Below are 115,343 nucleotides of genomic sequence, written 5' to 3'. Positions count from 1 at the left end.
ACTGCGCACTGCTGGCGGGGCTGGCGGACGAGCCTGCGATGGTGCCGCCGGTGGCGAGCACGACGATGCGGGGCAATGACGTAGACATATAGCGAGAAAATCGAGCGAGTGAGCGGGTGGTTCAGGCGATTGTAACTGTGGCACGCCGAGGGCCGCCGCTCTCGCAAACCCGTGTCGCCGGGCGCACTGGAGTCCGCCGGGTGTCGCGCATGCCCCACATCGCCACTGCAAATTGTGCTTGCACTTCACTCGATACTGTATAAAATCACAGCATACTGTTTAAACATACAGTGCTTCGGCACCACGAGAGACCGGCGACCCATGGCGACCCTGACACCCCGGCAACAGCAGATCTTCGACCTGATCCGCAACACGATCCGGCACACCGGCATTCCGCCGACCCGTGCCGAGATCGCGTCCGAATTCGGTTTCTCCTCGCCCAACTCTGCCGAGGAACACCTGCGAGCGCTGGCCCGCAAGGGCGTGATCGAGCTGACGCCTGGCGCGTCGCGCGGCATCCGCCTCAAGGTGGCACGTAGCGATTCGGAGATGACGGACCAGTTCTCGCTGCCGATGGCCGGCGTGATGCAGCTGACGCTGCCGCTCGTGGGCCGCGTGGCCGCAGGCAGCCCGATCCTTGCCGCAGAGCACATCGACCGTCAGTACCAGGTAGACGCCTCGGTATTTGATGATCGACCTGATTACCTGCTGCGCGTGCGGGGCCTGAGCATGCGCGATGCCGGCATCCTCGACGGCGACCTGCTCGCCGTCAGGAAAGCCAGCGAAGCCGCCAACGGCAAGATCGTCGTCGCGCGGATCGGCGACGATGTGACCGTCAAACGCCTGAAGCGGCGCGGCGACATGATCGAGCTGATCGCCGAAAACCCGGATTTCGAGAATATCGTGGTGCAGGCCGGCCGCGAGGAATTTTCGCTGGAAGGCATCGCCGTCGGGCTAATCCGCTCCTCGGGCTTCTGACTTCCGAGACCGGACGGGCGGCCGCCTGTCCTGGTCCCCAGTTTTGCAGTGCCAACGCCGCCCCGTTCTCTCCGGACGACGGGCGTGGACTCCTGCTGTCGCAAACTTCGAGGTGCCGCCATGCTGCCAGTCAACCACACCGCTTCCCGCCGCCCGGTCAAGCCCGTGCCGTTCCGCCAAACCAAGGGCGTGCGCGTCTACCAGGGCGCCCAGCGTCGTACGATGGTCGGCAGCATGGCTGCAATCTGCCGGATGCTGGAACTTGCGGATATGCCCGACAAACTGGACGCATGAACCGCTAGCGGCGGATCCGCGTCGCCCAAATCATTGTAAATAGTGCAGTTGCGAGCCCACCACGTGAAATTAAGAGAACGTTTAATTCATCGTGAGAGGTGCTTTACACTCGATGGCGCGCATCCGTAGTACTGGCGCATTGGCGCCGATGCGCGAAACCGGAACTTGTCGACCCCGCCGAGTGCCGGTTTTTTTTCGCCCTCCCCGGCTGGATCAGGTACCAGGGTACATGCCAGTCATGTTCTTGCGCAGACGGTCCCACAGCATACGCACGCCCCGCACGGTCCCGCTCAGACCCGCCGAGTAGCCAGGGTCGTAGTAGTGAATCAGCAACGACCGGCGCTCGCCAACTTCCACATCAAGGTTGGCATGCTGGAGCACAAAGCCGTTGAAGACATAGACGCTGCCCGGCTCCACCGGCACGCGGTTGCAGCGGCCACGGCGCAGATCCCGTAGCGTCAGCCATTTTCTGATGGGAAACGGCAGATTGCGCTGAATGCCATGACGAAGCTTGCAAAAAACATTGGCCACAGTGGATACCGCCAGCCGTGGCGGGTGATAAACCAGCAGATCACCGTTGCAAACGCMATCGGGGGCGAGCTTCAGCGGAATCAGCAGCGTCAGCAGATGCGAATCGTAGTGGCGGCAATGGCTCTMGTTGCGCGTAGACGTGCTGGCACAACGAATCACGTGGAACGCTTCCCAACGCAGCGACTTCTTCAGGAGCGTGGTGGCCATGGCCCGAGTCTCGGCGCACACCGTCTCCTCGAGCTTGCGGAAGGCTTCATTGCGACGTAGTAACTCAGCCATTGCGAATGGCTCGGCACGCTCGGGCTGTTCGCCGAAGGATCGATCGATAGCCGCGTTAATGGCAGCCAAGGTCGGCATCGGGATCACACTGGAAAATGCCGCCAGTGCTACATCAGGGTTGAATCGAATTCGCTCCGCCACGGCATGACCTCGCGCTTCGTATAGGTGATTTGCCTAGATGATATGGATTAGACCATTTGGCCCGCCGTGAAGCGTAGCGAAAATCATTCTCGAAAACTTGTCACTATGTGGGCTGTCGCACATGATCCGGGAACAAAGCCCAGTGCATCCACGCCCCCGACGGTTTTCCGGCACATGGGCCGATCAACGATTATTCTTTTGGTGAAGGATCGACGGACACTGGCTGACGATATAAGGGACGCAATGAGGACAAGCCTGGCGGCATGGCTCCTGGTCATTGCCGCACTGATTTCGGGGCCGGGGGTTGCTGCTGAGTTCGGTAGCAAGGGTGGCCCCGAGCCCGCCAATATCGATCAGATTACCGACCTACTTCGCGAAGAGCCCTACGACCTGGAGCTGTTGATCAGCTTTGGGACATCGAAGGGCGGATCGGCTGGCCATATCGCCCTGGGCGTCCGTGACGACACGCTCGGCGACGACATTGTCTACTCGGCAAATTTCTACGCCGACCGCACGCCCAAGCACGAGAATGATTTTTACACCGCCAATCTGATGGCGGGCATCCCAAAGAAGGAATATCTGTTCAAGACGGCCTCCTCCATCGCGGAAACGACGATGTTTGGCCTCGACTATGGCGAGATCTACAAGCGGTCGGTGATCGGTGTGCGGGTCTACGGCGTGCCCACGCAGGAAAAACAGTCGCTGGTCGATTACTTCCGCCGCATCAATGACGACTACCATCGGCGGGCAACGGACACCGAATATCACAGCGGCACAATCCAATACGATTATTTGCGCCTGAACTGCGCCAAGACCATCGGCGCCGCCTTCAAGTACGGCGCCGGCTACAAGGATTTGACGATAAAGAGCCCCAAAGTCCTATCCGGGCGACGCGTGGTGGCCGCCGCGACCGCGAATATTCCCACGGAGATGGCGATGAAGCTGATCAAGGAATGGGGCAAGCGCGGATACGGTATGGACGTAGTGCTGTACAAGAAGTACGGCAGCTCCACCTATGTGGAACCTCGCGAAGAGGAGAAGGTGGCATTCAAGGACCTGCCCAACCGCTTCCCCTCCGTCCTGTCGCTCGATTTCCGCAGGGAGCAAGGGGCCTATCGCGACTTCGACAATCTCTACGCCATGTACCTGTTCTACAACCTGGGCCGGTTCAGCGTGCGCGTGAATGAGCAGACGCGGTTGCTGGAGGTCGAGAAGGACAAGGAGCCGATGCCCTATCGACAAGCCGCGGAACTGGCCAAGGCCAGCGCCGAATCGGACAGCGAAAAATTTCGTCGCCACGCCGAAGCGCCGGACAACACCCATCTCTACTATTTCTCGGAGGGGAATCAGGACGGGAGTGCTCGCTGAGCGGGTAGCAACGGCACGCAGAAAAGCAAAACGGCCACTTGAGTAAGTGGCCGTTTTGTTAAGCAATTTGGGGTGGCTGATGGGACTCGAACCCACGACGACAGGAATCACAATCCTGGACTCTACCAACTGAGCTACAGCCACCGTAGAGGTTTTGCCAGCTTGCCGCTGGCGCTTCCGCTAACCGGCGTTGCCGTTCAACGAAAAACAAGATTCTACAAGGATCTTCAGAGGATGGCTAGTATTCCGCACAAAAAATTTCAACCGGCCTCGCCTGCCTTATCGACTGCCATGCCACTTCGCTTCGAGCAGCACCGCCTCCTTGATTGCGGCAACAGTCTCGGCCTCGCTCGGGAACAAGCCGAGCAGTCGCCGGGACTTGCCATTGAGCACATCGCGCTGCAATGCTTTACCCGCGTCCACCGAGGTGCCGGCGTGCCAGCAGTACCGCGCAGTCCATTTGCCGTCCTGCAGACGCTCGGCCACCCAGATCAGGCGGAAGTCCTCGAAGACCTCGCCAAATGGCTCTTCCCCATCCACCATGTGCTATCCCCCAAGGCTCGCTTCCGATCCGTCGCGCCGGCCCATGCTCGTGCACGCGCTGCGACGCCGACTACCGGCCAGCCCACTTGCTTTTCCCCCACCGAAACCCTGGTTGCACAGGATTCACAGGCCACATGCCGACTGCCGCGGCATTGATGGCATCGTAACATGACGAAAACGCCGCTTACCTACTTTCAGAAATCCAGATGTCTATAGCGTGGGACATCGAACGCCGTTTCGCCAAGTCAAAATGTCTATCGGCTACCGCACGAAAAACGCGGCGGGCCCCACGAACGCAGGGTTCTGGCGCAATTGGTGCTGATAGATACTCTTTCGCGAGGGACATTGACCCCCCTCGACATTCCCGTCAGGCGGCCTTGGTAACCAAGAGTCGCCTGCTTTTTTTGGGGACGCGCAGAATGTGAGGACGAAAAAAAAGAGCCCGCCGTAGCGGACTCTTAAATTAGCGATCTCAATGCCCTGAAGGCAGGATCAATGTAGTCGGCCCGGATCGTGAGCACTATTCGGGCAAACCCAAGGTACGGCGGACAAAAAAAGAGCCCGCACACGGCGGGCCCAATAATCAGTTGAAGAAAGCCCTGTATTCGAGGGCAAGCACAGTGTAAGAAGGTGCCCGCTAAGCGGCGAATTAGGGGAATCCCTTTGCTGGTGCGGGATTCGACGCCACCGACTGCCCAATACACCGCTGCACGCACCCGTCCGGGCACCCTGCATAGAACGATCGTTCGAAATTAGAGTTTTCCTTCGATTCCGGCGGGCGCTCAGGCTGCCTCAAGCAGGTCCGGACGCAGGTGGCTACGCGCTTCTTCGAAGAGCGCGTCCACGGCGATACGGCTACGCGCGGCGTGCATGCGACGTGCATCTGACAGCACACGCCGCCAACCCCGGCCACCGTGAATGCCACGATGCAAGCCCAGCATGTGCCGCGTGACGGCGCCCATGTAACCGCCTTGCTCCACCAAAGCGCCGATGTAGTCCTGCATCGCCAACTCCACTTCCTGCCGCGCAGAAATAGGCGTGGTCGCGCCATAGAAGCGCGTATCCATTTCCGACAGGAAATACGGTTGGTGATACGCCTCGCGGCCAATCATGACGCCATCCACGTGTTGCAGATGCTCGGCGATCTCGTCGTAGGTCACGATGCCACCATTGATCAGAATCTCGAGTTTCGGAAACTCGCGTTTTAGCTGATAAGCGACCTCATAACGGAGCTGCGGGATTTCGCGATTTTCTTTTGGGCTCAGGCCCTTCAATATCGCGTTGCGCGCATGGACGATAAACGTCTCGCATCCCGCATCAGCGATCGTGCCAACAAAATCGCGGACAAAATCGTAATGCTCGATCGTGTCGATACCGATCCGGTGCTTGACCGTCACCGGAATGGACACCGCATCGCGCATCGCCTTGACGCAATCCGCCACCAGAGTCGGCTCCGCCATCAGGCAAGCGCCAAACGCGCCACGCTGCACGCGCTCCGACGGGCAGCCGCAGTTGAGGTTGATTTCCTTGTAACCCCATTGTTCGCCGAGTTTTGCCGCCTGGGCGAGGTCGGCAGGCTCGCTGCCGCCCAGTTGAAGCGCTACGGGCTGCTCGGCGGCGTCGAAATCGAGGTGGCGCGCCACATCGCCATGAAGAAGCGCGCCCGTCGTCACCATTTCGGTATAGAGCCAGGTGTCCCGGCTCAACGCGCGGTGAAACGTGCGGCAATGGCGATCAGTCCAATCCATCATCGGGGCCACCGAGATGCGGCGGGGATTTACGGTCATGCGGGTCTTGGGATAGCGGATGTAGCCTGGGACGAACCCGGCTATTGGGAGACCCGCAGTATACGTGAGCTGGGCGTGCGTTGCAGGGCGTGGTAAGGGATGCGCCGGTTGCATTCGGCGGGGTGCTGCGTCAAAGAAAACGGCGCCCGAAAGCGCCGTTTGGCTCTTGCTCGTGATGCGGGGGGCATCAATGCATGAACAGCCAGATCAGAACCAGCACGAAGGCCGGGACGCCGAGTAGCCACGCGACGATGTACGGCATGGTTTTCCTCCTGAATATCTGTAGTGGGCTTGACTCCACTATAGAAACAGGCACCTGCCGGCGATGTCGGGGCCGCCCCGCTTCGCACTGTAGGACTGGGCTGACCCTGCCTTCCCCACCTGGATCAGCGAGCGGCGTTCTTGTCGATCCAACTGGCAAACGTCGTCAGGTACTTGCTCAGGAAGCCGCGTGTCGATTCGTTCGCAATCCCGCCCTGCGCGTCGAACAGCTTGTCTGCGCCGCTGATATAGGCTTCGGGCTGCTGCAAGACCGGGATATTGAGGAATACCAGCGACTGGCGCAGGTGGTGATTGGCGCCGAAGCCACCAATGGCACCCGGCGATGCGCTGATCACGCCGCCCGGCTTGCCGTCCCAGGCACTCTGCCCATAGGGGCGCGAGCCGACGTCGATGGCGTTCTTGAGGACGCCGGGCACCGAGCGGTTGTACTCGGGCGTGATGAACAGCACCGCATCTGCGCGGCGGATGCGGTCGCGGAACGCCACCCACTCGGCCGGTGGATTGTCGTCGTCGTCCTGGTTGTACATCTGCAGCTGCCGGATATCCACGATATCCAGTTTCAGCTGCGGCGGCGCCAGTGCTGCCAGCGCTTTGGCCAGCTTCAGGTTCAGGGATTCCTTGCGCAGGCTTCCCACCACTACGGCGACATCACGAGGATTGCTCATCACGGGTTCCTTTCACTGTTGACGGTTGAAGTACAACGGATTGCAACGGATGCAGCGAAAATCCGGGCGGGGCATGTTGCCCTGCCCGAGTTGTCTATCGATTCAGTCTATCGACCCAGACCGGCCAGCGGATGTTCCTCGCGCCGCCACGGGCTATCGAAGAATGATCGCACACGTGCCGTGGTCACGTCGTCAAGCCGCGCCGGCTGCCATTTGGGCTGATGGTCCTTGTCCACGGCGAGCGCGCGGATGCCTTCCACCTTCTCGCCAATGCGGAACACGTGGTACATCATGTCCAGTTCCATGCGCAGCTCGTCGTCCAGCGCCATCGACCGCGCACGGCGAATCTGCTCGAGCGTCACGCATAGCATCAGCGGCGAACGGCTGCGAAGCATCGCGGCGGTCTGGGCGGCCCAATCGCCTTCGGCATCGCTGATGGTGGCGAGGATGGCCGGCACCGTCGCGCCCGCGAACGCGGTGTCGATCTGGTCCGACAGCCGCGCGAGGCCGCTGTCGGCCGGCTGGCAGGCCGCTGCGTGCTGGTCCGTGAACCTGGCGATATGTGCCAGCACCGACTCGGGGCTGCTGAACCGGGCCGCCTGCAGCGCCGCTACCATCTCGGCCAGCGCATTGGCGGGCAGGTAGGCATCCGCCAGACGCGCGTACAGCGCATCGGCGGCGTGGATGACCGTGCCGGTCAAGCCCAGGTATTCGCCCAGCCGGCCCGGCGTGCGGGCGAGGAACCAGCCGCCGCCCACGTCTGGGAACAGGCCGATATTGGTCTCGGGCATCGCCATCTTCGTGCGATCCGTGACGATGCGCAGGCGGGCACCTTGCGAAATGCCCATTCCACCGCCCATGACCACGCCGTCCATCAGCGCGATATAGGGCTTCGTGTAGCGGTGAATCAAGTGGTTGAGCGCGTATTCCTCGACGAAGAACTGGTCGAGCAGCGGGTCCTGCGCGTGCCATGCCTTGTGGAACCAGCGGATGTCTCCGCCAGCGCAGAACGCCTTGCCGCCTGCGCCCGCCACCACCACCGCGTGCACCGCCGGATCGGCCTCCCAGCGCGTCAGCGCGTCCGTGATCGCGCGAATCATCTCCAGCGACAGCGCGTTCAGCGCCTGCGGGCGGTTCAGCGTCAGATACGCCACCCCGCCACGCTCCTCGGTCGTCACTTCCACCACTGCCTGCGTCGATCCAAACTCCGTCATGTGTCTCTGCTCCTTTCTTGTTGCCAGCGATTTTACGCCAGCCACATGACGATGCCGGGCCACTTTGCGATTTTCAGAATCGTCTCAACGGACTCGGCTCAGGCCAGCCGGAAGGCGGCCATGAGACCCGTCAGCCGCTGGGCCTGGTCCTGGAGCGACGCCGCCGCGGCAGCCGCTTCCTCGACCAGCGCCGCGTTCTGCTGCGTCATGCCGTCCATATGGGACACCGCCACGTTCACCTGTTCGATGCCGCGCGACTGCTCGTCCGATGCCGCGCTGATGCCACCGATGATGTCGCTCACGCGTCGTACTTCGTCCACGATGTCCTGCATCGCCCTGCCCGCCCCGTCCACGAGCGAGGTACCTTCGCGCACGCTGGACACCGACGCGCCGATCAGCCCCCGGATCTCCTTCGACGCCGCCGCGCAACGTTGAGACAAATCTCGAACATCGCCCGCCACGACGGCAAACCCGCGTCCGTGCTCGCCCGCGCGAGCGGCTTCCACAGCGGCATTGAGCGCCAGGATGTTGGTCTGGAACGCGATTTTCTCGATCACCTCGATGATGTCGACGATCTTGTTGGCGCCGGCGTCGATGGCGCGCATGGTGTCCACCACGCGCGAAACCGCCGCGCTGCCGCGCTCGGCAAGCGTCTGGGCGTTAGTCGCCAGCGAGGTGGCGTCGCGCGCGCTATCGGCGTTGTGGCGTACGGTGCTGGTCAGCTGCTCCATGCTCGATGCGGTCTCCTCCAGCGACGCGGCCTGCTGCTCGGTGCGCTGCGACAGGTTGGCGTTGCCGCTGGCGATCTGCGCGCTGGCGGCGGCGATCGAGTCGGCGCCACCGCGCACCTCGCCCACCATCTCGCGCAACCGCGCCTGCATGCGGCCGAGCATCCCCAGCATGCGACTCGTCTCATTCCTGGCGTGCTCGTCGACCATTACGCCGGCGTCCTCCCGATGCGCGGTGCCGAGATCCCCGTCGGCAATGCGGGCGAAGCGGGCGATGGCCACGTCGAGCGGCCGGACAATGGAGACCCGCAGGCGCCAGGCCACCACGGTGCTGAACAGCAGACCCACGGCCAGCACGACGAGCGAGAGCGTCAGCAGCCGACCGTAACGATCTTGAGAACTTTCGTACACGGCCTTGGCGCTCGCCACCTGTAGACGGGCCAGTTCCGTGTTGACGGCCGTGAACTGGATGTCGAGCTTGGGAATCGTGTCCATGACCGCCGTCATCATCGCGTCGCGGTTACCGGCGTGCAGTGCGGCGATCATCGGCGCCACGCCCTGCGTGAACAGCGCCTGGCGGCGGGCCGATACGGCCTCGGTGGCGCGCGTCTGCTCCTCATTGCGAGGAATCTTAAGATACGATTTCCAGGCCGCGTCCGACTGGCGCGCGAAGTCCTGTGCCGTGGCCGCGCGCGCCTTGGCGTCGGCCGGATCGGTGGCGAACGCGGCCTGGTCCAGCAGCACGCGCACCAGCAACTGGTTGGAGCGCGCTTCGGCCAGATACGTCGCGGCGGCAAGCTGCTGTTGATAGACCTGACGCGTGGCGTCGTTGCTGCGCGACATGCCCAGCCAACCGACGCCGCCGACAATCAGCAGCAACAAATTCGTGACAATCGTGAGGAGCCACAGCCTGGCTCCGATCGTAGTGTTGCGAAACATGGGGGCGACTCTCCGTAACGTGAAAAGCGGCCACTCCTCCTCGGCCGCACACGCAATGACGGCGCGCCCGCACGAACCTTGATGCATCGCGATGGATAGTCTGTGTTGCAGATTTGTGATGATGTGCGATAGACGACGCGCGCGCGCACGATCGAGCACATGGTGCGTATGGAGGAAGCCCTCCACGCAAAAACCTTGAAAATGTGCACACTTGCGCCATGCACGTCACGCCCCCGCAATCCGCCGGCTTCGATCCCGGCCTGATCCTGATGGCCTTCGCGCCGGTCTTCCTGCTGACTATCGGCTGGGAGGCCTGGTACTGGGCGCGCCGCGACCCCGCCGTCTATAGCTGGCGGGACACGCTATCCAACGCCAGCCTCGCGCTGATGCATCAGGCGTCGGACGCCTTCTTCCTCTGGCTGCTGATCCGCACGGTCTACACGTGGTGCTACGCGCACGGTCTGCGCGCGGTGCCGGAGACCTGGTGGTCGTTCGCGCTGCTGCTGTTACTACAGGATTTTCTTTATTACTGGTTCCACCGGGCCAGCCATCGGGTGCGCTGGCTGTGGGCGTCGCACGTGGCGCACCACTCATCGGAAGGCATGAATTTCTCGACGGCCTTCCGGCAGAGCCTGACCTATCCGATCTCGGGCATGTGGCTGTTCTGGATTCCGCTCGCGTTCATCGGATTTACGCCAGATTGGGTGATCCTGGCCGTCGGCCTGAACCTCGCGTTCCAGTTCTTCGTCCATACGCGGCTGGGCCGGCGCTGGCCGCTCGTTGAGATGGTTCTCAATACGCCGTCGGTACATCGGGTCCACCATGCGAAGAATCCGCAGTACATCGACCGTAACTACGCGGGCGTGCTGACCCTCTGGGATCGCCTGTTCGGCAGCTTCGTGCCCGAGGAGGCCGCGCCCGAATACGGCATCACGCGGCAGATACGCACGCACAACCCGCTGACACTCACCTTCCACGAATGGCGTGACATGTTCTGCGACGCCTGGCACGCCCGAGACCCGCGCTACTTCTGGAAGCCGCCCGAGTGGCGCAGCCCCAAACACGTTGAACCATGAAAAAACCGCGCTCGAGGGCGCGGCTTTTTCTGGGGCAAACCAGTGTTACACGGTGTCGCGCGAAGCACGCTTACGCTCGTGCTCCTTCAGGTGGCGCTTGCGCAGACGAATGCTCTTGGGGGTGATTTCCACGAGTTCGTCATCGGCGATGAATTCCACCGCGTATTCAAGCGACATCTGGATCGGCGGCACCAGGCGCACGGCTTCGTCAGTACCCGAGGCGCGCACGTTGGTCAACTGCTTGCCCTTGATCGGGTTCACGACGAGGTCGTTGTCCCGGCTATGGATGCCGATGATCATGCCTTCGTACAGCGCATCGCCCGGCTTCACGAACATGCGGCCGCGATCCTGCAGCTTCCACAGTGCGTACGCCACGGCGTCGCCGTCGTCCTGCGAGATCAGCACGCCATTGTGACGCTCGCCCAGGCCGCCTTCGCGCACCGGTGCATAGTCGTCGAAAATGTGGCTGATCAGGCCCGTGCCGCGCGTCAGCGTCAGGAACTCGCCCTGGAAGCCGATCAGGCCACGCGCCGGAATACGGTACTCCAGGCGAGTACGGCCCTTGCCGTCCGATGCCATGTCGAGCAGTTCGCCCTTGCGGCGGCCCAGCTCTTCCATGACGCTGCCCTGGTGGCCGTCTTCCACATCCACGGTCAGCAGTTCGTACGGCTCATGCTTCACGCCATCGATTTCCTTGAACACCACGCGCGGGCGCGACACGGCCAGCTCGTAGCCTTCGCGGCGCATGTTTTCCAGCAGGATGGTCAAGTGCAGTTCGCCACGGCCCGACACTTCGAAAATCGTGTCGTCGCCGGTCTCGGCCACGCGCAGGGCCACGTTCGACTTCAGTTCGCGGTCCAGGCGTTCGCGCAGCTGGCGGCTGGTCACGAACTTGCCTTCACGGCCGGCCAGCGGCGACGTGTTCACGCAGAAGTTCATGGTCAGCGTGGGCTCGTCCACCTTCAGCATCGGCAGGGCGTCCTGGGCGTCCGGCGCGCACACGGTGCAGCCGATACCCAATTCCTCAATACCGTTGATCAGCACGATGTCGCCGGCTTCCGCCTCGGGCACGATTTCGCGCTCCAGGCCACGGAACTTCAGCACCTGGTTGATACGACCCTTGATCGGGTTGCCTTCCGGGCCGAACTTGACCACCACGTCCTGCAGCGACTTGGCGCGGCCACGCGAAATGCGGCCCACGCCGATCTTGCCGACGTAGCTCGAGTAGTCGAGCGAGATGATCTGCATCTGCAGCGGACCGTCCGGGTCGTCGTTACGAACCGGCACCTTGGTCAGCACGGTCTCGAACAGCGGCTTCATGTCACCGTCGCGCACGTCTTCGGTCAGACCGGCATAGCCGTTCAGCCCCGAGGCGAAGATCACAGGGAAGTCGAGCTGCTCGTCGTTGGCGCCGAGCTTGTCGAACAGGTCGAAGGTCTGGTTGATCACCCAGTCAGGGCGTGCGCCCGGACGGTCGATCTTGTTGATCACGACGATCGGCTTCAGGCCGAGCGCGAGTGCCTTGCGCGTCACGAAACGCGTTTGCGGCATCGGGCCTTCCACGGCATCGACGAGCAGCAGCACGCCGTCGACCATCGACAGCACGCGCTCCACTTCACCGCCGAAGTCGGCGTGGCCCGGGGTGTCCACGATGTTGATGTGCGTGCCGTTGTACTCGACGGCACAGTTCTTCGCGAGGATCGTGATCCCGCGTTCCTTTTCCAGGTCGTTCGAGTCCATCACGCGTTCAACCATTTGCTGGTTTTCACGGAAGGTACCTGCCTGGCGCAGGAGCTGGTCGACCAGGGTGGTCTTGCCATGATCGACGTGGGCGATGATGGCGATGTTACGGATGGCGCGGGTCATTGCGGCGTCCCCTTGACGCGGAGCGTTCGAAAAATTAACCCGACATTCTAGCATGCTGCGGCGCAAAACGCTCTGCTGCGGATCGACCTTCTATGTTAGGCGTCGTTGCGGTTTCTGCAATGACGAATTTCCGTTCTTGCGGATCGTGCGTCACATGCATATATTTGTCACAGCAAAGATTGCGGCGACAAACAATGAGTGAATCTAACACCACTTTTACGGCCACTTCCGGCGCAGGGCCTGCCGAGCCGGATCTTTTCGATCCGGCCGTCTACGAGCTTGGCTCCAGCGTTGGTTACCTGCTGGCCCGGGCCAAGAACCTGCTAACGCTCGGCATCGAGCAGGAAGTGAATGGCCTGGACATCACGCACGCCCAGGCGAGCTGCCTGATCATGTTGTCGATGGGTGGCGCCAGTACCGTCACCGACATCGGCCGCAGCCTGAACACCGATGCCGGATCGATCACCCGCATGTTGAGCCGGCTTGAGAAACGGGGACTTATCGTGCGCACGCGCCGCGACGACGACCGCCGCGTGGTGGACCTGTCGCTGACGCCCGAGGGCACGGCCATCGCCGCCCAACTGCCTGCCGTCTACTGCAACGTGATGCGGCGCCATTTCGTCGGCTTCAGCCAGGCGGAAATCGACGTACTGCGCGGCATGCTGCATCGGGTCATCGACAACGGTGGCGGGCAGGCCGTCGGCACCTGCTGGACTGAGCGCGATGGCGGCTAGCGCACCCCTGCCCCGCCCTTTGCACGTTTTCGCATCACCCGGCGCCACCATCCTGGCGACAGGCTAAATAAGAAGTCAGATCGATATGCAACCCGTTATCTCCTCCGCATCGCGCCGTCTGGGCGCCCTGGCCCTCACGGTCATGGCCGCGGCCGTGCTGGCCGGCTGCGCGGCGTTGGGTGACTCGCACAGCACCCAAAACCTGGCCGAGCCGCAGGCGCTGGCATCGCCGCAGACATTTACCAACGATCACGGCCAGTGGCCGTCGCAGGACTGGGTCGACCAGTTCCACGATGCGCAACTCCGCGCGCTGGCCGACGAGGCCGTCAAGGACAATCCGAGCCTGCAGGCCGCGATTGGCCGCGTGGCGGCATCGCGTGCACTGGCCGAAGCCACGCGCGGCGCGCTGTATCCGAGCGTGGACTTCGAAGGCAGCATCGTGCGCCAGCGGTTCTCCGAAACCGACCTGTTCGAAGGCACGCCGCTGGCCGGCTCCTGGCAGAACCAGTCGCGGCTGCAGATGGGCCTGTCGTGGGACCTCGACTTCTGGGGCAAGAACCGCGATGCGCTGGAAGCTGCGCTCTCCGACGACCGCGCCATGGAGGCCGAGAGTCAGGCCGCGCGCCTGATCCTGACCACCTCCATCGCCCGCAACTACAACCGGCTGGCCGCGCTGTATGCGCAGCGCGATGTGGCCGAGCGCGCCATCGCCCAGCGTCGCGACCTGACCGACCTCTCGCGCCAGCGTCTGGCCGCCGGGCTCGATACCCAGGTCGAGACCACGCAGGCACGCGGCACCGTGGCCGCCGCGCAGACCGACCTGCAACGCGTGGAAGAGGAAATCGCCCTCGCCCGCAACCAGATCGCCGCGCTGCTGGGCAAGGGCCCGGATCGCGGACTGCAGATCGCCCGCCCCACCCTGCTCGCCAACGCCACGCCGCTGCTGCCCGATGACCTGACCATCGGCCTCATCGGCCGTCGCCCGGATGTGGTGGCGGCGCGCTGGCGCGTGGAGGYGGCGTCGAAGGACATCAGCGTGGCAAAGAAGGAGTTCCTGCCCGACGTGACGCTGACCGCGTTCGCCGGCGTGGCCTCGCTCGATCCGTCGAACCTGCTGATGGGCATCAGCCGCACCTTCGGCATCGGTCCTTCGGTGCGGCTGCCGGTATTCGAAGGCGGCCGGCTGCGCGCCAACCTCAAGGGCAAGAACGCGCAGTACGACATCGCCGTGGCGAACTACAACCAGACGCTGGTCGACGCGCTGCGCGAAACCGCCGACACCGTGACCAGCATTCGCAGCGTGGACACCCAGATCAAGACCCAGCGCGAGGCGCTGGACCTGGCCGAGCACGCCTACGCGCTGGCCACCACGCGCTACAAGGCCGGTCTCGGCACGCAGCTGACCGTGCTCAACGCCGAGAGCAATGTGCTCCAGCAGCGCCGGCTGGCCACCGACCTCCAGGCGCGGCGGCTCGATTTGCAGATGGGGCTGATGAAGGCCCTCGGCGGCGGCTACCAGGGCGAGACGCCGGATACCGCGCAAGCGCCGCGCGCCGCCCAAGGCTGACCGGGCGCTCGCCCGCCGACACCAGACAATCCGTCAAAGACTACGCAAAAGACAGACATCATGAGCAACACTCCGCAATCTGCCGCGCCGCAAACCCCGACCCCCGCCGCCGACAACAATGGCAAGCGCCGCCGCCTGCTGGTGGCGCTGACAGCCGCCGTCGTTGTGGCCGGGCTTGGCTATGGCCTGTACTGGGGCGTCTACGCGCGCCATTTCGAGAATACCGACGATGCCTACGTCGCCGGCAATGTGGTGCAGGTGACGCCGCTGGTGGGTGGCACGGTGATCTCCATCACTGCCGACGACACGCAGCTCGTTACCGCCGGCCAGCCGCTGATCCAGCTCGACCGCGCCGACTCCCAGGTGGCCATGGAACAGGCCGAGGCCCAGCTCGCCCAGGCCGTGCGCGAGGTGCGCACGCTCTACGTGAACAACGGCTCGCTGTCCGCCAACGTGGCGATGCGCCAGGCCGACGTAGCCAAGGCGCGCGACGACCTGCGCCGCCGCCAGGCCATCGCCGGCTCGGGTGCCGTGTCGAACGAAGAAATTTCTCATGCGCAGACCGGGCTGAAGGCCGCCGAATCGGCGCTGCTGGCCGCGCAGGAGCAACTCGCTTCGAACAAGGTGCTGACCGACCAGACTACGGTTGAGAAACATCCCAATGTGCAGCGCGCTGCCGCGAACCTGCGTTCGGCCTACCTCGCCTTCGCCCGCTCGACGATGCCCGCGCCGGTCACCGGCTACGTGGCCAAGCGCTCGGTCCAGGTGGGCCAGCGCGTGAGCCCCGGCACGCCGCTGATGGCCGTGGTGCCGCTAGACCAAGTGTGGGTGGATGCCAACTTCAAGGAAGTGCAGATCACGCATATGCGGATCGGCCAGCCGGTGGAGCTGGAGGCCGATGTCTATGGCTCGAAGGTCAAGTACACGGGTCACGTGGCGGGCTTTTCGGCCGGCACGGGCTCCGCGTTCTCGCTGCTGCCGGCACAGAACGCCACGGGCAACTGGATCAAGGTGGTGCAGCGCCTGCCGGTGCGTATCGCGCTGGATCCGCAGCAGTTGAAGGACCATCCGCTGCGCGTGGGCCTGTCGATGAACGTCACCGTCGACGTGCGCAAGGAAGAAGGCGGAGCGATGCTCAGCGCCTCCGCCGCCAAGCCGCTCCAGACCGATGTCTACGACAAGGTGGCGCAGGACGCCGACGAACTGATCGCCAAGATCATCTCGCTGAACAACGGCGGCCGCACCTCGGCCGCGCCGCAGGCGGCACCGGCCGTGACCGGCAAGGCGGGCGCCGCGGCTCCCGTGGCCAAGCCGGCCAATACGTAATTGTCTGATTTCCTGATGTTCGGATTCCCTGATTCCGCACGGCTGACCGCTCATGGCTAACTCCACCACCGCCACGCCGGGCGCGGGCGCTTCGCCGGCACCGGCCAAGGCGCCCTCCGCCACGCCACCGCCGCTGACCGGCGGCAAGCTCGTGATCGGCACGATCGCGCTGTCGCTGGCCACGTTCATGAACGTGCTCGACTCGTCGATTGCCAATGTGTCGATTCCGGCCATCTCGGGCGATCTCGGCGTCTCGCCCAACCAGGGCACCTGGGTCATCACCTCGTTCGCGGTGGCCAACGCCATCTCGGTGCCGCTGACCGGCTGGCTGACCACGCGCTTCGGCGCGGTGCGGCTGTTCGTGCTTTCGATCCTGCTGTTCGTGGTCTCGTCGTGGCTGTGCGGCGTGGCGCCGAACCTTGAGACGCTGCTGGCCGCCCGGATCCTCCAGGGTGCTGTGGCCGGGCCGATGATCCCGCTCTCCCAGTCGCTGCTACTGGCCAGCTATCCACCGGCCAAGAGTTCGATGGCGCTGGCGCTGTGGGGCATGACCACGCTGGTCGCGCCGATCATGGGGCCGCTGCTGGGCGGCTGGATCTCGGACAACATGACCTGGCCGTGGATCTTCTATATCAATATCCCGGTTGGTCTGGGTGCCGCCTACGCCACCTGGGCGATCTATCGCGAGCGGGAAACGCCCACCAAGACGCTTCCGATCGACCGCATCGGGCTGGCGCTGCTGGTGATCTGGGTCGGCTCGATGCAGCTGATGCTCGACAAGGGCAAGGAACTCGACTGGTTCCATTCCAACGTGATCGTGGCGCTGACCGTGATTGCCGTGGTGGGCTTCCTGTTCTTTCTGATCTGGGAAAACTACGAGAAACATCCGGTGGTGGACATCCACCTGTTCAAGGGGCGCAACTTCGCCGCCGGCGTGGTGGCGATCTCGGTCGCGTACGGGCTGTTCTTCGGCAACCTGGTGATCCTGCCGCTGTGGCTGCAGACCATCGTCGGCTACACCGCCACGGACGCGGGCATCGTCATGGCGCCGGTGGGCATTTTCGCGATCATCCTGTCGCCGATCATCGGGCGCATCCTGCCCAAGGTGGACGCGCGCTGGGTGGCGACGGGCGCGTTCATCACGTTCGGCATCGTCAGTTTCATGCGGGCCGGCTTCACCACCGGGGTGGATACGCGCACGCTGATGATTCCCACGCTGATCCAGGGCGCGGCGATGGCGCTGTTCTTCATTCCGCTGACGTCGATCATCCTGTCCGGCCAGCCGCCTGAGAAGATTCCGGCGGCCTCCGGCTTGTCGAACTTCGTGCGGATTACGTTCGGGGCAATCGGGGCGTCGATCTCGACCACGATCTGGGAAAACCGCTCGGCGCTCCATCACGCGCAACTGGTGGAGCAGATCAACCCCTACAGCGCCACCTACACCGAGCAGCTGCACCACCTGATGCAGATGGGCATGACGCAGACGCAGGCCATCGGACTGATGGAGCGGAACATCTCGCTCCAGGCGTCGATGCTGGGCGCCAACGACATCTTCTGGATCTCGGGCGTGCTGTTCTTCGTGCTGATCGGCTTTGTCTGGCTGACCAAGCGCAGCCAGGGCGGCGGCGGCGCCGAGGCGGCCGGCGCGCACTGAGCGCGTCACAAAGCGCACCCGCCGCTATCGCCGCTCCGGCGGCGACGCGGCGCCAACGGGCGGCACCATCCGCGTGCCGCCCTGCCAGGCAAACGCGGCCAGCAACACGGCGGCGCAGCCCCAGGCGAACACCGGCAGCCAGGGCAACCAGCCCGCCAGCGGCGCGGCGGCACCGGCGGCCAGCATGGCGATGCGCGCCAACGCCGCCAGCGCCGCGAGCGAGAACACCAGCCCGACGAAGCGCCCTTCCCGCCCCACATGGCCGGCATTGGTCGCCGCATTGACCACCGTGCCGAAGACCATCGCCCACAACACGCCCGCAACGCCCTGCGCGAGCAACACGCCGGGGAGCGTGGAGGCCGTGGCGAAACCGACCAGCGTAAGCGCCCCCAGCAGGGCTGCAGCCAGCAGCAGCACKGCGGCCGGCATGCGCTTCAGCAAAGGCGCCTGCGGCAGCAACACCCCAAGGACGAAGCCCACCCAGAAGGCCGGCATGTAGCGCACCAGCTCGGTGGCGGGCGCAAAGCGGAGATAGGCGGGACCGGAATTGATCGCGATGTGGATCTGGAAGCCGAACGCCAGCAGCCACGTCGCGGCGAAGAACAGCCAGAGCGCCGGCATCGGCGCGGGCGGGGCGCGGCGTGGCGGGGGAGCTTCGCGCGGCGGCAACTCGATCCAGCGTAGTGCGACCACTGCCACCACGAGGCCGGCGCTCGCCAGCACGAACGGCACTACGGGCGACGACTGGCGCAGCGCCGCCGTCAGCATCGGGGCCAGCGCCCCGGCCAGCCCGATGCCCAGTATCGACCATGCAATCAGAAGCGGCGTGGCGGAGCGTTCAAGACGACGCGCGATGATAACCATCGGCGGTGCACGCAGCACGGACGAGGTGACGGCCCAGAGCGCGGTCAGGCCCACCAGCAGCGCCGGCGACGTGGCGGCCGGCAGCAGCACGAAAGCGACGCCGGAGACGACCGAAATCGCCAGGATCCAGACGCCCAGACGGTGCATGGCGTTGGCCATGCGGTCGGCGGCGATGCCCATGGCACTGTCGGCGATGACGAAGATCGCCTGATCCATCAACAAGATCCACGCGACCTGCGCCTTGCCAATGCCGACCTGCACGGCGAGTTGCGGCAGGAAGGCCGCGTAGAGCGTCCACGTCACGGCCAGCAGGCACTGCACCGCGCAAAAAATCAGGCTACGCATGGCTCCCACCGCTGATTCGTGGCTGGTGGGTCAAGGATAGGTCATGGGAGCCTCGGCCCGGGGCCGCTCGGTCAGGGGCCGGGGGCGTAGCCGAAGCCTAGCTGCCTCGCGCCACAATCGAGATCTGCACCTGCCCCTGCGTGCTGCCTCCAGCATTGCGGGCCGTGACCGTGTAGACCGCCTGCGACTGCACGACCGCTGGCGTGCCGGAGATCACGCCGGTTTGCGTGTTCATGCTCAGGCCCACCGGCAAGGGCGGGCTGACCGTATAGGCGATGACCGCGCCGCCAGTCACCACAGGGGTATTGGGTACGATGGCTTCCGCCACGACGTAGCGGGCCGTGGGCGTGCTGAACGCCAGGCTGGCCGGTGCCACGACGCCCGCCTGCACGGCGATACGCAGCGTGGCGGTGGTCTCGCCCGCCCCGTTGTTGCCCGTGACGGTATAGCTCGACTCGGCCGACACGACGGTCGGCGTGCCAGTGATGGCGCCCGTCTGGGTATTGAATGCCATCCCGGCCGGCAGTGCGGGCGCGATGCGGAATGTGGAAATGGGGCCGCCGGTGCTGGTGGCCGTATTGGCCGTGATGGCTGTGCCGACGGTGTAGATGACGGCCGACTCCCGGTAAGTCAGCCCCGAAGGCGCCGCCCCGGTATTGCGCACCTCGATTTGCACCCGGGCGGTAGCGCTGCCGCCGGCGTTCTCGGCGGTCACTACGTATACAGTGGCGGCGCTGACCGAGGCGGGCGTACCGGCAATCACCCCACTGGCCGCGTCGATCGTCAGCCCGGCCGGCAAGGCCGGTGCCACGGAATAGCGCGTCACAGGGTCGCCACTGACGCTGGGTCGATTCGGCACGATGGGCTGGCCGGCTACGTAGATCGCCGATGTCATGGCGTAGCTCAGCCCCGCCGGTGCCTGGACTTTCCCGTCGTCTTCATCGGTGACACATCCCGACAGCAACGCCACACCACACAGAAAGAGAATCGCCAGCCACGACCGGGCCGACGACAGACCAGCATGCGGCGCGCGCAGCGCGGCACCGAAGGATCGGAAAGACATCGTCAGCCCCGTAAGTGGTTGTTTTTATTGCGGCCCTGCCCGCTGGCCGCGCCGATGCCTATGGCATCACGCGTGAATATACAACACGTCCGTCGGGGACTGGCTGGCCGCTGCCCGGCCAGATTTCAGATCTTTACGAGCCGCTCCGGGCGCAGTGCGCCCTCTCGCATCCGGGCCACGCCCAGCAGGCGGGACGGCTCGCCGCCGTACACGCGCGCCAGGGTTTCCTCTTCCAGCGCGGTGCCCTCGGGCAGGTCGCGCCGGGCGATGCGCTGGCCCTGGAGGAATCGCGCCATCGCGGCGTCGTCGAGCTGCACGAGCACGCAGCGTTGCAGCAAGGCGTCCACGGGCGCGAGCATGGTCGGGCGAATATCGTCGGATTGCTGGTCGATTTGTTCCAGCGTGACCGCGCCATCGAGCGTGAGGTCGCCCACGGCCGTGCGGCGCAAGGCGGTCAGGTGGCCGCCGCAACCGAGCGCTTCGCCAATGTCCTCGCCCAGCGTGCGGATGTAGGTGCCCTTGCTGCAGCGCACGCGCATCGTGAATTGCGGTGGACTGGCGTCGAGGGCCACGTCGAGCAGTTCGATCGCATGGATCGTCACCGCCCGCGCCGCGCGTTCGATGGTCTGGCCGGCGCGCGCGTATTCATATAGCGGCTTGCCGTCCTTCTTCAGGGCCGAATACATCGGCGGCACCTGTTCGATTGGGCCCGTAAATCGTAATACCGCCAGATCCAGCGCGGCGCGGTCGCAGGTGACCGGGCGTTCGGCAACGACTTCGCCCTCGGCATCGCCGGTGGTCGTCGTCACGCCGAGCCGCACCACGGCCTCATAGGTCTTGTCGGCCTCGAGTAGATCCTGGGAGAACTTGGTCGCCTCGCCGAAACACAGCGGCAACAGGCCGGTGGCGAGCGGGTCCAGCGTGCCCGTGTGGCCAGCCTTGTTGGCGCGCAGCATGCGCTTGGCGCGCACCAGCGCGTCGTTGGACGACAGGCCCAGTGGCTTGTCGAGCAGCAGCACGCCATGCACGTCGCGGCGCGGCAGCCGGGGCGGACGGGTTGCGGAGGAATCGGTCATTGCGGCGGGGAGAGAAGCGCGGCGCCGGAGCGGGTCCGGCGCGCGTCACAAAGGCGGAACGGCGCGACGGACTTACTCGTCGTCCTTGGCGCGCGTCGAATTGGCTTCGTTGATCAGCTTGGACATTTCGATGGCATGTTCCACCGAGGTGTCGTGATGGAAATGCAGCGTCGGCACGGTGTGGATGTGCAGGCGCTTGAATAGCAGCGAGTGCAGGTAACCGGCCTTCTCGCGCAGGATACCGGCGGCCACCTCAGGCTCGGCGCCCAGCACCGTGAAGTAGACCTTGGCGTGCGCGTAATCGGGCGTCAGCGCCACCGATTGCAGCGTGACCAGGCCCAGGCGCGGGTCGCGCAGTTCGCGCTGGATCATCTCGGCCAGTTCCTTCTGGATCTGGTCGGAAAGCCGCAGATTGCGGGAAGAGATATTGCCTTTCTTGGCCATTCAAACCTGTCTTGTGCCCAAAGTGAAAACGGCAGGCCGGAGCCTGCCGTCTTGCGTATCGCCTTACAGCGTACGCGCCACTTCGGTGATTTCGTACACCTCGAGCTGGTCGCCTTCCTGAACGTCGTTGAAGTTCTTGATCGACAAACCGCACTCGAAGCCTTGCTTGACTTCCTTGACGTCGTCCTTGAACCGCTTGAGCGAGTCCAGTTCGCCGGTGTGCACCACCACGTTGTTGCGCAGCACGCGCACCAGCGAGTTGCGCTTGACCATGCCGTCGGTGACCATACAGCCGGCCACGGCGCCAATCTTCGGCACACGGAAGACCTGGCGGACTTCCACCTGGCCGATCGTGGTCTCGCGCTTCTCCGGCGCCAGCATGCCGGACATCGCCGCCTTGATCTCGTCTACCGCATCGTAAATGATGTTGTAGTAGCGGATGTCGATGCCGTTGTGCTCGGCCAGCTTGCGCGCGCCGGAATCAGCCCGCACGTTGAAGCCGATGATGACCGCCTTCGAGGCCACAGCCAGGTTGACGTCCGACTCCGAGATGCCGCCCACGCCGCCGTGCACGATCTGCACGCGCACTTCCTCGGTCGACAGCTTCTGCAGCGACTGCACCAGTGCTTCCTGCGAACCCTGCACGTCGGCCTTCACGATCAGCGGCAGCGATTGCACTTCGCCTTCGCTCATCTGCTCCAGCATCGTTTCCAGCTTGGCGGCCTGCTGCTTGGCGAGCTTCACGTCGCGGAACTTGCCCTGACGGAACAGGGCGATTTCACGCGCCTTGCGCTCGTCCGGGAGCACCAGCACTTCCTCGCCGGCGGCCGGCACTTCCGACAGACCCTGGATTTCCACCGGGATCGACGGACCAGCTTCCTTCGTCGGCTTGCCATTTTCGTCCAGCATGGCGCGCACGCGGCCGTAGGCACTGCCTGCGAGCACCACGTCGCCACGCTTAAGCGTGCCGCTGCTGACCAGGATCGTCGCGATCGGGCCCTTGCCCTTGTCGAGCTGGGCTTCCACCACCAGACCCTTGGCCGGGGCGTCCACCGGTGCCGTCAACTCCAGCACTTCGGCTTGCAGCAGCACCTGCTCGAGCAGGTCGTCGATGCCCAGGCCGGTCTTGGCGGACACAGGCACGAACGGCGAATCGCCGCCGTACTCTTCCGGCAACACCTGCTCGGCCACCAGTTCCTGCTTCACGCGGTCCGGGTTGGCTTCTGGCTTGTCGATCTTGTTGATCGCCACCACGATGGGCACGCCGGCAGCCTTGGCGTGCGCAATCGCTTCCTTGGTCTGCGGCATCACGCCGTCGTCCGCCGCAACCACCAGGATCACGATGTCGGTGGCCTTGGCGCCACGGGCACGCATGGCCGTGAAGGCCTCGTGACCCGGGGTGTCCAGGAAGGTGATCACGCCACGTTCGGTTTCGACGTGGTAGGCGCCAATGTGCTGCGTAATGCCCCCGGCTTCGCCCGCGGCAACCTTGGTGCGGCGGATGTAGTCGAGCAGCGAGGTCTTGCCGTGGTCGACGTGACCCATCACGGTCACCACCGGCGGACGCGGCAGCAGTTCGGCGTCGGTATGGTCTTCGCCATCCACCACCAGCAGTGCTTCCGGATCGTCCAGCTTGGCGGCGAACGCCTTGTGGCCCATTTCTTCCACCACGATCATGGCGGTTTCCTGGTCCAGCACCTGGTTGATCGTGACCATCTGGCCGAGCTTCATCATCTGCTTGATGACCTCGGACGCCTTCACGGCCATCTTGTGCGCCAGATCGGCCACCGAGATGGTTTCCGGCACGTGCACTTCACGCACCACCGGCTCGGTCGGCGCCTGGAAGTTGCTGCGATCGTCGGCATGCTGCTTGCCGCCGCGGCCACGCGGGCCACCGCGCCAGCCACCCACACCGCCCGACGTATCGCCGCGCGTCTTCAGGCCGCTGCCCTTCTTGCGCGAGCTATCGTCCTGCCACGTACCGGTCTTGACCGGCTTGCCGGTCTTCTTGTCGACGGTGGTCGTGGCCGTGGTGGTCGTGGCCGGTTTCTTGTCGTCCTTCTTGGCTTCGGTCGTCGTGCCAGGCGGCTTCACCGGCTTGTGCAGCGTACCGGTCTGCTCGGCCTTCTTTTCCTCGGCCTTGCGTTCCGACGGCGCCTTCAGCACGCGGGCCGGGGCGTTCAGCATCTGCTGGATCGCACGGGCCTCGGCCTCGGCAGCCTCGCGGCGGCGGCGGGCGGCGTCCTGCTCGGCACGGGCCTTGTCGGCCGCTGCCTTCGCGTCATCCGCATCCTTCTGCACCTGCACGCGCTCGGCGGCCACGCGGGCCTGGTCGTCCTCGGCCTTCTTGCGCACGGCAGCGTCCTCGACGGCGTTGTTCACCGCCTGGGCAGCCACGGCCTCTTCCTCGGCCTTGCGGGCGAGAAGTTCGGTCTGGCGGCGCTGCTCGGCCTCGAGGGCTTCCTGGCGCGCACGGCGCTCGGCTTCCTCGCGCTCGGCGGCTTCCTGGCGTGCCTTCAGTTCGGCTTCCTGGCGCGCGAGCGCCTCGGCCTGCTGACGGCTTTCCTCTTCCTCGCGGCGTGCCTGTTCGGCGGCGGCCTCGGCCGCTTCCGCGGCGTCCACGCCATCGGCGTGTGCATCCCCGGCGACCTCGTCACGCTTGATCAGGACGCGCTTCTTGCGCACCTCGACCTGAACGGTACGGGTCTTGCCGGTGGAATCGGCCTGACGGATTTCGGACGTTTCGCGCTTGGTCAGCGTGATCTTTTTGCGTGCGCTGTCGTCGGCCTGACCGTGCGACCGCTTGAGATAATCAAGGAGTCGGGTCTTGTCCGATTCGGTGATGATGTCTTCCGGCGTCGCTTTGCCCACCCCAGCTGCCTGCAATTGTTCCAGCAGGGCAGCTGCGCTGCGGCTCAGTTCTGCGGCCAGTTGGGCAACTGTTGTGCTTGCCATTCAAACCCTTTCAATGCTCGGTTTCTACGTCGGGACAAATCGTATGCGGAAAGCGCCGGGGCCCCTGGCCCCGTACGTGTCCCTCAGTTAAACCAATGTTCCCGTGCTTTCATGATCAGCGCCTTGGCTTCCTCATCCGCCACGCCGGCCAGCTCGACCAGTTCGTCCACAGCCAGTTCGGCCAGGTCGTCACGCGTGTGGATATTGCCTTCGGCCAGCTTGCCGATCAGCTCGGGGGTCAGGCCGTCGAGCGAGCGCAGATCCTGCGACACCTCTTCCACCTTTTCTTCCCGGGCCAGTTCCATCGTCAGCAGCGCATCGCGTGCGCGGTTGCGCAGCTCAGTGACGGTGTCCTCATCGAAGGCCTCGATTTCCATCATTTCACTGATGGGCACGTAGGCAACTTCTTCCAGCGTGGAGAACCCTTCCTCAATCAGGATGTCCGCCACTTCCTCGTCCACGTCCAGCTTGGCCATGAACAGCTTGCGTACCACTTCGCTTTCCTCGGCCTGCTTCTGCGCCGATTCTTCCTGCGTCATGATGTTGATCTGCCAGCCGGTCAGTTCGGACGCCAGGCGTACGTTCTGGCCGCTGCGGCCGATGGCGACGGCGAGGTTTTCCTCGTCCACCACCACATCCATGCAGTGCTTTTCCTCGTCCACGACGATGGACTGCACCTGCGCCGGCGCCAGTGCGCCGATCACGAACTGCGCCGGGTCTTCCGACCACAGCACGATATCCACGGCCTCGCCGCCGATCTCGTTGCGCACAGCCGTCACGCGGGTACCGCGCACGCCCACGCAAGTGCCGATCGGGTCGATGCGCTTGTCATGGGCCACCACGGCGATCTTGGCGCGCACGCCGGGGTCGCGGGCGGCCGCCTTGATCTCGAGCAGGCCCTGTTCCATCTCCGGCACTTCGTTCTCGAACAGCTTGATCAGGAACTCGGGTGCCGTACGCGACAGTTCGATCTGCGGGCCGCGCGCGGCGCGGTCCACATTGAGGATATACGCCCGTACGCGGTCACCGGTACGGAGATTTTCCTTCGGAATGATCTGGTCGCGGGCCAGCAGCGCTTCCACGCGGCCGGACTCCACGATCAGACCCTTCTTGTCGGCACGCTTGACCGTGCCTGTCATGACCTTTTCGCCACGATCCAGGTAATCGTTCAGGATCTGCTCGCGCTCGGCGTCGCGGATACGCTGCAAAATCACCTGCTTGGCCGCCTGGGCGCCAATCCGGCCGAATTCCACGGACTCGATCTGCTCTTCGACAAACTCCTCGAGCTCGATCTCCGGATCCTGATCGCGGGCTTCGAACAGCAGGATCTGCTTGTCCGGCTCCTGCAGGCCCTGCTCGTCGGGGACGACAAGCCAGCGGCGGAACGTTTCGTGCTCACCGGATTCGCGGTCGATGGCGACGCGGATATCCACGTCTTCCTCGAAGCGTTTCTTGGTGGCCGAAGCGAGTGCTGCTTCGAGCGCACCGAATACCACATCCTTGTCGACGTTCTTTTCACGCGCAAGCGCATCGACGAGCAACAGAACTTCGCGGCTCATTGCTTGTTCCCTTTTCTTTGATTTCCCTTGAAGTCGATCACTGGCACGAGCCGTGCCTTGTCGACGTCGGATATGGCGAATTCCAGCAGTGCCGGGCCGTCGCGTCCTTCGAATTCCAGGCCGATTTTCTCGGCTCCGTCATCGCCAGTGGGTGCCTGGATGATGCCGACGAAATTCTTCTGGCCATTCACCGGGAGGCGCAGCGTGATTCTGGCCTCGACGCCGGCAAAACGGACGTAATCGGCCAGCTTCTTCAGCGGCCGGTCCAGACCGGGCGAGGACACCTCGAGGCGCTCGTAGTCGACATTTTCGACCGTAAGCACATGGGTAAGCTGGCGGCTTACTTTCTCGCAATCCTCAATGACGATGCCGGTTTCAGGCTGATCGATATAGACACGCAGCAGTCCGACGGGGGCACGCTCAAGCTCAACCAACTCGTAGCCCATGCCGTTAAGGGTGGTTTCGATCAAATCTGCCAGATGCACTGTATTCCCGAATAGTGGCCTTCAACACCATGGCAGACACCGGACAACGACTTCCGTTCTGAAACTAGGTCCTGAAACGAGGTTCTGGAACGAACCGCTGCCTTGCCTGCCCCGTCATCCCCGGCGCCGGCGTGGCGCAGTCGCGGCCACAAGCACAAAACGGGCGAACCAAAAAAAAATGGGCGCAATGCCCATCATTCGCCCACCCTCGCTAAGGATGACACTTTTGAATAGACTTGGATTATACGCGGATTATGTCCAAAAGGCAAAAGCCGGACAGGATCCGCGGGCAGCGTGCGGCCAGGGCGAGCCCCGGCCGGCATGCCGCCTGCCTGGGTTAGCGGTGACCGCCACCCCCCTGGTTGCCGCCACGACCGCGCGGACGACGCGGGCCGCTGGCATTGCCGCCGCCCTTGGTTGCCTTCGGCATCACATTGCCGTTGGCCTCGCCACCACCGCCGCGACGCTGCTGGCCGCGCTGGCCACCCATGCCTCCGCCGCCCAGGCCACCACCGCCGCCAAGGCCGCCGCGATTGCCACCGCGCCCACCGGCACCGCCGCCACGCAGGCCGCCGGCCGCGCCACCACTGAACTTGGTGGTATGCGACGTCAGCGGCGCCGGGCCGGTCGGGATGTAACCCATCGAGGTCTGCATCGGATCGGGCTGGCCACCACGGCCGGCACCGCCGCCGTTACCGCGCGCGCCACCCTTTTCGTAGCGCGGCAGGCCGTCCATGCCGGTGTGCATCGGCATGCCCGCAATGGCCGCCTCGGTACGCGCCTTGCGGCCGCCTACCTTGGTGGCACCCTTGCCGCCCTGCTCGCCCTTCGCCGGCGCTTTCAGGCCGATATTGGCCATCAGCGCGCGCACGTCGGTCGGGTCCAGCTCTTGCCAGCGGCCACGCTTGAGGCCGCGCGGCAGCAGGAACTGGCCGTAGCGCGTACGGATCAGGCGCGACACGGTCAGGCCAACGGCCTCGAACATGCGGCGCACCTCGCGATTACGGCCTTCGGTCAGCGCCACGTGATACCACTGGTTCACGCCTTCGCCACCGCCATCAGCGATGCGCAGGAAGTTCGCTTCGCCATCGTCCAATTGGATACCGTGCAGCAGCGCCTGGCGGTCGGCCTCGGCCAACTCGCCCAGCGTGCGCACCGCGTATTCGCGCTCCACGCCGTAGCGCGGGTGCATGAAGCGGTTGGCGATATCGCCCGAGGTCGTGAAGATCAGCAAGCCTTCGGTATTGAAGTCGAGACGACCCACCGCCACCCACTTGCCGGCCTTGATGCGCGGCAGGCTGTCGAACACGGTCGGACGGCCTTCCGGATCGCTCTGGCTCACGATTTCACCGGACGGCTTGTGATACAGCAGCACGCGCGGTGGCTTGCTCGACACCTTGCGATGGATCAGCTTGCCGTTCACGCGCACCTGGTCGGTCGGCAAGATCCGCTGGCCGATGTGGGCCGGCAGACCGTTAACCGAGACACGACCCTCGAGGATCAGCTGTTCCATTTCGCGGCGTGAGCCGAGGCCGCCTTCGGCCAGCACCTTGTGCAGCTTGGGCGCGTCATCGTCGGCGGACAGTTCGCGCACCGGCTTGGCCTTGGTGCGCGGCAGCGCCATCTCTTCCTGATCGAATTGTTCCGAGATCACGAATTTGAAGACGTCCTCGGCACCGCCAGCAGGCTTGCCGGCCTTCGCGCCGCGAGCCGGCTTGTCACCGGCGCGCTGCTCGAATTTTTCCGAAGGCTTGCCGCCTGCGGCGCCCGCCTGACCCTTGCGCTGACCCTGGCCGCCTTGGCCACCCTGACCGCCTTGGCCGCGCTTGTCGCGCCGGCCCGGCTGCTGGGCTGCCGGCTTGTTGTCGCCATCGACCAGCGCAGCCTTGCGCTGGGGCTGCTGGCGGCGCTTGCGCACGCCGGCACCCTGTGGCTGCGCAGGCTGGCCGTCGGCGTCACTCGCCTCGGCGCGCGGTTCGCGGACGTCACGGGCATCACGATCGGCTGCCGGCTTGCGGCGGCCACGGGCGCGCGGCTCGCGACCGGCCGGTGCGGCGGCGTCGGGCTGCGGCGCGTCGGCTTGCGCCGGTGCGGCGGCATCGCCCTCGGCACGGCCACCCTCGCGGTCCTGTGCGGACTGGCGGCGCGACGCCACCAGATTGCGCAGGCCACGGCGCAGGCCCTTGCGGCGCGGCGCGCCGTCGGTGCCATTGCCCGCGTCGGGCGCAGCGCCGGTATCGCCCGGCGCGTCCGGTTGCCGGACGTCTTGCTCAGCGGAATCAGACAAAGTATTCACTATCGATGTTGCGTGTTATTCAGTTGGACACGCGTTCGTCGTCCTCAGCAGGATGCGGCGCGTTGCCGTCCCGGACCGAATCGTCGGCCGCTTCCGGGGAGGAAGCAGCTGTGTCCACGTGGAAACCGTTGGCGTGGGCCAGCGGCGCGTCGTCGTCATGCCCGCCATCGGCGGACCACTGCGCAACGCTGTTGTCTTGCGGGTGCGGCGTGTCGTTCTGTTCGGTATCGGCGCCGTGGGCTTCCGTCTCCACCGGCTCCGCATGGTCGCTCTCCGCCGCGGCCACGACTTCCGCTTCCACCGCATCGGTAGCGGTCTCGGCGGCCTGGGGCTCGGCAAAGGTCTCTTCATCGCCAGCCGGCGGGTTGGCCGTGGCAACTTCTTCAAAATCTATCGCCTGCTGGTCCAGCAGGGCTGCCTGGACCTGGGCCTGGGCATCCTCGAGCGGCGGCAGCTCATCCAGCGTGCGCAGCCCCAGATCGTCCAGAAACGCCTTGGTCGTGGCATAGAGCGCGGGACGGCCCGGTACGTCGCGATGCCCGATCACCTCGATCCAGCTGCGGTCCTCGAGCTTCTTGACCACGTCGGTGCTGACCGTCACGCCGCGAATTTCCTCGATATCGCCGCGCGTCACGGGCTGGCGATAGGCGATGATGGCCAGCGTCTCCATCACCGCGCGCGAATACTTGGGCGGCTTTTCCGGGTTGAGCCGGTCGAGGAACTCGCGCATCTCGGGCCGGCTCTGGAAACGCCAGCCGCTGGCCAGGGCCACGAGTTCCACACCGCGTTGCTGCCAGTCCTGTCGCAATTCGCCCAACAGGGCGCGGATGGTGTCGGCGCCGACATCGTCGGCGAAAAGACGGCGGAGATCGTTGACGCGCAGGGGCTCCTGCGCACAAATCAGCGCGGTCTCGAGGACGATCTTCGCCTCTTGGGTATTCATGTGATTGTGTGCAGCCTGTCTTTGCACCTGCTCCCGGACGAATCCCGGAGCACTGGAGATTTCGGATACAGCGGTACCGATGCCACCGCCATCTCATTGCGCAGCCAACTCGCAGCCTGTCGCAGCCCAGGCAGCCAAGCGGTGCACTTCGTTCTTTTGCATCGATTTGCCGGGTCGTTCCGGCAGGAGATCGTCCGCATCCGGCTGGCTTCGCCGGKAGTCGAACCTCTTGCGTCGCGCTCTCGCCTTTACCCTCGCAGGCGGAACCCTTCCCCTTGGAGCGGACATTCGCCAGGACAATCAGATTGCCAAGGCGGCAAGAAAAAACGGATATCGGCCCGGACAAGCTTCGTCCTGCGCCTGCGCCACCACTCCACAAGGCCGACCGGCCTTTTAAACCAGATCTTTTGAACCGGATGCACTGTGGGGACGGATCCGGCAAGCCAATGCTGCCTCGGACCCATGGACACGCATCCCAGATCAGGGATGCCGGCCCGGCGACGCCAGGGAATTACGTGGCGCGATACCGTGGTTCTCGCGATTGTATGGCATTCCCGCCCCCCTCCGCAACCCGCCCGCCGCCCGGCGTGGCGAATGGCACGAACCGGGGCGGCCTGTCCGCCGCCCGGAATCGTCCTAGAACACCACGCAGAACCCATGCGCAGCCAGCGTCTCCGGGAGCCAGACCGCCCGCGCCACGCCCACGATGCCGAAGCCGATGATCAGCACGCCCGCCACGGTCCGGACCGCCGGCCGGCGCGACACATGGCGCACATAGCCCGACAACCCCGAAATCACCAGCAGGTTTGGCAGCGTTCCCAACCCAAAGACGAGCAGAACCAGCGCGCCCGACGCCGCATTGCCGGCCAGCAACGCCATTGCGAGTGCCCCATAGACCATCCCGCACGGCACGATCCCCCAGGCGAGTCCCAGACCGAAGCGCCGCAGCAGCGGCGCATGCCGGGCCAGGCCGGCAGGCAGCCTGATACCGAGCGCGCCCATGCGACCTACCACCCCTTGGGCCATGCGCACCGCGAACGCCTCCAGGCGCGCCGCACGCATGGTGCGCCCACGCAACAGCCAGAAGCCCGACATCACCAGCATCGCTCCGCCTGCGCCATAGAGCCATCGCTGCACAGGCAGATAGTCCTGCTTCCATACGGTGGCGCCGACGGCACCCACCACCGCCCCCAGCAACGCGTAGGTGGTCAGGCGGCCGGCGTGCATCGCCAGCAATTCCACGAGCCAGCCGCGCGGCGAGCGATGGATCGTCACCGGCACGCACACCGCCGCGCGCTGCTCGGCCGCCATCGCAATGCCGCCACACATCGCAGCACAGTGGACGCCACCAAACAACGCAACGATAAAAACGCTGAAAAGCACACCAAATGGCAACGGTCCCTCGCTTCCGCGTCACTTCACGCGGTAAAATTGATCTGTCGCGCCCTCGCTGCAATGCGCATCACCAAGAGCCCTCAATTGCTTACCTCCATACCCGTCACCGAGATCTCGCCCCGCTGCTCTACGTGCGGGATGGGCCAGCTTTGTCTGCCGGTAGGCATGTCGCACCAGGACCTCCTGAAGATGGACACGCTCGTGCAGGAACGCGTGCGCGTGCACAAGGGCGAAACGCTTTACCGCATGGGCGATCCGCTCACCGCCGTCTATGCCGTGCGTTTCGGCACGCTCAAGACGCACGTGACGCTCGAAGACGGCCGCTCGCAGATCACCGGCTTCCATCTGCCCGGCGAGATGGTCGGTATGGATGGCCTCGGCGAAATGCAGCATGCTTCCGATGCCACGGCCCTCGAGGATGCCGAAGTCTGCGTCGTACGCTTCAACGACTTGCAGGCGCTCTCGTCTGACCTGCCCTCGCTGCAAACCCAGTTCCTGCGCTTGATGAGCAAGGAGATTTCGCAGGACCAGGTGATGCTGATGACGTTGGGTTCGATGCGGGCCGAGGAGCGGCTTGCCGCGTTCCTCGTCAATCTTTCCGATCGCCTGTCGGCGCGTGGCTACTCGTCGAGCGAGTTCGTGTTGCGCATGAGCCGCGAGGAGATCGGCAGTTATCTTGGCCTGAAACTCGAAACCGTCAGCCGCCTGTTCTCTCGTTTTGCCGAGGCGGGCCTGATCCAGATCCGCCAGCGCCACGTCAAGCTCATCGACATGGCCGGCATCAAGCAGATCTACAACCGCTCCTGCTAAGGCCGGCTCGCCGGCGGCGGTGCACTCGCTACTCGAGTTCATCGGTATCGCTGAGCGGCGTTGGCATGGTGTAGAGCGTCAGGCCGCTCGACAAGGCGCAGAACAGCCACGCCAGCAGGAATCCCACGGTATAGATCGCCTCACGCGACGCGTCGACCGGATGACCGAAGAAGCTCAGGTCACTGGGATCGACAATCGAGAACACCGTTGCCGTGGCCACGCCGCCCATCAGGAACGCTGGCCACATCACCCACATCAGCCAGCGTAGTCTCATGGCCGCCTCGCCGTGTCATTGACATGGGCGTCGGCATGCACGGCGGACCCATCCAGCTTCTCCACCACCAGCCCATGCCGCGCGGCATCGCGCACCGGCACGTCGGCGTGGGTATTGGCGAGCCAGATCGTCACACCACAGCCGATCATCGCCAGCAGCGGTCCGCTCATCAGCAGCCACGGCCACGGTTCCTTCCACCACGGCTTGACTTGTTGCGCTGTCATTGCCTACTCCTTGCGTCGAATATTTCCTGAATGACCTGTCCTACAGGCCGCGCGGCACGATGAAACTGGTCGCTTCCTGGATCTGCGCGCGTCCGCGTGCGTCGTCCATACCCTCCCCCGTGACCGTGATACGGATCTTGTGCGTGCCCTGCGGCGCGTGGTCGATCGGGATACGGATCCGCACCGGCAACAGCCGGTTCGACGTAGGCGCCAGCGTTTCTGCCGACTTGTCATACTCGATGGTCAACCCTTGCAGCTCCGCGCTCGTCGCCTGTACCCGGACGCGCATCGGCGTCTCGGTCGTATTGATCAGTTGCAGCCGGTACACGTTCTCGATCCAACGACCTTCGACCTCGCGGCCCAACGCGCCACGGTCGCGGATGACATCGACCTTGAGCGGCGTGCGCATCGCCAGCGACCCGATGAAGCCCCCCACCAGCGCCGACCAGATCACCGCGTAGACAATCGTCCGTGTGCGGAACAGGCGCTTGCGCGCCGCGACTGCCGACAGGCCCTTGCGCATCGCGTTCTCAGAGGTGTAGCGGATCAGGCCACGCGGATAGGCCATCTTGTCCATGACCTGGTTACAGGCGTCGATGCAGGCACCGCAGCCGATGCACTCGTATTGCAATCCGTCACGGATGTCGATCCCGGTCGGGCAGACCTGCACGCAGATGCTGCAATTGACGCAATCGCCAATGCCGGCGGTGTGCCGGTCCGTCTTGCGCGAGCGGCTGCCGCGCGGCTCGCCACGGCCTACGTCATAGGTCACCACGAAGGTATCGCGGTCGACCATCACGCTCTGGAAACGCGCATACGGGCACATGTACTTGCACACCTGCTCGCGCATGAAGCCGGCGTTGCCCCAGGTGGCGAAGGCATAGAACAGCATCCAGAACGACTGCCACGGCCCCAGCGAGAGGTCGATCACCTGCCCGCCCAGCTCGCGGATCGGCGAGAAATAGCCGACGAACGTGAAGCCGGTCCACAGGGCGATCACCACCCAGAGCGTGTGCTTGGTCGCCTTGAGCCGCAGCTTGCGCAGGCTCCACGGGTCGCCGTCCAGCCGGATGCGGGCGATGCGATCGCCTTCCACGCGTCGCTCGATCCACATGAAGATTTCTGTGTAGACGGTCTGTGGACACGCGTAGCCACAGAACAGCCGGCCCGCGATGGCGGTGAACAGGAACAGGGCGAGCGCCGAGATGACAAGCAGGACCGCGAGGTAGATCACGTCCTGCGGCCACAGCACGAGGCCGAAGATATAGAACTTGCGCGCGCCGAGGTCGAACAGCACCGCCTGGCGGTCGTTCCATTGCAGCCACGGGGCGCCGTAGTAGACCAGCTGGGTGAGGATGACGAGCCAGACGCGCCAGCTCGAGAAGGCGCCCGTGACCGAGCGCGGATAGATCTTGCGCCGGACCTCGTAGAGTGTTTCTTCCGAAGATTCAGCCGATTGGGCAGATTGCCCGGATCGCGGCGTGGCAGCCGGGCGCCATGGCGGGCTGTCGTCGGGCCGTGAGGGCTCCGGCGTGGCGGGGTCGTCCGCTACGGGCTGTGCAGCATTGGGGGGCGCGTTCATCTTGTGTTCCTCGCGCCCCGGCAGGCGGCTGGCCGCCCTGCCCGGGGGCTGTTGATCATTGTCCGGCCGCTCCTGTATTGGAGAGACCCCACACGTAGGCGGTCAGCATGCGGATGCGCTCGGGCGTCAGGATTTCCTCATGCGCGGGCATGTGCCCGTTATGACCCTTCTGGATCGCCTCGACGATGGCATTTTCCGAACTGCCGTAGAGCCAGACGCTGTCCGACAGGTTCGGCGCGCCGAGCGCCTGGTTGCCCTTGCCGCTGGCCCCATGGCAGGCCGCACACGTGGTCTTGAAGGTGCCCTCGCCCCGCGACGCGCGGATCGGGTCAGACGCCAGGCCCGACAGCGAGCGCACATACTGGGCCGTGTCCCCGGCGAGCTTGGCGTCGATGACGCCCGCGAACGGCGGCATCATGCCGTTGCGACCCTTGGTGATCGTCTGACGGATCGTTTCGGGGTCGCCGCCATAGAGCCAGTCGTTGTCGGCCAGGTTCGGAAAGCCGCGGCTGCCGCGCGCGTCGGAGCCATGGCACTGCGCGCAGTAGTTCAGGAACAGGCGCTGGCCAATTTCACGGGCGTCGGGATCGGCGGCGACCTTCGTCACGTCCATCGACATGTACTTCCCGTAGATCTCGTTCTGCATCTTCTCGGCGGCCTGTCGATGCGCCGCCAGTTCGCCCTGCGAGGAGAACCCCAGCACGCCGGCGTAGGAACCCAGGCCCGGATACAGGACCAGGTAGCACACGCTGAAGATGCAGGCCAGCAGGAACATCCACATCCACCAGCGCGGCAGCGGGTTGTTCAACTCGCGCAGGTCACCATCCCAGACATGGCCGGTATCCTCGGTCGCACCCTGGCTTTTTGGCGCCCGGCGCTGCGAGAACAGCAGCCACACGCACCACGCGATGCCGACCAGCGAGATGGCCGTAATGTAGTAACTCCAGTAATCGGAAAAGAAATCGCTCATGACTGTGGGTTCCGGCTTGTCGTTATCGTGGTCTCGTCGGGCAACGCGAAGGGCAGCATGGCTGACTCCTCGTTGGCGGCCTGGCGCCGCGACGACCAGGCCCACCAGCAGATGGCGAGGAAGGCCAGCATCGACAGCACGGTGGCAGCGGAGGTCAGGATGGCCATGGCGGTTACTCCTTCGGTGCCGCGGCCGCCGTGGCGGCGTCCAGGCGCACGTTGCGGCGGTTCAGGCCGAGGCCTTGCAGGTAGGCCACCATCGCGTCCTCTTCGGTCTTGCCGGCGAGTTCCTCAGGGGCATGGGCGATTTGCTCCTCGGTGTACGGCACACCCAACCGCTTCAGGGCGCGCATCCGGCCCTGGATATCGCCCGTCGGCAGCGCGGTCTTCTCGAGCCACGGATACGACGGCATCACCGATTCCGGCACCACATCGCGCGGATTGCGCAGGTGGATGCGCTGCCAGTCATCCGAATACCGGCCGCCCACGCGGGCGAGGTCTGGACCGGTACGCTTGGAACCCCACAGGAACGGATGGTCATACACCGACTCGCCGGCCGTCGAGAAATGGCCATAGCGCTCCGTCTCGGCCTGCAGCGTGCGCACCTGCTGCGAATGGCAGCCGACGCAGCCTTCGCGGATATAGATATCGCGGCCCATCAGGCGCAGCGGCGTGTAGGGCACGATGCCCGCGTCGGGCTTGGTCGTGGAATGCTGGAAGAACAGCGGCACGATCTGCACCAGACCCGCAATGCTCACCACGAAGATCGTGGCGATGATCAGCCAGCCAACGTTCTTTTCCAGTGTTTCGTGGGTGAAGAATCCTTGTTTTTGTGACATCTCAGCAATCCTCGGCGGTCAGTGTGCGGGAGCCTGGGCGGAAGCCGGCAGGCTGGCCGGGATCGGCGCGTCCGTGGCCGTCTTGCCGGCGATCGTGCGCACCACGTTGTAGGCCATGACCAGCATGCCGGTCAGGAAACACAGGCCACCGAGCAGGCGGATCAGGTAGAACGGATACTTCGCCTTGACCGCTTCGACGAACGCGTAGGTCAGCGTGCCGTCCGGCTGCGTGTCGCGCCACATCAGCCCTTCCATCACGCCGGCGATCCACATCGAGGCGATGTAGAGCACCACGCCGATCGTCGCGATCCAGAAGTGCCACTCGATCAGCTTGACGCTGAACATCTCCTTTTGCCCGAACAGGCGTGGAATCAGGTAGTACAGCGAGCCGATCGAGATCATCGCGACCCAGCCCAGCGCGCCCGAGTGGACATGGCCGATCGTCCAGTCCGTGTAGTGCGACAGCGCATTCACGGTCTTGATGGACATCATCGATCCTTCAAACGTGGCCATGCCGTAGAACGACAGCGCAACCACCATGAACTTGAGGATCGGGTCCGTGCGAAGCTTGTGCCAGGCGCCGGACATGGTCATGATCCCGTTGATCATCCCGCCCCAGGACGGCGCGAGCAGGATCAGCGAAAACGCCATGCCGAGCGACTGCGCCCAGTCCGGCAGCGCGGTGTATTGCAGATGGTGGGGGCCGGCCCACATATAGGTGAAGTTCAGCGCCCAGAAGTGGACGATGGAGAGCCGGTACGAGTAGATCGGCCGTCCGGCCTGCTTCGGGATGAAGTAGTACATCATCCCGAGGAAGCTGGTGGTCAGGAAGAAGCCCACGGCGTTATGGCCGTACCACCACTGGATCATCGCGTCCTGCACGCCCGCATAGGCGGAATACGACTTCCACATCGACGCCGGCATCTCGATGTTGTTCACGATATGCAGGATGGCGATGGTCAGGATGTACGCGCCGAAGAACCAGTTGGCCACGTAGATATGGCGCGTCTTGCGCTTGATGATGGTGCCGAAGAACACCACCGCGTAGGCGACCCAGACCAGCGTAATCAGGATGTCGATTGGCCATTCGAGTTCCGCATATTCCTTGGAAGTCGTGATGCCGAGCGGTAGCGTGATGGCGGCCGCCACGATGACGATCTGCCAGCCCCAGAACGTGAACGCTGCCAGCGGCCCGCAGAACAGGCGCGCCTGGCAGGTGCGCTGCACCACGTAGTACGACGTGGCGAACAGCGCGCTGCCGCCGAAGGCGAAGATCACCGCGTTGGTGTGCAGCGGACGCAGGCGCCCGAAGGACAGCCACGGGGTATTGAAATTGAGATCTGGCCAGATCAGTTGCGCCGCCAGCAGAACGCCGACGGCCATGCCGACGATCCCCCAAACCACGGTCATCACGGCAAACTGCCGTACGACGCCGTAGTTAAAGGTGTCGACGCGTGGAGACGCGGTAGAGACATCCATTCAGACCCCCAAATACAGAAGTAAAGATCGTTTAACCCTAGTGTTGGTGTGACTTTAGAAAGTCGCCGCCGCCCGCGCGTTGATCCCGGTCAAGTCGCAATTCAACGAAGGGAACTGTTGCTGCCGCGCGCCACTCGGGCTCGTAAAAAGCTTGCAATTCATGGCTTGTCGTTATCGAGCAGGATGGCTTCGCCGGGTCGGTCGAGGTCGTCGTACTGGCCCGCGTTGAGCGCCCACCAGAGCGCGCCAGCGATCAGCGCCACGAGCACCAGGCTCATTGGCACGAGCAGGTAAAGGGTTTCCATGGTCAGCGCTCCTTGTTCGGTGCACGCAGCAGGCGCCAGGCATTGGCCACCACAAGCAGCGACGACACGGACATGCCGATGCCTGCCATCCAGGCCGTGACCAGCCCTGTGGCGGCCAGCGGAATGGCCACAATGTTGTAGAAGAAGGCCCAGCCGAGGTTCTGCCGCACCACGCGGCGCGTACGGCGCGCGGCGGCGATGGTGTTGGCAATCTCGGCCACGCCGCCATGCGTGAGGACCGCGTCGGCGCCTGCCTGGGCCAGCGGTGCGCCGCTCCCGATTGCGATGGAGACCTGTGCCTGGGCCAGCACCGGCGCGTCATTGATGCCGTCGCCCACGGCCAGCACCACAGCGCCCTGCTCTTGCAGCGCGGCCACATAGGCGCGTTTGCCCTCGGGCGTCACGGCGCCATGGGCGGTTTCCATGCCGAAATGGTCGGCCCACCAGCGCACCGCTTCGACGTTGTCGCCAGAAATCAGATGAGTACGAATGCCAAGCAGGTCGAGCGCGTCGATCAGCGCCGGCGTCTGCGGGCGTGCAATATCGGACAGGAAAAACCGTGCCAGCAGGCCCTCGGCAGCGCCCAACCAGACCTCGGTAGCGCCGCGATGGGCGTTGCCAGAGGCGCCGATGGCCGCGTCATCGCCGACCCAGACGCCCGCCTCCAGCGCCAACGCCGCCGCGAAGTCGCGCCGGCCAAGCCGCACGCGCCGCCCGTCGACACAGGCTTCGACTCCCTGCCCCGGCACATTGCACAGATCGTCCACCGAGGGCTGCTCCCGCCCGGTCGATGGTGCGCGGGCATCGAGGAACGCCCGGGCTATCGGATGCTCGCCGCCCTGCTCCATCGCCGCGGCAATCGCCAGGCAGATGTCCGCTTCGAGGCGGCCTGTGGCTTCGGTCAGTACCACCGCGAAGCGCCCCTCGGTCAGCGTGCCGGTCTTGTCGAGCACGATGTCGGTGACGCGCGCGAGGGTTTCGATGGCGTGAGACCGCGTCAGCAGCACGCCGCGCCGCGACAGTGCCGCACCGGCGGCCGCCAGCGCCGCAGGCGTAGCCAGCGACAGCGCGCAGGGACAGCTCACCACGAGCACCGCCACCGTCACCAACAACGCGCGCGACGGATCGATCCAGACGGCCCAGACGATACCGGTGACCGCCGCCATCCCAAGCAGCGCGCCGACAAACCAGCCTGCGACGCGGTCGGCCAGCATCGCCAGTCGTGGCTTTTCCGCGAGGGCGCGATCCAGCACCGCCACGATTTCGGCCAGCCGCGTACTGGCGCCGATGCGCCCGACGCGCACCTCGAGCGGGCTGGCCGTGTTGAAACACCCGGCGAGTATCGCATCGCCGATACCCCGCCGCACCGGCCGTGCCTCGCCGGTCAGCATCGATTCGTCGAGTTCGCTGATGCCAGCCAGCACCACGCCGTCCACGGGCATGATTTCACCGGCCTTGACCCGGATACGGTCGCCCGCGCCGAGGCGGGCCACCGGCACGCGCTCGGCGGTGCCGCCCTCCGTCAGGCGCTCGCAGGTGGCCGGAAGCTGACGCGCGAGCATCTCGGCGCCGCTTCGGGACGCCTGACGCACGCGCAGTTCCAGATAGCGGGCCAGCAGCAGGAAGGCCACGAACATCGTCACGGAATCGAAGTAAACCTCACCCACGCCGCGCACCGTGGCGGCTGCGCTGGCCAGAAAGCCGGCGGCCACGCCGATGGCCACGGGCACGTCCATGCCCATCGCGCGCTGGCGCAGGCTGCGCCAGGCGCCGGTGAAGATCGGGGAGGCAGAATAAAAGACGACCGGAAGCGTCAGCGCGAAGCTGGCCCAGCGCATCAGTTGCAACTGGCCAGCATCGATCGTGGCTTCATGGGTGTAGATCGGCCACGCGTACATCATGACCTGCATCATGCCGAGCATCGCCACGGCCATCCGCATCAGCAGCCCGCGCCGTTCGCGGCGGTCCTGGCGGTCGCTGCGGGACACCTCGAATGGCCACGCCATATAGCCGATGTCCGCTAGGGCGCCGAGCAAGGCTGACACGGTTTGTTGCGATTCCCGCCAGCGCACCACCACGCGGCGCGTTGCCACGTTGGCCACCGCCAGTTCCACACCCGGCAGCTGGCCCAGGCGCTGCTCGATCAGCCACGCGCAGGCAGCGCAGCGGATACCTTCCGGCGCCAGAGTGACCTCAGCCTTGCCATCGCCTAGCGGGCGGACGAACTGCTGGCGCAGCTCGGGCGTGTCGTAGGCAGCCCAGACCGGCTCGGCTTCCCGGCGCGCGGCGTCGTCGATAGGACGCGCAAAGCGAGAGGTATCGCCATATAGATGGCCGAAACCGGCCGCGTGGAGCGTCTGCGCCAGCGTCTGGCAGCCGCCGCAGCAGAAACTGCGCGCGCTGCCTTCGACATCGGCAATGAATACCGGCTCCGCTGGCGTCAGCGGCTGGCCGCAGTGAAAGCAATGGCCGTCTACGTGCGTGGAAGTCGATCGGGATGGCGAAGCGCCCGCCATCGTGGGGGCCGCAGGCGTCGCGGGAATCGCGCGCCGGGCGGCGGATGGGGGCGGCAAGGTCGTCGTTGTCGCTGGCAGCACCCCAAGGGGGCCGCCGGCTGGTGCGAGCGATGGGGTAGGTAGGGACGGGGACGGCATGGCGCGCTTTTAATACCCACGGATAGTAGGTAGCACGCACACCATACGCCTTGATGCAGATCAAATAGGTCGGATTCGTACCAGTCCGACAACAGCTTCCAGCCCGCTCAGGTCAGCGAGGTATCCATGGTCCGTCGCTCGGACTCCAGGTACTCCCGTGACTGCATTTCGATGATCCGCGACACCGTGCGATGGAACTCGCCAGCCATCTGCCCTTCGGTATACAACTCGTCGGCAGGCACCTCGGCGGACATCAGCAGCTTGACCTTGTGGTCGTAGAACACGTCGATCAGCCAGGTGAAGCGGCGCGCCTCCGACGACATCCGCGGCGTCATCTTCGGCACATCCGACAGGATCACCGTATGGAACTGCGACGCCAGCTCCAGATAGTCGTTTTGCGAGCGCGGGCCGCCGCAGAGCGTGGCGAAGTCGAACCAGACCACACCGTTCGCCTTACGCAGCGCCTTGAGTTCACGGTGCTCGATATGGAGGATCGGCGATTCGTCGGCCGTGCCGGCAATACCCACGAAGGCATCGCGCAGCGCCGCGCTGGCCTCGCGGTTCAGCGGCGTGTGGTACGCCTCGACCTGCTCCAGGGCGCGCTTGCGGTAGTCGATACCCGCGTCCACGTTGAGCACGTCGAGCTTCTCCTGGAGGAGGTCGATCGCGGGCAGCACGCGTTCGCGGTGCAGACCATCCGGGTACAGCAGGTCCGGGCGATAGTTCGACGTCATCACGAACTGCACGCCATTCGCGAACATCTGGTCCAGCAGGCGGTGCAGCATCATGGCGTCCGCCACGTCGCTGACGTGGAATTCGTCGAAGCAGATCAGCCGGTATTTGCGCGCGATGCGCTTGGCCAGTTCGTCGAGGGGGTCGGGCCGACCTCGCAATTCCTCCAACTGGCGATGCACTTCGCGCATGAACTCGTGGAAATGGAGCCGCGTCTTCCGCACCACGGGCACGCAAGAGTAGAAGCTGTCCATCAGGAACGACTTGCCGCGCCCCACTCCACCCCACAGGTAGACGCCCTTGGGCACATCGGGGTGCACCAGAAGCTTCTTCAGCGCGTTGTTGCGCCGGTTCTTGTAGGCCACCCATTCGTCGTAGCACTGCTGCAGCCGTGCCACGGCGCGCAGTTGCGCCTCGTCCGACTGGTAGCCGCGCTGTTGCAGTTCTTTCTCGTAAAACTCGGTGACGTTCATGCTGGGTTCACGCTGGGGGCGTCCGGCGCAAGATGCGCGGGCGCTGCAAGTGAAAACGGCGCGCCGCTAGTTGCGGCGCGCCGGTGCTCACGCAATGGCAGGCATCAGCCTTACATGTTGAGCTGGCGCTTGTCCACGGCCAGCGCGGCTTCGCGCATGACTTCGGACATCGACGGGTGCGGATGGCAGACGCGACCGATATCCTCGCTGGCGGCCTTGAACTCCATCGCCACGACGGCTTCGGCGATCAGGTCCGACGCGTTGGCGGCCACGATGTGCACGCCCAGGATCTCGTCGGTCTTGGCATCGGCCAGCATCTTGACGAAGCCGTCCGAGGCGCCCATGCCCAGCGCACGGCCGTTGGCCATGAACGGGAACTGGCCCGATTTGTACTGGCGGCCTTCGGCCTTCAGCTGCTGCTCGGTCTTGCCGACCCACGCGATTTCCGGGAAGGTGTAGATCACCCAAGGAACCGTGTTGAAGTCGATGTGCGGCTTCTGGCCGACGATGCGCTCGGCCACGGCCACGCCTTCGTCTTCCGCCTTATGGGCGAGCATCGGACCACGCACCACGTCGCCGATGGCCCACAGGCCCGGCACCTTGGTCTGGCAGTGGTCGTCCACCTCGATGAAGCCGCGCGCGTCCGCGCCCAGGCCCACCGCTTCCAGGTTCAGGTTGTCGGTGTTCGGCACGCGGCCGACGGACACGATCAGGCGGTCCACTTCCAGCGTCTGGGCCTTGCCGTCCTTGTCGTCATAGCTGACGGTGACGCTGTCCTTGYCGGTCTTGACCTCGTTGACCTTCACGCCKAGGCTGAACTGCAGGCCCTGCTTGGTCAGCAGCTTCTGCGCTTCCTTGGCCACGCCTTCATCGGCGGCGCCCAGGAACGCAGGCAGCGCTTCCAGCACGGTCACTTCGGCACCCAGGCGGCGCCACACCGAGCCCAGTTCCAGACCGATCACGCCGGCGCCAATCACGCCCAGCTTCTTCGGCACGGTCGGGAACTTCAGCGCGCCCTCGTTATCGCTGACGAGGTTGTTGTCCACGGTGATGCCCGGCAGGTGACGGGCCTTCGAACCGGTAGCGATGATGACCTGCTTCGCGGTCACGACCTCACCGGCCACTTCCACCTGGAAGCCTTCGGCAGCCTTGCCGGCGAACTTGCCGTAGCCCTTGAGCAGCGTCACCTTGTTCTTGCGGAACAGGAACTCGATGCCCTTGGTCATCTTGCCGACGATGTCGTCCTTGCGCTTGAGCATCTTGGGCACGTCCACCTTGACGTCACCCACGGTGATGCCGTGGTCGGCCAGGTGGTGCGAGGCGTTCTCGAACTCTTCCGAGGAAGCCAGCAATGCCTTGGAGGGGATGCAGCCCACGTTCAGGCAGGTGCCGCCCAGGCGCGGCTCGCCCTTGGGGTCGTCATAGGCGTTGCCTTCGCAGCAGGCCACGTTCAGGCCCAGCTGGGCTGCGCGGATGGCGGCGATGTAGCCGCCAGGGCCGGCGCCGATCACCAGCACGTCGAATTGTTTGCTCATGGAGTTTCCTTCTGGACGGCCTGCTCCCACCCGCCCGATTCAACGGGCGGCGGGGAGCGGGTGTCCTTCAATTCAGAGGGAGGAGACGGACGCTTACAGGTCCAGCAGCAGGCGGGCCGGATCTTCCAGCGCTTCCTTCATCGCCACCAGGCCCAGCACAGCCTCGCGACCATCGATGATCCGGTGGTCGTAGGACATGGCCAGGTAGTTCATCGGGCGAATCACGATCTGGCCGTCTTCCACCACGGCACGATCCTTGGTGGCGTGCACGCCCAGGATGGCCGATTGCGGCGGGTTGATAATCGGCGTCGACAGCATCGAACCGAACGTACCGCCGTTCGAGATCGAGAACGTGCCGCCAGTCAGTTCTTCCAGCGACAGCTTGCCGTCACGGGCCTTGGCGCCGAACTCGGCGATCTTCTTCTCGATGTCGGCCAGGCTCATCTGGTCGGCGTTGCGCAGGATTGGCACCACCAGGCCACGCGGCGAACCCACCGCGATACCGATGTCGAAGTAGCCGTGGTAGACGATGTCGTTGCCATCCACCGAGGCGTTGATGATCGGGTACTTCTTCAGGGCGTGCACGGCAGCCTTGACGAAGAACGACATGAAGCCCAGCTTCACGCCGTGCTCCTTCTCGAAGCGGTCCTTGTACTTGTTGCGCAGGTCCATCACCGGCTTCATGTTCACTTCGTTGAACGTAGTGAGGATGGCGTTGGTGGACTGCGACTGCACCAGGCGCTCGGCGATACGGGCGCGCAGGCGGCTCATCGGCACGCGCTCTTCCGGGCGGTCGCCCAGCGCGGCGAAGTCCACCTGGGCGGACACTTGCTGCAGGGCCGGCTTGGCCGGAGCCGGTGCCGGGGCGGCCTTGGCGGCCGGTGCGGGCGCCGAGCCGGCGGCCAGCACGTCACCCTTGGTGATGCGGCCGTCCTTGCCGGTGCCGGCAACCTGACCGGCGGACAGGCCGCCTTCGGCCATCAGCTTGGCAGCCGACGGCATGGCGATGCCGCTGGCGCCAGTGGCGGCAGCGGGAGCCGGGGCGGCGGCGGCAGGTGCAGCGGCCGGAGCGGCGGCGCCAGCGGTGGCTTCGGTATCAATCTTGGCGATCAGTTCATCGGCCACGACGGTATCGCCGTCGTTCTTGATGATCTGCGACAGCACGCCGGCGGCGGGTGCCGGCACTTCCAGCACGACCTTGTCGGTCTCGATCTCGATCAGGATCTCGTCCTGGGCAACAGCTTCGCCCGGCTTCTTCTTCCAGTTCAGCATGGTCGCTTCGGCGACCGATTCAGACAGTTGCGGAACCTTGACGTCAACAATAGCCATGGTGAGAAATTTTCCTCGATGTATGCGTGTATGTTCAAACAGGCCGAAGCCCGGCGCGCACCACTGCGCGCCGGGCCGGCCGTCTTATTACTTGGTCAGCACAAAGCCCTTGAGCTTGGAGAACGCAGCGTCCAGCAGCGCCTTCTGTTGCTCGTTGTGCTTTGCGTAGTAGCCCACCGCCGGCGAAGCCGAGGCAGGACGACCGGCATAACCGAGCTTCTGGCCTTCCGTCATGTTTTCCATGATGTAGTGCTGCACGAAGAACCAGGCACCCTGGTTCTGCGGCTCGTCCTGGCACCACAGGATTTCGGTCACGCCCGGGTACTTCTTGAGCTCGGCGGCCACAGCCTTGTGCGGGAACGGGTACAGCTGTTCCAGGCGGATGATCGCCGTGTCGGTGGCACCACGCTCCTTGCGGGTGTTGACCAGGTCGTAGTAGACCTTGCCCGAGCACATGATCACGCGCTTGACCTTGCTGGCGTTCAGTTCTTCGTGATCGGGGATGACCGTCTCGAAGTGACCCTTGGCCAGGTCGGACAGYGGCGACACCGCATCCTTGTTACGCAGCAGCGACTTCGGCGTCATGATCACCAGCGGCTTGCGGAACAGCCGGATCATCTGGCGACGCAGCAGGTGGAAGATCTGTGCCGGCGTGGTCGGCTGCACAACCTGAATATTGTGGTCTGCGCAGAGCTGCAGGAAACGCTCGATGCGGGCCGAGCTGTGTTCCGGACCCTGGCCCTCATAGCCGTGCGGCAGCATCATCGTCAGGCCCGAGGCGCGGCCCCACTTCACTTCACCCGACGAGATGAACTGGTCGATCACCACCTGGGCGCCATTCACGAAGTCGCCGAACTGGGCTTCCCAGATCACCAGCGCATTCGGTTCCGCAGTCGAGTAGCCGTATTCGAAGCCGAGCACGGCTTCTTCGGACAGCACCGAGTCGATCACGGTGAACGGGGCCTGATTCTCGGACACGTTCTGCAGCGGCACGTAGCTGCCGGCATCCCAGCGCTCGCGACCCTGGTCGTGCAGTACCGAGTGACGGTGCGTGAAGGTGCCACGGCCAGCATCCTGGCCGGTGATACGCACCGGGTAGCCCGAGGCCACCAGCGATGCGAACGCCAGGTGCTCGCCCATGCCCCAGTCCAGAGGCTGGTCGCCACGGCCCATGTTGGCGCGGTCCTTGATGACCTTTTCCACCAGCGGGTGCAGCTTCAGGTGCTCGGGGATGGTCGTGATCCGCTCGGCCAGGCGCTTCAGCTCGGTCACCGGCACGGCGGTGTCGGCTGCGTCGGTCCACTTGCGGTTCAGGAACGGCATCCAGTCCACGGCGAACTTGTTCTTGAAGTTCGACAGGACCGGGTCCACCGTGTGCTTGCCCGCGTCCATCGCGGCACGGTATTCCTTGACCAGCTGGTCGCCAAAGTCGGCGGGCACCAGGTTCTGCGCGGCCAGCTTGTCGGCGTACAGCTTGCGCGTGCCCGGGTGTTGCGAGATCTTCTTGTACATCAGCGGCTGCGTTACAGCCGGCGTGTCCTGCTCGTTGTGGCCCAGCTTCCGGAAGCAGATGATGTCAACCACGACATCCTTCTTGAATTCCATGCGGAAGTCGGTGGCCAGTTGCATGGCGTACACCACGGCTTCGGGATCGTCGCCGTTCACGTGCAGCACCGGAGCCTCGATCATCTTGACCACGTCCGTGCAGTACAGCGTGGAACGCGCGTCGCGCGGGTCAGACGTCGTGAAGCCGATCTGGTTGTTGATGACGATGTGCATGGTGCCGCCCGTGCCGTAGCCGCGGGTCTGCGCCAGGTTCAGCGTCTCCATGACCACGCCCTGGCCAGCGAAGGCGGCGTCGCCGTGCACCTGCACCGGCAGCACTTCCTTGTGGCCGGCTTCGCCACGGCGTTCCTGGCGGGCCTTCGACGAACCCTCGACCACCGGGTTGACGATTTCCAGGTGCGACGGGTTGAACGCGAGCGACAGGTGAACCGGGCCGCCTTCGGTCGAGACATCGCTCGAGAAGCCCTTGTGGTACTTCACGTCGCCGGCGGGCAGGTCATCGACGTGCTTGCCTTCGAATTCGGCGAACAGGTCGGCCGGCATCTTGCCCAGCGTATTGACCAGCACGTTCAGACGGCCACGGTGGGCCATGCCGATCACGATTTCCTGCACACCCTTCGAACCGGAGTGCTGGATCAGCTCGTCCATCGCGGCGATAAAGCTCTCGCCGCCTTCGAGCGAGAAGCGCTTCTGGCCGACGTACTTCGTGTGGAGGAAGCGCTCAAGGCCCTCGGACGCGGTCAAGCGGTCCAGGATGTGCTTCTTCTTTTCCAGCGTGAACACGGGCTTGGAACGCGTGGTTTCCAGGCGCTCCTGCCACCAGCGCTTCTGCGCCTGGTCGCTCACGTACATGAACTCGGCGCCGATGGTGCCGCAGTAGGTCTCACGGAGGTTGTTGAGCAACTCGCGCAGGCTCATCGATTCCTTGCCGAAATACGTGTTGCTGGCATTGAAGACGATGTCGAGGTCGGCCTCGGAGAAACCGTAGAACGCCGGATCCAGATCAGGCAGGGGCGGACGCTCCTGGCGCTTCAGCGGATCGAGATCGGCCCAGTGGGTACCGATGTTGCGGTAGGCAGCGATCAGCTGGGTCGCAGCAACGCGCTTGCGGCCCATGTCGGAATCGGCCGAGGCAACGATGGTCTTGATGGGGCCCTGCTTGGCGCGCTCGGCGAACGAGGCAACGATCGGTGCGTGGGGGATATCGCGGGAGTTGGAACCATCCACAGCCGGGACATTCTGCATCGCGTCGAAATACGCGCGCCAGTTGTCGGGAACCGAGCTGGGATTCTGGAGATAGGCCTCGTACAGCTCTTCCACATAGGGGGCGTTGCCGCCGAAGAGGTACGAATTGCTCTGATACTGCTGCATCATGGGGCGCTCACTATTCTCCGGGAATGCCGGAGTTAAGCGGGTTCATCAACCTTCCGCGACACGGCTTGACCGGTTAGCGGATTGCAAACAACTCTTGGGAGCCAGACAGCGCTACCTTGAACGAACGGCACCGCGAAGGTGCCGTCTGTCTGGGGTCTCACCGACAGCCCGAAAGGGCAAGTTGTGCGGGGAAGGACCTTAGTCTTCACTCGCAAAAGCATAGCACGTTTGCCCAACGACAGTGGGGACTTTTCGTGATGCAAAATCATGACCGTTGCCGCCACACATCGGTGCTACGCCATCAGGCGGCCGGCTCGATCCGATCGACCGCGTCCGTGATCAGTCCGTCCAGCCCCCAGGACAATAGCTCGGCGGCCCGGGACGCGTCGTTCACCGTGTAGCACAACACTTGAAAACCGTCCGCATGGGCGCGGGCGATGACGGCCGCGTCCAGCTCGCGATGGTTGGCGTCCAAGGCTACGCAGCCCAGCCGGCGCAGGCGTTCGGGCCAGTCGGCGGGCAGCTTGTCGAGCAGCAGCGCGCGCGGCAGGCCGGGCGCCACCTGGCGGGCGGCGTCGAGCGCCTCCTCGGAAAACGACGAAAGCAGCGGCGGCACGTCGGCGCCCTGCCAGAGCGAAAGCGCATCAATCGCCACTGCTGCGCCGGTCCGCCATTCCGTGCCAGGCACCGGCTTGATCTCGATATTGACGTGGAAGCCATTCGCGCGCGTGTAGCGGGCGATCGTCGCCAGGGTCGGCACCGGTTCGCCGGCATAGGCCGGGCTATGCCAGCTTCCGGCGTCCAGCGCGGCCAGTTCGCCCAGCGTCATAGCGTCGACGCGGCCCTTGCCGGACGTGGTGCGGTCCAGCGTGGCATCGTGCATCAGCACCGGCTTGCCGTCGGCCGACAACTTCACGTCGAACTCGAACATCCGGTAGCCGAACGACGCCCCGTGCCGGAACGCGGCCAGCGTGTTCTCGGGTGCGAGCTTGCCGGCACCCCGGTGCGCGATATGGCGCGGATACGGCCAGTTGGCTGCATCGACCAGAGGAAACGTGACGATTGACGCACTCATCCCAGTGCCTCGATACGCTTGCCCGACGTCGCGTCGAAGAAGTGCAGATGATCAGCCGAAGCCGTGATCGGCAGACGGTCACCGGCACGCACTGGCATGTGGCTGTCCAGCCGGACCACGATCAACTGGCCGCCCAGCGAACCATAGGCGAATGAATCGGCGCCGAGCGCCTCGACCACGCGCACATCGACATGCGCGATGGCGTCGTGGGCCGCGCACGGCTCGATATGCTCGGGGCGCAGCCCCATCAACGCCTGCTCGGGCAGGTGCAGGCCCATCGGCAGATGGCCGAGCGTGGCCGGCGCACCCTGCCCTTCGCCGGCACCATTCGCCTTCGGCACCACGCGCATCTGCGCCTCGCCCTGGGCGGCGTTGGTACGCACCACGGGCACGAGGTTCATCGGCGGCGAGCCGATAAAGCCGGCCACGAAGGTGCTGGCCGGACGCGAGTAGACCTCGAGCGGCGTACCGATCTGCTCCACCCGGCCTCCGTTCAGCACCATCATGCGGTCGGCCAGCGTCATGGCCTCGACCTGATCATGGGTGACGTACAGGCTGGTGGTGCCCAGGCGGCGATGCAGGTCCTTCAGCTCGAGCCGCATCTGCACGCGCAGCTTGGCATCGAGGTTGGACAGCGGCTCGTCGAACAGGAACACGGCCGGCTCGCGCACGATGGCGCGCCCCATCGCCACGCGCTGGCGCTGACCGCCCGAGAGCGCGCGCGGCTTGCGTTCGAGCAGCGCGCCCAGCTCCAGGATGCCCGCCGCGTGCTTCACGCGCTGGTCGATCTCGGCCTTGGACATGCCGCGAATCCGCAGGCCGTAGGCCATGTTGTCGTACACGGTCATGTGCGGGTAGAGCGCGTAGTTCTGGAACACCATCGCGATGTCGCGCTCGGCCGGCTCGAAGTCGTTGACTACCTTGTCGCCAATATGGATCTCGCCGCCGGTAACGGTTTCCAGCCCGGCGACCATGCGCAGCAGCGTGGACTTGCCGCAGCCCGAGGGGCCGACGATGACGATGAACTCGCCGTCGGCGATTTCCATGTCGATGCCGTGCACGACCTGCGTGCCGCCGGCGTAGGTTTTCTGAACGTTGCGAAGTGACAGTTTTGCCATGGCTTTCTCGTAATCCGCTTGTTTCGCTTACTTTTCTGTTTCGACCAGGCCCTTGACGAACCACCTCTGCATCAGCACCACCACCACGGCAGGCGGGATCATCGCCAGCATCACCGTGGCCATCACGAGATTCCAGTCCGTCGCGGCATCGCCCGAGCGCGAAATCATCTGCGTCACGCCAACCACCACCGGCGTCATCGATTTTTGCGTAGTAATCAGCAGCGGCCACAGGTACTGATTCCAGCCATAGATGAACTGGATTACGAACAGCGCCGCGATGCTGGTGCGCGAGAGCGGCAGCACCACGTCCCAGAAGAAGCGCAGCGGACCGGCGCCATCGATGCGCGCGGCCTCGGCCAGTTCATCGGGAATGGTCAGGAAGAACTGGCGGAACAGGAACGTGGCCGTGGCCGATGCGATGATCGGAATGGTCAGGCCGAAGTAGCTGTCCAGCAGGCCGAGGTCCGACACCACCTTGTAGGTCGGCAGGATCCGCACTTCCACAGGCAGCATCAGCGTGATGAAGATGAGCCAGAAGAAGGTCTTGCGCAGCGGAAATCGGAAATAAACGATGGCGAAGGCCGAGATGATCGAGATCGCGATCTTCCCGAGCGCGATGCCCAGCGCCATGATCAGGCTGTTCTTCATCATGGTGGCGACCGGCGAGGCGGCCTCCCCCACGCCCTTGAACAGCACGGTGCGAAAGTTCTCAACCAGGTGGCTGCCGGGGATCAGCGTCATGGGCGAATCGAGCACCTGTTCGGCCGTCAGCGTGGACGCCACGAAGGTCAGGTACACCGGAAACGCCACGACGATGATGCCGAGGATCAGCACCACGTGGGTGATGACATCAAGAATTGGACGACGTTCTACCATTTTTGGGCGCCTTTCGTGTCAGTACTGGACCTTGCGTTCCACGAACCGGAACTGCACCACGGTCAGCGCAATCACGATCACCATCAGCACCACGGACTGCGCGGCCGAGCCGCCGATGTCCATGCCGCGGAAGCCGTCGTGGAACACCTTGTACACAAGCGTGTTCGTCGAATTGAACGGGCCGCCATGCGTCACGGCATCGATGATGGCGAAGGTATCGAAGAATGCGTAGACCACGTTGATGACCAGCAGGAAGAACGTGGTCGGCGAAAGTAGCGGAAATATGATGGACCAGAAGCGCCGCCACGGTCCGGCGCCATCGATGGCGGCCGCCTCGATCAGCGAGCGTGGAATGCTCTGCAACCCGGCCAGGAAGAACAGGAAGTTGTAGCTGATCTGCTTCCACGCGGCGGCCAGCACCACCAGCGTCAGCGCCTGATTGCCATTGAGCAGGAAGTTCCAGTCCACGCCGCCCTTGCGCAGCGCGTACGACACCACGCCCAGCGTCGGGTTGAACATGAACATCCAGAGCACGCCCGCCACGGCCGGGGCCACGGCATACGGCCAGATCAGCAGGGTCTTGTAGCCCGTGGCCACGCGCACCACGCGGTCGGCGAAGTAGGCAAGCAGCAGCGCCACCGACAGGCCGACCACCGTCACACCAATGGCGAAGATGGCCGTGACCTCGAACGACTCCACATACTGCGGGTCTGCCCACAGCGTCCTGAAGTTGTCGAGCCCTACGAATTCGAGATTGATGCCGAAGGCATCCTGCTGGAGCAGCGACTGCCACAGCGCCTGGCCGGCCGGCCAGAAAAAGAAGATCATCGTGATGGCGATCTGCGGCAACACCAGCAGATACGGCAGCCACGGCGACCGGAAAACGACGCGTTTTTCCATCGTCAAACCTTTTCATAACGCAAGCGGGCGACGGTTTCGCCGCCGCCCACTTGCCGCACGTCTGGCGCCCTCAGCCCGGACCGGTCATACCGGCCAGGCCGCGCGACGCCCCTGACTTACTCTTTCGCAGTCTTCTGGAAGCGCTCCAGCAGGTCGTTGCCGCGCGCCACCGCCGTGTCCAGCGCAGCCTTCGGCTCCTTCTTGCCGGCCCAGACGGCTTCCAGTTCCTCGTCCACCACGGTACGGATCTGCACCAGGTTGCCCAGGCGCACACCGCGCGACTTGTCCGTGGTCTTCACGACCATTTGCTGCACGGACACATCGGCGCCCGGGTTCTTGTCGTAGTAACCCGATTTCCTGGTCAGATCGTAGGCGGCCATCGTCACCGGCAGGTAGCCGGTGGCCTGGTGCCAGTCCGACTGGATCTCAGGCTGCGACAGGAACGTGAAGAACTTGGCTACGCCCTTGTATTCCTCGGCCTTCTTGCCACCCATCACCCACAGCGACGCGCCGCCGATGATCGTGTTCTGCGGGGCGCCCTGCACGTCCGGGTAGTACGGCAACTGCGACACGCCGAACTGGAACTTGGCGTTCTTGCGAATGTTGGCCAGCGATGCCGACGAGCCCGTGAACATCGCGCACTCGCCGTTGAAGAACTTGGCCTGCGACTCTGCCTTGCGGCCGCCGTAGCTGAAGTAGCCCTTCTTCACCATCTCCTGGAGATTGGTGATGTGCTTCACGTGCAGCGGGCTGTTGAAGACCAGGCGGGCGTCGGTGCCGCCGAAGCCGTTGTTCTTGGTCGCGAACAGCGTGTTATGCCAGGCCGAGAAGCTTTCCAGGTGCACCCAGCCCTGCCAGTCGGTGGTATAGGCGCAGTTCGTGCCCGATGCCTTCAGCTTGGCCGAATATTGCATCACTTCGGGCCAGGTCTTGGGCGGCTCGGAGAGGCCCGCCTTCTTGAAGGCGTCCTTGTTGTAATAGAAGACGGTGGTCGAGCTGTTGAACGGGAACGACAGCATCTCGCCCTTCGACGAGGTGTAGTAACCGGCCACGGCGGGGATGTAGGCCTTCTGGTCGAACTTCTCGCCCGCATCCTTCATCACCGTGGAGACCGGCTTGATCGCGCCCTTGGCACTCATCATCGTGGCCGTGCCCACTTCGAACACCTGCAGGATCGCCGGAGCGCCGCCCGCGCGGAAGGCGGCAATGCCGGCCGCCATGGTTTCGTCGTAGTTGCCCTTGTTAACAGGCACGATTTTGTAGTCGGTCTGGCTCGCGTTGAACTTGTTGGCGATCTCGTTGACCTTGTCGTTCAGCGCGCCCTGCATGGCGTGCCACCACTGGATCTCGACCGCGGCGTGGGCGGTGCCGGCCATGGCCAGGGCGGCGACGGCAGCGAATTTTAGGGCGGTGCGTGGAAAGGACATGGACTTCTCTCCTGAGGCTGTTATCAGTCGGGCAAATCGGGCAAGAAACAAGAAAAAGCGCCCGACTGTATGCATTTTTTGTGACAGCGGGATGTTACGCCCGTCGCACCTCGCCGCAAACCGGGCAAACCCGCCTTGCGGTGAGAATATTGCTGCATTTTGACGACACATTGATGTCACACAACCGGGCGCGCCGCACCGGCGGACGTTTGCGTACAATCCTCGCCCATGAGCACGATGAAACCCTTCGCCACCTTGCCGGACGCCGCCCTCCGGCGCGTGCGCGGCATCCTGACCGACATCGACGGCACCCTGACGACCGATGGCCGGCTGCCTGCCCCCACCTATCTCGCACTGGACCGGCTGGCCCGGGCTGGGCTGCATGTCGTACCCGTCACAGGACGCTGCATCGCCTGGGCGGAGATCCTCGTCAGACTCTGGCCGGTAGATGCCATCATCGGCGAAAATGGCGCCTTCTTCTCACATTTGCGCGACAACAAGCTGATCACACGCTTCCTCGACGATGCGCCGACGCGCGCCGGGAATCTTGAGAAGATCCACGCGCTGGGCGAGCGGATCGTGCGCGAGGTGCCTGGCTGCGCGCTGGCATCGGACCAGGCATGGCATGCGGCCGACCTTGCCATCGACCATGCCGAGGACGTGGCACCCCTGCCCCAGCCGGCGGTGGACCGCATTGCCGCGATGATGCGCGAGGCCGGCATGACGGCGACGGTCAGCTCGATCCACGTTAACGGCTGGTTCGGCGACCATGACAAGCTGTCGATGAGCCGGCTTTGCGTGCAGGAGTTGCTGGGGGATGACATCGACGCCGCGCGCGACGAATGGCTGTTCATCGGCGACTCGGCCAATGACGCGGCGATGTTCGGCCACTTCCCGTTGTCGGTGGGCGTGGCGAACGTGCGGGAGATTCTGGATCAGTTGCCGGTGGCGCCCGCCTACGTCACGGAGGCGGCCGGCGGTGAAGGCTTCGCCGAGATGGCGGAGCGACTGCTGGCGGTACGTAGCAACGGCTGAGACGATTCTTGTTCTCTGCTCCCCCGCAGCGGGAGAGCAGAGAATCGTCTCAACCCCTGGACATCAATCGAATCCCAGCTCCTGCAGCTTGCGGGTAATCGTATTGCGTCCAATCCCAAGCCGGGTGGCGGCTTCCACGCGGCGCCCGCGCGTGACGCCCAGCGCGGCTTCGAGCACAGCTTTTTCGAAGCGCCGCGTCAGCACATCCATCACCTCGGGCTGGCCCGCTTCCAGCATCGACTTGGCCTCGCCGGCCAGCAGCGACTCCCAGCTTGCCGACACCGCATTGCCCGCGAAGGCCGGTGCGGACGCCATGCCTGGCGCCGTGGCGGTCATCGGTGGGCGCGTGGCGACCATCGTGTCACCCTCGCCTGCCGCGGTGTTCATGCCGTAGTCGGATGTCTCGATCGCATCGTAGTCGCCACCTGCCATGCGCGACTCGCCGCCCGGCGCGCGCATCGGCGAACCGGTGCTTTCCGCCTGGGGCGTGCCGATCATCTCGCGTGGCATATCCTTGACCTCGATGGTCTGCGCCGGCGCCATCACGGTCAGCCAGTTACACAGATTCTCAAGCTGTCTCACGTTGCCCGGGAACGGCAGCGTGCTGACGTAGGCCAGCGCCTCGTCGGACATGCGCTTGGGTTCCACGCCAAGCTCCTTGGCGCTCTTCTGCAGGAAGTGGCGCGCCAGCAGCGTGATGTCCTCGGGCCGCTCGCGCAGCGGCGGCAGCCGCAGACGAATCACGTTCAGGCGGTGGAACAAGTCCTCGCGGAACAGCCCCTCTTTCACGCGCGTCTCGAGGTTCTGGTGCGTGGCCGCAATCACGCGCACATTGGCGCGCAACGGGTTGTGGCCACCCACGCGATAGAAGTTGCCGTCCGACAGCACGCGCAACAGCCGCGTTTGCAGATCGAATGGCATATCGCCGATTTCATCGAGGAACAGCGTGCCGCCCTCGGCCTGCTCGAAGCGGCCACGCCGCATCGTCTGCGCACCCGTGAACGCGCCGCGCTCATGGCCGAACAGCTCGGATTCGAGCAGATCCTTCGGAATCGCCGCCGTGTTGAGCGCGATAAATGGCCCGTTGGCGCGCGGGCTGTGCTTGTGCAGCGCCCGTGCGACGAGTTCCTTGCCGGTGCCGGACTCGCCGGTAATCATCACCGTCACGTTCGACTGCGACAGGCGGCCGATGGCGCGGAACACGTCCTGCATCGCTGGTGCCTGACCCAGGATCTCAGGCGCGTCGACTAGCCGATCGTCCATTTCCTCCTCGCGCAGGCTCTCTTCGAGCGCGCGCCGGATCAGCTCGACGGCCTTGTCGACATCGAACGGCTTGGCCAGGTATTCGAAGGCGCCGCCCTGGAACGCCGCCACGGCGCTGTCCAGGTCGGAATACGCGGTCATGACGATGACCGGCAGGCCCGGGTGCCGCGCCTTGATGGCCTGCAGCAGGTCCAGGCCCGAGCCGCCAGGCATGCGGATATCGGAAATCAGGACCTGCGGCTCGTCATCCTCCAGCGCCGCGAGCACGTCGCGAACATTGGTAAAACTGCGAGAGAGCAGGCTTTCACGGGCAAGGGCCTTCTCGAGGACCCAGCGGATTGATTGATCGTCGTCGACTATCCAGATCGGCTTCATGTGCGTCGCTTGTCTGCTCGGTGTCATGTGGTCTCCCGTTGTCCCGCCATCGTCCCACTCAGGCAGGTCCCGCGCCGCTCGCACATCCGGGCCGGTCAGAGGCGCGGGAGGTCAGTGCAGCGGCAGCAGGATACGGAAGTCGGTACAGCCCGGCCGGCTCTCGCATTCGATCAAGCCCTCGTGCTGCTGCACGAAGGTTTGAGCGAGTGTGAGACCGAGTCCGCTGCCGCCGTCCCTGCCCGATACCAATGGATAGAAGATGCGTTCGCGGATGTCCTCGGGGATGCCCGGGCCGTTATCGATGACATGCAAGTCCAATGCCAGCTTGAACAAGCGCTTGGCAATCGTCACCTGCCGTGCCACCCGAGTCCGCAATACGATCTGCGCATCGCCGCGCGCGATGCGCTCGTGCAGCGCCTGGGCAGCGTTGTGCACGATGTTCAGCACGGCCTGGATCAGTTGCTCCATGTCGCCGCGCAGGTCGGGCAGGCTCGCGTCGTAGTCGCGCACAATCTCCAGCCCGTTCGGGAATTCGGCCAGCACCACCGAGCGCACGCGCTCCAGCACCTCGTGGATATTGAGGTCCGAGACGATGTGCGGGTGCCGGTGCGGCTCCAGCAGCCGGTCCACCAGCGTCTGCAGGCGGTCCGACTCCTTGATGATGACCTGGGTGTACTCGCGCAAGGACCGTTCGGGCAGCTCGAACTCAAGCAACTGGGCCGCGCCACGGATGCCCCCGAGCGGATTCTTGATCTCGTGGGCCAGGTTGCGGATCAGTTCCTTGTTGGCCGACGTCAGGTCGAGGATGCGCTCCTCGCGGTCGCTGCGTACCTTCTGCTCGTTCAGAAGGATCTCAACCAGGACCGTATTGGCATGGCCCTCGATCGCCCCGATCACGACATGGGCATGCATCGGCTCCTGCAGCGGCGGGCGCAGCACGAGATCCTGGCGCCGCACATCGATCTGCCGCGCGATCACCGTCTCGATCATGCTGTCCAGCTCGTCGATCTGGCCGAACAAGTCCGGCAGCGTCAGTTCCACCATCGCCCGGCGGGACAGCGCGAAGCTGGCCTCGGCGGCCGGATTCGCGTAGACCACCTGCAGCCCGGGCTGGCGCACCAGCAGCACCGGGTTGGCCACCACGTCCAGGCCGGGATGGAACGCCGCGTCGCCCAACGGCAGGACCTCGGCTTCCGCCTTGCGGTCTGCTCCGGTGACTTTGCGCGACACTCCGCGAATCAGGCGACCCATGGCCATTTCACTATTCCTTAAGGTTCGATAGCTCACGGCGCAAGGAGGCGGCGTTGGCCTCGCTACGTGCGACGTCGTCGCGCAGGCGTGCCGTGCGATCGAGATATTTCTGATAGTTGCGCTCGTTGCCCTGGCGCTCGGGCTCGCCATTGTTGTACTCGGCGCGCAGCCCGGCCAGCTTGGCTTCTTCGCTCTGGAGTTCCTGCTCCAGCACCGCGCGGCGCTCGCTGTCGCGGTTCTTCTGGGTGGCGCTGTCCACGCGCGGGAAAGCCGCCGGGGATGCCGAAGGCGCCGCCGCCTTGCCACCGCCCGAGCTGGCAGTGCGCGAACCCGGCACCGTGATCACGTCAGGCAGGTTCAGCTTCTTGCAGTCCTTGCTGCCGCCCGGATTGCCGTTGCGGTACTCGGGCACGCCGTTGGGGCCCTTGCACATATAGACATCCGACGACTGCGCCGGCGCGGGCCGGCTCCAGGCGCCGAGCCCCAGCGCCATGGCCATCACCAGAATGGGGAAACCCACCCGGATCTGGTGCGTCATCCGGTATGAACCCTGGTGCGACAGTCCGCCTTGGCGGCTGCGCGTGACCTTATTTGACATCGCGTTCATGAACATCGGCATGAAGGTTAGGGAAGGAGCCCCATTCTAGCGATCAACCCGCTCGCAAAACAAAAAGGGACAGCCGAAGCCGCCCCTTCCTGGTGCAACTGTTGCCCGGTGACAACCTGGCAACCGGACGCGATTACAGCGAGTAGTACATCTCGAACTCGATCGGGTGCGTCGTCATGCGGAAACGCGTGACTTCTTCCATCTTCAGTTCGATGTAGGCATCGAGCATGGAGTTGGAGAACACACCGCCGCGGGTCAGGAACTCACGGTCGTTGTCGAGATATTCCAGGGCCTGGTCGAGGCTCGAGCAGACGGTCGGGATCTTTGCATCCTCTTCCGGCGGCAGGTCGTACAGGTTCTTGTCGGCAGCTTCGCCCGGGTGGATCTTGTTCATCACGCCGTCCAGGCCGGCCATCAGCAGCGCCGAGAAGCCCAGGTACGGGTTCATCAGCGGATCCGGGAAGCGCGTTTCGATGCGGCGGCCCTTCGGGTTCGCCACGTACGKAATGCGGATCGAGGCCGAACGGTTGCGGGCCGAGTAGGCCAGCTTCACCGGGGCTTCGAAGCCCGGCACCAGACGCTTGTACGAGTTCGTGCCCGGGTTGGTCAGCGCGTTCAGGGCACGGGCGTGCTTGATGATGCCGCCAATGTAGTACAGCGCGAATTCCGACAGGCCGGCGTAGCCGTTGCCTGCGAACAGGTTCTGACCGTCCTTCCACACGGACTGGTGCACGTGCATGCCCGAGCCGTTGTCGCCAACCACCGGCTTCGGCATGAACGTCGCCGTCTTGCCGTAGGTGTGCGCCACGTTCTGGATCACGTACTTCTGGAGCTGGGTCCAGTCGGCGCGTTGCACCAGCGTGCTGAAACGCGTGCCGATTTCGTTCTGGCCCTGGCCAGCCACTTCGTGGTGGTGGACTTCAACGGGAATGCCGAGCGATTCGAGGATCAGGCACATTTCCGAACGGATGTCCTGGAACGTGTCGATCGGGGCAACCGGGAAGTAGCCGCCCTTCTTGCCCGGGCGGTGACCGCTGTTGCCGTGCTCGAATTCCTTGCCCGACGACCACGGGGCTTCCTCGGAGTGAATCTTCACCGAGCAACCCTGCATGTCGACGTTCCAGGTCACGCCGTCGAAAATGAAGAATTCGGGTTCCGGACCGAAGAAGGCGGTGTCGCCCAGGCCGGTGCTCTTCAGGTAGGCTTCGGCGCGCTTGGCGATGGAACGCGGGTCGCGGTCGTAACCTTTGCCATCCGACGGCTCGATCACGTCGCAGGTCAGCACCAGCGTCGGCTCTTCGTAGAACGGGTCGATGTGGGCCGTGTTCGAATCCGGCATCAGCAGCATGTCCGAAGCTTCGATACCCTTCCAGCCGGCGATCGAGGAACCGTCGAAGGCGTGGCCGCTCTCGAACTTGTCGTCGTCGAAGTGCGACACGGGCACAGACACGTGTTGCTCCTTGCCTTTGGTATCCGTGAAACGGAAATCGACGAATTTGACGTCGTTTTCCTTCACGAGCTTCATCACATCTGCAACGCTGTGGGCCATGCCTATCTCCTGGAAATTCGGGCTGAGTCTGGGAAAGCCATTGTTGGGTCCGGCCCCGGAAAACCCTCGCGGGAACCGCCCCAAAAGGGACGAGGAATGTTAGCAGAAAGCATGCCAACCGACGCCCTCATTTGCCCTCGCCATCCCGAAAAATGTGCAGTGATCGGTCACGCCGCACCGTGGCGGGGGCCGCGGATTGCATACAACCCAAGCTGAACATGCCGACGCGGCGAACGATCCACTTGCGCACCGCTCCGCGGCGACTTCATCAAACACCATCTCGGTGCACGATTCAAGGAAAAGCACTATTTTAGTGCCGATGCACCAGAATACGCACCGAAGATGGGCGTGCGCCGCGCAGGCGGATTTTCGGGGGATGGCCGTGGCTGCGCGCTAGAATAGCGCCGAACGCGGCGACATCCCAGCGCCGCGCCCGATCCCGGGTCACGCTGTTGCCTCGGCACAGCGAACCCCGCTTTACTCCCGCTTCTCTTATTGACTCCGTCACAGAAGATGACCACCCGAGACGACCTCCTCCAGGCGGCGCACGCGCGCCAGCAACAGAACCAGCTTGCGTACTTCGGCGCGCTGGACCCGCAGCAAGCCTATGACCTGCTGCAGGCCGACCCGAAGGCCGTGCTCGTGGACGTGCGCACGCATGCAGAACTGGATTGGGTAGGTGGCGTGAACCTGCCGGACGAGCAATTCGCCCATGTGGAATGGAACAGCTATCCCGGCGGCAAGCAGAACCCGAATTTCGTCGAGGAACTCAAGGCCCGCGTGCCGACCGATGCGCCGGTGCTGTTCCTGTGCCGTAGCGCTGCGCGCTCGAAGCACGCGGCCCGTCTGGCCACCGAGGCCGGCTACACCTGTGCCATGGATGTGCTGGAAGGCTTCGAAGGCCCCCGCGACGAGGAATACCACCGCAAGACCGTGGAAGGCTGGTGCAAGCGCAACCTGCCGTGGCACGGGGCGTAAGGGGAGCCATCAGCTAACGCCCGTCCATGGCGTGTGGGAGCGGGGTTGCCCGCTCCGCGCGCAGGTCGGCCAGCGCCTGTAGGCAAAAGTGGCCGTAYCAGGGCACCGCAAAGATCAAAATCATCATATAGACCCACATGACGCACAACAGCGCCAGGGGTAGCAGTACAACCATTACGATTGCCCAGACCCAGACGAGGTTGGCCAGCCAGCCGAGAAAGCCGCTGAGCACGCCGATTCCCATCAACGATGTGCGATGGCGCTTCATCAGCGTTTTGCGCTCTTCCACCGTGGCGTGATCTTCCAGCGCGTCGTAGGTCATCACACGGTACATCAGCCAGCCGGACAGCAGTGACGGTGTGACAAAACCAATCACCGGCAGGTACGCCAACGGCAGCGTCAGCATGGTGAGCACCAGGAACACCCCAGTGCTCACGATCAACTCCCGCAGGCCGCCCATTAGCGAACCGCCCTGGGCACGGCGAAGTCCCGGATAGCCGCGCGCCACGTGTCCAGCCACTGTCGACTCGAAGAATACGCTGATATAGATCAGCATCGACACAACAATCAACGGGCACAGCGCCATCACGACAAGCACCGGCGCCACGTACGGCCCCAACCCGGCCAGCCAACTCCAAGGGGAAGTCCCACTCAGCCAGGCAAACATCTGGGTAGCGTCGAGAAACCTATTGAATGCCTGGGTGACCGGATCCCATGCCCACCAAAGGATGCCGGCCCAGAACATCGGGATCAGGATGAGCGGCAAGATTGCATGTATCAGCATGCGCGGATGCAGAACGCACAGCAACGCGCGGCCGAACGCCCGGAGAACTGGTTTCATGTGTGAGCGCTGACGAGGCAGCGCAGGCTGAACAAAGCCCATCAAGCTATCACGCGTCGGCGCGCGCTTTTTCGACCTGTGTCAAGGTTGGCACAGGATTGGCACAGCCCCCCACCCTCACCTACTGCTCGACGATCTCGTACCCCATGGCGCGGACGCCTTCGAGCAGCATCGCATAGGCTGGCAGGACCTGTTCCGCCGGTCCCTTCACCCCAAGATCGATATGGCGCCGCGCGAAGCGGTCGCCCCGGCTCACGTCGCCCACGGATGGCAGGCTGAATACGCGGATGCCGGCGAATGCGGCCTCCACCTGCTCCATCAGCGGTGTCAGGGTCGACTCGGGCGCCTCGAACACATAGAAAGCGCGCGACTGCGCTACCTCCAGGTGGAACAGGTGGGTGTAATAGTGGTCGAGCACCCATTCCATCATCGGCCACGCCATGACGGGGAAGCCTGGCATGAAATGGTGGTCGGCCACCGAGAAGCCCGGAATGCGGTTGTAACTGTTGGGGATGATGCGCGCCCCGACCGGAAACTCGCCCATCTTGAAGCGATGCTGGTTATCAGGCAGGTTCAGGTCAGCCTTGACCGGGTCGCCATTGGCGGTCTCGGCGATGCGTAGCGCAATCTGCTCGCGCGCCTCGGGGTGCAGCGCCAACTCCACGCCCAGCGCGGCGGCCGCGCACTGACGCGTGTGGTCGTCCGGCGTGGCGCCGATGCCGCCCGTGCAAAAGACCACGTCCGGCCCGGCCAGCGTGCGGCGCAGCGTGGCGGTGATGCGCTCGCGCTCGTCGCCCACGTACTCGGCCCAGTCCAGCGCCAGGCCGCGTGCGCCCAGCAGTTCGATGGTCCGGCGCATGTGCTTGTCCTCGCGCCGCCCGGACAGGATCTCATCGCCGATGACAATCAAACCGAAACCCATGGTGTTCCTCGCTCAGGATTGTTCAATGCGGCGCACGTCGCCCGGCGCCAGGTCGATCACGTCGGTGGCGGGCGGCGGCGGGGGTGCCGCGGCGTCGCGCTCGGCGCGCAATTCAGCCAATGCCCGGAGGCAGAAATGGCCGAACCAGAGCGCCGAGAAGATAAAGATCAGCACGTACAGCCACAGCGTGCCGGCCAGCACCACCGGAAACAGGAAGATGATGACAGCCGACCAGACCCACAGCAAGGTCGGCGCGGAGCCAAGCAGGCCCACGGCCACGCCGATCATCAGCAGCGAGGTGCGATGGCGCTTCATCAGCGTCTTGCGCTCCTCGGCCGTGGCGTGTTCGGCCAGGGCGTCGTAGGTCATCACGCGGTAGGTGAGCCAGCCCCACAGCATGGGCGGAATCAGCGCGAAGAACGGCGGAATCAGCCATAGCGGCATCGTCACGAGCACCAGCAACAGGAACACCACGGTGTTGCTGAGCGCCTGGAACACGCTGCCGGCGACGCTGCCGCCGCGCGCCTTGACCAGCCCCGGATAGCTGCGGTCCAGGTGCTTCACCACGGCCGGCACCGAGAACAGGCTGATGAAGATCAGCATCGACGCGATCACCAGCGGCACAGCCAGCGTCAGCACGAACAGCGGCGCCACCACGGTGCGCAGCGACTGCAGACCGAGCCAGTCCAGCGCGGAGTAGATCCAGCTCGTGAAGACGGAGCCCTCGAGGATGGCGCGAGCGCCGCCCATGATCGGGTCCCAGCCCCACCAGATCAGGCCGCCCCAGAGCACGGTGGCGAGGACGAATGGCACCAGCGTCAGCATCAGCATGCGCGGATGCAACTGGCTGATCAGGGCACGGCCAAACGAGCGAAAGATATCGTTCATGCAGGAAAGCGGTCGGGAAAACCTTCAGAGCCTAGCACAGGCCGAAAAGATCCCACGCCGACGACATTCCCGGTCAGCGGAGCCGTAGCAGCCGCTTCACGCCCAGCCACTGCTGGGACAGGAATCCCGCGCCGTAGTCGCGGCCGTGGCCGGTGGGCGGCGGAAGCTGGTCCCGGATGCCCGTCGGATGGTAGGCCTCGACGAACCGGGCGGTGCGGAACAACATGTCCCACCACGGAAAGATCACGCCGTAGTTGCAGCCGCCAAGCCGCACCGGCTTGCCCGCCGCCTGCTGCTCGTGGCCGAGCCCCACCGCGTGGTGCGTGCGATGGAAGCGCGGCGAAACCAGCAGTCGCTCCCCGAGCCAGCCGAAATGCAGTCGCAGGTTGGCGTGCTGGAGGCTTTGCAGCAGTTGCGAAAGCGCCACCAGCAGCACGTACTGCGACGGCTCCACGCCAACCGCCAGCGCCACGGTCGCAAAAACTGCGTCACGTAGCATATCGTCCAGAAGATGGTTGCGATTGTCGCTCCAGAGCGTCATCTGGCGCTGGCTGTGGTGCGTGGCGTGCAGGCTCCACCACCAGCGATAGGTATGCGAAAACCGGTGATACCAATAGTCGAGCAGATCGAACAGCAGCAGGTAGACGAAGAAGCTGACCAGCGGGATCGACGTCACGCCGGGCCACCAGTCCTCCACGTTGATCCGCTGCCAGCCCAGCAGGCGCAGATGGCCTTCGAGGCCATCCATCAGCGGCGCCAGCACGAAGAACATCGCGAGCCGGAACAGGCCCAGGCGATGGATCATCGTATAGAGCATGTCCGTGCGCACGGCGGCGCGGTCCGTCACCGGCTCCACGGGTCGCAATTTCTCCAACGGGCCGAGGATCAGCACCATCACTGCGATCTGCACCACACCCACCAGCAACCATTCGGTGCCTGTGAAGGCGTCCTCGGCATAGCCGCCGAAGCCGAGGTGGTAGACCACCGGCAGCACCACGCCCTGGAATACCGTGGCTTCCACCTGGCCTACCCAGAGGCTGATCCAGTTCGTGAACGCGTCCCACATTACCGCCGGCCCTCCGCCCCGTGCTGCTGGAACCAATCCTTGTAGCGGGGATGCTCGCGCAGCGTGGCGAAGCAGAAGCCCTTCTGTTCGAGGCCGGTCAGCAGCGGTTCGAGCACGCCCGGTGCCCAGGGGTCCTTGCGCGACCAGATACCGAGGTGCGCCATCGTAATATCGCCATCCCGGAGGTCGCGCAGCGCGCGGTCCAGCAAAGCCCGGTTCGGAAATTTCTCGGAAGACAGTTCGTCGCCGAGGAAGCCGGCCGGCGCCCAGCCCACGTGCTTGAAGCCGCATTGCTCGGCCCAGGCCAGCGTCTGCGGGGCGGTGCGGCCGCCCGGCGAGCGCCAGATCGGCGCCATCGGCTGGCCAGTCATCGACTGGAATGCCTGGGCGCTGCGGCGCAGTTCCGTGCAGAAGGCGTCGGCAGTCATCGCGACGTCCTTGCCGCCCTGCGCGCCAAACTGCGGACGCATCGTCACCTTGTCCCCGTGCACCCCGCGCAGGTAGACGTGATCGAACGTATGGGAACCGAACACGTGCCCATCGGCGGCCAACGCTTTCCAGTAAGGGGCCCAGGTCGGGTCCAGCGAGTTGTCATGATTGACGGTCGGCTCGCTGGCCAGGAAGAACGTGGCGCGGATATGATGCCGGCGCAGCGTGCGGGCGATCAGTTCCGCCTGGCTCATGCTGCCGGTGTCGAAGGTCAGGTACAGCGTACCGGCACGGCAACTGGCGGCGGCGTCCGCCGCCGAGGCAGCACCGGCCAGCGCCAGCATCGCGGCCAGCATGGCAAGAATACGAATCAGCAGCCGAGCCATGTCGAACCCTGCCTCAGTAGAGCGGCGCCCGCGTGCGGAAGTAGATACCGTGCGGCGACTTGCCCACGCGGATGGTCTTGACCAGCTTGCGGCTCGCCACGTCGATCAGCCCCACCGAACGCGCCCAGCGGAACGTCACCCAGAGTGTCTTGCCATCGGCGGTCAACTCCATGTCGTCGGGCCCCGGCAGCAGGCCGGTGATATCGCCAACTTTCGACAGCGTCTGCTGGTCAATGATGCTGATGGACCCCGAGACGCGGTTGGTCAGGAACAGATGACGCTTGTCGCCCACCGCGCGGAAATTGTGCGCGCCCTTGCCGGTCTGGATCTGCTTGACCACAGTGCGCGTGCGCCAGTCGATCACGGCCACGTAGTCGGCGCCGGTCATGCCCACCAGCAGGTATTTCTGGTCCGGCGTCACCCAGATCCCGGCCGGCGCCGAGCCGGCCTCCATGGTCCAGAGCACGGTCAGCGAATTGAGGTCGATCGCGGCGATCTGATCGCTGTCCTGCAGGGTGATGAAGGCGATCTTGCTGTCCGCCGTGAACGCGATATGGCTGGGCGTCTTGGGCAGCGGGAATTGCTTGGCGATCTTGAGCTGGTGGCCGTCCCAGCGGTAGACGTCCACGCGGTCGAGCCGGTTGCCCGTCGTCACGAACCATTTCTGGTCCGGCGAGAAGCCGATCTGGTACGGATCGTCGATGTTCGGTACGCGCTGCTGCACCTTGCCGGTCACCGGATCCAGGAACACCAGGTCGTTGCCGACCGCGTTGGCCACGATCAGCGACTTGTCGTCAGGCGTGGCAATCAGGTGGTGCGGTTCCTTGCCGACGGGGAAGGTTTCCAGCACCTTCTGCGTGTCCTTGTCGATCAGGGTGACGGTTGCATCACCCGAATTAAGGATCGTCACAACCTCCGCTTGCGCGGGGGCGGACACCACTGCCAATGCCAGCGCGCCGACCGACACCACGCTAGACACAACACGACGCAACGAGAGCATAAGACCGTCAACCATGAGGAATCGGGCATTCTAACGTTTGAGCCGGGGGTTACGCTGACCGTTTGCGCGAATTTATCTTTCGCCGGGCATTCCGACACAAATCGTGGTTTTCCACACGAACTCCGCGTCAGCGCTGCATGGACTCCCACACCTTCTGCAACCGCTTGACCGACATCGGCACCGGCGTGCGCAGCTCCTGCGCGAACAGCGCGATGCGCAGCTCCTCAAGCATCCATCGGAATTCGTCCAATCGGGCATCTTCGGCCCCCCTGCCCTGCGTGCGGAGCTGTTTCTCGGCGCGCTGCCACTGTTGCACCAGCGGTGTCATCTCCTGGGTGCGCTGGCTGTCGCGGCCGGGGTCGCCCTTGAGCTTGTCCACGCGCATCGCCATCCCCTTGAGATAGCGCGGGAAGTGCACGAGCTGCGTGTATGGCGTATCGATCACGAACGACTTTGTCATCAGCCGCGCCAGTTGCGCCTCCATGTCCTGGTGGGCGGAACCGAACGGCTTGGCCTGGAGCAGCTTGCGCGGAAGTCCCGCGTACTCGGCCAGGATCGCGCCCACCAGCCGCGCCATCTCCTGCGCCAGCAGCGACAGCCGCGCGCGCCCCTCGTCCTTGCGGGCGTTGAACTCGGCCTCGTTGCGCGGCAGCGGCGGCTGCATGCAGGCGCGCTCCAGCGTGACCATCACGATCTGGTTGCGCAGTTCCTCCTGCGTGCCCAGGGTCATGTACTGCATCGCCATTTGCTGAAGATTCGGGATGTTCTTCTCGATGAACTTCACCGGCTCGCGGAGCTGGATCGCGAACAGTCGGCGCAGCCCCGTATGGTGGATGCGTGCCGCCTCCTGCGGGTCGTCAAAGACCTCCACCTCGCAATGGTCGCCATGATCCACAAGGGCCGGATAGCCGAACAGGGTCTGGTTGCCCTTGCGGATTTCCAGCAGTTCGGGCAGTTCGCCGAACGACCAGGACGTCAGGTTTTCGTACTGGCCGGCCTCGGCCGCGGGCACGTCGCGGGCGGCAATGTTCTGGAACGACTGCTGCGCCTGTCCGCCGAACTCGGCTCGCAATTGCGCCAGATTCCGCCCCATTTCGAGCTGTCGGCCATGTTCGTCGATGACCTTGAAGTTCATCGCATGGTGGGCCGGCAGGGTCTCCTGCTTGAAATCTGCGCGGCGCACCATCGTGCCGGTCTGCTCGCGGATGTCGGCAATCAGCACGTCGATCAACTCGCCCTCGCCGAACGGCTGGCGGTCGACAAACCCGCCCGCGTACTCGGGCAGCGGCACGCAGTGGCGGCGCAGCTTCTGCGGCAAGGACTTCAGCAGCAGGTGCACCTTCTCCTTGATCATGCCGGGCACCAGCCATTCGGTGCGCTCGGGCCGCACCTGGTTCAGCGCGTACAGCGGCACGGTCAGCGTCACGCCGTCGCGGTGGCTGCCGGGCTCGAAGTGGTACGACAACCCCATGTCCACGCCGGCAATCGGCAGCAGCTTCGGGAACAGGTCGGTCGTGATGCCGGCCGCTTCGTGCCGCATCAGTTCGTCGCGGTTCAGGTACAGCAGCTTGCGATCCTTCGCGCTCTCCGCCTGGTACCACGTCTCGAAGCTGGTCTGGTTATGGGTGTCCGCCGGGATCGCCCGGTCATAGAAGGCGTAGATCAGCTCGTCGTCCACCAGCACGTCCTGCCGGCGCGACTTGTGCTCCAGATTCTCAATTTCGCGCCGCAGCCGCTGGTTGTGGGCGTAAAACGGCAATTTCGTGTCGAATTCGCCCTCCACCAGCGCGCGGCGGATGAACAGCTCGCGCGCCTCGGCCGGGTTCATCGGCCCGTAGTGCACGCGCCGATGCTGGTAGATGGGCAGGCCGTAAAGCGTGCCGCGCTCCATCGCCAGCACCTGGCCGGCCTTCTTTTCCCAGTGCGGGTCGCTCCAGCTCACCTTCAGCAGATGGCTGCCCACCTGCTCGATCCATTCCGGCTCGATCCGCGCCAGCGTGCGTGCGAACAGCCGGCTCGTCTCGACCAGTTCAGCGGCGATGATCCAGCGGCCCACCTTGCGCGCGATCAGCGAGCCCGGCCACAGGTGGAACTTGATGCCGCGCGCGCCCAGGTACTCGCGCCCGCGCCCGTCGGCCTCGTCCAGCTTCAGGCCGACGTTCCCGAGCAGCCCGGTCAGCAGCGCCTTGTGGACTTGCTCGAACGTCGGTTCCGTCTCATTCAGGCGCCAGCCCTGCTCGGTCACCGTCGTCAGAAGTTGCGAGTGAACATCTCGCCACTCGCGCAGCCGCACGTGCGAGAGGAAGTTGGCGCGGCACTGGTCCTGCAGCTGCCGGTTGGTCTTCTTGTGGGCCACTGCCTCCTCGAACCACTTCCACAGCTTGACCCACCCCAGGAACTCGGACTTTTCGTCCATGAACTTGCGATGGGCCTGGTCGGCGGCTTCCTGCGCCTCCTGCGGACGGTCGCGCGGGTCCTGCACGGACAGCGCGCTGGCGATGATCAGCACCTCGCGCAGGCACTGCTGCTCGCGCGCGGCCAGGATCATGCGCGCCACGCGCGGGTCCAGCGGCAGCTTGGCCAGTTGACGGCCAGTGCCAGTAAGCTGGTTGGCCTCGTCCACGGCGCCCAGTTCCTGCAGGAGCTGGTAGCCATCGGCAACCGCCCGGCCCAGCGGCGGCTCGATGAACGGGAACGACTCGATGTCGGTCAGCCGCAGCGCCTTCATGCGCAGAATCACCGCCGCCAGCGACGAACGCAGGATTTCCGGGTCGGTGAAGCGCGTACGGGCGATGAAATCGGATTCCTCGTATAGACGGATGCAGACGCCATCGGCTACCCGGCCGCACCGGCCCGCGCGCTGGTTGGCGGCGGCCTGCGAAATCGCCTCGATCTGCAACTGCTCCACCTTGTTGCGGTACGAGTAGCGCTTGACGCGCGCAAGCCCCGTATCCACCACATAGCGGATGCCCGGCACGGTCAACGAGGTCTCGGCCACGTTGGTCGCCAGCACGATCCGCCGCGCGTTCGATGGCTTGAACACGCGCTCCTGCTCCTGCACCGAGAGCCGCGCGAACAGCGGCAGGATCTCGGTATGCGGAGGATGGTGCTTGCGCAGCGCCTCGGCGGCCTCGCGGATCTCGCGCTCGCCTGGCAGAAAGACGAGAACGTCGCCGGGGCCGAGCCGGCACAGTTCGTCCACGGCCTCGACAATGCCGTCGTACAGGTCGCGCTCGCGGGCCTGGGCGGATTTCGGCGCGGCGTCGGGCGGCGCATCGGACTGGATCGGCCGATATCGCACTTCCACGGGATACAGCCGCCCGCTGACCTCGATCACCGGCGCCGGCTTGCCGTTACGGGCGAAGTGCTCGGCGAACCGCTGGGCGTCGATCGTCGCGGACGTGATGATGACCTTCAGGTCCGGCCGCTTGGGCAGGATCTGGCGCAGGTAGCCGATCAGGAAGTCGATGTTGAGGCTACGCTCGTGCGCCTCATCGATGATGATCGTGTCGTAGGCACGCAGCAACGGGTCGTTCTGCGTCTCGGCCAGCAGGATGCCGTCCGTCATCAGCTTGACGGAGGCGCCGGCGGACATCGTGTCGTTGAACCGCACCTGATAGCCGACGTTCTGGCCCAGCGGCGTGCCCAGTTCCTGGGCGATGCGCTTGGCCGTGGACGTGGCGGCGATCCGCCTGGGCTGGGTGTGGCCGATCAGGCCGCCGCCTTCCTTGCCTTCCCGCGCTGGGCCACGGCCGATCGACAGCGCGATCTTGGGCAGTTGGGTGGTCTTGCCGGAGCCGGTCTCGCCGGACACGATCACCACCTGGTTGGCCTGCAGCGCGGCGGCGATCTCGTCCCGGCGCGCGGAAACCGGCAGCGCTTCGGGAAAGGTGATCTCGGGCAGCGGATTAGCCATGCGGACCGGGCGCACGGGGCGCGGCTGGCGCGGCTCGCGCGGCTCTCGAGGGGTCTGGGCGTCGCGCGGCGGGCGCGGCGCGCGCTCCGGCCGCGGCTCGCGCCGCTGTTCGGAAGACTCCTGGGGCCGCTGCTCGGGAGGCTGGCCCGCCGGGCGCGCCTCACGTGATGGACGGGGCGGGCGTGGCGGCCGGGAAACAGGTTTGACGGGGCGTTGTGCTGACATTGGCCGGGATTATAATCCGCGGCATGAACGCCAGAACCTCCAATGCGCAGGCGCCTGCTCCGGCCCCTGTCGCCCCCGACGAAGACGCCCCCGCTGCCCTGAGCGCAGCCCCCCTCCCCGTCGCCGAACCCGCCACGCCGATCCCGTCCGCCACGGCCGCCGCCGAGTTGGCCGAGGCAAGCGGGCCGGACCACCAGCAGTTCGTGGATTGGCTGCGCGCCGTCGCGCCTTATATCCACGCCTTCCGCGGCAAGACCTTCGTGATCGCCTTCAGCGGCGAGCTGGTCAAGGCCGGCGTGCTCAACGCGCTCGTCAACGACGTGGCCCTGCTGCACGCCATGGGCATGCAGATCGTGCTGGTCTTCGGCTCCCGCCCGCAGGTGGAGGAGCAGTTGGCATTGCGCCATGTGGAATCCCAGTACGCGGACGGCGTGCGCATTACCGACAACGCCGCGCTCGAATGCGCCAAGGAGGCGGCCGGCGAGCTGCGCCTGGACATCGAGGCCGCCTTCAGCCAGGGCTTGCCGAACACGCCGATGGCTGGCGCGCAGCTGTCGGTGGTCTCCGGCAACTTCATCACCGCGCGGCCGGTGGGCATCGTCAACGGGGTCGATTACCAGCACACCGGGCTGGTGCGCAAGATCGACAACGACTCGATGCACATGTCGCTCTCGCACGGCAAGGTGGTGCTGCTGTCGCCGCTGGGCTTCTCGCCCACCGGGCAGGCGTTCAACCTGTCGATGGAAGACGTGGCCAGCGCCACCGCCAGCGCGCTGAAGGCCGACAAGCTGATCTACATCACCGAAGTGCCCGGCGTGCCGGACCCGGTGGGCAAGCTGATGAAGGAAATGTCGCTGCGCACGGCCGTGGAGCGGTTGCAGAACAACCACCTGCCGCCGGACGTGGCCTATTACCTGGAACACCTGGTCAAGGCGCTCAAGGGCGGCGTGCCCCGCGCGCACTTGATCCCCTATTCGCTCGACGGCTCGGTGCTGCTGGAGCTCTTCCTGCACGATGGCGTAGGCACCATGGTGTCCGACACCGACCTGGAAAGCCTGCGGGAAGCCACGCTCGATGACGTGGGCGGCATCCTGCAACTGATTGCACCGCTCGAGGCCGATGGCACGCTCGTGCCACGTGGACGTCACCTGATCGAGCGGGATATCGGCAATTTCTCGGTGATCGAGCACGATGGCGTGCTGTTCGGCTGCGCCGCGCTCTACGAATTCCCGCGCGAGAACATGGGCGAGATGGCCTGCCTGACGGTCTCGTCCGAGGCCCAGGGCACTGGCGACGGCGAGCGGCTGCTCAAGCGCATCGAGCGCCGCGCCCGCGCGCTGGGGCTGGACCGGCTGTTCGTGCTCACCACGCGCACCGAGCACTGGTTCCTGAAGCGCGGCTTCGTCCACGCCACCGTGGACGACCTGCCGGAAGACAAGCGCAAGCTCTATAACTGGCAGCGCAAATCGATGGTGCTCATGAAGAAACTGTAACGCCGGCAGGGCCAAGCCCTGCCTTGGCCGGGCTTGGCTACAATAGCGGCCACGCAGCCGCCCAGAACCGGCATCACGAATCGGCGTCCCCTCGCACCACAAAAGCGCCACGAACAAGGAGTTTCACATGGCCCGCACGGTCCATTGCATCAAGCTGAACAAGGAAGCCGAAGGCCTCGACTTCCCGCCGCTGCCGGGCGAACTCGGCAAGAAGATCTGGCAAAGCGTGTCGAAGGAAGCCTGGGCCGGCTGGCTCAAGCATCAGACCATGCTGATCAATGAGAATCGTCTGAACATGGCCGACACCCGCGCGCGCCAGTACCTGCTCAAGCAAACCGAGAAGTACTTCTTCGGCGAAGGCGCCGATGCCGCCGCCGGCTACGTGCCGCCGGCGAACTGATTCGCCAGTCTGTAAAAACGAAAAGGGGTGCTTTATCAAGCACCCCTTTTTCATGGGCGGCCGGTTAGGCCGCCCGGGCCACGCTTCCGGTCAATAATCGATGCGCTGCACGCCCTGCTCCGTGCCCAGCAGCAACACGTCCGCGCCACGCAGCGCGAACAGTCCCACCGTCACCACACCCGGGATCTGATTGATCTGCTGTTCGATGTCCTTCGGCTGGGTGATGCGCAGCGCCGAGACGTCGAGGATCACGTTGCCGTTGTCGGTCTTGTAGATGCCGCCTTCCTTGGTCATGCGCAGGCGCGGCTGGCCACCAAGCGCGGCCAGCTTGCGCGCCACGGCTGCACGTGCCATTGGGATCACCTCCACCGGCAGCGGGAACGCGCCGAGCGTGTCCACGAGCTTGCTGCCATCGGCGATGCAGACGAAGCGGCCGGCCACGGCGGCCACGATCTTCTCGCGCGTCAGCGCGCCGCCGCCGCCCTTGATCATCGCGCCCGAGGCGTCGATCTCGTCGGCGCCGTCCACGTAGACGGGAATCTCGTCCACTTCGTTCAGGTCCAGCACCTGGATGCCATGCTGCTGCAGGCGTCGCGTGGAAGCCTCCGAGCTGGACACCGCGCCCGAGAAGCGCTCCTTGAACGCCGCGATGGCGTCGATGAAGAGGTTGGCGGTGGAGCCGGTGCCGACGCCGAGTACGGCGCCCTGGGGCACTTCCTGCTTCACGTAGTCGGCGGCGGCTTGCGCCACCAGCGCCTTGAGTTCATCCTGCGTCATGTGAAAACAGCCTGATTGCTTGGGGGGAAACGCGTAGTGTAGCGGATCGGCGTGTGACGGCGTTGTTTCCAACCGTGCCAGCGCCGTTACAATGAATGCTGACTTCCCAAGCGGGCGGCAACTGACGGAACCGGATGGAACAGATCATGACCGAGCTAGAGCAACTGAGACAATTCACCACGGTAGTGGCCGATACCGGCGACTTCCAGTTGATGAAGCAGTACACGCCGCAGGACGCGACCACCAATCCGTCCCTGATTCTCAAGGCGGTGCAGAAGGCCGAATATCGGCCCCTGCTCGAGCAGGCCGTGCGCGACCATCATGGCAACGCGGGCCTGGACGCCGTGATGGACCAGCTCCTGATCGCCTTTGGCTGCGAGATCCTGGCCATCGTACCGGGCCGCGTGTCCACCGAGGTCGATGCACGGCTCTCGTTCGACACCCAGGCCACCGTGGACAAGGCGCGTCACCTGATCGGGCTGTACGAGCAGCGCGGCGTGGCGCGGGAGCGCGTCCTGATCAAGATCGCCTCCACCTGGGAAGGTATCAAGGCAGCCGAGATCCTCCAGCGCGAGAACATCCGTTGCAATATGACGCTGCTGTTCTCGCTGGTGCAGGCCGTGGCCTGTGCCGAGGCCGGCGCGCAGCTGATCTCCCCGTTCGTCGGCCGTATCCTCGACTGGTACAAGAAGCAGGCAGGTGACAAGTGGGACGCCGACGCCAATGCCGGCGACAACGACCCGGGCGTGCGCTCGGTGCGGCAGATCTACGACTACTACAAGAGTTTCGGCCATGCGACCGAGGTGATGGGCGCGAGCTTCCGCGGCACCGGCCAGATCCTGGCCCTGGCTGGCTGCGACCTGCTGACGATCAGCCCGGAGCTGCTCGAGCAGTTGGCGGCTGGGCGCGGCACGGTCGAGCGCAAGCTGTCGGTAGAACATGCGCAGGCAGCGAATGTGGCGCGCGTAGTGGCCGACGAGCCGGCGTTCCGCTGGCAACTGAACGAGGACGCGATGGCCACCGAGAAGCTGGCCGAAGGCATCCGCCTGTTCGCTGCCGACGCGGTGAAGCTGGAAAAGCTGGTGGGAGAGCTGGCCGCCTAGGCCCTTACCACAGCGCCGGCAGGCACTGCCCTGCTGGCGCCGCCAGCACGAGGTCCGCGGTGGCGTCCAGCGCCGACGGCTGCGGATTGACCACGATCACGAACGCCCCGTTCTCCCTGGCCATGCCCGGCAGCGCCGCCGCCGGATACACCAGCCCCGACGTGCCAACCACCAGGCACAGATCGCAGGTCTCCGCCGCGTGCTCGGCGCGATAGCGCGCCACGCGCGGCAGATCCTCCCCAAACCAGACCACCCCGGGCCGCATCATCGCGCCGCACAGCGCGCAATGCGGCGGCTCGCCCGGTACCGGCGGCACCGTGTCGCAGTGTCCGCAGCCATCCAGCCATTTGTTGGCGAACAGGTTGCCGTGCAACTCGATCACATGCTGGCTGCCGGCCTGCTGGTGCAATCCGTCGATATTCTGCGTGACCAGCGTGACCGGTTTCTGGTCCGCCAGCTGCGCCAGCGCGAAGTGCGCGGGGTTGGGCTGGGTGGCCGAAACCATCGCGCGGCGGTGCTCGTACCACTGCCAGACCAGCGCCGGCTGGCGCCGGAACGCGGCCTCTGTAGCGAGATCTTCGGGGTCGAAGCGGGCCCAGAGGCCCGTCAGCGCGTCACGGAACGTCGGCACGCCCGATTCCGCCGAGACCCCCGCGCCAGTCAGCACGAAGATCTGGCGCGCCGCCGCGATTCGGTCACGCGCCTGGGCGAGCAATGCCGCGTCCAGAATCATCGCCAATATGCCGATGTCAGCGCGGCAGTCGGCGCTGGCGCACCGCCTCGTACAGGCAGACGCCGCTCGCCACCGACACGTTCAGGCTTTCCACGCCGCCCGCCATCGGAATGCCGACCAGCTCGTCGCAGGTCTCGCGCGTCAACCGGCGCATGCCCTCGCCTTCGGCGCCCATGACGATCGCCATCGGGCCCTTGAGGTCCAAGTCGTACAGCGTCTTCTCGGCGCCGTCGACCGTGCCGACCACCCAGATGCCGCGCTCCTGCAGCTCGCGCAGCGTGCGCGCGAGGTTGGTCACGGTGATGTAAGGCACGGTTTCGGCCGCGCCGCTGGCCACCTTGGCCACCGTGGTGTTCAGCCCGACGCTGCGATCCTTCGGGGCGATCACGGCATGCGCGCCGGCGCCATCGGCCACGCGCAGGCAGGCGCCGAGGTTGTGCGGATCGGTCACGCCATCGAGCACCAGCAGCAGCGGCGTGCCTTCGATGCTATCGAGCAGTTCGTCCAGATTGAGCGCCAGCGAGATGTCGTCGGCACGCGCCACCACGCCCTGGTGGCGATCGGTGCCGGCCATGCCGCGCAGGCGGTCGGCATCCACCGGATGCAGGCGCACGTTCAGGCTTTCCGCGAGGCGGATGAAGTCCTGCATGCGGCGGTCGCGCCGGTTGGATTCGATATAGATGTCGGACACGCTCTTCGCGTCTTGGCGAAGGCGTGCGTTCACGGCGTGAAAGCCGATCAGGAGTTTGTGTTTGGCCATGGCGGGATTGTACCCGCCATGGCCACCCCGGCGCCGCGTGTTTTAACGCTTGCGTGCCGGGCGCGCGGTCTTGGCCGCCGCCTTGGCGGTGCGCTTGGCCGTGGGCTTGCGCGGCTGCTCGAGGTGCGCGGGTTTGGGCTTGGCCGCGCGCTTGGCCGGCTTGCCGCCGGACTTGCCATGCGGCGCATGACCCACATGCGGCTTCATCGGCGTGATCACGGCCTCGAACACCGGCTGCTCCTCGATCACGCGGTCCAGCGTCTCGTCGAACGATTCCTCAGGCTTCGACGTGCCGCCAAGCAGCGCCGCCAGCTGACGGCCCTTCTTGCGCGCGGGCACCGCATGGGCGGCCGGCACGCGCGGTTGCACTTCGGGTCCCGTCGTGCGGGCGCGCAGCGTCTTGGCCGACGGCTCCTGCACCAGGCGGAAGTCGATCTTGCGAGCGTCCAGGTCGACGCGCGACACCTGCACGCGCACGCGGTCGGTCAGCCGATAGCGGATGCCCGTGCGCTCGCCGCGCAGTTCGTTGCGTGCCTCGTCGAACTGGAAGTAGTCGCTGCCCAGTTCGGTCACGTGCACCAGCCCTTCGACATAGAGTTCGTCGAGCTGCACGAAGATGCCGAACGAGGTGACCGCGCTGACCGTGCCGGCGAAGTCGCTGCCGAGCTTGTCGCGCATGAAGTAGCACTTCAGCCAGGCCTCCACATCGCGCGAGGCCTCGTCAGCCCGGCGCTCGTTTGCCGAGCAGTGCAGGCCCAACTCATCCCAGATGGCTTCGTTGCGCTTGGCCCGGGCGGCCGAGTTCTGCGCCTTCTTCTCGGCATCGGCCGCGTTCAAGCGGCGCGCCTTGGGCGAGACCGCTGTGTTCAGCTCGGTGCCGTGCGCGAACGCCGGTTGGTACTTGGTGTGCGCCAGCACGGCCTTGATCGCGCGGTGCACGAGCAGGTCGGGATAGCGACGGATCGGACTCGTGAAGTGGGCGTAAGCCTCATACGCGAGGCCGAAGTGGCCGATATTGTCGGGGCTGTAGACCGCCTGCTGCATCGAGCGCAGCAGCATGGTCTGGAGCATCGGCGCGTCGGGGCGGGACTTGATCTTGTCCATGACCTCGGCGTAGTCCGATGCCTGCGGCTTGTCGCCACCGCCCAGAGACAGGCCGGACGTGCGCAGGAACTCTCGCAGATTCTTGAGTTTTTCCTCGCTCGGGCCCGCGTGGATGCGGTACAGCGCCGGATGCTTGAAGCGCTCGAGGAAGTCGGCCGCGCAGACGTTGGCCGTCAGCATGCACTCCTCGATCAGCCGGTGCGCGTCGTTGCGGGTGCGCGGCAGGATCTGCTCGATCTTGCCCTGTGCGTTGCAGACGATGTAGGTCTCGGTGGTGTCGAAGTCGATCGCCCCGCGCTCGCGGCGCGCCTTGAGCAGGACCTGGAACAGCTCGTACAGGTTCTGCATGTGCGGCACGAGGTCACCGCGCTTGTGCGCCTCGGGACCCTTGGTGTTCGACAGCACGGCCCAGACCTCGTTGTAGGTCAGGCGCGCCTTGGAGTGCATCACCGCCGGGTAGAACTGGTAGCCCTTGAGTTCGCCCTTGGCCGTGATCACCGCGTCGCAGACCATGCACAGGCGGTCCACGTGCGGGTTCAGCGAGCAGAGGCCGTTGGACAGCTTCTCGGGCAGCATCGGAATCACGCGGCGCGGGAAGTAGACCGACGTGGCGCGGTCCAGCGCATCGGCGTCCAGCGGCGTGCCTGGGCGCACGTAGTGCGACACGTCGGCAATCGCCACGATCAGGCGCCAGCCCTTGGCGCGGCCGATCTTGACCGGCTCGCAATAGACGGCATCGTCGAAGTCGCGCGCGTCTTCGCCATCGATGGTGACCAGCGGGATGTCGCGCAGGTCGATGCGATGGTCGAGGTCGGCTTCGCGCACCTCGTCCGGCAGCCCCTGCGCTTCCTTGGCGGCGGCCGGCGAGAACGCATGCGGCACACCGTACTTGCGCACGGCGATCTCGATTTCCATGCCGGGATCGTCGATATCGCCAAGAATTTCCACCACGCGGCCCACGGGCTGCACGTAGCGGTCCGGATACTCGATCAGCTCCACGCTGACCACCTGTCCCACGCGGGCCTTGCCCTGCTGCTTGGGCGGAATCAGAATGTCCTGGCCGATGCGCTTGTCCTCGGGCGCTACCACGAGCACCCCGTTCTCGGACAGCAGGCGACCAATCACATAGCGGTTGGCGCGCTCGACGATCTCGACGATCTGCCCTTCCGGGCGGCCACGGCGGTCGTAGCCCACCACGCGCACTTGCGCGCGGTCGTTGTGCATCGCCTTCTGGAGTTCGCGCTCGGGCAGGAAGACATCGTCCTCACCGTCATCGCGAATCAGGAAACCGAAACCGTCGCGGTGCCCCTGCACACGGCCGACGATGAAATTCGGTTGGTGGGCCAGCTCATAGCGGCCCTTGCGGTTCAGTTCGATCTGGCCGTCGCGCTCCATCGCGGCGAGGCGCTTCTGGAAGCCGTCGTGCTCCTTGCGCGTGACGGCCAGGGCCTTGGCGATATCGCCTGCCGATTGCGGCGACCCCGAAGTTCTCAGCACGCCGAGGATTTCTTCCCGGCTAGGGATCGGATAGTTGTTCTGATTCAATTTTTCTGGAAACTATTTGACAAACGTTTTACGGTCGCTATAATGGCGGCTTCGGTTGTTTCGACACCTGCCCAGGTGGCGGAATTGGTAGACGCACTAGGTTCAGGTCCTAGCGGTGGCAACACTGTGGAGGTTCGAGTCCTCTCCTGGGCACCAGGTTTCAGCGAGAAGCCCGCAACGCAAGTTGCGGGCTTTTTGTTTTGCGGCATCGCTATGATTTTCGCGTTGCCGACGCTGATCCGAGAAACCTGCAAATCCGCACTCCCCTCTACGCCATTCTGGCTTGTGAATTCATTGGCGGCACGGCGCCGTCGATGAGTGTATCAGTTTCAGTGCCGATTCCGGCATTATCCGGCACGATTCGGCCACCCTTCGCGAAAAACAAACGGCAACAATGGCCATTTACCGCGTTGACAGTTCGACCATCTGTAACTAAGATGGTTTCACATTGAGATTTCGTTCATGAGCACCAGCAGCCGGTTTGCCGTCGCCGTTCACACCCTGACCCTGCTCGCGCAGAGCGACGGCCCCGTGCCGTCGTCGATGATCGCCGGCAGCGTGGGGACGAACCCGGCGCTGATCCGGCGCATCATCGGCGCCCTGACCGACGCCGGATTCGTGGCCACAACGATGGGCAGCACCGGCGGCGCCACGCTTGCGCGGCCCGCATCGGCCATCACGCTGCTCGAAGTGTTTCGTGCCGTGGAGACACCGTCGATGATCACGCTGCACCAGAGCGCGCCCAACCCGGCCTGCATGGTCGGCCGCGAGATCACCGGGGCGCTGCGTCAGGTGGCAGACCGGGCGCAAGCCGCCATGGACGCCACGCTCGCGGACATCACCATTGCCGGCATGCTCGCGGATGTCGAACACGCCGCCGCGCAGCGCCGCAAGCGCTGATTTTTTTACTTCGATATGTAACCATCTTGGTTTCATATCGCCACTGTGAAGGAGCAATACCCATGAAAATCGCCATCATCGGCGCCACCGGCAACGTGGGCACCCGCCTCACCGATGAAGCCCTGCGCCGCGGCCACACCGTGACCGCCCTCGCCCGCCAGGCCAGCAGCCTGCCGGCACGCACCGGCGTGACGCCGCGCAACGTGGATGTGGCCGACGGCGCAGCTCTCGCCGCCGCCCTGCGGGGCCACGACGCCGTGATCAGCACCGTGCGATTCCTGCAGGCCAAAGCGCCGCAGATCGTCGATGCGGTCAAGGCCGCCGGGGTCGAGCGCTTGCTGGTGGTGGGTGGCGCAGGCAGCCTGTTCGTGGCGCCCGGCGTGCAACTGGTCGACACGCCGACGTTCCCAGCCCAGTACAAGGACGAGGCCGCCGCAGGCCGTGATTTCCTGAATGCGCTGCGCGGCGAAACCGCGCTGGCGTGGACGTTCCTGTCCCCGTCCGCCCTGTTCCTGCCGGGCGAACGCACGGGCAAGTTCCGGCTCGGTGGGGAGGAACTGCTGGCCGATGCGGCCGGCAAGAGCACGATCTCGATGGAAGACTACGCGATCGCCATGCTCGACGAGATCGAAGCGCCGGCGCATGTGCGCCAGCGGTTCACGGTCGGCTACTAGTCCGGCTACTGAGTCCGGATCGCGGATAGCGCAGCCGACATGGCGATGGCTCGGCCGGCTCAGGCCGCCGAGTCGTCGTCCAGCAGCGAGGCGCGCTTGCCGCGCTTGAGCCAGGCCGCCAGGTTGTGCGGACGCAGCGTGTCGTATTCCTCGAACGGCTGGTGGATCCAGGGGTTCGACGGCAGGAACGTCACATGGTAATCCGGCTCCACCTTCGAGCACGCCTTGTACCAGAGCACGGCCGAGCGCACGTCGGTCACGGCCGGATAGCGCTCCTTCAGGTGGCGGCCCACACGTTCCAGCGTCACGCCGGAATCTACGAGGTCGTCCACGAGCAGGATCTTGCCGGACAGCTCGCCGCGCGTCATCGTGATGTACTGGGCGATGTCGAGATCGCCCTGCTGCGTGCCCGCCGCCTCGCGGTAAGAGCTGGTGGCCAGGATGGCCAGCGGCACGTCGAAAATCCGCGACATCTGGTCACCCACGCGCAGGCCGCCGCGTGCCAGGCACAGGATCTTGTCGAACTTCCAGCCCGACTCGTGCACGTTCAGCGCCAGCCGCGCGACCAGGCGGTGGTAATCATCCCAAGAGACCCACAGGTTCTCTTCGTCATTGGTAGGCAGGTTCATGATCTGTTTCTTCTCTCAGGTCAGGTCTCTGGTCGATGACCGATAGACAAAGCCGATAAAGCTTCGGCCCGCATTCCGCGGGCCGATTGGCTTGGTGAGGCCGCGGCACTCGTGGCGCCGCGATCATGCTCACGGGTAATACCGATACGTCAGGCCACCTGGTACGGGTGGCGCAGCAGGATCGTTTCGTCGCGGTCCGGACCGGTCGAGATCATGTCGATCGGAATGCCGACGACTTCCTCGATCCGCTTCAGGTACACGCGGGCCGCCTCGGGCAGCGCGTCCCATTGCTTCACGCCGAACGTCGACTCGTTCCAGCCCGGGAATTCCTCGTACACCGGCACGCAGGCGGCCACGGCGTCCGAGCCGCGCGGCAGGATGTCGACGGTCTTGCCGTCGAGCTCGTAGCCCACGCACAGCTTGATCGTTTCCAGGCCGTCCAGCACGTCGAGCTTGGTCATGCACAGGCCCGAAACGCCGTTGATCTGCACCGAACGCTTCAGCGCGGCGGCGTCGAGCCAGCCGGTGCGACGCGGACGGCCGGTCACCGAGCCGAATTCCTTGCCGACGTTGGCCAGGCGCACGCCCACGGCGTCCTGGCGCGCGGGGTTGTCGTTGTCATACAGCTCGCTCGGGAATGGGCCCGCACCGACGCGCGTGCAGTAGGCCTTGGTGATGCCGAGGATGTAGTTCAGACGGCCCGGGCCGACGCCCGCGCCCGCTGCAGCCGCACCAGCCACGCAGTTGCTCGACGTGACGAACGGATACGTGCCATGGTCCACGTCCAGCAGCGTGCCTTGCGCGCCTTCGAACATCAGGTTGCCGCCGCTCTCGTTCACGGCGTACAGCTCGGCCGACACGTCCGCCACCATCGGCTTCAGGCGCGGCGCGTACGACAGCATCTCGTCGAGAATCTGCTGGTAGTCCACGGCTTCGGCGCCCAGGTACTGGGTCAGCATGAAGTTGTGGAATTCCACGTTCTCGCGCAGGCGCTCGGCGAAGTGCTTCGGATCAAACAGGTCCTGCACGCGCAGCGCGCGGCGGGCAACCTTGTCTTCGTAGGCCGGGCCGATGCCACGACCGGTGGTGCCGATCTTGGCGGCACCACGGCGCGCTTCGCGGGCCTTGTCGATGGCTACGTGGTACGGCAGGATCAGCGTGGTGGCTTCGGAGATGCGCAGGCGGTTCTGCACCTGGAGGCCGGCGGCCTCGAGTTCCTCGATCTCACGGAAGAGTGCCTCGGGCGACAGCACAACGCCGTTGCCGATGTAGCAGACGGTGCTCTCGCGCATGATTCCCGACGGGATCAGTCGCAGGATGGTCTTCTTGCCGCCGATGATGAGCGTGTGGCCAGCGTTGTGGCCGCCCTGGAACCGCACCACGCCTTTTGCATGATCGGTAAGCCAATCGACGATTTTCCCTTTGCCTTCGTCACCCCACTGGGTTCCGATCACGACGACATTGCGTCCCTGGCCTACTGCGGATGCGGACATGTTGAATTGGTCAGAAGGTTAAAAACGTATTCTACTCTCGTTGCCGGACGGTTCCCGATTTTCGGGCGCACGTATGACACCGCGACAGCGATTTTGCGCCGAAAAAAGGCGCAAAAAGTCACATGGAGAGCGGAGGAAAATGCCGGAACGCGTCGTGCGAACCGGCTGAATCGGGTCTTAGCGCGGTACCACCACCCAGGCATCGCCCTGACGAACCAGCTGCCGGTCGCAGTTGAATTCATCGAGCTCATGAGTATGGCCGGGCAGCGACTGAATCACGATCTCGCCGGTCGCGCGCAGCGACGCGATGGTCGTGCGCAGGCCCGGATCGGCGTCCCACGGGGCGTAGATTGCCAGCGCGCGGACTTCCACCGGCGACAGTGCCGCCACCTCGCGCAGATCGAGCGAGAAGCCGGTAGCCGGGCGCGCGCGGCCGAAGGCCTCGCCGACCTTGTCGTAACGGCCGCCACGGGCCACGTAATTGGGCAGACCCGCTACGTAGGCCGTGAACATCACGCCGCTGTGATAGTGGTAACCGCGCAAATCGGAAAGGTCGATGTTCACGCTGGCGCCGCGTACCTGCGCGGCCAGCGCCGACAGCTCGTCCAGTGCGCGGCCGATGGCCGGGCCGGCCGGCAGCGTCGCGCGGGCGCGCTCGATCACCTCGATGCCGCCGTAGAGCGTCGGCAGGGCCAGCAGCGCGTCGCGCTCGGTCTGGGGCAGGCCTTCGGTCAGCACGCGCAGTGCGGGCACGTCCTTGGTCTCCAGCGCGGCAAACATCGCGTCCTCGATCTTGCGGATCGACGGCAGGCCGTCCAGCAGCGCCTCGAGGATGCCGGCGTGGCAGAGGTCCAGCCGCACATTGGTCAGGCCGGCGGCATCAAGGGCGGCCAGCATCAGTTCCTGGATCTCGACGTCCGCTTCCAGGCCGGCATGGCCGTAGATCTCGGCGCCGATCTGCAGCGGCTCGCGCGTGGCATGGAAGCCGGCCGGGCGCGCGTGCAGCACGTTGCCGGCGTAGCACAGGCGCGTCACGCCGGGACGATTCAGCAGATGGGCGTCGATGCGCGCCACCTGCGGCGTGATGTCCGCGCGCAGGCCCATGGTGCGGCCCGACAGTTGATCCACCAGCTTCAGCGTGCGCAGGTCCAGGTCATGCCCGGTACCGGTCAGCAGCGACTCCAGGTACTCGAGCATCGGGGGCATGACCAGCTCGTAGCCATAGGTGCGGAACAGGTCCAGCATGCGGCGGCGCAGTTCTTCGATCTTGCGCGCTTCCGACGGCAGGACGTCGGCAATGTTTTCGGGCAGGAGCCAGTGGTTGGACATGGTGAATCTCTTCTCTCAAAAACGGTTTCAGGCCGGCTGGTCTGACCGGCCGGCCTGGCTATCCGGCGCGGACGGCGGCGCACTTCGGCGCGGCCCCTCCAGCCGGACAAAACCCCGGGCGGGCCGGGGTTTTGTCGAACGCACGCGAGTCTGCGCGTGCCGCCCTACTTCTTGCCTGCGGGTGCGGCAGCCGGACTTCCGCCGGACGAGCGCATATAGCGGAAGAAGTCGGAATTGGGCTCCAGCACCATCACGTCACGCTTGTCGCGGAACGTGTTGCGATAGGCCTCCATGCTGCGCCAGAACTGCGCGAAGCTCGGATCCTTGCCGAAGGCGTCGGCATAGACCTGCGATGCCTTGGCATCGCCCTCACCCTTGACCACCTGGGCGTCGCGATAGGCCTCGGCCAGCAGCACCTCGCGCTGGCGGTCGGCATCGGCGCGGATCTTCTCGCCCTCTGCGGCACCGGTGGAACGCAGCTCGTTCGCCACGCGCTTGCGCTCGGCTTCCATGCGGCGGTAGACCGATTCGCTGATGGCGGGCAGCAGGTCCACGCGCTTCAGGCGCACATCGAGGATCTCGACGCCCACCGACTGCGCGTACTCGGACATGCCGGCACGAATGTTCTGCATCACCTTCTCGCGCTCGCCAGCGACTACGTCAGCCACGGTGCGCTTGCCAAACTCCTCGCGCGCCACGGAGTCGATCCGCTGCGTCATGCGATCCTGGGCGCCGCGCACGTTGCCGTTGAACGCCACGAAGAACTTGCGCGGATCGGTGATGCGCCATTTGACGAACCAGTCCACCACCATGCTCTTCTTCTCGGCGGTCAGGAAACGTTCGCTGGCGGCCACGTCGATCGTCTGCAGGCGGCGGTCCATGAAGACCACGTTCTGCAGCGGCGGCGGCAGCTTGAAGTGCAGGCCGGGCTCGCGCACCACCTGCTTGATCTCGCCGAATGCGAACACCACGGCGTACTGGCGCTGGTCGACCACGAACAGCATCGACGACACCACGGCCAGCAGGATGAAAAGTCCAATCGCGAAGGAAATCAGTCGGTTCATGACGGGTCTCCTCAGCGCGAATCGCGGTCGCGGTTGCGCATGCCTTCGCGCGACCGGATGTCGGTGCCTGCCTCGGGCACGGGCGGTGCGCTCGTGCCCGGCGTCGGCGCGGGCGTGGCGGCGGTGCCTTGCACCTGCGACATCAGCTTGTCCAGCGGCAGGTACAGCAGGTTGTTGCCGCCCTTGGCGTCGATGAGGATCTTGTTCGTGTTGGCGTAGATCTGCTGCATGGTTTCCAGATAGATGCGATCACGCGTCACCTGCGGCGCCTTCGCGTATTCCGTCTGCACCGAGCGGAAACGGGCCGCATCACCCTCGGCCTGCGCCACCACGCGGGAGCGGTAGCCCTCGGCCTCTTCCTTGAGGCGGGCGGCAGTACCCTTGGCACGCGGCAGGATGTCGTTGGCGTACGACTGGCCTTCGCTGATCGCACGCTCGCGATCCTGGCTGGCCTTGTTCACGTCATCGAACGCAGCCTGCACCTGCTCGGGCGGCTGCACGCTCTGCACGTTGACCGAGATCACGCGGATGCCGGTCTTGTACGCGGACAGGATCGTCTGGATCGACTTGGCCAACGACTGCGCAATCTCCTCGCGGTTCTCGTACAGCACCGCATCCATCTTGTTGCGGCCCACGATCTCGCGCACCGACGTCTCGGCGGCCTGCGTCACCAGTTCCTCATCGCCACCGCGGTCGGTCTTGTTGAAAAACAGGAATTCGCCGGCGTCCAGGATGTCGTACTGCACCGTGAAACGGACGTCGATGATGTTCTCGTCCTGCGTGAGCATCGACGAGTCCTTGAGGTTGCTGTCCTTGATCGACGTGGCACGGCCCACTTCCACCGAGCGCACGTTCGACAGGTTGACCACCTCGGCCGACTGAACCGGCCAGGGCATGCGCCAGTTGATACCGGGGCCGGTCGTGTACTTGAACTTGCCGAACTGCAGGATCACGGCGGTCTGGCCTTCCTGCACCATGAAGAAGCCGCTGGCCAGCCAGATACCGACCACGGCCGCCACGATGATGCCCATGCCGATGTTCGAACCCTTGCCCGGCGTACGGGGGCCGTTGCCGAAGTTCGGGCCACCCCCGCCGTTGTCCTTGCGGCCCAGCAGGCCGTTCAGGCGGCGGTTGAAGTCGCGCCACAGTTCGTCGAGGTCGGGCGGGCCGTCCTGCGGCCGCTGGTTCTGCTGGCGATTCTTATCCTTGTCCTTGTCTTCATCGTCCTGACCGTTACGGCCCCAGCGAGGATCGTTCAGCGAGAAGATGGCGCGCAGGCGCGACCAGCCTGCAGGATGCAGGGCTTGGCTGCCTGGCACAGAGCGCGAGTCAGGATTCCGTTGGAACAGGGGCATGAAGTGCACGGGTCCGGGAAGTTTGGAACAGGGGGATTCTAGCAGTCATCTTGATCACTTTTGCTCAAAATCCCCAATCGGGTGGCGAATCTCGCTGAACAACAATGAGATTGCCTGCTTAATTCGCGCGCGGAGGGTCCGAATCGGGGTCATCTGGGGCATCTGGGCCCTCCCAGCCGTCCGGTTCGAACATGGCGTCGTCGGTCAGCCCCGGCACCTCGGCCAGGCGCGGGTCGTACGGCGCCGGCGCATCGGGTTGCTCCGCCAGCCAGCGCGCCACATCGACGATGGCCTCGCGCAGCACGTCGAGCCCCACGCCCTCGCGGGCGGACAGGAACACGCGCTTCGGCACGCCATCCTCGTCGCGCTCCACGCGCGGGCCCTGCTCAAGCAGTTCGGGCGCGGCGTCGATCTTGTTCATCACGACGATCTGCGGGATATCCGACGCGTTGATCTCGGCCAGCACGCGGTTGACCTGCTCGATCTGCTCATGCCGCACCGGGCTGGAGGCATCCACCACGTGGAGCAGCAGGTCGGCGTGCACGGTCTCGTCCAGCGTGGCGCGGAACGCCGCCACCAACTGCGTCGGCAGGTCGCGGATGAACCCGACCGTATCCGACAGCACGACATTGCCCAGGCCCTCTAGGAACAGACGGCGCGACGTCGTATCGAGCGTGGCGAACAGCTGGTCGGCGGCATAGGCGCGCGCCTTGGTCAGCGCGTTGAACAGCGTGGACTTGCCCGCGTTGGTATAACCCACCAGCGAGATGCTGAGCGTGTCGTTACGCGCGCGGGCACGGCGCTGCGTATGGTGCTGGCGCTGGAGCCGCGACAGGTCGGCTTTGAGCCGCTTGGCGCGCTCATCGAGCATCCGGCGGTCCAGTTCGATCTGGCGCTCGCCGGGGCCGCCGCGCATGCCGATACCGCCCTTCTGCCGCTCCAGGTGGCTCCATGCGCGAACCAGGCGCGACGCCTGGTACTGGACCTGGGCGAGCTCCACCTGCACCTTGCCGACGTGGCTTTGCGCACGCTGGCCGAAGATGTCGAGGATCAGGCCAGTACGGTCGATGACATGCCGGTTCAGGAATCGCTCCAGATTCCGCTGCTGGGCGGGACTGAGCGCGTGGTTGAACACGACGATGTCGGCGTCGAGCGCGTCGGCCGCTTCCTTGAGTTCCTCCGCCTTGCCGGAGCCGATGAACAGCGCGGGGTCGGGACGCGAGCGCTTGCCCGTCAGCGTATGCACCGGCAGCGAGCCGGCCGTGGAGGTCAGCAGCGCCAGTTCGGACAGGCTTTCCTGGAAATCATGCTTGCCGAAATCCACGCCCACCAGGATGGCGCGAGACGGATCGGTATTGGAGGTAGCTCTGGGTTGCAAGCGGGAGGACGCGAAGCGCCTGAAGGAGAAACGGTTGTTAATACAATGGCCGGCTGCGGCAACGTGCCGCGGCGGATGGCACCATCCGCGTGGGACGGTACTGAAGAGGGAAGGCACGGTGCTGCGGCCGCATCGCAATGCGGCCGGCAGCGAGAGAGGAAGTATCAGCCCTCGGGGGAGTCATCCACGCGGAAGTTGACCGCGCGCGCAGGCACGACGGTGGAAATCGCATGCTTATAGACCATCTGCGTCACGGTGTTACGCAGCAGGACGACGTACTGGTCGAACGATTCGATGTTGCCTTGCAGCTTGATGCCATTGACGAGGTAGATGGAAACCGGCACGTGCTCTTTGCGCAGCGCGTTCAGGAACGGGTCTTGTAGCAATTGCCCTTTGTTGCTCATGGCACACTCCAAAATTATAGATTTAGTGATGGATGATGGGGACAAAAGTCCCCGGTTCAAGTCAGTTGGCGCAAAACCGCGCCAGAAAAAAGATCAAAACGGTACCAGGCTGGCATCAACGTGCAGGGCTTCCCCTGCTACCGTGAATTTAGCCTCAGTTCCAAACGAACGCAAACGAAACTTGGCCGCGAAGAAAGGCACCATTGCGCCTCATTCCTTCGAGTCGGCGTACGGGTTTTTGTTCGTACGAAATTCGATGCGCAGCGGTGTGCCCTTGAGTTTGAACGCCGTCCGGAAGCGGTTTTCCAGATAGCGACGATAGGTCTCGGCCACACCTTGCAGGGCGTTGCCGTGCACCACGATGATCGGCGGATTCGAGCCGCCCTGGTGCGCGTAGCGCAGCTTGGGGCGCGACGCGCCCACCCGCCTGGGCTGCTGGAACTCCACCGCTTCGGCCAGCACACGAGTCAGCTGCGGCGTGGGCAGCTTGACCATCGCGGCGGCGTACGCCTCGTCCACGGAGCGCAGCAGCGCGCCGATGCCGGTGCGTTCGCGCGCGGATACGAAGTGGAAATTCGCGAAGCTCAGGAATTGCAGCTTGCGCTCCAGGTCGTGCTTGATGCGGTCACGCGCGTGGCCGTCCAGTCCGTCCCACTTGTTCACGCCCACCACCAGCGCCCGGCCGGATTCGACGATGAAGCCGGCGATGTGCGCGTCCTGCTCGGAAATATCCTGCTGGGCGTCGAGTAGCAGGACGACCACGTTGGCGTCGGCAATCGACTGCAGCGTCTTGACCACCGAGAACTTCTCGATCGCCTCGAACACCTTGCCGCGCTTGCGCAGGCCAGCCGTGTCGATCAGCGTGTACGGCTTGCCGCCCCGCTCGAATTCCACATAGATCGCGTCACGCGTGGTGCCCGGCATGTCGAACGCGATCACGCGCTCCTCGCCGATCAGCGTGTTGACCATCGTGGACTTGCCCACGTTCGGGCGCCCCACGATCGCGATCTTCACGCCGCGATGGCTCTCATCCGTCTGCTCAGCGAGCTCCGGACGCTCCTGCACGGCCATCTCCAGCGCCTCGTCCACGAGTTCGCTCACGCCGTCGCCGTGCGTGGACGAGATCGCATAGGGGTCGCCCATGCCGAGTTCGTAGAAGTCCGCGGCTACCGAGGTGTACTTCATGCCCTCGGCCTTGTTCACGGCCAGCATGATGCGACGACCGGTCTTGCGCAGGTAGTCGGCGATCACACGGTCCTGCGGCGCCAGGCCCAGGCGGCCGTCGACCAGGAAGATGACCACGTCGGCCTCGACCACGGCCTGGCGCGTCTGCTTGGCCATCTCGGCCACGATGCCGTCCTTGGCCACGGGTTCGAAACCACCCGTGTCGATAACGATGAACGGACGCTCGCCGATGCGGCCTTCGCCGTAGTGGCGGTCGCGCGTGAGACCCGGCAGGTCGGCCACAAGGGCGTCCCGGGAGCGGGTCATGCGATTGAATAGCGTCGACTTGCCCACATTCGGGCGTCCGACGAGTGCGATAACTGGTTTCATGCAATAAACGGAAACGGGGGGCGGCATATGCCGTCCCCCGGCAACTCCGGAGTCATGTTGATCCGACAACCATCGCACGGATTACCGCGCGGCTGGCCGTATTCCCTGAAATGGGGCTTCCTGTCGGGCGCGGAACCGGGGCGAATCGCCACCTTCCGCAGTTGCTGGCACGACCAGGGATCATGCTACCGGATTGGCGCCGGCCGTGCGACAGGGGCACGGCCAGGCTTGCGTGCGCTGGCGATCAGTTCGGTACGAAACCGAAGATATCACCGTCGCGGGTCTGTACGACCAGCGTCTGGCCGGCCACGACCGGCGCTGCGCTGACGGCGCTGCCGTCGGTCTTCATGCGGGCCACGATCTGCCCGTCTTCACGGGACAGGAAGTGGACAAAGCCCTCGAAATCGCCCACCACCACCGAGCGGCCGAGCGCGATCGGCGCGCCCAGGCTGCGATAGCGGAGCTGGTCGTTCTTCCAGCGCTCGTTGCCGTTGGAACGGTCGAACGCGAAGAGGGTCGAGGTTTCGTCGCTGGCGAACAGTGACGTTTCATCCTGGGCCAGCCCGGTCGGCGAGGAGAAATCCTTGCCCCACTGCGGCTGGCCGTTGGCCAGTTCCAGGCACGACACACGGCCCTGGAAGGTCGTGGCGCACACCTGGCGGCCATTGACGGCCGGTACGCCGGTCACGTCGTTGAGCCGTTCGATCTCGGACACGCCCTTCGGATACGACACCGTGCTTTCCCAGCGCAGCACGCCGTTGCCGGGTGCCAGCACGCCGAGCTTGCCGCCCGGGAAGCCCATGACGATGCCGTCGCCAGCATAGACCATGCCCATGGCGGCGCGCAGGTTCAGCGGGGTCTGCGAGCGCTGGTAGATCCAGCGGCGGTCGCCGGTCTGGGCGTCGAGGCCGATCACACGCGTATCGGTCGTGCGCACGACCACGAGGCCGTTGCCGACTAGCGGCGCCGACAGCACCTCGCCGTTGACCTGCTTCTTCCAGATCTGCTTGCCGCTGGTGTCGAAGGCGTAGATCGCGCCCTTCTCGCCGGCCACAGCCGTCACCGAGCCGTCCGATCCGGGGCCCGAGGTCAGGTCGAGGTCGGTCTTGGCCTTCCAGAGCGTACGCCCCGAATTGCCTTCCAGCGCCAGCACGGTGCCGCCCTTGGACGACACGTATACATTATTACCAGCCGCCACCGGGGCCATCACGTACGGGCCGCTCTTGCCCACGTCGGCCTTCCAGGCCTGCTTGACGGACAGCGTGGCCGAAATCGGCTTCAGCTCGGTGGGCGGATGCTTGTTTTCCTTGCCGAACAGCGAGCAGCCGGCCAGCGCGCTCACGCAGGCGCCGGCGACTACCACGCGGGCGACACGGCGAGACACCACGGGAGACAGCGAACGGATGGCGGCGGCGCGGAGCAATGACGTCATAGGGATACGATCCTAAGGATTATTCGATGTGCCGCTCAGGCCGTGCCCAGCGCGTCGAGCTTGAACTGGATGATCTGGCGCATACCACCTTCATCGGCGCTCAGCTTCTCCAGCGCTTGGCGGTAAGCAGTGCGAGCGTCGTCGCGCTTGTCCTGCGCGGCCAGCAGGTCGCCCCGGCGGTCAGCGAACAGTGCCTCGAACTGGGCGGGCGGCGTGTCCTTCAGCAGCGCGAGGCCCTGGTCGTACGCCTTCTCGTCGAGCAGCACGCCGGCCAGGCGCACGCGCGCCAGCGGCGCGTACTCGTCGCCACCATGATCCACGGCCCACTGCAGCTGCGTCTTGGCGCCGGCCAGATCGCCCGCATCGTACAGCACCTTGGCCGCCACGAGCGCGCTCATCGGACCATAGGCCGTACGGCCGAACTTGTCCTCGAGGTCGGTGGCGGCGCGCTTCACGCGGTCCGCGTCGCGGGCCTCGGCAGCCTTGGTGACCTGCTCGTACAGCAGCGCGGCATCGCGCGCCTGCACGCGCTGCCAGTAGTTCCAGCCGCTCCAGGCCGCGAAACCGAGCAGCGCGGCAATCACGATCCACGTGATGATGTTGCCGTACTGGTTCCACCAGGCCTTCAGGCTCTCAAGCTGTTCCTGTTCTTCTAGATCGTAAGCCATGTCTCGCAAGCCATGTCGCGGCAGTTACCCGCAAAGGTTGATAAGTCCGGCCGTCCCCCGGGATCGGCCAGGCTGGATACCGCTGAATTCGCTTATTGTTCGTCTTCCGCGTCGTCCGCGGTGTCAGACTCTGTCGCGTTGATCATCGCGTCGATGATGTGGTCCACCACCGCTTCGGCCGCAACGCTTGCCTGCGGGCCGCCGTCACCAGCGCTGCCGCCACGCAGCTGCTTGACCTGCATCACGCCGGCCGCCACTTCGTCGTCGCCAATAATAACGGCAAAGGATGCGCCACTTGCGTCGGCGCGCTTCATCTGCGACTTGAAGCTGCCGCTCTTGCCATCCGGCGTGGCATGCACCACCACGTCCAGGCCGGCGTCGCGCAACCGCTCGGCGACGATCATGGCCTGCTGGCCGGCCGCCTCACCCTGGTGGACCAGATAGACATCGCAACCTGGCGCTTCCGGCGCGAGCTTCTCTTCGCGCATCAGTTCGATGATCCGCTCGATGCCCATCGCCCAGCCGCAGGCCGGTGCGGGCTTGCCGCCCATCTGCTGGATCAGCGGATCGTAGCGACCGCCGCCGGCAATGGTGCCCTGCGCGCCGAGCTTGTCCGTGATCCACTCGAACACGGTCAGGTTGTAGTAATCGAGCCCGCGCACGAGGCGCGGATTGATCTTGAACGGAATATTGTTGGCCAGCAGCAGGCGCTGCACGCCCTCGAAGTGGGCCAGCGATTCCTCGCCCAGGAAGTCGATCAGCTTGGGCGCGTTGGCGGCCATTTCCTGGAGCGCCGGATTCTTCGTGTCCAGCACGCGCAGCGGATTCGTGTAGAGGCGGCGCTTGCTGTCCTCGTCGAGGATGTCCTGGAAGCCCTCGAGGTACTTGATCAGTTCCTCACGGTGGGCCGCGCGCTCATGCGCCTGACCCAGCGAATTGAGTTCCAGCCGCACGTTGACCAGGCCCAGGTCGTCCCACAGGCGCTGGCACATGAGGATGATCTCGGCGTCCACGTCGGGGCCGGCAAAGCCAAGTGCCTCGGCGCCAAGCTGGTGGAACTGGCGATAGCGGCCGCGCTGCGGACGCTCATGGCGGAACATCGGACCGGTGTACCAGAGGCGCTTCGGGCCGTCATAGAGCAGGTTGTGCTCGATGGTCGCGCGCACCGCCGCCGCCGTGCCTTCCGGGCGCAGCGTCAGGTGCTCGCCGTTCAGCGCATCGGTGAAGGAATACATCTCCTTCTCGACGATGTCCGTCACCTCGCCAATGCCACGGACGAACAGCTGCGTATGCTCGACGATCGGCGTGCGGATCTGCTGGTAGCCGTAGGCACGCAGCATGCTGCGTGCGGCATTCTCGAACATTTCCCACAGCGGGGCGTCGGCGGGCAGCATGTCGTTCATGCCCTTCACGCCCTGCAGTGCCTTGGCGGCCTTCGTCTTCTCTTCGCTCATATCCGTTTCGTTACCTGCGGTGTTGCCTGCCTCGCTGCGATGCAGCCGGGCTCAGGCCACCGATTCTTGTACTTGCTGCGTGGCGCCGGGACCGTAGTGCGTGCGCACGTACTCGTCCACGATGGCCTGGAATTCCTCGGCGATGCGTTCGCCGCGCAGCGTCTTCACCTTGACGCCATCGACGAACACCGGCGCCGCCGGCGACTCGCCCGAGCCCGGCAGCGAGATGCCGATATTGGCATGCTTGCTCTCGCCGGGGCCGTTCACGATGCAGCCCATCACGGCCACATCCATTTCCTCGACGCCCGGATACGCGGTCTTCCACGTCGGCATCTGCTCGCGCAGATACGACTGGATGCTGGACGCGAGTTCCTGGAACGTGGTGCTCGTGGTGCGACCGCAACCCGGGCAGGCAATCACCATCGGCGTGAAATTGCGCAGCCCCATGGTCTGCAGGATTTCCTGCGCCACGTAGACTTCCTTCTCGCGCGCCGCGCCCGGTTCCGGGGTCAGCGAAATGCGGATGGTGTCGCCAATGCCTTCCTGCATCAGCACCGACAGCGCGGCCGTCGAGGCCACGATGCCCTTGCTGCCCATGCCGGCTTCGGTCAGGCCCAGGTGCAGCGCGTACTCGCAGCGGCGGGCCAGCTCGCGGTACACCGCGATCAGCTCCTGCACCTGCGAGACCTTGCACGACAGGATGATCTGGCTACCCGGCAGGCCGATTTCCTCGGCCTTCTGCGCGGACTCGATCGCCGACGTGATCAGCGCCTCGACCATCACGCTCTGCGCGCCCCAGGGCACGGCACGGGCGGCGTTCTCGTCCATGATGCGGGCGAGCAGGTCCTGGTCCAGGCTGCCCCAGTTCACGCCGATGCGCACCGGCTTCTCGTAGCGGCACGCCAGCTCGATCATCTCGGCGAACTGCCGGTCGCGCTTGGCGCCCTTGCCGACGTTGCCGGGGTTGATCCGGTACTTCGACAACGCCTGTGCGCACTCGGGATAATCGTGCAGCAGCGTATGGCCGTTGTAGTGGAAGTCGCCGACCAGCGGCACGTCCACACCCATGCGGTCCAACTGTTCGCGGATGGCCGGCACGGCGGCGGCGGCCTCGGGCGTGTTCACCGTGATGCGGACGATCTCGGACCCGGCGCGCGCCAGTTCCTTGACCTGGATCGCGGTACCGATGGCATCAACCGTATCCGTGTTCGTCATCGACTGCACACGGACCGGTGCGCCACCACCCACGGTGACGATATTGTCGCCCCACACTACACGCGCCTGGCGCGATTGCCGGCGCGGCAACGAACCCGGCAGGACCGGCTGGGAAGCCTTCTCGTTCATAGCGTTACCACCTTGTTGCATCGCTTGATGCGCCACCCGACTGCATCACTGCAGCGTCAGGCGCGCCACATTATTTCGGTTGGCTGACTGGAAATCGACGGGCGCGCCATTGCGCGTGATCGATTCCACACCCTTCACATTACCCAGGATCATCTTGTACGGGCCGCCCGCGCCGCTGCCGGCAGCGGTATCGCCGGCCTTGGCGGTGCCGCCCAGGATGATCTTGCCGGTGCGGTCACGCACCTCGTACCAGGTGTCCGCCGAGAAGCGGATCTGGATCGTGCCGTCCGCAGCCGTGGTGGCCGTGGCCGCAGGCGTCGCCGGGACAGGCTTGGTCGTTTCCGTCACGGGCGTCGCCGTGGCGGCCGGAGCGGGCTTCGTTGCAGCGGGTGCCGACGGCGCGGCGGGTGCCGACGGCGCGGCAGGTGCCGCCGAAACGGCATCCGAAGTGCCCAATGCGCCACCCGTTGCCAGCGGCAGGCCCGCCACGGTGGTGGGCGGTGCTTCCGACGGCGCCGGCGAATCGTTGCCGGCCATGACCGGCGGCAGCGCTGCGGTCACCGTACCGTCGCCATGGCTCTGCGCCGTGGTGGGGTCTTCCGTGACAACGGCGGCGGCCGGCGCTTCCGCGGCGGCTTGCTCACGCGATTCCCACCATGCACGGGCGTGGTCGAAGCCGAAATAGCCGCCGGCGCCCAGCACCACGAGCACGAAGAACAGCCACACCCAGCGGCCGCCCGCCCCGCTCGAACTCTTCGAGCCGAAGCGCTTGCGGTCGTCGAACGTCTGGTTGATCGCACCTTCGCGGCGGCGCGTGATTTCCTGCACCGGCGCGGTCTGCGCCTGGGCGTGATACTGGCCCAGCAGCGCGTCGATATCGATATGGAGCGTGCGCGCGTAGGCCCGCATCACGCCCTTGGCGAACGTTACGTCAGGCAGGCTCGCCACGTTGCCGGACTCGATGGCCGCCAGCTTGGCCGACGCCACCTTGAGCCGCGCGCTCACGTCCTCCAGCGACAGACGCTGCGTCTGGCGTGCTTCTTTCAGTTGCGCCCCGATCTCGCGGGCCACGGCCTCGCGGTCGGAGTCTGTCGCGCCACTGCCGACGTGACCCGTCGTCGCAGCTTCCAAGGCGCGCTCTTGTTCACTCATCCCAAGCTCCTCTCTCGTAGGCCGTCAGCTCGCGCGAGTCGGGAAACCGGTTGCGGAGTTGCGACAGCAGCGAATTCTGTGTCGCTGTGTCGCCCTGACGGCGTGCAATACGCGCTCCCAGCCAGAGGGATTGCGCGCTGACAAACCGGCTGTTGTTGACCTTGCCGGCATATTCCTGTGCTTGTGCGAAGTCGCCGCGCTTGTAGTTCAGCAGCGCCAGGTTCGTATTGACCGACGGATCGCTGCGGTCATAGCCATACGCGGTCTGGAGGTTCTTTTCCGCCGCCACCATGTCGCCGTTGCGCAGCTCGCAAGCGCCGAGGTTGGTCAGCGGCTTGACCGGGCCGTTGGCGGACGGCGCCTGCACCGCGCGCTGGAGCGTGGCCTTGCCCTCGGCAAAACGGTTGGTCAGGCAGAGAAACCAGCCGTAGTTGTTGAGCACGTCCGGATCGTTGGCACGCATCGAGAGCGCCGTGCGGAAGCTATCCTCCGCCAGCGCGTTCTCGTTCATGCCCATGTAGATCAGGGCGCGCACATGGTAGGCGTCCACGGAGGCCGGATCGATCGCGATGGCCTGCTTCACCTCGTCCAACGCCACCGGATACTGGCGCGCGTCAAGATATTGCGTAGCCAGTTGCAGCCGGATGGCGGCGCGGCGGCTCGCTGCGGTCTGGTCGGAGGCGGTCTTGATGTCCTGCGAAGGCGGAGGCGGCAACGTGCAGGCGGACAACATCATCAGCCCTGACAGGGCTGCGACAATCAGACGGGTCATGCAGGACGGGCCTCCCGAGATTGACCGGCGGCAACCACCGGCACCAGTGGCGTGATCTTGCCGAACTTGCCGCGCTCGGCCAGACGGGTCCGATCCATGACCTCCCCGGCCAGCTGGCCACAGGCGGCGTCGATATCGTCGCCGCGGGTCTTTCGGATCGTGGTAACGATGCCCGCGTCCATCAGCACCTGGGCGAAGCGGCGGATCTGCTCGTTGTTCGAGCGCTTCAGGCCAGATTCCGGGAACGGGTTGAACGGGATCAGGTTGAACTTGCACGGCACGTCGGCCACAAGCTTCAGCAGTTCCCGCGCGTGCTCGACGCCGTCGTTGACGCCATCGAGCATGCAGTATTCGAAGGTGATGAAATCGCGCGGCGCGAACTCGAGGTAGCGGCGGCATGCCGCCATCAGTTCGGCCAGCGGGTACTTCTTGTTGAGCGGGACCAGCATGTCCCGCAGCGGGTCGTTCGACGCATGCAGCGACACCGCCAGCGCCACCGGCAGGTCTTTCGACAGGCGGTCCATCATCGGCACCACGCCGGAGGTGGACAGCGTGACGCGGCGGCGCGACAGGCCGTACGCGTGGTCGTCGAGCATCAGGCGCATGGCCGGCACCACGGCGTCGTAGTTGAGCAGCGGCTCGCCCATGCCCATCATCACCACATTGGAGATGACGCGCTCGTCTTTGGGGCCGCGGCCCAGCTGGGCACGCATGGCGAACTCGGCCATCCACAGCTGGCCGATGATCTCGCCAGTCGACAGATTGCGCGAGAAACCCTGCTTGCCGGTCGAACAGAACCGGCAGTTGACGGCGCATCCAGCCTGCGAGGACACACACAGCGTGCCGCGCGTGTCCTCGGGGATGTACACCGTCTCCACCGCGTTGCCAGCGCCCACGTCGAGCAGCCATTTGCGCGTGCCATCGGTCGACACGTTGTCGGTGATGATGGCCGGCGAGCGGATCTCGGCGCGCGTGGCGAGCTTTTCGCGCAGCGACTTGGCGAGATCCGACATGGCGTCGAACTGGCTGGCACCGAACTGGTGGATCCAGCGCTGCAATTGCCGGGCACGGAACGGCTTCTCGCCGAGCTCGCCGCAATAGGCGGTGAGCGCGTCCGCGTCGAGATCGAGCAGGTTGACGAGAGGGTTCATGACGGCAATTCCAGCTTTACTTCAGTACAGGTCGTGATGTCAGGGACAATCAGCGGCCGTAAACGTTCATACCCGGGAAGAAGAAAGCCACTTCCTGAGCTGCCGTTTCCGCGGCGTCCGAGCCGTGCACGGCGTTGGCGTCGATGCTGTCGGCGAAATCGGCGCGGATCGTGCCCTTTTCAGCCTTCTTCGGGTCCGTGGCGCCCATCAGGTCGCGATTCTTGGCAATGGCGCCTTCGCCTTCCAGGGCCTGGATCATCACCGGGCCGGAAACCATGAAGTCCACCAGGTCCTTGAAGAAAGGGCGTGCCTTGTGCACGGCGTAGAACTGCTCGGCTTCACCGCGCGACAGGTGAACCATCTTGGCAGCAATGATCTTCAGGCCAGCGGCCTCGAAACGGGCGTAGATCTGGCCGATAACGTTCTTGGCCACGGCATCCGGCTTGATAATCGACAGGGTGCGTTCGATCGCCATGAAAAACTCCGAAAAATGAAGGGGTTACAAATGGATTAAACGTGCAATTCTAGCACGAGACCAAGACGGATTCGAGCGCGTGACCCGTTCGCCCCGTTGTGAGCCCTGGCGCACGATGTTGCGGCGCAATAAGTAGCGTAAAATACACTTTTTGGGTGCGCAGCCGGGGAACGGAAGGCCCAAAGTCTCGTCCAATGTTTGCGAAATCGGAAAACAACCAGGCCAATGCGTTATTGTTAAGACAAAGGCCCTTGCAAAACCGCCTACGCAATGCCACATTGACGCTGTGCCGCCCGGGTCTCACCCGGCGCCTCACCGAACATTGATGACAGGAGTCACCATGAACAACAAGCTGAACACCTACGGTTTCGGCAACAACGCGGGCGCGACCGATGTCGTCGTCCGCAATCGGGTCCTACGCAACACCTACTGGCTGCTGGCCCTCTCGATGATCCCGACCGTGCTCGGCGCGTGGATCGGCGTGGCCTCCGGCTTCACCCTGATGGCGGGCAGCCCCGGCCTCTCGATCCTGATCTTCTTCGCGGTCGCGTTCGGCTTCATGTACGGCATCGAGAAGACCAAGAACAGCAGCATGGGCGTGGTCCTGCTGCTGGCGTTCACGTTCTTCATGGGCCTGATGCTGTCGCGACTGATCAGCGCGACGCTGTCGTTCTCGAACGGCCCGGCGCTGATCATGTACGCGTTCGGCGGCACGGCGGCCGTGTTTGCCACGATGGCGTCCGTCGCCACGGTCAGCAAGCGCGATTTCTCCGGCATGAGCAAGTTCCTGTTCGTCGGCGTGATCTTGCTGATCCTGGCCAGCGTGGCCAACATCTGGCTGCAGATGCCCGCGCTGATGATCACCGTGTCCGTGATCGCGATCGGCATCTTCTCCGCGTACATCCTGTTTGACGTGCAGCGCATCGTGAACGGCGGCGAGACGAACTACATCACCGCCACGCTCGCGATCTACCTCGACGTCTACAACGTGTTCGCGAACCTGCTGGCGCTGCTCGGCATCTTCGGCGGCAGCCGCGACTGACGCACGACCCGCAACGTTGTTGCAAACGAAAAACCGGCCTTCGGGCCGGTTTTTTCATGCCTGCGCGATGAGCATCGCCGCCGGTCAGTCCCGCTCGAAGACCGCGATCGACTCCACGTGGGACGTGTGCGGGAACATGTTGACCACACCGGCGCCGGCCAGCCGATAGCCGGCTTCGCGCACCAGCATACCCGCGTCGCGCGCCAGCGTGGCTGGGTTGCACGACACATAGACGATGCGCTGCGGCAGCACGTCGCTGCCGGCCTGGTTGAGATCACCCAGCGCCTTGCAGACCGCCAGCGCACCCTCGCGGGGCGGATCGACGAGCCAGCGGTCGAAGCGGCCCAGCGCGGCGATATCCTGGGCCGTCACCTCGAACAGGTTGCGGGAGGCGAACGACGTCTTGCCAGCCAGCCCGTTGTACTCGGCATTGGCCAGCGCGCGCGTGGTTAGCACCTCGCTGCCCTCGATGCCCATCACCGACGCGCCCTGCGTGGCCAGCGGCAGCGTGAAATTGCCGATACCGCAGAACAGGTCGAGCAGCCGGTCCGTGGGCTGGGCGTCCAGCAGGCGCAGCGCGCGGCCAATCAGCACACGGTTGATCTGATGATTGACCTGCGTGAAATCGGTCGGCTTGAACGGCATGCGGATGCCGAACTCGGGCAGCGTGTACGCCAGTTCCTGATCGGCCGGATAGAACGGATAGACCGTGTCCGGGCCCTTCGGCTGGAGCCAGAACTGCACGCTGTGGCGGTCGGCGAAGGCGCGCAGCAGGTCCTTATCGGCATCGGTCAGCGGCTCAAGGATGCGCAGCACCAGCGCCGTCACTTCCTGGCCCACCGCGAGTTCGATCTGGGGCATGCGGTCGCGGATCGACAACGCCGCGACCAGCTCGCGCAGCGGCACCAGCAAGGCGGACACATGCGGCGGCAGGATCTCGCAGCGCGTCATGTCGGCCACGTAACTGCTCTTGCGCTCGTGGAAGCCCACCAGCGCCCCGCCCCTCTTCGCCACATAGCGGACGGTCAGTCGCGCACGGTAGCGATAGCCCCAGTCTGGGCCCGCAATTGGACGAAATACGACGTCCGGCCGCACCTTCGACAGATGCCAGAGATTGTCCTCCAGCACGCGCTGCTTGATGGCCAACTGGGCGCGCGCGTCCAGGTGCTGCATCGAGCAACCGCCGCACACGCCGAAATGCTGGCAGCCCGGCTCCACGCGCATCACAGACGCCTGCTTCACCTCCACCAGATGGGCCTGCTCGTAGCTCCGCTTGCGGCGGAAACTGCGATAGCTGACCGTCTCGCCCGGCAGCGCACCTTCGACGAAGATTACCTTGCCCGGCGTGCCGTCTTCATTGACCAGGCGGCCGACGCCGCGCGCCTCCATGTCAAGGCTTTCGATCTTGACGATCGGGTCGGGAGACCCCGGAGTTGTGGCGGAAGCGACACTAGACTGCGTCGCCGGCTGGGCGGGTGAAGACACGGCTTGAGACACCAGTGGGACCTGACGTATTGTTTTGCGAAAGCGCGATTGTATTCCAGTCACGGCGCCAAACGGCAGCCGCAATAGAGGACGGCGATGGAACTGATTACGTGGAATATCCAATGGGGGCGCGGGGCAGACGGCAAGGTCGACCTCGCGCGGATCGTCGACACCATGCGCGGCATGGCCGACGCCGACGTGATCTGCCTGCAGGAGGTCACGCGGGGTTTCACGGACATGGCCGGCAACCCGAGCCGCGATCAGGTGGCCGAGCTGACCGCCCTGCTTCCCGGCTACCGCGTCATCTTCGCGCCCGGCGTCGACCGCACCGGGAACGATGGCAGCCATCGCCAGTTCGGCAACGTGGTCGCGACTCGGCTCGCGGTGCGGGAAGTCTTCCGCCATGCATTACCCTGGCCGGCTGATCCGGAAGTGGCGTCGATGCCACGCGTGGCGCTGGAGGTCACAGTGCAGATTGGCGCCAGGCGTCTGCGTGTGATCTCCACGCACCTGGAGTTCTATTCGAAGCTCCAACGCGAGGCCCAGGCTACCGCCCTGCGCGACTGGCATAAGGAGGCGTGCGATCACGCGCGGCGGCCCAGCAAATCGGAATCACGGCCCGGCCCGTTCACGCCGGAGCCACGGCCCATTGAAGCGATCCTGTGCGGCGACTTCAACGCCAAGCCGGAGGATGTGGCCTACCGGACCATGCTCGAGCGCTACCCCGATGCCACGCCGAACTGGCAAGACGCGTGGATCCACACCCACCCGGGCGAGCCCCACGCGCCGACCTGCGCCCTCTATGACAAGAAGCAATGGCCGGAGCCGCCCTTCGCGTGTGATTTCGTGTTCGTGACGGAGAATTTGCTCGCCGATGTGCAACGTTGCGAGGTCAACGGCGAGACCGATGCATCGGACCACCAGCCCATCCATCTGACACTGGACGCCTAGATTTCGGGCTCTTCGTCGTCCTCGGGGCTCATCGGCTTGAGCTGGAAGGCGCGCAGGTACTGCATCCACTGCTCGCCCGGCAGCTCGGCCAGCGACTCCTGAACCAGCGACACTTCCATGTCGAACTCGCGCGGCGTCAGCCCGCCGCGCATCAACTGGAAGCGGCAGTACATCAGGTAGGTGTTGACGACGTCAGTCTCGCAATAATCGCGAATTGCGGCGAGCTGGCCTTGCTGGTAGGCCTCCCAGACCTTGCTGCCGTCCATCCCCATCTTGCCGGGGAAGCCGCATAGCTTGGCCAGGTCGTCGAGCGGCGCACTGGCCCGTGGCTGGTACATCGCCAGCAGGTCCATCAGGTCCAGATGCCGCATGTGATAGCGGCTGATGTAGTTGTTCCACTTGAACTCGCGGCTGTCGTCGTCGCGGCCCTCACCCATTTCCCAGTAACGCGGCGCAGCGACCCCGTTGATCAGCCCACGATAGTGGAGCACGGGCAGGTCGAAGCCACCGCCATTCCACGACACCAGTTGCGGGCTGTAGCGCGCGATCAGTTCGTAGAACTTCTGGATCAGCGTGGCCTCACCATCCTCGAGCGTGCCGAGCGAGCCGACATGGAACACGGCGGACCCATCGCGCTGCGTGCGACGCAGCACACAGGAAATGGCAGCCACGCGCTGCAGGTGGTGCGGCATGAAGTCGGAGCCGGTCTTGTCCCGGCGGGCGGCAAACGCATGCTCGGCGACTTCGGCGTCGCTCATCGATGCGGGATGGTCATGCAAACGGCGCAGGCCGGCGACATCGGGAATCGTCTCGATGTCGAATACCAGCACAGGGGTCATAAAACGGCGTCCTTCCTGACACCTTGCGAAGCGAAATGCCGCTTGAGCTTGACCAGCGCTTCCTGCTGGATCTGGCGCACGCGCTCGCGCGTCAGACCCATTTCCTCGGCCAGCTCCTCGAGCGTAGCCGGCTCGATGTGGTTCAGGCCGAAGCGGCGCTCCACCACATAGCGATGCTTCTCCGACAGGCGGGCCAGCCAAAGCTTCATCAGGTTTTCCAACTCGCGGTGGGCCACTTCCTGGTCGGGCGCGGCGTTGTGCTCGTCGGAAAGGAAATCGAGCAGGCTGGAGCCTGGGTCGAGATCGAACGGCGTATCGAGCGAGGTGGTATGTTCATTGAGTGCCAGCACGTCCTGCACCTCGTCAGGCGTCTTTCCGAGGAGATGAGCAATGTCCTCGAGGCTGGCGTCGCGGCCATCGGTGCCACCTTTTTCAAGATGACGCTTGGCACGCAGTACTTGATTGAGTTCGCGAATCACGTGCACCGGCAACCGCACCGTGCGGGCCTGATTCATGATCGCGCGCTCGATGCTCTGGCGGATCCACCACGTGGCATAGGTGGAAAAGCGGAAACCACGGGTCGGATCGAACTTCTCGATGGCGTGCATCAAGCCGAGATTGCCTTCCTCGATCAAATCGAGCAGCGGCACGCCACGGTTCAGGTAGCCCTTGGCGATGCTGACCACGAGGCGCAGGTTTCGCTCGATCATCACCTGCCGCGCGGAGAAATCCCCGCCCTTGGCCAGCGTGGAGAAATGGAGTTCCTCCGGCGCGGACAGCAACGGCTTGATGCTGATGCGGTTCAGGTAATGCTGGACGGTGTCGGCGGCGAGTTCCGTGTGGAGCACGGTCTTGAAGTCGTCGTGCTCGGGCGCGGCCTCGGCGGCTTCTTCTTCCTCTTCCTCGTCCTCGGCTTCATCGTCGTCGCCGTCGTCGGCGGCGACGACGTCTACGCGCAGGTCGGTGGCGAGATCGGTGTCACGCAGGCCGGCACGCGAAACGGGCGTGATGGGCTCGTCGGTAGCCGGGACCATTTCGGCAGCAGGATCGTCGCCGAAGCCCTCGGCGTCCACCACGTCGGCAGATTTCGCCACACCAGCCTTTCCTTCCGGCTGCTTGGGACGACGGGTCCTGCTGACAACTCCGGATGAGACAGTTTTCTGGCGTGGCATGAAACCTCACTGTGGCGGCAGATACCGCATCGGATCGACCGGTTTTCCGTTCTTGCGAACCTCAAAGTGCAGCTTGACCCTGTCAGTATCACTGTTACCCATTTCGGCAATCTTCTGGCCCTTGCGGACCATTGACTGCTCTGCCACCAGCACCTTGTCGTTATGACCGTAGGCGGTGAGATACGTGTCGTTGTGTTTGATGATGACAAGATTCCCGTAGCCGCGCAAGGGGCCTACGTGAATCACCCTACCCTCGTCGGCAGCCAGCACGGCATCGCCTTTTTTACCAGCGATATCAATGCCTTTGTTACCTTTGTCATCAAATTTTCCGATCAGCTGACCGCTGGCGGGCCAGGACAGGCGGACGTCGCCAGCCGCGGCCGAAGCCGCCGCTGCTGCCGATGCACCGGCCGAGGGCGTGGCGGCCGGCACCGAGGCCGCTGCCGTGGTGCCGGAGGGGGTCCCGACAGGGGTGCCGACCGGGCGCGCCGCGTCAATCGGCTGCGACTGCACCGTGCCAGGCGCCACCGGCACCGTGGCGACGCCCGGGGCTACGTTAGCGTCGGCGCTCGGCGGCACGACGCGCAGCAGTTGTCCGACCTCGATCTGATTCGCATTGCCGATATTGTTCCACGACGCCACGTCGCGATACGACTGCCCGTTCTCGAGCGCGATACGGTAAAGGGTATCGCCTCGCTTGACCCGATAGTATCCAGGCGGCGCCGGCTCCACGGACGCGGCGGCCTGTCCACCTGCGGTGGAGGTGCGGTCCACCACCGGGGCGGGCATGGGCGAGTTGGCGCAGGCAGCCAGCAGGGCGACGAGCGCGGTGACGGTGAAACGTTGTCCCAAACGTGCGAAATGTTCCGATTTCACGATGTTGTGCATAGTTCGACTCAGATGGTGCCCGATTTTAAGGGCACAAAGAAAACGGCTTCAAGCGCGGTCCTGTGAAACCGATGACGGTTCAGGCGCTCGATCAGCAAGAGCTGCTGGGTGACGGTCTGGCCGGGGCCGCCCGGGGCGGATGCCACCACCGGGGCGATCAGCCGGCCGCCAATCGCCAGTTGCCCGAGCAGCGCCTCGGGCACGTCCATCCCGGCGGCGGCCAGGATGATGGCGGAAAACGGTGCGGCCTGCGGCAGCCCGAGCATGCCATCGCCGTAATGCAGGCGGATGTTCGGCACGCGCAGCGGACGCAGGTTCGCCTTGGCTTGTTCGTGGAGCGGACGAATCCGCTCGATGGAGAACACTTCCTGCGCGACGAGGCTCAGCACGGCAGCCTGGTAGCCGCAGCCGGTGCCGATTTCCAGCACCCGCGGGATCGGCTGGTCCGGCGTGAGGCCCTCGCGCAGCAGTTCGATCATGCGCGCCACCACCGACGGCTTGGAAATGGTCTGCTGATGGCCGATCGGCAGCGCGGCGTCCTCATAGGCCTGCGAGGCCAGCCCCGGCTCCATGAACAGATGGCGTGGCACCGTGGCGATGGCGCTCAGCACGCGCTCGTCGCGGATGCCGCCGGCACGCAGCCGTGCAGCCAGCGCGGTGCGGGCGCGATCGGACGCCATGCCGCCCCCGCCCGCCGTGGCCGCCGAGGCACGCGCCTCCACGGCACTGCCCGGTGGCGGCGGGGCCGCAGGCGGTGCGGACGGCTTGCGTGGCTTGACGGTCGCCGGCGCGGGCGCGGCCACATGCCGGCCGCCCACGGCGGGCAGGCCGGCCGTGCGCTTCGGCGCGGGCTTGCGTTCGACTACCGCATCGAGCGGCAGCGGAAAGCGGGATCGGCGCGGCGTGGTGCTCATCGGCGCAATACCGGAATCGAAGACTGGAGGGCCGACGCGAACGACACGCCTACCCCAGCCACTGTCCGAGTTGTTCGAGCTGCGCGCGATGGGTCAGGTCGAGCTGCAACGGCGTCAGCGAGACAAACCCATTGGCGGTGGCGTGGAAATCGGTGCCTTCGCTCGCGTCGCGCGCGTCGCCGGCCGGGCCGATCCAGTAGTTCGTATCGCCACGCGGATTCACCTGCGTGATGACCGGCTGCGAAGGATGGCGCTTGCCGAGGCGCGTGGCGCGCTGGCCCTTCAGATGTTCGAACGGCAGGTTCGGGATGTTGACGTTGAGCAGGAACGGCTCCTGGGGCGGGCGGGCGATCACGCGCTCCACGATCTCGCGCGCCACGCGCGCGGCGGCGTCCAGGTGCTCCCAGCCCTTGTCCACCTGCGAGAACGCGATGGACGGGATGCCGAAAAGATAGCCCTCGATGGCGGCGGCCACGGTGCCCGAGTACAGGACATCCTCGCCCATGTTCTGGCCTTGATTGATGCCAGACACCACCAGGTCGGGCCGATCCTCGAGCAGGCCGGTCAGTGCCACGTGCACGCAGTCGGTGGGCGTACCATTGATGAAACGGAAACCCTTCTGCACGCCCTCGCGCGCCTCGAAAACCGAGAGCGGACGTTGCAGCGTGAGCGAATTCGACGCACCGCTATGGTTCTGCTCGGGCGCGATCACCGTCACGCGCGCAAGCGGGGCGAGCGCGGCATGCAGAACGGCAAGGCCCGGCGCGAGATAACCGTCGTCGTTGGCGAGAAGGATATGCATGGCCGCGATTGTACCCGAGCAAAGCGGCCATCGCGGCACCAAAACGGCGTGGAACCGCCGCCCGACACGAACAGAACGATCGTGCTTTTTTGCGCTACACTTCCCGGAGCGCAGACCATCGCCACACCACAACACCACCACCGGAGACAAGATGAAAGCCGTACTCTGCAAAGCCTGGGGCCCGCCCGATTCCCTTTCGCTCGACACCCTCCCGGACCTCGTACCCGGCGATGGCGAGGTCGTCATCGACGTCAAGGCCGCCGGGGTCAACTTCCCCGACGTGCTGATCATCCAGAACAAGTACCAGGCCAAGCCGGCGCTGCCTTTCTCGCCCGGTTCGGAGCTGGCCGGCGTGGTCAACGCGGTGGGCGCGGGCGTGACGCACGTCAAGCCCGGCGACAAGGTCATCGCCTATCTCGGCAACGGCGCCTTCGCCACGCAGGCCAAGGCCCCGGCGAGCGCCGTGGTGCCGATGCCGCCCGGCATCGACTTCGACGTGGCCGCCGCCTTCACGCTGACCTACGGCACCTCCCACCACGCCGTGGTGGACCGGGGCGAGCTGAAGGCTGGCGAGACGATGCTGGTGCTGGGCGCGGCCGGCGGCGTGGGCCTGGCGGCCATCGAGATCGGCAAGGCGATTGGCGCGCGGGTGATCGCGGCGGCGTCTACCGACGAGAAGCTGGCGGTCTGCAAGGAGCACGGCGCCGACGCGCTGATCAACTACAGCACCGAAGACCTGCGCGAGCGCGTCAAGGCGCTGACCGACGGCAAGGGCCCGGACGTCATCTATGACCCGGTTGGGGGGATTTATGCCGAGCCGGCCTTCCGCTCGATCGGCTGGCGTGGCCGCTACCTCGTGGTGGGCTTCGCCAACGGCGAGATCCCGAAGATGCCGCTGAACCTGGCCCTGCTCAAGGGCGCGTCGCTGGTCGGCGTGTTCTGGGGCGATTTCGCCCGTCGCGAGCCACGTAACAATCAGGCCAATATGGCGCAGATGCTGGGCTGGATGAAGGAAGGCAAGATTCGCCCGCACATCTCGGCACGCTACCCGCTGGAGCAGGCGCCGCAGGCGCTGAAGGACATGGAAGCGCGCAAGGTGACCGGCAAGATCGTCATCATGCCGTAACGCTTCTCCGCCCTTCCCCGGCCTGTCCTTTGTCTGGACATTGGCCGGGCGAGGGCGAATTTAACAACGTTTAACACAGAATTTCAGAGTTTTTCGGTCTCACCCGAACTCGGCTGCCACTTCATCAGCCGCTTCTCCCCCACCGTCACCATCCAGTCCAGCACCAGCGCGCACGCGGTCAGTACTACGATGCCCGCGAACACCGTGTTGATGTCGAACGTGCCTTCGGCCTGGAGAATCAGGTAGCCCACGCCGCGCGCGGAACCCAGGTACTCGCCCACCACCGCGCCCACGAACGCCAGACCCACTGACGTGTGCAGCGACGAGAACACCCAGCTCGTGGCGCTGGGCAGGTACACGTGGCGCAGCAGTTGCTTCTGGTTCGCGCCGAGCATGCGTGCGTTGGCCAGCACCACCGGACTCACTTCCTTCACGCCCTGGTAGACGTTGAAGAAGACGATGAAGAACACCAGCGTCACGGCCAGCGCCACCTTCGACCAGATCCCCAGCCCGAACCAGACCGCGAAGATCGGCGCCAGGATCACGCGCGGCATCGAGTTGGCCGCTTTCACATACGGGTCGAGCACGGCCGAGGTGAACGGGCTCAACGCCAGCCACAGCCCCACGCCCAGCCCGGCCACCGTGCCGATGCCGAACGCCAGCACCGTCTCCAGCAGCGTCACGCCCAGGTGGATATAGATATCACGCTCGACGACGAACCAGGTCCAGATGCGCTTCGCCACCATCAGCGGTTCGCCGAAGAAGAACGCCACCTCTTGCGAGCGCGTGGCCGCATGCCACACCCCCAGGATCACCACCAGCACCAGCAGCTGCCACACACGCAGCATGCCCTTAGAATCCGCTCGAAAAGCCATATCGTTGTTCTACGAGTTTTTGTATCGTCAGAGGGTCAGGCGACCTTGCGCTGCTGCGCGTAGCCCTTGAGCACTTCCTCGCGCAGCACGTCCCAGATGGCGGCGTGCAGCTCCACGAAGCGCGGATGGTTGCGGACTTCCGCCACGTCGCGCGGACGCGGCAGGTCGATCGCAAATTCGCCAATCGGATGGGTGCCCGGGCCGGCCGACAGCACCACCACGCGGTCACTCATGGCGATGGCCTCGTCCAGGTCGTGCGTGATGAACAGCACGGCCTTTCGCTTGGCGGCCCAGAGGTCCAGCACCTCGTTTTCCATCAGCTGGCGGGTCTGGATGTCCAGCGCCGAGAACGGCTCGTCCATCAGGATGATGTCCGGGTCCAGCACCAGCGTCTGCGCCAGGCTCACGCGCTTGCGCATGCCGCCCGAGAGCTGGTGCGGATAGCGGTCGCCAAACCCACCCAGGCCCACGCGGCGTAGCCATTCCTCGCCCTGCGCCTCGGCGTCGGCGCGCGGTACGCCGCGGAATTCCAGGCCAGCAATCACGTTGTCCAGCGCGCTGCGCCACGGCATCAGCGCCTCGGACTGAAACATATAGCCGGCGCGGCGGTTGATGCCGACCAGCGGCTCGCCGAACACGCGCACGGTGCCGCTGGAAGGCTCCAGCAGGCCGGCGCCGACGTTCAGCAGCGTGGACTTGCCGCAGCCCGTGGGGCCCACCACCGAGACGAACTCGCCGGGCTGGATGGACAGCGTGACATCGCGCACGGCGGTGTAGCGCTGGCTGCGGTCCTCGCGCGAGACGAAGGTGCAGGTAACGTTCTCGAGGGAAAGTGCGGGCGTGCTCATTGCTCGAAGAAAACTCGTCGAAAAACTGGACTCAGAGAAAACACAAGCCCGCCGAGCGTTGCGCGCGCGGCGGGCGGCGTGAAGGCGGGTGCGCTGACTTGTCGATTACTTGTACTTGGCGTTGGCGCGCTGGACGAACGTGTTCGTGAACGTGTTCTCGAGCTTGATCGACTTGCCCTTCAGCTCAGGATCGAACTGCTGCAAGGTGTTCAGCGCCGTCTTCGGGCCATCAGCCGGCATCGTGCCGTCCGGCGAGATGGCTTCCTTGACCTGCTCCCAGGCGGCCAGATAGAGCGCGCGGTCGCCCAGCAGGTAGCTCTCGGGCACGGTTTTCACGATGTCCGACGGGCCAGCCTTCTGCAGCCACTTGAGCGCGCGGACCATGGCATTGGTCATCGCCTGCGTGGTGTTGGGGTTCTGCTGGATGAAGGCGGTCGAGGCATACAGGCAGCCTGACGGCATATTGCCGCCGAACACCGCCTGGGTTTCCTTGAGCGTGCGGGTGTCCGAGGCGATCTTCACCTCGTTCTTCTGCGTCAGCATCGACACCACCGGATCCAGGTTGGCCATCGCGTCGATCTGGCCCGAGCGCATGGCGGCCACCGCGCCGGCGCTGGCGCCCACGCCGATGAACGACACGTCCGACGGCTTCAGGCCCGACTTGGCCAGCACGAAGTTGGCCATCATATTGGTCGAGGAACCCGGCGCGGTCACGCCGATCTTCTTGCCCTTCAGGTCGGCAATCGACTTGAAGTTCGGCATGGTCTTGTTCGACACCACCAGCACGATCTGCGGCGCACGGCCCTGGAGCACGAATTCCTGGTACTGCTGGCCCTTGGCCTGCAGGTTGATGGTGTGCTCGTAGGCGCCGGACACCACGTCCGCGCTACCGCCGACCACGGCCTGGAGCGCCTTGGCGCCGCCGGCGAAGTCGACGATCTCCACGTCCAGGCCCTCTTCCTTGAAGTAGCCCAGGCGCTCGGCAATCGTCAGGGGCAGGTAATAGAAGAGATTCTTGCCCCCCACGGCGATGGTCACCTTGGTCTTCTCGGGCTTGCCCTGCGCCTGCGCGCTGCTGAAGGTGAACCACCCGGCCAGGAACAGGGCCAGTGCGATCAGCGCCCGCTTCCAGAATGTCTTGTCGTACATGAGATGCTCTCCTACCTGACTACCTGTTTTTGTTCGTTGCGTGCCGCCTTGCGGCAAATTGCGATGCTACCGGCCGCGGCCGGTGCCCGCATCGGGATCAACACCTACCGGACGATGCAGACATTTGGCGGACATTGCCAACGCAACGCAATGCCGGCCCGTAAACGCAGCGCGGCGGCGCACAGTGTACGTGCGCCGCCTTTCGATCACCTTGCCATGGTCGGAATGTCTGGCTCCGTGACCTCCTCCGCTTTACTCCGCGTGGATGTCGGCGGACTTGATGACCTTGCCCCAGCGCGTCAGTTCGGCCCGCTGGTACTGATCCAGCTGCTGCGGGTTCATGTAGCGCGCCTCGGCGCCCAGTTCCTCGGCCTTCTTGCGGAAGGCATCGGACTTCATGATCTTCTCGATCTCCGAAGTCAGCTTGTCGATGACGGGCTTCGGCGTGCCGGCCGGCGCGTACATGGCGAACCACGACGACACGTCCAGGTCGGGATAGCCCGCCTCCGGTGCCGACGGCACGTCCTTCAGGCTAGGCAGGCGCGTCTTGCTGGTCACCACCAGCGGGCGCAGCTTGCCGGCGGCGATATGGCCCATCAGCGGCGGCGGCGTGGTGATGGTCAGGTCGACGTTGCCGCCCAGCAGGTCGGTCATCGCCGGGCCGGTACCTTTGTATGGCACATGGGTAATCTTCGTGCCGGCCTGCAGGTTCAGCAATTCCGTGGACACGTGCTGGAGCGAGCCATTGCCCGACGACGCGTAGTTGAGCTTGCCCGGATTCGCCTTGGCGTAGGCCACCAGTTCCTTGAGCGAGTGGACCGGCAGGCTCGGCCGCACCACCAGCACCTGCGGGGCGGACAGCAGGTTCGCCACGGGCGCGAAGTCCTTCACCGGATCCCACGGCTGCTTGGTCAGCAGCGGCGTGATCACGTGGTAGCCCGAGTACTGCACGAGCAGCGTGTAGCCATCCGGCTTGGCGCGCTGCACGGCCTGCGCGGCGATGGTGCCGTTGCCGCCGGGCTTGTTGTCGACGACGACCGACTGGCCGAGCGCCTTGGACAGCGGCTCCGAGATCAGGCGCGCGGCGATGTCCGTCGTACCACCGGCCGCGGCGGACACCACCAGCATCACCGGTTTGTTGGGATAGGTGCTGTCCTGCGCCTGGGCGGCAGGTACGAATGCCATGCCAGCCAGCAGCGCAGCGGCCGTCAGTTGAGTCTTGCGGTTCATGGTTGTCTCCGTGCTTGTTATATAGGGAAGCGAAGGGATCAGAATGTTCTGGCGTTACTGCCCGGCGAAGTGCTCAGCCATCCAGGCCGGGGGTTGATGGGTGCGCAGGCGCGGGCCGGCGCGCAGCAGCTGGCTGGAAATCTCGCGTTCGACCAGTGCCGGCAGGCCCCCGACCACGGCCAGCAGGCCGTCCAGGTCTACGCCGGTGTCCACGCCCATCGACGCGAACATGTGGACGAGTTCTTCCGTGCTGACATTGCCGCTCGCGCCGGGCGCGTACGGGCAGCCGCCAAGACCGCCGGCGGCCGCGTCGAAGCGCGTGACGCCGGTCTGCCAGGCCGCGATGGCATTGGCCAGGCCCATGCCGCGCGTGTTGTGGAGGTGGATGGTCAGCCCGGTCTGCGGCAGCGCGCGCTGGAATGCCTCGCACATCGCCGCCACCTGGTTCGGATAGGCCATGCCCGTGGTATCACACAAAGTGATGCCCGACGCACCCGCATCGGCAAATCGGCGCGCCAGGGCCATCACATCGGCCTCGGGGATATCGCCCTCGAACGGGCAGCCGAACACCGTGGAAAGCGACACGTTCACCGGCACGCCAGCCTTGCCGGCCTCGTCGATCATCGCCGTCAACTGCGCCTTGGACTGCTCGCGCGTCATGCGCAGGTTGGCGCGGTTGTGGGTTTCGCTGCACGACATGACGAGGTTCACCTCGTCCGGCTGGCACGACAGCGCGCGCTCCAGCCCGCGCAGGTTCGGCACGAGCACCGTGTAGGCCACGCCCGGCACCCGTTCGATCTGGTGCATCACGGCCTCGGCATCGGCCAGCGCGGGAATGGCGCGGGCCGATGTGAACGACGTCGCCTCGATGCGCGCGAAACCGCAGTGGGCCAGCGCGTTGACGAAGGCCACCTTGCCTTCGGTCGGCACGACCACCGGCTCGATCTGCAGGCCGTCACGCGGCGCCACATCGTTGATTTCGATCTTGGCCGGCCCGGCCAGCGGATAACGTTGGGCACTCATGCGATCACTCCTCGGGCGCGCAGGTCGGCGATGGCGGCCGCGTCGAAGCCGGATTCGGCCAACACGGCATCGGTATGCTCGCCCAGCGTGGGCGCGCGGTCATGGATGGCGCCGGGGTTGGCGGACAGCTTCGGGATGATGCCCGGCACTTCCACGCTCAGCCCCCGGGCCGACGTCACGGTTTCGATCACGCCGCGCGCCCGGTAGTGCGGGTCTTCGGCGATGTCCTTGACCGTGTAGATGCGGCCGGACGGCACGTCGGCCTCGCGCAGCACCACCAGTGCGGACTCGACGGTCTGGGTCTGGGTCCAGGCGGCGATGGCGGCATCGATCTCGTCCACGCGCTTCACGCGGCCGTCGTTGCGGGCCAGCGCGGGATCTTCGCCGAGGTCCGCGCGGCCCATCGCAGCCATCAGGCGGCGGAAGATTGCGTCGCCATTGGCGGCAATCAGCACATATTCGCCGCAACCGCAGGGATAGGCGTTGGACGGCGCGATGCCCGGCAGCGCGCCGCCAGCCGGCTGGCGCACGGCGCCAAAGGCCGAGTACTCGGGCAACAGGCTTTCGCTGAGGTTGAACAGCGACTCATAGAGCGCCACGTCGATCACCTGCCCCACCCCGCCGCGCGCATCGCGCTCGTACAGAGCCAGCAGCACACCGAGGGCGCCATGCAGGCCGGCGATGGTATCGCCCAGCGAGAGCCCGGCGCGCACCGGCGGCCGGCCCGGCTCGCCGGTCAGGTAACGCAGGCCGCTCATGGCCTCGGCCACGGCGGCAAAGCCGGGTTCGTCCCGGCGCGGGCCGGTCTGGCCGTAGCCGGACACCCGCACCATGATCAGCTTCGGATTGGCGGCGTGGAGCACATCCCAGCCCAGACCCCACTTTTCCATGGTGCCGGGGCGGAAGTTTTCGATCAGGACATCGGCCTCGGTGGCCAGCTTGCGCACCAGCGCCTGGCCTTCCGCCTGACGGAGGTCAATGGCGATGGACTGCTTGTTGCGCGACTGCGCTTCCCACCAGATGGAGGTGTCCTCGTGGATCATGCGCCACTTGCGCAGGGGGTCGCCCTGGCCGGGCGGCTCCACCTTCACCACGTGGGCGCCGAAATCCGCGAGGGTCTTGGCGGCAAAGGGGCCGGCAATCAGTTGTCCCAGTTCCAGGACGCGAATGCCTTCGAGAATCTGTTGCGCCATGTGAGGTGTCTCCGTGATGACCGTGGCTGCCGCGCCGCATCGATCTGCGGGACTGGCTTTTCATGTTGGGTCGGAGTGTGCACCAGCGGCGCGGGCGACGGAATCGGCATTCCGGCAAGCGGGCTTTCTCGGAACGCGAAGGGGCGGGCTTACCCGGAGTTCTCCCGGGGATCCCGGGGGATGGCGCGGAGATCGCCTTAGAACGGCGCGCGGTCGCCGCAGAGATGGGTGATGAGCAGCCGCGCCGACACGGTCAGCCCCGCCGGATCGCGCATGCCGATCAGCAGCGAGCGACGCGCCCAGGCGTCCTGCAGCGGCACCAGCGACAGCCCCATCGATTTCACGTGCGGCTCGGCCGCGATGCGCGGCAGCACGCCCACGCCCAGCCCGGCCATGACCATGCGGCACATCGCATCGAAGCTGCGCACCTGGATGCGCAGCCGGAACTGCCGCTCCAGCCGGCTACTTTCCTCGAGCAGCCGTGCCGCCAGCGAGGTCACCTGCGGCAGGCTCACGAAGTCGTATTCGAGCGTATCGGCGTAATGCACCGGCCCGCGCTCGGACAGCGGATGCCCGGGCGGCGTGATGATGACCAGCTCGTCCTGCCGGTATTCCACGGTCACCAGCCCGGAGCTTGGCGTGCGATCGGCGAAGATGCCGACATCGGCGCGGTTTTCGACCAGCGCGGCGACGATCTCGCCGCTGTTCTGCTCCTCCAGCTCGATGCGGATGGTCGGATGCTGGCGCATGAACGCCGCGAGGTCGTCCGGCAGGAACTGGGTAATGGCCGAGGTGTTGGCGCACACCCGCACCTGCCCGCGCACGCCGGACGCGTAGTCCGACATCACGCCAGCCATCCGTTCCACGTCCTGGAGGATGGTCAGCGCATGGTGGTAGCAGGCCTGTCCGGCCTCGGTCAGTTGCACGCCGGCGGCGTGGCGGAAGAACAGCGGCGCGCCCACGGCGGCTTCGAGATCTGAAATCCGCTTGCTGGCGGCCGCCACGGCCAGGTGCGACTGGCGCGCGCCGGCCGAGATGCTGCCCTGTCGGGCCACGGCCACGAACAGGCCAAGCGTCACGAGGTCGAAGCGCGCCAGATTCATGTTTGTCCGAGGAAGTCCGATACCTACAGGCTACGCCGGTCCATGACGGCGCGGGCGATGGTGCCCGCGTCCACGTATTCGAGTTCGCCGCCCACGGGCACGCCGCGCGCCAGCCGCGACACCTTGAGCCCGCGCGACTTCAGCATCTCGCCGATGTAGTGCGCAGTGGCCTCGCCCTCGCTCGTGAAATTAGTGGCCACGATGACCTCGCCCACCGGTCCGCCGAGTTCGGGGTCCGTGGCGCGGGCCAGCAGCCGGTCCAGGTGGATGTCCTTCGGGCCGATGCCGTCGAGCGGCGAGAGCCGCCCCATCAGCACGAAATACTGGCCGCGATAGGTCAGCGTCTGCTCGATCATCACCTGGTCGGCCGGCGTCTCCACCACGCAAAGCAGCGAGGCGTCGCGCGCGGTGTCGCGGCAGGTCTCGCAGATCTCCTGCTCGGTGAAGGTGTTGCAGCGCTCGCAATGGCGGATGCCGTCGGCAGCACCGCGCAGCGCGTCGCCAAGCTTGCGTGCGCCGTCGCGGTCGTGCTGCAGCAGGTGATAGGCCATGCGCTGGGCGGACTTCGGCCCCACGCCAGGCAGCACCTTGAGCGCCTCGATCAGCGCCTGCAGCGAGGTGGGCGGCGCCGCTCTCATCGGCGCGCCCCTGTCAGATGCGTCATCAGAACGGCAGCTTGAAGCCCGGGGGCAGCGGCAGGCCGGACGTCATCGAGCCCATCTTCTCTTGCGTGGTGGCCTCGGCCTTGCGCACGGCGTCGTTGAACGCGGCGGCGACAAGGTCTTCCAGCAAGTCCTTGTCATCGGCCAGCAGGCTCGGGTCGATGGTCACGCGCTTCACGTCGTTCTTGCAGGTCATCAGCACCTTCACGAGGCCGGCGCCAGACTGGCCCTCGACCTCGATCAGGGCCAGCTGCTCCTGCATCTTCTTCATGTTTTCCTGCATCTGCTGGGCTTGCTTCATCAGCCCGGCCAGTTGACCTTTCATCATGGGGATACTCCTGAATCAATATGTGTGGATGGCGGGGCGGCGCCGGTGGTGCTGGTCTGGCCGCCCCGGGAATAGCTGTCAGGCGGCGCGTGGCTGGACGGAGCCGGGCACGATCTGCCCGCCGAACTCGCGCAACAGCCCCTGCACGAACGGATCGCCGTCAATCGTGGACTCGGCCTCGCGCTGGCGCTCGGCCCGTGCCGCTGCATCGACAGCAGCCGCCGTGTGCGTGACAGCGCCAATTTCGCACTGCACGCGCACTTCCACGCCGAATTGCTCGACCAGCGCGGCCTGGAGCCGTTCGGCGACATTGTTTTCGGCGATGGCCGCCACCGGCACGCGCAGGTGCAGGGTGCGGCCGACCACGCGGTGCAGCTCGCTCTGGAACGCCAACTGCTGGGCCAAGCCCTTGAGCGGCAGCGTGGCGGCCAGCGTCGGCCAGTCGTCGGTGAACACGGGCGGCGTGCCGTCATCGGCGGCACTCGGCGCCACGGGCGGAATCGCCGGGGCCAGTTGCACGGCCGGCTGGGCCGGCTGGGCGGCCGGTTCCGGCTCCGGCCGGCGACCCGGCTTGGCCTGTGGTGCGGCGCGGCTGGCGCGCGGCGCGGGTTCGAACGAGTCCGACTCGAAACCGCTGTCGTAGCCGCCGAAGCTCGGGTCATAGCCCGGATCGCTGTCGTACGGGCCGATCACCGGCAATTCGGGGGGCAATTCCTCCCAAGGCGGCACTTCGCTGCTGGCCGGCTTGGCTGCCGGGGCGGACTGCACCGGCTGCGGCGTCTGGGCTGGCCTGGCCGGCTGGGCAGCGGGTGCGGCCGGCACCTGCCGTGCCGGCGTGGCGGCCGTGGCCGGACGCGCCGCCGCAGGCGGACGCAACGGCTGGGCCGCGGGACGCGGGCTC

102 protein-coding genes and 2 tRNA genes (1 of these 104 running past the window's edge) are annotated in these 115,343 nt (G+C 65.2%); 20 read left to right on the top strand and 84 right to left on the bottom strand.

The window, feature by feature from the left end:
• A protein-coding gene (locus AC1DP9_RS23565; RefSeq protein ID WP_477108645.1) for an asparaginase crosses the window boundary here: on the bottom strand, window positions 1-88 show its start. Its footprint begins 914 nt before the window's first position; only the first 88 of its 1,002 coding nucleotides appear in the window; its start codon is at window positions 86-88; its stop codon lies beyond the left edge, outside the window.
• A gap of 233 nt (window positions 89-321) precedes the next feature.
• Between AC1DP9_RS23565 and lexA the strand changes: the two genes are divergently transcribed.
• Together lexA and AC1DP9_RS23555 are read left to right on the top strand one after the other, a co-directional pair.
• The gene (gene lexA / locus AC1DP9_RS23560; protein ID WP_092289457.1) at window positions 322-978 is read left to right on the top strand and encodes a transcriptional repressor LexA; all 657 of its coding nucleotides are present in this window, start codon (window positions 322-324) and stop codon (window positions 976-978) included.
• 120 nt (window positions 979-1,098) lie between these two features.
• The gene (locus AC1DP9_RS23555; protein ID WP_177219820.1) at window positions 1,099-1,272 is read left to right on the top strand and encodes a hypothetical protein; all 174 of its coding nucleotides are present in this window, start codon (window positions 1,099-1,101) and stop codon (window positions 1,270-1,272) included.
• 213 nt (window positions 1,273-1,485) lie between these two features.
• On the opposite strand, the gene AC1DP9_RS23550 is transcribed toward AC1DP9_RS23555, so the two are convergent.
• Window positions 1,486-2,223, bottom strand: coding sequence for a hypothetical protein (locus AC1DP9_RS23550; RefSeq protein WP_477108644.1), 738 nt, complete (start codon window positions 2,221-2,223; stop codon window positions 1,486-1,488).
• 243 nt (window positions 2,224-2,466) lie between these two features.
• On the opposite strand from AC1DP9_RS23550, the gene AC1DP9_RS23545 reads away from it, so the two are divergent.
• Window positions 2,467-3,591 carry a hypothetical protein gene (locus AC1DP9_RS23545; RefSeq protein ID WP_092289461.1) on the top strand — a complete coding sequence of 375 codons (1,125 nt, stop codon included), beginning with the start codon at window positions 2,467-2,469 and terminating at the stop codon, window positions 3,589-3,591.
• Between the two features lie 68 nt (window positions 3,592-3,659).
• Here AC1DP9_RS23545 and AC1DP9_RS23540 read toward each other — a convergent pair.
• The 6 genes from AC1DP9_RS23540 to AC1DP9_RS23515 all read right to left on the bottom strand — a co-directional run bounded on the left by AC1DP9_RS23540 (window position 3,660) and on the right by AC1DP9_RS23515 (window position 9,749).
• A tRNA-His gene (locus tag AC1DP9_RS23540) sits at window positions 3,660-3,735 on the bottom strand.
• A 135-nt stretch (window positions 3,736-3,870) separates the two neighbouring features.
• Window positions 3,871-4,134: a hypothetical protein gene (locus AC1DP9_RS23535; protein WP_477108643.1), complete on the bottom strand. Its 264-nt coding sequence runs from the start codon at window positions 4,132-4,134 to the stop codon at window positions 3,871-3,873.
• A gap of 782 nt (window positions 4,135-4,916) precedes the next feature.
• Window positions 4,917-5,921: a tRNA dihydrouridine(20/20a) synthase DusA gene (gene dusA, locus AC1DP9_RS23530; RefSeq protein ID WP_477108642.1), complete on the bottom strand. Its 1,005-nt coding sequence runs from the start codon at window positions 5,919-5,921 to the stop codon at window positions 4,917-4,919.
• Between the two features lie 386 nt (window positions 5,922-6,307).
• Window positions 6,308-6,868: an NADPH-dependent FMN reductase gene (locus AC1DP9_RS23525; RefSeq protein ID WP_092289568.1), complete on the bottom strand. Its 561-nt coding sequence runs from the start codon at window positions 6,866-6,868 to the stop codon at window positions 6,308-6,310.
• Between the two features lie 107 nt (window positions 6,869-6,975).
• Window positions 6,976-8,082, bottom strand: a complete 1,107-nt coding sequence (locus tag AC1DP9_RS23520; RefSeq protein WP_477108641.1) for an enoyl-CoA hydratase/isomerase family protein — start codon at window positions 8,080-8,082, stop codon at window positions 6,976-6,978.
• A gap of 98 nt (window positions 8,083-8,180) precedes the next feature.
• Window positions 8,181-9,749, bottom strand: a complete 1,569-nt coding sequence (locus AC1DP9_RS23515) for a methyl-accepting chemotaxis protein (protein WP_477108640.1) — start codon at window positions 9,747-9,749, stop codon at window positions 8,181-8,183.
• A 218-nt stretch (window positions 9,750-9,967) separates the two neighbouring features.
• Here AC1DP9_RS23515 and AC1DP9_RS23510 point away from each other — a divergent pair, with 218 nt between their 5' ends.
• Entirely contained in the window at window positions 9,968-10,825 is an 858-nt protein-coding gene (locus tag AC1DP9_RS23510; RefSeq protein ID WP_477108639.1) for a sterol desaturase family protein, read from the top strand.
• 45 nt (window positions 10,826-10,870) lie between these two features.
• Here AC1DP9_RS23510 and typA read toward each other — a convergent pair whose 3' ends face one another.
• On the bottom strand, window positions 10,871-12,691 hold the full coding sequence (gene typA, locus AC1DP9_RS23505) for a translational GTPase TypA (protein WP_092289575.1): 1,821 nt from the start codon (window positions 12,689-12,691) through the stop codon (window positions 10,871-10,873).
• A gap of 194 nt (window positions 12,692-12,885) precedes the next feature.
• On the opposite strand from typA, the gene AC1DP9_RS23500 reads away from it, so the two are divergent.
• From AC1DP9_RS23500 to AC1DP9_RS23485, 4 genes are all read left to right on the top strand, one after another.
• Window positions 12,886-13,425, top strand: a complete 540-nt coding sequence (locus AC1DP9_RS23500) for a MarR family winged helix-turn-helix transcriptional regulator (protein WP_477108638.1) — start codon at window positions 12,886-12,888, stop codon at window positions 13,423-13,425.
• A gap of 85 nt (window positions 13,426-13,510) precedes the next feature.
• Entirely contained in the window at window positions 13,511-14,992 is a 1,482-nt protein-coding gene (locus AC1DP9_RS23495; protein ID WP_477108637.1) for an efflux transporter outer membrane subunit, read from the top strand.
• A gap of 60 nt (window positions 14,993-15,052) precedes the next feature.
• Window positions 15,053-16,318 carry an HlyD/EmrA/EmrK family protein gene (locus AC1DP9_RS23490; protein WP_092289579.1) on the top strand — a complete coding sequence of 422 codons (1,266 nt, stop codon included), beginning with the start codon at window positions 15,053-15,055 and terminating at the stop codon, window positions 16,316-16,318.
• 52 nt (window positions 16,319-16,370) lie between these two features.
• The gene (locus AC1DP9_RS23485) at window positions 16,371-17,972 is read left to right on the top strand and encodes a DHA2 family efflux MFS transporter permease subunit (protein WP_477108636.1); all 1,602 of its coding nucleotides are present in this window, start codon (window positions 16,371-16,373) and stop codon (window positions 17,970-17,972) included.
• Between the two features lie 24 nt (window positions 17,973-17,996).
• On the opposite strand, the gene AC1DP9_RS23480 is transcribed toward AC1DP9_RS23485, so the two are convergent.
• The 10 genes from AC1DP9_RS23480 to AC1DP9_RS23435 all read right to left on the bottom strand — a co-directional run bounded on the left by AC1DP9_RS23480 (window position 17,997) and on the right by AC1DP9_RS23435 (window position 31,397).
• Window positions 17,997-19,181, bottom strand: a complete 1,185-nt coding sequence (locus AC1DP9_RS23480) for an MFS transporter (RefSeq protein ID WP_477108635.1) — start codon at window positions 19,179-19,181, stop codon at window positions 17,997-17,999.
• Between the two features lie 97 nt (window positions 19,182-19,278).
• The gene (locus AC1DP9_RS23475; RefSeq protein WP_477108634.1) at window positions 19,279-20,244 is read right to left on the bottom strand and encodes a putative Ig domain-containing protein; all 966 of its coding nucleotides are present in this window, start codon (window positions 20,242-20,244) and stop codon (window positions 19,279-19,281) included.
• Window positions 20,245-20,369: 125 nt separating this feature from the next.
• Window positions 20,370-21,320: a tRNA pseudouridine(55) synthase TruB gene (truB, locus tag AC1DP9_RS23470; protein ID WP_092289587.1), complete on the bottom strand. Its 951-nt coding sequence runs from the start codon at window positions 21,318-21,320 to the stop codon at window positions 20,370-20,372.
• Window positions 21,321-21,392: 72 nt separating this feature from the next.
• Window positions 21,393-21,764 carry a 30S ribosome-binding factor RbfA gene (rbfA, locus tag AC1DP9_RS23465; RefSeq protein ID WP_092289589.1) on the bottom strand — a complete coding sequence of 124 codons (372 nt, stop codon included), beginning with the start codon at window positions 21,762-21,764 and terminating at the stop codon, window positions 21,393-21,395.
• A 63-nt stretch (window positions 21,765-21,827) separates the two neighbouring features.
• Window positions 21,828-24,719, bottom strand: coding sequence for a translation initiation factor IF-2 (infB, locus tag AC1DP9_RS23460; protein ID WP_092289591.1), 2,892 nt, complete (start codon window positions 24,717-24,719; stop codon window positions 21,828-21,830).
• 83 nt (window positions 24,720-24,802) lie between these two features.
• A complete protein-coding gene (gene nusA / locus AC1DP9_RS23455; protein WP_092289593.1) occupies window positions 24,803-26,278 on the bottom strand; it encodes a transcription termination factor NusA in 1,476 nt (491 codons plus the stop codon).
• Complete coding sequence (gene rimP, locus AC1DP9_RS23450; protein ID WP_092289595.1) at window positions 26,275-26,763, bottom strand: ribosome maturation factor RimP; 489 nt, start codon at window positions 26,761-26,763, stop codon at window positions 26,275-26,277. Before rimP ends, nusA begins: the two co-directional genes overlap by 4 nt.
• A gap of 337 nt (window positions 26,764-27,100) precedes the next feature.
• The gene (gene rluB / locus AC1DP9_RS23445) at window positions 27,101-29,050 is read right to left on the bottom strand and encodes a 23S rRNA pseudouridine(2605) synthase RluB (protein ID WP_477108633.1); all 1,950 of its coding nucleotides are present in this window, start codon (window positions 29,048-29,050) and stop codon (window positions 27,101-27,103) included.
• Window positions 29,051-29,078: 28 nt separating this feature from the next.
• Window positions 29,079-30,002, bottom strand: a complete 924-nt coding sequence (gene scpB, locus AC1DP9_RS23440; protein WP_477108632.1) for an SMC-Scp complex subunit ScpB — start codon at window positions 30,000-30,002, stop codon at window positions 29,079-29,081.
• Between the two features lie 636 nt (window positions 30,003-30,638).
• Entirely contained in the window at window positions 30,639-31,397 is a 759-nt protein-coding gene (locus AC1DP9_RS23435) for a sulfite exporter TauE/SafE family protein (RefSeq protein ID WP_477108631.1), read from the bottom strand.
• Between the two features lie 84 nt (window positions 31,398-31,481).
• Between AC1DP9_RS23435 and fnr the strand changes: the two genes are divergently transcribed.
• Window positions 31,482-32,207 carry a fumarate/nitrate reduction transcriptional regulator Fnr gene (gene fnr, locus AC1DP9_RS23430; protein ID WP_092290819.1) on the top strand — a complete coding sequence of 242 codons (726 nt, stop codon included), beginning with the start codon at window positions 31,482-31,484 and terminating at the stop codon, window positions 32,205-32,207.
• A 28-nt stretch (window positions 32,208-32,235) separates the two neighbouring features.
• Here fnr and AC1DP9_RS23425 read toward each other — a convergent pair whose 3' ends face one another.
• From AC1DP9_RS23425 to ugpB, 18 genes are all read right to left on the bottom strand, one after another.
• Window positions 32,236-32,481, bottom strand: a complete 246-nt coding sequence (locus AC1DP9_RS23425; protein ID WP_092289602.1) for a hypothetical protein — start codon at window positions 32,479-32,481, stop codon at window positions 32,236-32,238.
• Window positions 32,478-32,705, bottom strand: a complete 228-nt coding sequence (locus tag AC1DP9_RS23420) for a hypothetical protein (RefSeq protein ID WP_477108630.1) — start codon at window positions 32,703-32,705, stop codon at window positions 32,478-32,480. Before AC1DP9_RS23420 ends, AC1DP9_RS23425 begins: the two co-directional genes overlap by 4 nt.
• Before the next feature lie 40 nt (window positions 32,706-32,745).
• On the bottom strand, window positions 32,746-34,287 hold the full coding sequence (gene ccoG / locus AC1DP9_RS23415) for a cytochrome c oxidase accessory protein CcoG (RefSeq protein ID WP_477108629.1): 1,542 nt from the start codon (window positions 34,285-34,287) through the stop codon (window positions 32,746-32,748).
• A gap of 55 nt (window positions 34,288-34,342) precedes the next feature.
• Entirely contained in the window at window positions 34,343-35,257 is a 915-nt protein-coding gene (ccoP, locus tag AC1DP9_RS23410; protein WP_092289608.1) for a cytochrome-c oxidase, cbb3-type subunit III, read from the bottom strand.
• Window positions 35,254-35,424, bottom strand: coding sequence for a cbb3-type cytochrome oxidase subunit 3 (locus tag AC1DP9_RS23405; protein WP_092289610.1), 171 nt, complete (start codon window positions 35,422-35,424; stop codon window positions 35,254-35,256). Before AC1DP9_RS23405 ends, ccoP begins: the two co-directional genes overlap by 4 nt.
• A gap of 5 nt (window positions 35,425-35,429) precedes the next feature.
• Entirely contained in the window at window positions 35,430-36,095 is a 666-nt protein-coding gene (ccoO, locus tag AC1DP9_RS23400) for a cytochrome-c oxidase, cbb3-type subunit II (protein ID WP_477108628.1), read from the bottom strand.
• 18 nt (window positions 36,096-36,113) lie between these two features.
• Window positions 36,114-37,574: a cytochrome-c oxidase, cbb3-type subunit I gene (ccoN, locus tag AC1DP9_RS23395; RefSeq protein ID WP_477108627.1), complete on the bottom strand. Its 1,461-nt coding sequence runs from the start codon at window positions 37,572-37,574 to the stop codon at window positions 36,114-36,116.
• A 158-nt stretch (window positions 37,575-37,732) separates the two neighbouring features.
• Complete coding sequence (ccoS, locus tag AC1DP9_RS23390) at window positions 37,733-37,879, bottom strand: cbb3-type cytochrome oxidase assembly protein CcoS (protein ID WP_092289615.1); 147 nt, start codon at window positions 37,877-37,879, stop codon at window positions 37,733-37,735.
• A gap of 2 nt (window positions 37,880-37,881) precedes the next feature.
• Window positions 37,882-40,395 (bottom strand): heavy metal translocating P-type ATPase, encoded by a 2,514-nt coding sequence (locus AC1DP9_RS23385; RefSeq protein WP_477108626.1) that lies wholly within the window; start codon window positions 40,393-40,395, stop codon window positions 37,882-37,884.
• A gap of 245 nt (window positions 40,396-40,640) precedes the next feature.
• Window positions 40,641-41,738: a cell division protein ZapE gene (gene zapE / locus AC1DP9_RS23380; RefSeq protein ID WP_441593555.1), complete on the bottom strand. Its 1,098-nt coding sequence runs from the start codon at window positions 41,736-41,738 to the stop codon at window positions 40,641-40,643.
• Window positions 41,739-41,848: 110 nt separating this feature from the next.
• Window positions 41,849-43,273 (bottom strand): dihydrolipoyl dehydrogenase, encoded by a 1,425-nt coding sequence (lpdA, locus tag AC1DP9_RS23375; RefSeq protein WP_477108625.1) that lies wholly within the window; start codon window positions 43,271-43,273, stop codon window positions 41,849-41,851.
• A 93-nt stretch (window positions 43,274-43,366) separates the two neighbouring features.
• Window positions 43,367-44,602 (bottom strand): 2-oxoglutarate dehydrogenase complex dihydrolipoyllysine-residue succinyltransferase, encoded by a 1,236-nt coding sequence (gene odhB, locus AC1DP9_RS23370; RefSeq protein WP_477108624.1) that lies wholly within the window; start codon window positions 44,600-44,602, stop codon window positions 43,367-43,369.
• An 87-nt stretch (window positions 44,603-44,689) separates the two neighbouring features.
• Window positions 44,690-47,542: a 2-oxoglutarate dehydrogenase E1 component gene (locus AC1DP9_RS23365; protein WP_092289626.1), complete on the bottom strand. Its 2,853-nt coding sequence runs from the start codon at window positions 47,540-47,542 to the stop codon at window positions 44,690-44,692.
• A 301-nt stretch (window positions 47,543-47,843) separates the two neighbouring features.
• A complete protein-coding gene (gene ugpQ, locus AC1DP9_RS23360; RefSeq protein ID WP_477108623.1) occupies window positions 47,844-48,617 on the bottom strand; it encodes a glycerophosphodiester phosphodiesterase in 774 nt (257 codons plus the stop codon).
• Window positions 48,614-49,735, bottom strand: coding sequence for a sn-glycerol-3-phosphate import ATP-binding protein UgpC (locus AC1DP9_RS23355; protein WP_477108622.1), 1,122 nt, complete (start codon window positions 49,733-49,735; stop codon window positions 48,614-48,616). The genes ugpQ and AC1DP9_RS23355 overlap by 4 nt, the downstream gene beginning before the upstream one ends.
• Window positions 49,736-49,762: 27 nt before the next feature.
• Entirely contained in the window at window positions 49,763-50,611 is an 849-nt protein-coding gene (ugpE, locus tag AC1DP9_RS23350) for a sn-glycerol-3-phosphate ABC transporter permease UgpE (RefSeq protein ID WP_477108621.1), read from the bottom strand.
• An 18-nt stretch (window positions 50,612-50,629) separates the two neighbouring features.
• Window positions 50,630-51,511 carry a sn-glycerol-3-phosphate ABC transporter permease UgpA gene (gene ugpA, locus AC1DP9_RS23345; protein WP_092289634.1) on the bottom strand — a complete coding sequence of 294 codons (882 nt, stop codon included), beginning with the start codon at window positions 51,509-51,511 and terminating at the stop codon, window positions 50,630-50,632.
• A gap of 116 nt (window positions 51,512-51,627) precedes the next feature.
• Entirely contained in the window at window positions 51,628-52,938 is a 1,311-nt protein-coding gene (gene ugpB, locus AC1DP9_RS23340) for a sn-glycerol-3-phosphate ABC transporter substrate-binding protein UgpB (RefSeq protein ID WP_092289636.1), read from the bottom strand.
• A gap of 237 nt (window positions 52,939-53,175) precedes the next feature.
• On the opposite strand from ugpB, the gene AC1DP9_RS23335 reads away from it, so the two are divergent.
• A complete protein-coding gene (locus AC1DP9_RS23335) occupies window positions 53,176-53,973 on the top strand; it encodes an HAD-IIB family hydrolase (protein WP_092290821.1) in 798 nt (265 codons plus the stop codon).
• A gap of 63 nt (window positions 53,974-54,036) precedes the next feature.
• Here the strand turns inward: AC1DP9_RS23335 and ntrC are convergent, their stop codons facing one another.
• The 4 genes from ntrC to AC1DP9_RS23315 form a co-directional block, all read right to left on the bottom strand.
• Window positions 54,037-55,611: a nitrogen regulation protein NR(I) gene (gene ntrC / locus AC1DP9_RS23330; protein WP_477108647.1), complete on the bottom strand. Its 1,575-nt coding sequence runs from the start codon at window positions 55,609-55,611 to the stop codon at window positions 54,037-54,039.
• Between the two features lie 111 nt (window positions 55,612-55,722).
• Window positions 55,723-56,862: a nitrogen regulation protein NR(II) gene (gene glnL / locus AC1DP9_RS23325; protein ID WP_092290823.1), complete on the bottom strand. Its 1,140-nt coding sequence runs from the start codon at window positions 56,860-56,862 to the stop codon at window positions 55,723-55,725.
• A 10-nt stretch (window positions 56,863-56,872) separates the two neighbouring features.
• Window positions 56,873-57,400 carry a DUF4124 domain-containing protein gene (locus tag AC1DP9_RS23320; RefSeq protein ID WP_092290825.1) on the bottom strand — a complete coding sequence of 176 codons (528 nt, stop codon included), beginning with the start codon at window positions 57,398-57,400 and terminating at the stop codon, window positions 56,873-56,875.
• A gap of 202 nt (window positions 57,401-57,602) precedes the next feature.
• Window positions 57,603-59,018: a 3-hydroxylaminophenol mutase gene (locus AC1DP9_RS23315; protein ID WP_477108620.1), complete on the bottom strand. Its 1,416-nt coding sequence runs from the start codon at window positions 59,016-59,018 to the stop codon at window positions 57,603-57,605.
• 513 nt (window positions 59,019-59,531) lie between these two features.
• Between AC1DP9_RS23315 and AC1DP9_RS23310 the strand changes: the two genes are divergently transcribed.
• Complete coding sequence (locus AC1DP9_RS23310; protein ID WP_477108619.1) at window positions 59,532-59,996, top strand: rhodanese-like domain-containing protein; 465 nt, start codon at window positions 59,532-59,534, stop codon at window positions 59,994-59,996.
• A 13-nt stretch (window positions 59,997-60,009) separates the two neighbouring features.
• Here the strand turns inward: AC1DP9_RS23310 and AC1DP9_RS23305 are convergent, their stop codons facing one another.
• The 7 genes from AC1DP9_RS23305 to hrpA all read right to left on the bottom strand — a co-directional run bounded on the left by AC1DP9_RS23305 (window position 60,010) and on the right by hrpA (window position 69,669).
• Window positions 60,010-60,837 carry an EI24 domain-containing protein gene (locus AC1DP9_RS23305; protein ID WP_477108618.1) on the bottom strand — a complete coding sequence of 276 codons (828 nt, stop codon included), beginning with the start codon at window positions 60,835-60,837 and terminating at the stop codon, window positions 60,010-60,012.
• A gap of 121 nt (window positions 60,838-60,958) precedes the next feature.
• Window positions 60,959-61,759, bottom strand: a complete 801-nt coding sequence (locus tag AC1DP9_RS23300) for a competence/damage-inducible protein A (RefSeq protein ID WP_092289645.1) — start codon at window positions 61,757-61,759, stop codon at window positions 60,959-60,961.
• Between the two features lie 12 nt (window positions 61,760-61,771).
• Window positions 61,772-62,647, bottom strand: a complete 876-nt coding sequence (locus AC1DP9_RS23295) for an EI24 domain-containing protein (RefSeq protein WP_477108617.1) — start codon at window positions 62,645-62,647, stop codon at window positions 61,772-61,774.
• 73 nt (window positions 62,648-62,720) lie between these two features.
• Window positions 62,721-63,713: a sterol desaturase family protein gene (locus tag AC1DP9_RS23290; RefSeq protein WP_477108616.1), complete on the bottom strand. Its 993-nt coding sequence runs from the start codon at window positions 63,711-63,713 to the stop codon at window positions 62,721-62,723.
• Entirely contained in the window at window positions 63,713-64,528 is an 816-nt protein-coding gene (locus tag AC1DP9_RS23285; RefSeq protein ID WP_477108615.1) for a polysaccharide deacetylase family protein, read from the bottom strand. Before AC1DP9_RS23285 ends, AC1DP9_RS23290 begins: the two co-directional genes overlap by 1 nt.
• Window positions 64,529-64,541: 13 nt before the next feature.
• Window positions 64,542-65,528: a YVTN family beta-propeller repeat protein gene (locus AC1DP9_RS23280; protein ID WP_477108646.1), complete on the bottom strand. Its 987-nt coding sequence runs from the start codon at window positions 65,526-65,528 to the stop codon at window positions 64,542-64,544.
• Window positions 65,529-65,655: 127 nt separating this feature from the next.
• Window positions 65,656-69,669: an ATP-dependent RNA helicase HrpA gene (gene hrpA / locus AC1DP9_RS23275; protein ID WP_092289655.1), complete on the bottom strand. Its 4,014-nt coding sequence runs from the start codon at window positions 69,667-69,669 to the stop codon at window positions 65,656-65,658.
• 23 nt (window positions 69,670-69,692) lie between these two features.
• Between hrpA and argA the strand changes: the two genes are divergently transcribed.
• Window positions 69,693-71,162, top strand: a complete 1,470-nt coding sequence (gene argA / locus AC1DP9_RS23270) for an amino-acid N-acetyltransferase (protein ID WP_092289657.1) — start codon at window positions 69,693-69,695, stop codon at window positions 71,160-71,162.
• A gap of 127 nt (window positions 71,163-71,289) precedes the next feature.
• A complete protein-coding gene (locus AC1DP9_RS23265) occupies window positions 71,290-71,562 on the top strand; it encodes an oxidative damage protection protein (protein WP_092289659.1) in 273 nt (90 codons plus the stop codon).
• A 90-nt stretch (window positions 71,563-71,652) separates the two neighbouring features.
• On the opposite strand, the gene rpiA is transcribed toward AC1DP9_RS23265, so the two are convergent.
• Window positions 71,653-72,339 carry a ribose-5-phosphate isomerase RpiA gene (rpiA, locus tag AC1DP9_RS23260; protein WP_477108614.1) on the bottom strand — a complete coding sequence of 229 codons (687 nt, stop codon included), beginning with the start codon at window positions 72,337-72,339 and terminating at the stop codon, window positions 71,653-71,655.
• A 146-nt stretch (window positions 72,340-72,485) separates the two neighbouring features.
• On the opposite strand from rpiA, the gene tal reads away from it, so the two are divergent.
• Window positions 72,486-73,442, top strand: a complete 957-nt coding sequence (gene tal, locus AC1DP9_RS23255; RefSeq protein ID WP_092290827.1) for a transaldolase — start codon at window positions 72,486-72,488, stop codon at window positions 73,440-73,442.
• Window positions 73,443-73,446: 4 nt separating this feature from the next.
• Here the strand turns inward: tal and AC1DP9_RS23250 are convergent, their stop codons facing one another.
• The 3 genes from AC1DP9_RS23250 to rnr are packed head-to-tail and all read right to left on the bottom strand — an operon-like array spanning window position 73,447 to window position 77,584.
• Window positions 73,447-74,175, bottom strand: coding sequence for an SIR2 family NAD-dependent protein deacylase (locus AC1DP9_RS23250; protein WP_441593551.1), 729 nt, complete (start codon window positions 74,173-74,175; stop codon window positions 73,447-73,449).
• Between the two features lie 16 nt (window positions 74,176-74,191).
• Window positions 74,192-74,935 carry a 23S rRNA (guanosine(2251)-2'-O)-methyltransferase RlmB gene (rlmB, locus tag AC1DP9_RS23245; RefSeq protein WP_092289663.1) on the bottom strand — a complete coding sequence of 248 codons (744 nt, stop codon included), beginning with the start codon at window positions 74,933-74,935 and terminating at the stop codon, window positions 74,192-74,194.
• Between the two features lie 42 nt (window positions 74,936-74,977).
• Window positions 74,978-77,584, bottom strand: coding sequence for a ribonuclease R (rnr, locus tag AC1DP9_RS23240; protein ID WP_092289665.1), 2,607 nt, complete (start codon window positions 77,582-77,584; stop codon window positions 74,978-74,980).
• Between the two features lie 69 nt (window positions 77,585-77,653).
• On the opposite strand from rnr, the gene AC1DP9_RS23235 reads away from it, so the two are divergent.
• From AC1DP9_RS23235 to AC1DP9_RS23225, 3 genes are all read left to right on the top strand, one after another.
• Window positions 77,654-77,740 (top strand) — tRNA-Leu (locus AC1DP9_RS23235).
• 306 nt (window positions 77,741-78,046) lie between these two features.
• Entirely contained in the window at window positions 78,047-78,484 is a 438-nt protein-coding gene (locus AC1DP9_RS23230) for an Rrf2 family transcriptional regulator (RefSeq protein WP_092289667.1), read from the top strand.
• Between the two features lie 62 nt (window positions 78,485-78,546).
• Window positions 78,547-79,158 (top strand): NAD(P)-dependent oxidoreductase, encoded by a 612-nt coding sequence (locus AC1DP9_RS23225; RefSeq protein WP_092289669.1) that lies wholly within the window; start codon window positions 78,547-78,549, stop codon window positions 79,156-79,158.
• Window positions 79,159-79,217: 59 nt separating this feature from the next.
• Here the strand turns inward: AC1DP9_RS23225 and AC1DP9_RS23220 are convergent, their stop codons facing one another.
• The 16 genes from AC1DP9_RS23220 to ndk all read right to left on the bottom strand — a co-directional run bounded on the left by AC1DP9_RS23220 (window position 79,218) and on the right by ndk (window position 96,812).
• Complete coding sequence (locus tag AC1DP9_RS23220; RefSeq protein WP_092289671.1) at window positions 79,218-79,787, bottom strand: phosphoribosyltransferase; 570 nt, start codon at window positions 79,785-79,787, stop codon at window positions 79,218-79,220.
• 149 nt (window positions 79,788-79,936) lie between these two features.
• Entirely contained in the window at window positions 79,937-81,280 is a 1,344-nt protein-coding gene (locus AC1DP9_RS23215; protein ID WP_092289673.1) for an adenylosuccinate synthase, read from the bottom strand.
• 177 nt (window positions 81,281-81,457) lie between these two features.
• Window positions 81,458-82,609, bottom strand: a complete 1,152-nt coding sequence (locus tag AC1DP9_RS23210) for an ATP phosphoribosyltransferase regulatory subunit (RefSeq protein ID WP_477108613.1) — start codon at window positions 82,607-82,609, stop codon at window positions 81,458-81,460.
• Window positions 82,610-82,773: 164 nt separating this feature from the next.
• Window positions 82,774-83,673: a protease modulator HflC gene (hflC, locus tag AC1DP9_RS23205; protein WP_092289677.1), complete on the bottom strand. Its 900-nt coding sequence runs from the start codon at window positions 83,671-83,673 to the stop codon at window positions 82,774-82,776.
• 11 nt (window positions 83,674-83,684) lie between these two features.
• On the bottom strand, window positions 83,685-85,028 hold the full coding sequence (gene hflK / locus AC1DP9_RS23200; protein ID WP_477108612.1) for an FtsH protease activity modulator HflK: 1,344 nt from the start codon (window positions 85,026-85,028) through the stop codon (window positions 83,685-83,687).
• Window positions 85,029-85,146: 118 nt separating this feature from the next.
• On the bottom strand, window positions 85,147-86,406 hold the full coding sequence (gene hflX, locus AC1DP9_RS23195; RefSeq protein WP_477108611.1) for a GTPase HflX: 1,260 nt from the start codon (window positions 86,404-86,406) through the stop codon (window positions 85,147-85,149).
• Between the two features lie 164 nt (window positions 86,407-86,570).
• Complete coding sequence (gene hfq / locus AC1DP9_RS23190; protein WP_092289682.1) at window positions 86,571-86,810, bottom strand: RNA chaperone Hfq; 240 nt, start codon at window positions 86,808-86,810, stop codon at window positions 86,571-86,573.
• A 210-nt stretch (window positions 86,811-87,020) separates the two neighbouring features.
• On the bottom strand, window positions 87,021-88,364 hold the full coding sequence (der, locus tag AC1DP9_RS23185; RefSeq protein ID WP_092289684.1) for a ribosome biogenesis GTPase Der: 1,344 nt from the start codon (window positions 88,362-88,364) through the stop codon (window positions 87,021-87,023).
• Window positions 88,365-88,608: 244 nt separating this feature from the next.
• The gene (gene bamB, locus AC1DP9_RS23180) at window positions 88,609-89,796 is read right to left on the bottom strand and encodes an outer membrane protein assembly factor BamB (RefSeq protein WP_092289686.1); all 1,188 of its coding nucleotides are present in this window, start codon (window positions 89,794-89,796) and stop codon (window positions 88,609-88,611) included.
• 35 nt (window positions 89,797-89,831) lie between these two features.
• Window positions 89,832-90,464, bottom strand: coding sequence for a YfgM family protein (locus AC1DP9_RS23175; protein WP_092289688.1), 633 nt, complete (start codon window positions 90,462-90,464; stop codon window positions 89,832-89,834).
• A gap of 92 nt (window positions 90,465-90,556) precedes the next feature.
• Window positions 90,557-91,918, bottom strand: coding sequence for a histidine--tRNA ligase (gene hisS / locus AC1DP9_RS23170; RefSeq protein ID WP_092289690.1), 1,362 nt, complete (start codon window positions 91,916-91,918; stop codon window positions 90,557-90,559).
• A 51-nt stretch (window positions 91,919-91,969) separates the two neighbouring features.
• Window positions 91,970-93,262 carry a flavodoxin-dependent (E)-4-hydroxy-3-methylbut-2-enyl-diphosphate synthase gene (gene ispG, locus AC1DP9_RS23165; protein WP_092289692.1) on the bottom strand — a complete coding sequence of 431 codons (1,293 nt, stop codon included), beginning with the start codon at window positions 93,260-93,262 and terminating at the stop codon, window positions 91,970-91,972.
• A gap of 45 nt (window positions 93,263-93,307) precedes the next feature.
• A complete protein-coding gene (locus tag AC1DP9_RS23160; protein WP_441593548.1) occupies window positions 93,308-94,414 on the bottom strand; it encodes a helix-turn-helix domain-containing protein in 1,107 nt (368 codons plus the stop codon).
• On the bottom strand, window positions 94,407-95,186 hold the full coding sequence (gene pilW / locus AC1DP9_RS23155) for a type IV pilus biogenesis/stability protein PilW (RefSeq protein WP_092289696.1): 780 nt from the start codon (window positions 95,184-95,186) through the stop codon (window positions 94,407-94,409). The genes AC1DP9_RS23160 and pilW overlap by 8 nt, the downstream gene beginning before the upstream one ends.
• Window positions 95,183-96,337 carry a dual-specificity RNA methyltransferase RlmN gene (gene rlmN / locus AC1DP9_RS23150; protein WP_092289698.1) on the bottom strand — a complete coding sequence of 385 codons (1,155 nt, stop codon included), beginning with the start codon at window positions 96,335-96,337 and terminating at the stop codon, window positions 95,183-95,185. The genes pilW and rlmN overlap by 4 nt, the downstream gene beginning before the upstream one ends.
• Window positions 96,338-96,386: 49 nt before the next feature.
• A complete protein-coding gene (gene ndk / locus AC1DP9_RS23145; RefSeq protein WP_092289700.1) occupies window positions 96,387-96,812 on the bottom strand; it encodes a nucleoside-diphosphate kinase in 426 nt (141 codons plus the stop codon).
• Between the two features lie 340 nt (window positions 96,813-97,152).
• On the opposite strand from ndk, the gene AC1DP9_RS23140 reads away from it, so the two are divergent.
• Window positions 97,153-97,854, top strand: a complete 702-nt coding sequence (locus AC1DP9_RS23140) for a Bax inhibitor-1/YccA family protein (RefSeq protein ID WP_092289702.1) — start codon at window positions 97,153-97,155, stop codon at window positions 97,852-97,854.
• An 84-nt stretch (window positions 97,855-97,938) separates the two neighbouring features.
• Here the strand turns inward: AC1DP9_RS23140 and rlmD are convergent, their stop codons facing one another.
• Window positions 97,939-99,267, bottom strand: coding sequence for a 23S rRNA (uracil(1939)-C(5))-methyltransferase RlmD (rlmD, locus tag AC1DP9_RS23135; RefSeq protein WP_092290831.1), 1,329 nt, complete (start codon window positions 99,265-99,267; stop codon window positions 97,939-97,941).
• A gap of 168 nt (window positions 99,268-99,435) precedes the next feature.
• Between rlmD and AC1DP9_RS23130 the strand changes: the two genes are divergently transcribed.
• The gene (locus AC1DP9_RS23130; protein WP_477108610.1) at window positions 99,436-100,290 is read left to right on the top strand and encodes an endonuclease/exonuclease/phosphatase family protein; all 855 of its coding nucleotides are present in this window, start codon (window positions 99,436-99,438) and stop codon (window positions 100,288-100,290) included.
• Here the strand turns inward: AC1DP9_RS23130 and AC1DP9_RS23125 are convergent.
• Genes AC1DP9_RS23125 through surE form a run of 5 tightly spaced genes read right to left on the bottom strand, consistent with a single transcriptional unit; the run spans window position 100,287 to window position 104,905 of the window.
• Window positions 100,287-101,129 (bottom strand): 3'-5' exonuclease, encoded by an 843-nt coding sequence (locus tag AC1DP9_RS23125; RefSeq protein ID WP_092289706.1) that lies wholly within the window; start codon window positions 101,127-101,129, stop codon window positions 100,287-100,289. The two genes, AC1DP9_RS23130 and AC1DP9_RS23125, sit on opposite strands and share 4 nt — an antisense overlap.
• A complete protein-coding gene (gene rpoS / locus AC1DP9_RS23120) occupies window positions 101,126-102,301 on the bottom strand; it encodes an RNA polymerase sigma factor RpoS (protein WP_092289708.1) in 1,176 nt (391 codons plus the stop codon). Before rpoS ends, AC1DP9_RS23125 begins: the two co-directional genes overlap by 4 nt.
• A 6-nt stretch (window positions 102,302-102,307) precedes the next feature.
• Window positions 102,308-103,189, bottom strand: a complete 882-nt coding sequence (locus tag AC1DP9_RS23115) for a peptidoglycan DD-metalloendopeptidase family protein (protein ID WP_477108609.1) — start codon at window positions 103,187-103,189, stop codon at window positions 102,308-102,310.
• Between the two features lie 8 nt (window positions 103,190-103,197).
• Window positions 103,198-104,103, bottom strand: a complete 906-nt coding sequence (locus tag AC1DP9_RS23110) for a protein-L-isoaspartate(D-aspartate) O-methyltransferase (protein WP_092289711.1) — start codon at window positions 104,101-104,103, stop codon at window positions 103,198-103,200.
• Window positions 104,104-104,152: 49 nt separating this feature from the next.
• Window positions 104,153-104,905, bottom strand: coding sequence for a 5'/3'-nucleotidase SurE (gene surE, locus AC1DP9_RS23105; RefSeq protein ID WP_441593547.1), 753 nt, complete (start codon window positions 104,903-104,905; stop codon window positions 104,153-104,155).
• 151 nt (window positions 104,906-105,056) lie between these two features.
• Between surE and AC1DP9_RS23100 the strand changes: the two genes are divergently transcribed.
• A complete protein-coding gene (locus AC1DP9_RS23100) occupies window positions 105,057-106,031 on the top strand; it encodes an NADPH:quinone oxidoreductase family protein (RefSeq protein WP_092289715.1) in 975 nt (324 codons plus the stop codon).
• A gap of 83 nt (window positions 106,032-106,114) precedes the next feature.
• Here AC1DP9_RS23100 and AC1DP9_RS23095 read toward each other — a convergent pair whose 3' ends face one another.
• From AC1DP9_RS23095 to AC1DP9_RS23050, 10 genes are all read right to left on the bottom strand, one after another.
• Entirely contained in the window at window positions 106,115-106,906 is a 792-nt protein-coding gene (locus tag AC1DP9_RS23095; RefSeq protein WP_441593546.1) for an ABC transporter permease, read from the bottom strand.
• 35 nt (window positions 106,907-106,941) lie between these two features.
• The gene (locus tag AC1DP9_RS23090) at window positions 106,942-107,754 is read right to left on the bottom strand and encodes an ABC transporter ATP-binding protein (RefSeq protein WP_477108608.1); all 813 of its coding nucleotides are present in this window, start codon (window positions 107,752-107,754) and stop codon (window positions 106,942-106,944) included.
• Between the two features lie 105 nt (window positions 107,755-107,859).
• A complete protein-coding gene (locus AC1DP9_RS23085; protein ID WP_092289721.1) occupies window positions 107,860-108,903 on the bottom strand; it encodes an ABC transporter substrate-binding protein in 1,044 nt (347 codons plus the stop codon).
• A 252-nt stretch (window positions 108,904-109,155) separates the two neighbouring features.
• Window positions 109,156-110,133: a Bug family tripartite tricarboxylate transporter substrate binding protein gene (locus AC1DP9_RS23080; protein WP_477108607.1), complete on the bottom strand. Its 978-nt coding sequence runs from the start codon at window positions 110,131-110,133 to the stop codon at window positions 109,156-109,158.
• A 54-nt stretch (window positions 110,134-110,187) separates the two neighbouring features.
• Window positions 110,188-111,156 carry a hydroxymethylglutaryl-CoA lyase gene (locus tag AC1DP9_RS23075; RefSeq protein ID WP_092289725.1) on the bottom strand — a complete coding sequence of 323 codons (969 nt, stop codon included), beginning with the start codon at window positions 111,154-111,156 and terminating at the stop codon, window positions 110,188-110,190.
• Complete coding sequence (locus tag AC1DP9_RS23070) at window positions 111,153-112,349, bottom strand: CaiB/BaiF CoA transferase family protein (RefSeq protein WP_477108606.1); 1,197 nt, start codon at window positions 112,347-112,349, stop codon at window positions 111,153-111,155. Before AC1DP9_RS23070 ends, AC1DP9_RS23075 begins: the two co-directional genes overlap by 4 nt.
• 197 nt (window positions 112,350-112,546) lie before the next feature.
• Entirely contained in the window at window positions 112,547-113,452 is a 906-nt protein-coding gene (locus tag AC1DP9_RS23065; protein WP_477108605.1) for a LysR family transcriptional regulator, read from the bottom strand.
• Window positions 113,453-113,475: 23 nt separating this feature from the next.
• The gene (gene recR, locus AC1DP9_RS23060) at window positions 113,476-114,090 is read right to left on the bottom strand and encodes a recombination mediator RecR (protein ID WP_092289731.1); all 615 of its coding nucleotides are present in this window, start codon (window positions 114,088-114,090) and stop codon (window positions 113,476-113,478) included.
• 25 nt (window positions 114,091-114,115) lie between these two features.
• The gene (locus AC1DP9_RS23055; protein WP_092289733.1) at window positions 114,116-114,442 is read right to left on the bottom strand and encodes a YbaB/EbfC family nucleoid-associated protein; all 327 of its coding nucleotides are present in this window, start codon (window positions 114,440-114,442) and stop codon (window positions 114,116-114,118) included.
• Window positions 114,443-114,520: 78 nt separating this feature from the next.
• The coding region (locus tag AC1DP9_RS23050; RefSeq protein ID WP_477108604.1) for a DNA polymerase III subunit gamma/tau C-terminal domain-containing protein at window positions 114,521-115,343 on the bottom strand (823 nt) is incomplete at its 5' end.

The sequence above is a fragment of the Cupriavidus sp. 01L43 genome, from assembly GCF_056399925.1.
The sequence above is the reverse complement of the archived record's forward strand: the minus strand, read 5'-3'. Positions and strand labels throughout refer to the sequence as shown.

Coding starts and splice junctions, on each gene's coding strand:
- dusA (WP_477108642.1), bottom strand. CDS start 5,921: ATGACCGTAAATCCCCGCCGCATCTCGGTGGCCCCGATGATGGATTGG.
- AC1DP9_RS23210 (WP_477108613.1), bottom strand. CDS start 82,609: ATGTCCAACCACTGGCTCCTGCCCGAAAACATTGCCGACGTCCTGCCG.
- AC1DP9_RS23510 (WP_477108639.1), top strand. CDS start 9,968: ATGCACGTCACGCCCCCGCAATCCGCCGGCTTCGATCCCGGCCTGATC.
- AC1DP9_RS23080 (WP_477108607.1), bottom strand. CDS start 110,133: ATGAACCGCAAGACTCAACTGACGGCCGCTGCGCTGCTGGCTGGCATG.
- ccoS (WP_092289615.1), bottom strand. CDS start 37,879: ATGGAAACCCTTTACCTGCTCGTGCCAATGAGCCTGGTGCTCGTGGCG.
- AC1DP9_RS23545 (WP_092289461.1), top strand. CDS start 2,467: ATGAGGACAAGCCTGGCGGCATGGCTCCTGGTCATTGCCGCACTGATT.
- ugpA (WP_092289634.1), bottom strand. CDS start 51,511: ATGGAAAAACGCGTCGTTTTCCGGTCGCCGTGGCTGCCGTATCTGCTG.
- AC1DP9_RS23290 (WP_477108616.1), bottom strand. CDS start 63,713: ATGTGGGACGCGTTCACGAACTGGATCAGCCTCTGGGTAGGCCAGGTG.
- rlmN (WP_092289698.1), bottom strand. CDS start 96,337: ATGAACCCTCTCGTCAACCTGCTCGATCTCGACGCGGACGCGCTCACC.
- hflK (WP_477108612.1), bottom strand. CDS start 85,028: ATGCCCCTGTTCCAACGGAATCCTGACTCGCGCTCTGTGCCAGGCAGC.
- infB (WP_092289591.1), bottom strand. CDS start 24,719: ATGGCAAGCACAACAGTTGCCCAACTGGCCGCAGAACTGAGCCGCAGC.
- bamB (WP_092289686.1), bottom strand. CDS start 89,796: ATGACGTCATTGCTCCGCGCCGCCGCCATCCGTTCGCTGTCTCCCGTG.
- AC1DP9_RS23250 (WP_441593551.1), bottom strand. CDS start 74,175: ATGATTCTGGACGCGGCATTGCTCGCCCAGGCGCGTGACCGAATCGCG.
- nusA (WP_092289593.1), bottom strand. CDS start 26,278: ATGAGCCGCGAAGTTCTGTTGCTCGTCGATGCGCTTGCGCGTGAAAAG.
- argA (WP_092289657.1), top strand. CDS start 69,693: ATGAACGCCAGAACCTCCAATGCGCAGGCGCCTGCTCCGGCCCCTGTC.
- AC1DP9_RS23295 (WP_477108617.1), bottom strand. CDS start 62,647: ATGAACGATATCTTTCGCTCGTTTGGCCGTGCCCTGATCAGCCAGTTG.
- der (WP_092289684.1), bottom strand. CDS start 88,364: ATGAAACCAGTTATCGCACTCGTCGGACGCCCGAATGTGGGCAAGTCG.
- ispG (WP_092289692.1), bottom strand. CDS start 93,262: ATGAACGAGAAGGCTTCCCAGCCGGTCCTGCCGGGTTCGTTGCCGCGC.
- AC1DP9_RS23420 (WP_477108630.1), bottom strand. CDS start 32,705: ATGACAGCGCAACAAGTCAAGCCGTGGTGGAAGGAACCGTGGCCGTGG.
- rpiA (WP_477108614.1), bottom strand. CDS start 72,339: ATGACGCAGGATGAACTCAAGGCGCTGGTGGCGCAAGCCGCCGCCGAC.
- AC1DP9_RS23405 (WP_092289610.1), bottom strand. CDS start 35,424: ATGGCCATCCTGACCTCCGCTGCCACCGTGCTGTCGATGCTGGCCTTC.
- AC1DP9_RS23130 (WP_477108610.1), top strand. CDS start 99,436: ATGGAACTGATTACGTGGAATATCCAATGGGGGCGCGGGGCAGACGGC.
- odhB (WP_477108624.1), bottom strand. CDS start 44,602: ATGGCTATTGTTGACGTCAAGGTTCCGCAACTGTCTGAATCGGTCGCC.
- hflC (WP_092289677.1), bottom strand. CDS start 83,673: ATGAACCGACTGATTTCCTTCGCGATTGGACTTTTCATCCTGCTGGCC.
- AC1DP9_RS23225 (WP_092289669.1), top strand. CDS start 78,547: ATGAAAATCGCCATCATCGGCGCCACCGGCAACGTGGGCACCCGCCTC.
- AC1DP9_RS23095 (WP_441593546.1), bottom strand. CDS start 106,906: ATGGCTTTTCGAGCGGATTCTAAGGGCATGCTGCGTGTGTGGCAGCTG.
- AC1DP9_RS23500 (WP_477108638.1), top strand. CDS start 12,886: ATGAGTGAATCTAACACCACTTTTACGGCCACTTCCGGCGCAGGGCCT.
- AC1DP9_RS23475 (WP_477108634.1), bottom strand. CDS start 20,244: ATGTCTTTCCGATCCTTCGGTGCCGCGCTGCGCGCGCCGCATGCTGGT.
- hfq (WP_092289682.1), bottom strand. CDS start 86,810: ATGAGCAACAAAGGGCAATTGCTACAAGACCCGTTCCTGAACGCGCTG.
- recR (WP_092289731.1), bottom strand. CDS start 114,090: ATGAGAGCGGCGCCGCCCACCTCGCTGCAGGCGCTGATCGAGGCGCTC.
- typA (WP_092289575.1), bottom strand. CDS start 12,691: ATGACCCGCGCCATCCGTAACATCGCCATCATCGCCCACGTCGATCAT.
- hrpA (WP_092289655.1), bottom strand. CDS start 69,669: ATGTCAGCACAACGCCCCGTCAAACCTGTTTCCCGGCCGCCACGCCCG.
- lexA (WP_092289457.1), top strand. CDS start 322: ATGGCGACCCTGACACCCCGGCAACAGCAGATCTTCGACCTGATCCGC.
- AC1DP9_RS23055 (WP_092289733.1), bottom strand. CDS start 114,442: ATGATGAAAGGTCAACTGGCCGGGCTGATGAAGCAAGCCCAGCAGATG.
- ntrC (WP_477108647.1), bottom strand. CDS start 55,611: ATGAAGCCGATCTGGATAGTCGACGACGATCAATCAATCCGCTGGGTC.
- AC1DP9_RS23115 (WP_477108609.1), bottom strand. CDS start 103,189: ATGCACAACATCGTGAAATCGGAACATTTCGCACGTTTGGGACAACGT.
- AC1DP9_RS23515 (WP_477108640.1), bottom strand. CDS start 9,749: ATGTTTCGCAACACTACGATCGGAGCCAGGCTGTGGCTCCTCACGATT.
- tal (WP_092290827.1), top strand. CDS start 72,486: ATGACCGAGCTAGAGCAACTGAGACAATTCACCACGGTAGTGGCCGAT.
- scpB (WP_477108632.1), bottom strand. CDS start 30,002: ATGAATACCCAAGAGGCGAAGATCGTCCTCGAGACCGCGCTGATTTGT.
- ccoP (WP_092289608.1), bottom strand. CDS start 35,257: ATGAGCGATTTCTTTTCCGATTACTGGAGTTACTACATTACGGCCATC.
- ccoN (WP_477108627.1), bottom strand. CDS start 37,574: ATGGATGTCTCTACCGCGTCTCCACGCGTCGACACCTTTAACTACGGC.
- AC1DP9_RS23335 (WP_092290821.1), top strand. CDS start 53,176: ATGAAACCCTTCGCCACCTTGCCGGACGCCGCCCTCCGGCGCGTGCGC.
- AC1DP9_RS23065 (WP_477108605.1), bottom strand. CDS start 113,452: ATGAATCTGGCGCGCTTCGACCTCGTGACGCTTGGCCTGTTCGTGGCC.
- ugpE (WP_477108621.1), bottom strand. CDS start 50,611: ATGGTAGAACGTCGTCCAATTCTTGATGTCATCACCCACGTGGTGCTG.
- AC1DP9_RS23385 (WP_477108626.1), bottom strand. CDS start 40,395: ATGGCGGGCGCTTCGCCATCCCGATCGACTTCCACGCACGTAGACGGC.
- AC1DP9_RS23525 (WP_092289568.1), bottom strand. CDS start 6,868: ATGAGCAATCCTCGTGATGTCGCCGTAGTGGTGGGAAGCCTGCGCAAG.
- AC1DP9_RS23425 (WP_092289602.1), bottom strand. CDS start 32,481: ATGAGACTACGCTGGCTGATGTGGGTGATGTGGCCAGCGTTCCTGATG.
- rlmB (WP_092289663.1), bottom strand. CDS start 74,935: ATGGCCAAACACAAACTCCTGATCGGCTTTCACGCCGTGAACGCACGC.
- AC1DP9_RS23090 (WP_477108608.1), bottom strand. CDS start 107,754: ATGAGCACGCCCGCACTTTCCCTCGAGAACGTTACCTGCACCTTCGTC.
- AC1DP9_RS23220 (WP_092289671.1), bottom strand. CDS start 79,787: ATGAACCTGCCTACCAATGACGAAGAGAACCTGTGGGTCTCTTGGGAT.
- AC1DP9_RS23485 (WP_477108636.1), top strand. CDS start 16,371: ATGGCTAACTCCACCACCGCCACGCCGGGCGCGGGCGCTTCGCCGGCA.
- AC1DP9_RS23110 (WP_092289711.1), bottom strand. CDS start 104,103: ATGAGCACCACGCCGCGCCGATCCCGCTTTCCGCTGCCGCTCGATGCG.
- AC1DP9_RS23520 (WP_477108641.1), bottom strand. CDS start 8,082: ATGACGGAGTTTGGATCGACGCAGGCAGTGGTGGAAGTGACGACCGAG.
- pilW (WP_092289696.1), bottom strand. CDS start 95,186: ATGACCCGTCTGATTGTCGCAGCCCTGTCAGGGCTGATGATGTTGTCC.
- ccoO (WP_477108628.1), bottom strand. CDS start 36,095: ATGTCACAAAAACAAGGATTCTTCACCCACGAAACACTGGAAAAGAAC.
- ndk (WP_092289700.1), bottom strand. CDS start 96,812: ATGGCGATCGAACGCACCCTGTCGATTATCAAGCCGGATGCCGTGGCC.
- AC1DP9_RS23300 (WP_092289645.1), bottom strand. CDS start 61,759: ATGGGTTTCGGTTTGATTGTCATCGGCGATGAGATCCTGTCCGGGCGG.
- AC1DP9_RS23075 (WP_092289725.1), bottom strand. CDS start 111,156: ATGAGTGCCCAACGTTATCCGCTGGCCGGGCCGGCCAAGATCGAAATC.
- zapE (WP_441593555.1), bottom strand. CDS start 41,738: ATGAACGTCACCGAGTTTTACGAGAAAGAACTGCAACAGCGCGGCTAC.
- AC1DP9_RS23535 (WP_477108643.1), bottom strand. CDS start 4,134: ATGGTGGATGGGGAAGAGCCATTTGGCGAGGTCTTCGAGGACTTCCGC.
- AC1DP9_RS23280 (WP_477108646.1), bottom strand. CDS start 65,528: ATGCTCTCGTTGCGTCGTGTTGTGTCTAGCGTGGTGTCGGTCGGCGCG.
- AC1DP9_RS23175 (WP_092289688.1), bottom strand. CDS start 90,464: ATGGCTTACGATCTAGAAGAACAGGAACAGCTTGAGAGCCTGAAGGCC.
- ccoG (WP_477108629.1), bottom strand. CDS start 34,287: ATGAACGCGCCCCCCAATGCTGCACAGCCCGTAGCGGACGACCCCGCC.
- AC1DP9_RS23285 (WP_477108615.1), bottom strand. CDS start 64,528: ATGGCTCGGCTGCTGATTCGTATTCTTGCCATGCTGGCCGCGATGCTG.
- AC1DP9_RS23100 (WP_092289715.1), top strand. CDS start 105,057: ATGAAAGCCGTACTCTGCAAAGCCTGGGGCCCGCCCGATTCCCTTTCG.
- AC1DP9_RS23085 (WP_092289721.1), bottom strand. CDS start 108,903: ATGTACGACAAGACATTCTGGAAGCGGGCGCTGATCGCACTGGCCCTG.
- AC1DP9_RS23310 (WP_477108619.1), top strand. CDS start 59,532: ATGACCACCCGAGACGACCTCCTCCAGGCGGCGCACGCGCGCCAGCAA.
- AC1DP9_RS23320 (WP_092290825.1), bottom strand. CDS start 57,400: ATGACGCACCAGATCCGGGTGGGTTTCCCCATTCTGGTGATGGCCATG.
- AC1DP9_RS23160 (WP_441593548.1), bottom strand. CDS start 94,414: ATGAGTGAACAAGAGCGCGCCTTGGAAGCTGCGACGACGGGTCACGTC.
- AC1DP9_RS23070 (WP_477108606.1), bottom strand. CDS start 112,349: ATGGCGCAACAGATTCTCGAAGGCATTCGCGTCCTGGAACTGGGACAA.
- hisS (WP_092289690.1), bottom strand. CDS start 91,918: ATGAGCGAAGAGAAGACGAAGGCCGCCAAGGCACTGCAGGGCGTGAAG.
- glnL (WP_092290823.1), bottom strand. CDS start 56,862: ATGGGTCGCCTGATTCGCGGAGTGTCGCGCAAAGTCACCGGAGCAGAC.
- AC1DP9_RS23140 (WP_092289702.1), top strand. CDS start 97,153: ATGAACAACAAGCTGAACACCTACGGTTTCGGCAACAACGCGGGCGCG.
- ugpQ (WP_477108623.1), bottom strand. CDS start 48,617: ATGAGTGCGTCAATCGTCACGTTTCCTCTGGTCGATGCAGCCAACTGG.
- truB (WP_092289587.1), bottom strand. CDS start 21,320: ATGACCGATTCCTCCGCAACCCGTCCGCCCCGGCTGCCGCGCCGCGAC.
- AC1DP9_RS23355 (WP_477108622.1), bottom strand. CDS start 49,735: ATGGCAAAACTGTCACTTCGCAACGTTCAGAAAACCTACGCCGGCGGC.
- AC1DP9_RS23125 (WP_092289706.1), bottom strand. CDS start 101,129: ATGACCCCTGTGCTGGTATTCGACATCGAGACGATTCCCGATGTCGCC.
- AC1DP9_RS23215 (WP_092289673.1), bottom strand. CDS start 81,280: ATGTCCGCATCCGCAGTAGGCCAGGGACGCAATGTCGTCGTGATCGGA.
- AC1DP9_RS23230 (WP_092289667.1), top strand. CDS start 78,047: ATGAGCACCAGCAGCCGGTTTGCCGTCGCCGTTCACACCCTGACCCTG.
- AC1DP9_RS23265 (WP_092289659.1), top strand. CDS start 71,290: ATGGCCCGCACGGTCCATTGCATCAAGCTGAACAAGGAAGCCGAAGGC.
- rbfA (WP_092289589.1), bottom strand. CDS start 21,764: ATGGCCAAGAAAGGCAATATCTCTTCCCGCAATCTGCGGCTTTCCGAC.
- AC1DP9_RS23555 (WP_177219820.1), top strand. CDS start 1,099: ATGCTGCCAGTCAACCACACCGCTTCCCGCCGCCCGGTCAAGCCCGTG.
- surE (WP_441593547.1), bottom strand. CDS start 104,905: ATGCATATCCTTCTCGCCAACGACGACGGTTATCTCGCGCCGGGCCTT.
- AC1DP9_RS23490 (WP_092289579.1), top strand. CDS start 15,053: ATGAGCAACACTCCGCAATCTGCCGCGCCGCAAACCCCGACCCCCGCC.
- rpoS (WP_092289708.1), bottom strand. CDS start 102,301: ATGCCACGCCAGAAAACTGTCTCATCCGGAGTTGTCAGCAGGACCCGT.
- ugpB (WP_092289636.1), bottom strand. CDS start 52,938: ATGTCCTTTCCACGCACCGCCCTAAAATTCGCTGCCGTCGCCGCCCTG.